A 115343-nucleotide genomic window follows, 5' to 3' on the forward strand; every position below is an offset into this window, starting at 1 on the left:
TTTTTACCATACCTGTGCCAGTAGGTTAGTACAAAATGGTATGATGGTACAAGAAACTGCACATATTCTAGTGCTTTCTAATATAGCATCTACATTATGCTATGGACATCTGGAAAAGAATCAGGTGGCTGAGAAAATGAAAGCGGTAATTGATCAATTTAATGAGTAATAAAAAATTACTTTATTTTAAAGGGGGATTACCCTTGAGAACCACTGTTTTTCATTACAATCTCCTATTTAATATTAACAAAGGCATTTTAACATAAGAATTACCAACATCAAAACACCACTATATAATTATAGTCTTACTTTAGAAATAATACTTTTACCATATCTCTATTTACTCTTAGCTCTTGATAGTTTTTATTATTAAATTTACTAATTTCGTACTCTTTATCGGCTGAAGTTATTTCTTGATTAGCTAATTTTCTGTCACAACGCTTAACTTTAACCTTTAGAGGAACATCTTTAACAGCATTATTTATAATTAAATCATAGTTTTTCGTAAAAAAAGAAGTCTCAAGTTCTAATTCTTCTTTAATATCAATCCATAATTCGTAGATTATAATTACTGTTGCTGTTTCGTCATGGTCTAAATTAATAATATAATTTTTTTTAAAAGGTTTTTTTTGATCAAGGATAGTCACTTCAGAAATTCGCTCTTTCTTCTCTGATTTATCATACTTAATTTCAAATCGTGATATCTCACCCCACTCTGATTTATATTTTGATTCCCAAATACTATCATCTGTAAACAATCTAAAGTCACCAAACTCACCATCTATAGATATATTGTTATGCATGTTAATAACATCAAATTCAGAGTGAATCGATAGCTTTATGAAATCGTTATCAATTTTTTTTACTGTCACTTCTTTGGTTGCATTATGGGTAATACAAGAGTGTTCGTTAAACCTAACAATTAACTCTTTCATTAAAGCTGAGTTATGTTGGATTTCAGGGAAAAAAGTATTAATCTTATTCTCTATGTGCATATCTTTGGGGGCAATAGAAAATAGAGTTGTAATACTAATACCTACTAAAAAGAAAAAGAAAAAATCTTGAGAAGCGGAAGCATAAAAGGATTGATCGTATTGATTTATAGGATTCTTTGTTTGTTTGACATTAAATATATCCTGAATCCAAGAGTATTCAGTTAAATATATTCCATCTCTTATCCCCCAGATTAGTAAAAATGAACCATATATACAGAGAACCACTATAGCGGTGCTAGCTTTGTTAGATTGAATCCATAAAATTAATTTTAGAAACGAAAACTTGAAGTGTTTTTTAATTGATACATACGTATCTTTGCTATTTCGTCGGATTAATAGCGACACGAAGAGTAAAGAGAGTAAAAATATTCCTAGAAACCAAATTAACATACCACCTCCTTTTAATAGTTAACAGATAGTAATGTAAAAGAAGGTAAAAACCAACGGCTATTACTGGTGCAATACTCAGTTCGGATATTTACACCATCAATTAATTTACCCGAATAAATTACACCCGCAGTTATAGTGGGCTGTACTTCAACCCGTATACCCTAAGCAACGGATTAAATCCTTTTTTCACCGTAATAATCACCTGAAAAACAATAATATCTTGATGAATATACCCTAAAACCCAATTCGCCCTAATGGTGTTTGTTCAAAATAGGTTGGATATTGTGCCTATCAATAACACGAAATAAATAACTCGTTGACGTATACACCACGAGTTATGCAGGGTAGGTGAAATATTGGTGTGAGTGAAAATAGATTGAGAATTTAACCAAACGATAGATACAAAAAAGCCCTAACCGAAGTTAGGGCTTGAATGAATGGTGCCGACTGCCGGAGTCGAACTGGCGACCTACTGATTACAAGTCAGTTGCTCTACCAACTGAGCTAAGTCGGCACACAAAGCTTTGTGTGCGATAAACTATTCTTATGAATGATTTACCTTGGCACCGAACGAATGTTTGTTGAATAACAGAACACTTGTTCTAAATGATGGTGCCTCGACCCGGAATCGAACCAGGGACACGAGGATTTTCAATCCTCTGCTCTACCGACTGAGCTATCGAGGCACATTGATAATACTAAATACTATCTTTGTACATGTCTTTTTGGCTTTGCCTTGAAGACGGGCGCTATTAGACTGTTTTTCTTTTTCCCAGTCAACCCTTTTTTTTTAAAAACCGCTTGTTTGACGTTTTTTTCTACTGTTTGTTGCTTTATAAATCGAATTAAAGCTCAAACGTAATTATGCCGTATATAAAGTGTACAGGCCTATGACGATGAATCCAGCGCCTGCGATATAAGATAATACTTTCTCGTTAATATATTCGGATAGAAAAGTACCCACTAAAACACCCATGGCACTGGCAAGTACTAAAGCGGCGGAAGCAGCAAAAAAAACGGTCCATTTACTCACGGCTTTGTCAGCCGCAAATAGCATAGTTGCAAGCTGGGTTTTATCGCCAAGTTCAGCAATAAACACTGAGACGAATATGGTTAAAAATATTCGCCAATCGATTGAAAACTCCATTATTTTGACTCTGGTACGTAGCCTTCAATATTTGGTTCAATGTTATTAAATAAATAATCGACCATACTTTTCTCTAAAATAGCGCGATCATCTGGGTTCATCATGTTCATTTTATGTTCGTTAATTAACATGGTTTGTTTTTTTTGCCAGTCGGTCCAAGCTTCTTGACAAATATTGTCATAAATTCGTTTGCCTACCTCGCCAGGATAAAGTTGAAATCTTAAACCTTCGGCTTCTTTCTGTAATTTTTGGCAAAATACTGTGTGACTCATTTTTTGTTCCATTTAATAAATAGGTTGTTGCTGAACTTGTTCAATTAATTTACTGGTAGAAGCAGCTAATCCCACCGATGCTTCAGTGGTTAGATCATACCACTTTTGTTGTTTAACATCGTGTATTTCTTTCGATAATGATTGCTGGCAATCAACAAGTACCGGGGTAATATCTAAATGAAAGTGACTAAAGGTATGTCTAAAGCTTTCCAATAATGTTGTTTGGCTTATCGTTAATTGTTTGGTCGCGAGTAGTGGGGCAATTTCGCTGTGATCATCGACTTCAAAAAAACACCATAAACCTCCCCAAATCCCTGCAGGGGGTCTTTTTTCCATAAGAACTTTATTCTCAAGGCGAGCAATTACCATTATGGTTGATTTAACAGGCGTGGTCTTCTTTGGCTTTTTCTGTGGATAATTCGCTTGTACATTCCCGGCAAAGGCAAAACAATTTTTTTGGATTGGGCATTGCTCACATAAAGGTTTCGTTCGTGTACAAACCGTAGCACCAATGTCCATCATGGCTTGATTGTATTTCTCTACTCCTTTTACCGGCGTTAATTGTTCCGCAATAGGCCACAAGGCTTTTTCAAATTTACTTTGGCCGTTATAGCCATCAATAGTGTAAAAACGTGATAATACCCGTTTAACATTACCGTCTAATATCGGGTGATGTTTTTTTAATGCCAAACTTAAAATTGCACCGGCAGTTGAACGACCAATGCCGGCAAGTGCAATCACATCCTCAATGTTCTCTGGAAATTCACCTTGATATTTATCACGTATTATTTTTGCTGTTTTATGTAGGTTTCTTGCGCGTGCGTAATATCCGAGTCCTGTCCAATGATGCAGTACCGTGTCTTCATCAGCATTGGCTAAATCAATAATAGTAGGAAAGCTGGCCATAAATCGTTGGTAATAGGGAATAACGGTTGTTACTTGTGTTTGTTGTAACATTATTTCGGATATCCAAACCCGATAAGGCGTTTTATTTTGTTGCCATGGAAAATGCTTTCTTCCTTGTTTATCGTACCAAGAAAGGATTTGCTGGCTGAATTTTTCTGCTGATGCAGCAGATATTTGTGTGATTTGTGTCATAGTCGCGACAGTCTAGCGAAAAGCATTTATTGAAACAATCATTATCAATAGATGATAATTTGAGAAAGTATTGGCAAATTAGCCGTTTTATCACTATATTCTCGCCAAGTTAATGAATCCCTTTATTTATGAGAGCAATTATGAAATTTGAAGCAAAAAACAGAAGCCAACGTTTAAGAAAGAAACTTCGCGTAGATGAATTTCAAGAGTTAGGTTTTGATGTTGCGTGGAAGTTTGCTGACGATACAGATTCAGAGGCGATTGATACTTTTTTAAATCGTTTTTTTGATGAAGTGATTGATCCTAACGAGCTAGGTTTTGGTGGTGAAGGTGATTTAATTTGGCATGGTTTGATTTGCACGCAACAAATTGGCAAATGTACTGATGAACACAGAAATATCGTCGAAAAGTGGTTAAAGGACAATGGTGCTACTGCCGTTTCTGTAAGTGAGCTTTATGATGTTTGGTGGGCTCAATAGTAACCACTTTTTGCTCAGAAAAGACAAAAGCTAAGCAAATGAATACTTAGCTTTTGTTTTAAACGTTGATTTGATGCTTTTTAACAGTGAATTTAAATGATCACTAAAAGTGATATTTCAGCAGTAAGTTCATGTTTTTCTCATCAATATTATTTATACCGTATTTGTTGTGCCAATAAACATACTCAACCCCAACATAAACTTTGGTTTTAATGTTGAAGACATCAGCAATATTGTATTTTAATTGTGAAGTAAAGTTATAGCTGGTGGTGTTATCATCGTTTGACGGTACATAATCAAGAAAACCATCGTAAGTTAATCCTGCAATAGGTATTTGCCAAGTAACAGTTACTTGCTGTCCATTATCGCCAGAATCGTTATTTCTATGGTATAGATTCAAATTAAAATAAGTAAAATGAGGTATCTTTAAGTTTGTGCCAACTCCCATTAAATAATGGGTGAAACCATCACCAATTTCAGCGGTAGTGGCAAAGTAAATGTTTTTAAATAGGTCATTTTGATATTGGGAAAGCTGAAACCTAGGTGAAACTTCAGCATAGGTTTCTTTGTCTCCATTTGCAGATTGTAAACGATCAATAAATAAAAAACTGTCTCCCCAACTATATCCGCCCGCATGTTCAAAGGTAAATACAGTCCGGTTATTATCGCCTAATTGATAATTATCGCCTTTGAGTAAAGTCGCACTAATATCGCTCCACAGTGTTTCGGCTGAACTCGTTATTGAGGTAAGCAATATTAAGGCGGTAGTTAAATATTTCATAAGCGCTTTTTATCCTTCTTATTCAGTTTTAAACTGTGATACAAGATTTTCTAATTGTTGTTTTTGCTGGTTAAGCTCATTCATGATTGCGGCAGTATTGTCCGATAAGTTTGATATTTCAACAGCCATATCAGCGATTTTAGTGACATTTTGATTAAGCTCATTGATCACACTCGATTGCTCTTGAGTCGCTGTAGCTACTTGTACGTTCATGGTGGTGATTTCATTAATTTCTCCAACTACTTCACTGAGTACATCTTTAGCTTCGTTGGTTTTATTTAACCCTTCACTGGCAAGTTCAGTATTTTCTTCCATGGCGGTAACTGTTTCATTTGCCTGTGTTTGCAAGCGTTTTATCACATCATTTATTTCTTGAGTAGAGCTTTGTGTCCTTCCGGCAAGTGTTCTTACCTCATCAGCAACAACCGCAAAGCCTCTGCCTTGTTCACCCGCTCTTGCTGCTTCAATAGCCGCATTTAGGGCAAGTAAATTGGTTTGTTCTGAAATACTACTAATAGTATCTACAACTGAACTTATCATTTGTGTTTGTTCGGCTAAACTTACAATTTTTTCTTGTGTTATGCGGTTACTTTCTTGTAGCTGTTGCATAACATTACTTGAGTCATCAACTCGATGATTAGATGTATTGATTTGCTCTTCTGATTTTTCAGTTTTCGAAGCGGTACTTGTGGCAAGTTCACTAACTTCTTGAATACTATGACTCATTTCATTGGTAGCAGTAGCCACAGAATCTGACTCTATTTGTTGATCAGCCACTAAAGAATTGACTTTAGCTGCCATTGCACTCAGTTGTTCAAAGGATGCAGACATGACTTTTTCATTCTGTTTTATCTCAACCATTATCTCTTTTACTTTGCCGATAATAGCGTTAAAACCTTTTGCCAATAACGCTAATTCATCGTTACCTTTTTCCTCAAGCGTGTGAGTTAAATCCCCCCCTTTACCTGCCATGGCAAGTAAACGTTCACCGATATTTAAAATAGGTTTTGTAATACGGTTGGCTAGAATGACCATTAAGAAAATAAAAATGGCTACTATAACGGCATTTAATAGGGCGGTTTGTGCTAAGGCAGAATGAATTTTTGATAAAGGCTCTGCTTTGGGGAGCATGGCAACTATTTTCCAATTGAGCTCAGGTAAACCAACACTTGCAACATAAAAGTCTTCATCATTATAAGTTACATCGTCATAAACATAGCCAGAATTTGAGCTAAGTAATTTATTAGAAACTTGAGAAAAACCATTTAGTTGCGATAATTTTTGATTATTTAAAGAAGAAAGTTGCGGATGTATAAGCACGTTACCTTGATTATCGGTAACAAATACATAGCCCTGTTCACCTACTTTATTGCGTAAAATACTTTTACTGATTTCATCTACGGGGTAACCAAAACCGGCGATGGCAATGTCTTCTCCTTGATGTCTCACTCGATAATTAATAAATGCAGTTAACTTTGTGGTGCCTTTTTCAATATCAAAAGAAATTTCATACGGTTTATCGGTTTTTAAAAATTGATAGAACCAAGCATCATCTTGAGGTGTGACTTGTCGTGAAATTCCTGTTTGAGTGTAATAATTTTGGCTTATATTAGACACCCAATAGACGGTAAATGCGTTGTTTTCTTTTCTAAGATTCTCTAAATAATCAATGAGTTGACCTTGCCCATTTTCAGACTCTCCCGCCACAGCCCAATCTAATAAAAATTTATTCTGTGCGATGCCTTTAGATAATTCAATCGGGGTACTTAGCTGTTCTCTGATCCTAGATTCAACTTTAGCCAATTGATTAGGTAATAAATCTTGTTCAATATTATGCTGAAATACATTACTAAAAATAAAATTATTTAGCGCTAAACTAAATATCGATAAAGTGATTAGCGAAGTAGTGATTACGGCAATAAGGGTTTGTCTTATGGAGCGGTTAGTGAACCAATTGCTAATATTCATATAGATGATTTTCCAATGGCTAGGTTATTATTCTTTTTAATACATTAACTTTATCGTTAAAAAACCGATAAACTTTAGATATATCAATTTGTAGTATTGACTATGATTGAAGATTTATCGAATTACTTAAAGAAAAGTTGTAGTGCTAATTGAGTTTATCTTGTGAACGTTAGATAATACGCGCCCTTAATATTCTGTAGAAAACAATTATGACTGAAAGAACCCATAAAACTATCGAACAAGCCGAACAAGAAGGCAAATATATTCGTAAAGTACGTAGTTTTGTTAAACGAGAAGGGCGTTTAACTAATGCACAAGCCAGAGCTCTTGAATTACACTGGGATACCATGGGATTAGATCATAATAAAAAGGTTATTAACCCTAGTGTAGTCTTTAATAATGAAAATCCTGTGGTATTAGAAATTGGTTTTGGTATGGGGAAATCTTTAGTTGAAATGGCGAAAAACGCGCCAGAGTTAAACTTTATTGGCATTGAAGTACATAAACCTGGCGTGGGTGCTTGTATTGCTTTAGCTCAAGAAGAAGGCATTAAAAACTTAAGAGTTTATGAACACGATGCTATTGAGATTTTAGCGGATTGCATACCTGATGCCTCAATCACTACAGTGCAATTATTTTTTCCAGATCCTTGGCATAAAAAGAAACACCATAAACGTCGTATTGTTTCACCTGAATTTGTTGAAACTATTCGTCAAAAGCTAAAAATTGGTGGGGTGTTTCATATGGCTACAGACTGGGAAAATTATGCTGAGTGTATGCTTGAAGATATGCAAGCTTCAGCAGGTTATAAAAACTTGTCAGAAAACAATGATTATGTGCCTCGTCCAGATTCACGACCATTAACTAAGTTCGAAAACCGAGGTCAGCGTTTAGGACATGGTGTTTGGGATTTACAATTTCAGCGAATTGACTAACCTACAAAATAACCTTGAGTAATAAACTTTTCTGTAGATTATAAAAAATATCGACTATAAAAGGTGAATGTCATATATGCCATTCACCTTTTTTAATGGATGAATGATTGCTCTATATGAAATAAATGCTGACTATTGCGCGTATTTCCTGTTTCTATCAACCATTGCTTAGTAATAATTTCTTTTGATAAAGCAAATTGTAAAATTCTCACTTTATATCGGCACCAATAATCAATAGTCGCTTGAATATGGCAATCAGAGTTTGGAAATAATTCACTTCTGTTTTCGATTAACTCGTTTTTTAAATACTCGATAATTTTTGGTTTTAGTTCAGTTTCAATGAATTGTTTAAACTGCGTAAATTGTTTCGCCCGATATAATTGCCATGCCATCCAGAGCAGTAGCCCAACAGCTAAAATAACCAGAATTTCCAAAAGAACCCCTTAAATAAATTTTTCGGTGATGTTAAAAGAAATTCACCATAAAGGATATTAAATTTTAAATTGCGCATTTTCATGCATCAACAATTTAGCTTTTAACGCTAACCCACCAGCATAGCCTGTGAGTTTGCCATTACTACCGATTACTCGATGACAAGGAATGATTAACGCGATAGGATTAGCGCCGTTTGCCGTACCAACCGCGCGAACGGCCTTTTTGTTATTAATTTTTTCCGCAAGCCATGCATAGCTTTTAGTTTCGCCTTGTTTAATAGTGGTTAATGCTTGCCATACTTTTTGTTGAAATGGTGTGCCTTGAGGGGCAAGCGCAACATCAAAGCTTGATCTTTCTCCTGAAAAATACTCGTCTAATTGTTGGCGTACTTCGGTAAATAATGAATCATTGGTTGGGTGATCATCAGGAAGTTTAAGTGCTGCGGCCCCTGATTGAAAAGCAAGCGCCGTTAAACCACATTTATTCGCGCTTAAGGCAATATCACCGTAAGGCGAGGCGTAAATATTGTAATAAATTTCACTAGACATAGTTTTCCTTAAATAATCATTCATTGACTAATTGTTGCTTTACGCGTGTAGTGTGCGAGATTTAATGCGCAAGCGAGTGCCATAAATATATGCAGGCATATGCACGCCAAGGTCGCCATTGCTCTGCCAGTTGTAAAATCTCTTTATTACTGATTTTTTTCTCATTATTCGATAACGCTTTAATTACTCCAAGATCTGCACTCGGAAATGCATCAGGATCACTTAAACCTCGCATCGCAAGATAATTTACCGTCCAAGGACCTATTCCTTTAATTTCACATAACTGCTTTTCTAATCGTTCAAGCGATGGATAATTTTCAATTTTTTCATGATGCAACTCAAAAAATTCAACCCAACGCTGTAATGTGGCTATGCGAGTTTTTGTTAACCCTATTCCTTCATATTCAACGCCTAACAAGGCTTCAACAGATGGAAAAATTAAACGCGTTTCTGATGGTAACTCAGGAGATTGTTGACCATACTTTTCAGTAATACGTTTCGCTAGGGTGGTAGCTCCTTTTACTGAAATTTGCTGACCTAAAATCGCCCTAATTGAAAATTCAAAAATATCCCAGCAACCGGGTAATCTTAATCCTTGGTGCTGATTTATTATTTTTTTCAATAAAGGATGTTGAGAAAGTTGCTGGTGGATTAAGTCCATATCGGCGTCTAAATCAAACATTCGCCTGATTCGATTGATAACATTACTTAAGTAACTGTAATCCGACAATACTATTTTCATCGTTAATGCTGGTTTTTTAGGGTGGTGAGTAATTACTAACCATCCAGTGCACTTATCAATTGAAATACTACGTTGATAGCTATTACTTGTGACTTTTTCTAAACCCTTTATCTGTCTATTTTGGAAAAAAGTCAGCATGGTTGACCAATCAAATGGCGGACGATACGGTAAATTTATGGTTAAACATTCATTGTCTTTTATGATGTTTTTACTCTTTCGTAATAACTTAGGTGAGCATTGATACGCTTTTTTGATGGCTTCATTAAAACGCCTGACGCTATTAAAACCACTTGCAAAACATATGTCGCTTAAGCTTAATTTTGTCGTGGAAATTAATTTTCTGGCTAGTAATAATCTCTGTTGTTGAAAATATTCGCTAGGTGAAAGACCATAATACTGTTGAAATAGTCGTTGTAATTGCCTAGTGCTAATAGCGAATTTTGCTGAAATAGTCGTTAAATTGTCAGACTTATAATCAAAACTTTGAATAATTCTTTTTAATTTTATTGGTAAATTCTTCACCGCAGCCTGTTCTGGAAAGCAGCGCTTGCAAGGTGTAAATCCAGCATGTTGAGCTTGTTCTGCACTTAAATAGTATTGTACATTTTCTGGCTTAGGTGGCCGAGCAGGGCAAATAGGTCGACAAAATATACCTGTGGTGATCACTCCTGTAAAAAATTTACCATCAAATCTAGCATCTCTACTGAGTCTTGCGGTCTCGCAGGTTTTTACATCAAGTGAACGTTGCATTGGGTTTCTTTTTTTGCCTTTTAATAGTTATCTACCTTACCGGAGTTTTATAAATTTACTGGCGAAAATCAGACATCAATAACAAATTTAATAATGATTTTTTGAAAAAAAGATTAAAACCCTTAAAAAATAAATTAGTGTTTTTTTAAAGAGATAAAAACAAAAAGATAAAGTAAATCATCTGGATAATAAATATTTATACGCTATTTTTAAGAATAACTTAGTGAATTTCAAGATTTCGTCAGTGTTTTTAAACTTTTCGTAAGCTTTAATTAGAATGTATCAATATAGTATTTTATGTTAGTCAATAATTAAAAAAAAATTACGAATAAAAAATAATCAAATTTTAAAACGTTCGGGGAGAGCAAAATGTCGCAAGGCTACCAAAATAGAATTACCCATTTGCCACGCAAAAAAAGCAAAGTGGCTCAAGCAATCATTTCATCTTTACTTATTGCTCCACTCTTAGTTAATGCGGCTGAAGAAATCGCTGAAGAAGAAGTTGAGGTTATGACAGTAACTGCACAGAAGCGTGTGCAGAATATTATGAAAGTACCGGTAACTGTTGACAGTGTTTCAGAGGAGACTATTAAGCAGTCAGGCTCAGTAATGCTTGATGATATTGATAAATTCATTCCGGGTTTTGATTTTAGTGGTGGAGATGTTACCCAAGCTGGTGTAACGATGCGTGGCGTTTCAAGCCCTAATATTAGTGTTGGTGGAGATCCTTCAACGGCGACATTTTTTGATGGCGTTTATATGCCAAGAGCTGCGCAAAACGTTTTATTTTCAGATATGCAACGCGTTGAAGTGCTAAAAGGGCCTCAAGGTACGCTTTTTGGTAAAAATGCCGCAATGGGAGTGGTAAATATGATCCCAAATGCCCCTGAAGATGATACTTACGGTTTTATTAAAGGGACGTTCGGCTCTGATAGTATGCAACGCATTGAAGGGATGTTTAACTTTGCTATCTCCGATAGTGTTTATGTGCGTATGAATGGCTTATCAAATAAGCAAGATGGCTACATTAAAAATGTAGCTCAATCGCCACTTAACAGTAAAAATTCTGGTGATGGTGGCGAGAAAGGACATCAAGCGGCAAGAGTTGCTGTAAAATGGGATATTTCAAGTCGAACGAATGTTCAATTGTCTTATGATTGGGACAAGTTAGATCAAGCGCCTGGGGCTGCAATTGGTTTAAGTCCTTATGCTGAAAATCCAACGGATCCATTTGCCAATACTTTTGCTAACGACGTTGTTAACGGTGGCGAAAGTCGTGATATGACGGCAACAACGTTTAAATTAAATCATGAGTTTAATGATCAATGGTCGATGATGTTTATTTCTAGTTTTCGTGAATGGGAAACTAGTAACCGCATTGATGAAGACGGCACTGCAGAAGTGTCTCGTTATTTAGATACAGACAACCATGAAGATTCAAATATTTTCTATAACGAATTACAAGTAAATTACAATAGTGCAGATTTCAATTACGTAGGTGGTATTACTTACTCTAAAGAAGAAGTGCACCAAACAACATTTATTAATACCACCACAGATACGGCGGCACGTTTAGTTTCTGGGCAGTTAAATGATCAATTATCTGCAGGTGTTAGGCAAGAATTTGCGGGCGCAATTGGTGTTAACCCTGACGATGTGCCACAAGAAACGGTCGACTTTTTATTGAGTCAATATGGTTTACCACTAGAACATATGTGGGATCCAGAGCAATGGGCGGCTACATTAAATGTTATGGGCGCTGCTGGCGATATTATGGATTACCTTGCGTACATTGGTGTAGTACCACCAGGCACACCTCTTACAGCTGATATTGTGTCGTTAACCGGTGATGCTACATACGATATTGTGGCACAACAAATGGGTATTGCTGAAATATTTGGCCCAAGCTATGCCAATCAAATGTGGTCTGAAAATTTCATTAACAATGGTGAGTTTATTAGTTACGGGATTTATTCAGATTTTGATTTTCAATTGTCAGATAAATGGAACGTATTTTTTGGCCTTCGTTACTCAGAAGATGAAAAAGATTTTTCATGGCAAGTGTCCGAAACACAATTTGCGCAAGTTCGCCCTGGAGTTAGTAATATTTTATTCCCCGCTCGTGAACAATTGTGGCAGTCAAAAACATGGAATAAAACCACTGGTCGTTTAGGTGCTGGCTATATAATTAATGATGATCATATGATTTTTGCCTCGGTTGCAACTGGTTATAAAGCGGGGGGATTTGATTCACTTAATTCACCACATAGTGAAAGTGATGGTTCAATTATTATCGACCCAAATACTGGTGAAATTGTAGATGTTGCCTTTGCTCCAGAAGAGTCTGTTAACTATGAATTTGGTTATAAAGGGATAGTTTTTGAAGATATTATCACGACCTTTTCACTTTATCATAATGTCTTAGATGATAGACAAGTCAGTATTAACTCTAAGCCTCCTGGACAAAGCCAAGCATTGCCAACCATCGTAAACCAAGATATGACAATTGATGGCTTTGAACTTTCAATGAATTGGCAAATGACAGATACATTATCAACGGGTTTTGTGACTGAAGTACGCCAAATTGATTCTAGTACCGAAGCTTTCTATAACGATTCAGGTACTTTAATTGAAGAAGGCACTGAAGCGAATGATTCAAACACGTCATATACCTTAATGTTAGATTGGGAGCCAGATATTAGCACGGGTTATGCCGTTGTTCATGTTGATTATGTTTTTAGAGAAAATGCGCGAGGCTTAGAAATTGGAAATGACGAGTGGGTAAATGATATCCCCCATTATTTTGATGATACAAAACTACTAAATGCACGTATCTCATGGCTTAATGATGACGAAACCATTGAAATTGGCTTATGGGGTAAAAACCTATTAGATAATCGTTATACTGGATTTCCAGGTGGTCGTACAAAAGATATCTTAGGTACAGGATATACCAGTGTTAATAAAGGGATGGAAACCGGTATAGATATTAAATATTCATTTTAATAAAAGCCTTGAATGATTAAGCTAAAAAACCAACATTAAATGATGTTGGTTTTTTTGTTTAGCATAGTGTCAGCAAAGCGTTGTATCCGAAAAACAATTCGAACAGCAAAACAATCATTATTTTTAAACCAACATCATAAAATAAAGCGACTATTAATTTTTATTTTTTGTGTTTATTATGGTGTAAGTTTTTGACATCCGACCACAATTTTCTCATGGCTGAATTTTTCTCTCATATTGCTTTTGCACAAATGTTAATGTGTGCTTTGTTGTTATTTCCACTTCGAAAACAAAATTCTTCAATTACACTTTATATTTTATTGATGCTTTGTGGCTCAGGTTATTTATTAAGTGCGTTATTTTCACCGATAGAAAATGGGTCAATTCTTTGGTGGTTAGGTAGAACCGGTGGCAATGCATTACCGGGAGTGTTCTGGCTAGTTAGTTTAAGTGTTTTTGGCGATCATATTGTTTTGAAACGGTGGCAATATATTGTCGCTTCCTTAACTTTAGTTGTTCCGTTAACGGCAACATTAATTCAAATGATTTTTTCTGTCACCCTAAAAGATCATGAAGGATTGTATGGTTTGATCACCTATGGTGCGTTGTTATTAGAATTAGTTTTAATATCACATGCGTTAATTATATCTATCAAACATTGGCGTGGTGATTTAGTGCAAGAAAGGCGATATATCCGAGGAAGTGTCATTGCAGTATCGTCTTTATACATTATTTTAGTGATGATTCTGGAACAATTGCTCAAAATTGATTGGCCACCATTGGAAGTTATTTCGAGTTTATTACTGGCTATTTTGGTCACTGGAGTAAACTTCTTTTTATTTCAATTACGAGAATCAAGTTTATTTGAAGCTGTTGGCGATAATCCAACCAAAATAAAGTCAACACTACCTGAACAAAAAGCTTCTTTAGAATTAACTAAAATTATTGAATCGATGGAGAAGGACAAATTATATCAGCAAGACGGAATGACTATTTCTGGCTTAGCTAAACATTTAGCAATACATGAATACAAACTGCGTAACTTGATCAATGGTGAATTAAATTATCGTAACTTTAATGATTTTTTAAATTATTATCGCATCAAAGAAGTGACAGAGAGTTTAGTTTCACCTTCATTCAGTCATTTACCCGTGTTGACGTTAGCGTTAGAAAGTGGCTTTAGAAGCTTAAGTTCTTTTAATAAAGCCTTTAAAAACACTCATGGAATGACTCCAACTGAATTTAGAAAGCAGAATTTACCCGATTAAGGTTTTATAAAGTTAAGTCGTAATCTGTTGAAATATAATAATAAAATTATAAATCAACTAAATCGATTAGTTAATTTTTATAATTCGTCAGCTTTTTTTTAAAATTCGTCAGCAAATTATACTTGCTCACACTATAGTGAAACTATCTATAGTTTGATGAAGTGTATCTATGCTCAAAATTAATGTTGCTTTTAACTATAAATTTACCGGATTAATTATCGCGGGTTTGTTGTTTGTTTATTCTGCACATACTAATGCCAACGACGCTGTGCAAATGTATACACAGTGTGCAACGTGTCATGGCAATAAAGGTCAAGGCAATGAGTTATTAAAAGCACCTGTTCTTGCAGGGCAGTCAGCCGAGTATATTGCCAGACAATTAAACAATTTTAGTTCAGGTATACGAGGCTCTCATGAAAAAGATACCTTAGGTAAACAAATGCTTGCCTTTAGCCAGTCGTTAGATAAGGACAAAGATGTTCCTGTATTATCAAAGTATATCGAATCTTTACCTAGTATCAGTCAGCCTAAAGATACTGTTGGGGATTTAAAAAACGGTAGTCGATATTATCAAGCAAAATGTGGTGCTTGTCACAGTGGTAATGCGCAAGGTAACCCATCATTTAAAGCTCCAAAACTAGCAGGGCAAAGTGTTGATTATCTACGTCGGCAAATGCAAAATTTTGTCACTGGTATTCGAGGAACTCACGCTGAAGATAAGCTGGGTCGTCAAATGGCGATGATGGCAAAAACAACTTCAGGGCAAGAATTAGAAGACATTTTACATTTTATTGCGCAGCAAAAATAACTAGACTTATTATGAATAAACTTTTTATTTATCTCCTCATAATATTTTGTTTTATTATTTCGCCATATAGTTCGGCGCAACAAGGTGATTTTGTCTTAGCAGAAAATTGTCCGCCAAGCTTTGAATTAACAGAACAAGGTGTTTGTCGCTTATTAACGCGATATCAGTTTTATAGTTCAGTACAAAATAAAGGTTTAGGCGGCACTCGTACCAATTTGCCTGCACACCGAGATGGCTTTACACCTGCACAAATCGATTTAGGACGATATTTATTCTTTGATCCTGCACTGTCAAAAGATGGTTCTATTTCTTGTGCGAGTTGTCATCAGCCAGATAAAGGCTTCAGTGATGATCTTGATAGAAGCATAGGTATTACCGGAAAAAAGGTAGCACGATCAGCTCCCACATTATGGAATGTCGCGTTTGTTGATAAATTCTTTTGGGATGTACGAGCGAATTCATTAGAAGAGCAAGCAATGGGGCCGTTATTTGATCCCCTCGAAATGGCTAACACTCCAGAGCAACTGCTGAGTACATTAAGAAATAATCAAGATTATCAAGCAATGTTTGCACAGGCATTTCCTCAACAACCAACAGTTGAATTAGCTCAGGTTTATACTGCTTTAACGGCTTTTCAAACATCCCTGATTTCATTGAATAGCCGTTATGATCAGTATGCTCATGGTTATCATCAAGCATTAACGAAAAATGAAATAGCGGGTTTAAATGTCTTTAGGTCCTTTGTTGCTCGTTGCGCAGAATGTCATCAGCCTCCGCTTTTTACCAATAATGAAATTGCAGTAATAGGGGCTCCCGAGCCGGCAGGAAGAGAGTTAGATATCGGTGCTGAAAAAACTTATAACGCCCCTAAATTACGAGGCGCTTTTAAAGTACCAACCTTAAGAAATATTACCAAATCAGCTCCTTATATGCACTCGGGGCGATACGATAACTTACGTGATGCGGTCAAGTTTTATAACGATGGGCGAGGAAATTCGATACCAGAAGGTGAAGAAATGCTAATACATTGGCATATTTCAGAGCCAAATTTAACCGATGATGAGTTAGATTTAATCGTTGAATTCTTAGGTACCTTAACGGATGAAAGCTTAACACCACAAATGCCAACTAAAGTACCTTCGGGCTTACCAGTAATAGATGAAAAATTTCAGCTTCAACAAAATCAATCGTTATCATCAAATCAACAGGTTCAAATGAATCAAAAGAAAAATAATACAGCAATGCAAAGTGGGGAATAATATGAGTTCAGGAAAAATAATAGGTGCAGTACTTGTCATCGGGGCTTTCGCCGGTGGGATGTATTTTGGAAGTAATCAGAACCCAGTGCCCGTCATTACAAAAAGTTCTGGTGGTGCTAGCTACGGTGGTGGTTACGATAAGGCCGGAGATAGCGATGCAGCTGCTAGTACTGATTCAACGCGTGTAAAATATAAAAGTGAGGTCGCTGACCGCAGTATTGTTGGAGAAACGCATGTCGTCAATGATGGCGAATTAATTATGGATGCGGTGCAAAAGGCTAAACCGGGTGACACCATTCAAGTCATGCCGGGTACTTATCATGAAACGGTTTATATTGATAAAGATAACATCAGTATTATTGGGGTTATCCAACAAGGTAAACGTGCGACTTTAGATGGTGAGAAAAAGCTAAATGATGCCATTTTATATTCGGGGAATAATTTCATCGTCGAAAATTTAGTGATCACTAATTATAAAGGCAATGCCATAATGGGGCAGGCGGGGAATAATTTTGAAATTCGTAATAACATTATTGTTGATACGGGTGTTTACGGAATTTTCCCACAGCTAGGTAAAAATGGTGTAGTTGAATACAATATTATTTCAGGTATTGAAGATGCCGCTATTTATGTTGGCATGAGTGATAACATTCATGTTGCTTATAATGATGTTTTTGACAGTGTTGCGGGAATTGAAATAGAAAACTCACGACATGCCATTGTTGAAGATAATTATGTTCATAATAATACCGGTGGTATTTTAGCGTTTATCACGCCAGGCTTACCGATTAAAACCACTTATGATGTCATTATTCGCAATAACTTTATTACCGACAATAATACCAAAAACTTTGGGGCGCCAGGCTCTACAGTTGGCGGTATTCCTGCTGGTACAGGTATTTTAATTATGGCGGCGGATGATGTTGTTGTAGAAGGTAACATCATTACCAATAATAAAACGGCGGGCATATTAATTACGGATCATAATAATGCGCCGAATGTTACAATAGATCCTGAGTCGGATCCTGCCCCTGATCGTGTCATGATTTTAGATAACTTAATGCTTAATAATGGTTATGACACGATAGATGAAGCAAAAGCATTGATGTTGACTGAATTTAAACAAGGTCATCCAGATATTCTTCAAGTGGGGGCAACCAAAGACAGCTGTATTATTAATCGCCATCGATATATCTCGGTGGGGGTAAATAAATGGGCAGAGTGTGACTTTACTAATACGGACACTATCGTTAGTTACTTATTAGAAGAGCCTGTTGCACCACGTGTTATTGACCCATCTGAACGTGGCAAAGTGGTATATAACGGCATTTGTGCTGGCTGTCATACTTATACCGGCAGAATGATAGGTCCTCCAGTGCAAATTATTCAAGCTTTGTATATGGATAACCCACAAGGTATAGCTGATTATATCGCTAAGCCTATTAAAAAACGTGAAGACTACCCTGAAATGCCGCCGCAAAACTACTTAGATGAAGAAACGCGTTTAGCGGCTGCTAAGTATATGCTAAGTAGAAAACGATAATTTTAATTATCGATATTTCAGCCTAGTGAGAGAAGCAAAAAGGAACCTAATGTTCCTTTTTTGTTTAACCTCACGCTCAGTGAAAGGTTTAAAAGAAAAGCCCGGTTTACCACTGGGCTTTTTGCTGTATGGGTTTTAATTGTCTCAAGTAGGCAACAACTTAAATTATTGAAAATATGGAGGTTTTGTTTGGATTTGTTATTTAGTGTTACCGATTGGCAACACTTAATAAACTTTTTCTTCGTTCTTTTATAAATATTTTTTATTGGTGATGTTTAACTTATTGATTATTGGTTGTTTTAATGAATTGGCATTAAAGTTGATATCTAACAATTGAAAACACTGAACTCTAAGAGCGACTAAGAAATTATGAGCCTTATTTAAGTGTTAAAGAAATTAAATGAGTTTATTTCAACAATTAATGAGAGGAAAACGATGAAAAATTTAACGATGATGTTATCAGTTGTATTGATGTTAGTGTCTATTAACGCTTATGCAGGCGCTGAATTTGAAAAATATGACGTCGACGGTAACGGTGTTATCAGTGAATCGGAAGCACAAAATGACTCAGCATTGGCAGAGCAATTTAAAACGTTAGATGCAAATGGTGATGGAGAATTAAGTAAGGAAGAATTTTCAAATTTTTCAGGTTAATAACCAATCTCAACCAATGCTTGCTGGTTAATCTACCTTAAACGGTAGGTCTGGTTTATTAAATTTGCTGCCTTTAAGTGCGTAACTTTAAGGCAGCATTTGTTATCGATTAGTCGATTTTATACCGTTTTTAATTTCCACTGACCTTTTCTAAAGCTTAGCCAGCCAATAAGTGCAAAAATACTTTGAGCGATAGTAATGGCTAGAAATACACCGATCGGTCCTAAGTCAAACCATTTTGCTAAACCGTATGCCACAGGTATTTGAATCAACCAATAACAAATAAAATTTATTTTTGTTGGTGTCATGGTATCTCCAGCGCCATTAAAAGCTTGCACTAAAATCATCCCTAATGCGAAAAATCCATTGCCATAGCTTATATATCTTAAGCAATCTGCGCCATATTTAATCACATTTTGATCACTCGTAAATAAACCGATAATTTGGTTTGGAATAGTGATAAATATCAAGGCAACAGTCAGTAAAAAGTAAATATTATACTTGGCGATGCGCCATACAGATTGCTCTGCTCTTTCTGGTTTATCTGCACCTAGATTTTGTCCAACTAAAGTTGCTACGGCATTACTTAAGCCCCATGCGGGTAGAATCACAAACATAATCACCCTGATCGCAATCGTATAACCAGCTACAGCATCACTGCCATAAGTCGAAACGATTCGCACTAAGGCAATCCAACTTGCGGTGGCAATTAAAAATTGAATTATTCCCCAAAATGATACTTTTAAAAGCTTTAAACATACTTCGCTTTGTATAAGTAAATGGGTAAGTGTTATTTTAATACGCCCTGAAATACCAAATAAGTAACTGAGTTGGTAGAGAACACCGACACCTCGTCCTATTGTTGTTGCTACAGCAGCACCGGTTAAACCCATTTCAGGGAAAGGTCCAACACCGTAAATAAGCAAAGGGTCCAACACGATATTTATACCATTGGCTAACCATAAAGAGCGCATCGCGATAGATGCATCGCCTGCCCCCCTAAAAATGGCATTAATTAGGAACAAGTATAAAATGGTAATTGAACCAGACAGCATGATGGTGGTATAGGTTTTACCTTCTTGAATTAACGATTCACTGCCGCCCATTAACCTTAAAATGTCTTCAGCAAAATTTAATCCTATAAAGCCGACAATCAAGGCAACCGCCATTCCTATCCATAACGTTTGACCGGCTACAACATCAGCTTGTTCAATGTTTTTCTCACCGTAACGACGAGCAATAGTAGCCGTTACCGCCATACTTAAACCAATTGCTAACGCATATAAAAGCGTTAAAACCGCTTCCGTTAATCCAACAACTGCGACTGCTTGTGCCCCTAAACCAGAAACGAAAAAGATATCAGTAATAGCAAAAATTGACTCCATTAACATTTCTAATACCATAGGTACCGCGAGTAAAAACGCGGCAACGCCAATAGAACCTTTGGTTAAATCTTGATGGTTGCCTTTTAGTGATTGTTTAAATAATTGTCTTATGCTTAATTTTTGTTGAAGCTTATCGAAAGTTACTTCAGCGTTTGTTTCTCCTTCGTGGAGAATCGTTTTTTTATCTGTTTTCAAAATTAATAACCTTTAGAACGGCCAAATAAGTTTTAGTGCAAATCAAGTTCATTTCATTTTAATCTGCAATGAATAAGCTTGTTAAAGCTGGCAAGGAGAGGGTGTTTATTAATCCACTCATTTAGAAGAATTGATCAAATGAGCAAAATTTAACGTGATTAAATGTTGATTTTTATTAACGGTAAAGTGTGAACTAACTAAGAATTAGTACTCATTCAACGTTGAAAACACGATAGACTTGATCCCATAAACGGTAATGTCAGCAATAACATTTGTGGATAAAATAAAATTGTTCATTGTCCCGCTCTCTATGGAATTTGATAAGAATTACGAGAATGTCAGTGCTTAATTAAAAAGTCAACAGACTCATTAAAAATAAACTTGATTTCCAATATTTAAATTTTGTATACAGTATGCAATAATGCTTTTTTGGATTGTGTTATTTAAATTTAAGAGGTTTACATGTTGTCAATTACTGCCGAAGTTGTACATCAAGCGTTAATGTTTCCTAAACTTGTAAATGCATTACAAGTTGCTTTTACCGAGAGCATTGAAGTGCCACCAAGATTACATTTTGATATGGAAAACCCCAATGCAAGTCGAGAAACAACATTGTTAATGATGCCTGCTTGGCAAGCTGGAGATGTAGCGGGTATAAAATTAGTAACCGTTGCTCCTGAAAATAGTCAAAAAAACCTTCCCTCAATTCAAGGAACTTATCTTCTGTTAGATGTTGATACTGGCTCTATAAAGGCGATGATGGACGCACCATCTCTTACTGCGAAAAGAACGGCAGCAGCGTCAGCTTTAGCTGCTCGTTTTCTCTCACGTGAAAACAGTTCAACATTGCTTGTTGTCGGCACTGGCACTTTAGCACCACAATTAATTGCTGCCCACGCCAGTGTGAGACCCATTCGCCAAGTTTATGTTTGGGGAAGAGATATTAAAAAGGCACTGCAGGTTTGCCAGCAAGTTGAGCATTTAAATATTAACTGTAAAGCTGTTGATGAATTAGAACCGCATGTAAAACTCGCCGACATCATTTCATGTGCAACGTTAAGTACAAAGCCGTTAATATTTGGCAGATGGTTACAAGCCGGTCAACATCTTGATATGGTCGGTGCTTATCGCCCAGATATGAGAGAAATGGATGATACGTGTTTAACCCGCTCTAAAGTGTTTGTTGATAACATTGAAAGTGCTGTTCGAGAAACCGGAGATATCGCAATCCCTCTTGCTGAAAACGTGATCACTCAGGCTGATATCAACGCCGACTTATTTTCGTTATGTAGAAAAACTTTTGTATTTAACAGAACTGATGAAGATATTACCGTATTCAAATCGGTAGGGCATGCCTTGGAAGATCTTGCTGCGGCTAAATTAGTGAGTGAATTTGTTTTAAAAAAATAAATTTGAACGAGTTTATTACATTTTGCTACGTTATCGGCCTTATTTTGTTAACAGATTGTTATTCCTAAGAGAATTTATTGACATTAGGGGAATTGACTATTTTAATTAAGAGAATTGGAACTATAAGGATAAAATAGTCAATGGCGGCACCTGTCTCTTTTAATAATAAATTAACTCGGCGTGTGCTTGTTTATATTTTATTATGTAGCTCTATTTTGTCGCTAGTTTCCACTTTTATTCAACTTTACTCAGCATATCATGAAAATATAACTCGTTTGAATAATAGCTTCGATAACATTGAATCGAGTTATATTCAGTCGATATCCACCAGTTTATGGGACTTTAACGAAGCCTTAGTTCAACAACAAATTCAAGGGATAGTTAAGTTACCCGATATCCGCTTTGTTAAAATAACAACTGGCTTTGGTAAGGTTTATCAATTTGGCGATGAAAACGCAGAGCTGAAGAAGCAAGCTAAATATCCTATTTTTTATGGTGAAAGTGATATTGGCGAAATCTTGATTGGTGCTGATTATGAAGATATCTATCAACGATTATGGCAACAAGCAGGTTTTATTGTTACCGCGGAGTTTGTTAAAACGTTTATCGTCGCATTTTTTATCATGTTTATTGTTCATTGGTTGATCACACGTCAAATTTACCATATTACCTCCTACTCTCAACGTGTCACCACTGAGAACTTAGACGAAGAGCTTGTTTTACAAAATAGAAGTAAAAATACGGATGAATTAGATGATCTCGCTGATGCGATCAACTGTATGCGATTAGCGATCAAAAACGATATCGTAAAGTTAGAAGAAGCTGAAAATGCACTAATAAACTTAAATGGTGAATTAGAAATAAAAGTCTACGATCGTACGGCTAAATTAGCGGCGAGTAATCAACAATTACAACAGTCACTTGATGATTTAACCTTAGCGAAAGATCAATTAGTACAGTCTGAGAAAATGGCATCGTTAGGGCAGTTGGTAGCTGGTGTTGCTCATGAGGTAAATACACCATTAGGTATTTGCGTGACTTCAATTACCGCGCTTAAAGAAAAAGTGTTAGATTTAATCAACTCTGTAGAAAGTGAAAACTTAACCAAGTCTCAATTAACTTCAACCTTGTCATTACTGATTGAATATCAAGAAATTATCGAACGAAGTTTAAATAAAGCTGTGGAACTTATTCGCGGTTTTAAATCAGTAGCGGTAGAACAACATACTGATCCTGAAATAAATATTAATATGCTTCAGCATGTAAACGATATTGTTAATACAGTTAAAACGCTATTTAAACGTAAAAATTACTCTATAAACGTTTCTGTCGATCCAAATTTAAATTTAGTGACATACCCCAGTGCATGGAACCAAATTTTAACTAATTTTATGACAAACTCACACATCCACGGTTTTGATGGACGAGATAAAGGGGAAATTAATATTACTTTTACCGAAAGTAATGGCTTTTTAACCTTGGTTTATAGTGATGATGGCGTTGGATTAGACAAAGACATTAAAAAGCGTATTTTCGACCCTTTCGTTACTACCAAAAGAGGACAAGGGGGATCTGGCCTCGGCATGAATATTGTCTATAATTTAGTCGATGCTAAATTAGGTGGCACCGTGAAAAGTTTGCCGGTGAGAAAAGGCTGTAGCTTTCAAGTGAAAGTTCCCATTACTCATCAAGAAGATATAAAAGAACCGGGTTAAAACGCTTGTTTAACCTACTAAAATCAGTCGTTTCAATAGCGCTTTATTCAGCCTTTTATTCTATTTAGTTAAATCGAGAAATACAAAAGGGGGCAATATCAATTGCCGGTTTTTCATTCGCCACTATTTGACCAACTAGTTTGCCGGTAATCGCCCCTAAAGTTAAGCCTAAATGTTGATGCCCTAGCGCAAAGGTCATATTTTTATGGTTTGGTGCTGTACATATTACCGGTAATGAATCGGGCAGTGAGGGTCGAAAGCCCAACCAGCCTTGATTTTTATCCGGCGCTTCTTTTGATAACTCTTTGATAATAAATTGAGCATTTTTATAAAGCATAGAGGCTCGTTTCATATTTGCTTTCTGTTTTAGTCCTGCAAATTCAACGGTGCCTGCTAAACGTAAGCCATGCGACATTGGCGTGATAATAAATCGTCGTTCTGCAGAAGCGACAGGTCTATTTAAATGACGGTTGGTTTGGCCAGATAAATCTAAACTGTAACCTCGCTCAGCTTCTATTGGGAGTTTGTAATTTAGTTGTTTTAGTAAGTTTTCTGACCAAGCACCTGTTGCTATAACTAGATGATCAAACATTAAAGTTGTTTTGCCATCATTGAGTACAACGTTATTTGCTTGATGAGTAATGGTTTGAAGGTCAAATTTTTCTATCTTACAACCCAAAGATTTAGCGTAATGAGCTAACTTTTGACTGAGCAATAACGGATTAACAGTATGGGCTACTTCTGTGAAATATAGCGAATATTGTATGCTACCTTGTAAATTTGGCTCTAATAATAACGTTTGAGCTCTATCTAATAGTTTTACTTTCACCTCTTGTGCTAAATAAGCTTGTTGTAGCTTTTTGATCTTTGCTAGGGGCGTGTTTTCAAAAACTAATAAACTGCCTTTTTCTACGAAGAGTTCTTCTGCGTTCGCGGCTGCTAATAAGGGTTTATAATAGGCTATTGCTTGCTCATTAATACGTTTAAGTGCCGCAATGTTTTGACGTCGTTTAGATTGCCCCATATTCGCTATAAATTTAATGAACCAAGGAATTGCTTTAAAGCAGTATTTTGGCGATAAGGCAACTGGGCCTAAAGGATTAAGGAGCATTTTTGGTAGTTGTAAAAGAATACTGGCTTCGGCTAAAGGAAAAACTTGCTCAGTAGCAAAATGACCTGCATTGCCTTTTGAACATCCCTCTCCAATGGCATTTTTATCAAGTAAGGTAACTTGATAACCTCGTGATTGTAATTCAACAGCGCAGTTTATACCGATAATACCAGCACCAACGATTGCGATTTTTTTTGTCTTTGTTGATTCATTCATGTCATTAAATCCAAGTAATATTTACAGATCTTATTTAACCAACCATTGGCGTTGTAAACATGATCATTATCATGTGATTGAAAGTTTATCTCAGGATAAAACCTTGTGGAAAAATGTCGTTTTTATCCAATAAAAACTGATGTGTTCCTGTAATGTAGGCTCTGCCGCTTACTCGAGGGACTACGGCTTGTTTACCAAAGTAAGTACACTGTTGTTGAATGCTTAATGACATTCTTCCACCGACAATGCTTTCGATTTCAATAGACGTGAGTGGGGATAAATTTTCTTTAACACTCAGAAGGGCTGCGCGAGCAGAAACACCCGTTCCTGTAGGGGAACGATCAACTTCTCCGTCTGCAAATATGCAAACATGGCGTGAATGAGCCATAGGGTTATCGGTATTTTTTGAAGTGAAAATGGTACCGTAGATAAAGCTTAATGCGGTTTCTTGTGGATGATTGATTTCAACAGAGCCCATTACGGCTTTTTTAATTGCTTGACCAGCATTTATCAAAGCTTGCACATTATTCGCCGTGCAATCTAACGATAATTTATCCGCATCTACAAATATATAATAAGCGCCGCCAAAAGCAATGTCGTAAGAAACTTGTCCGATACCTTCGACAAATATTTCTTGTTCAAGCGTTTCAACAAAAGCCGGCACATTATCAAAGCTAACGGTTAATTGATGATGATCAGTTGCGTATGCTTTAATAAATCCTGCTGGGGAGTCTATGCCAATATAGCCCTTGTCATTAGGAAAACCGATCGTTTCAGTTTCAATCGCCAAGGTAACAGCAGCAATAATGCCGTGGCCACACATGCTGCTATAGCCTTCGTTATGCATAAATAAAATGCCAAAATCTGCATTTTCAGTACAAGGCTCTGTGATCAAAGCGCCATACATATCGGCATGACCTCTAGGCTCAAACATCAAGAGTTGACGTAAATGATCTAGGTTATCTATCAGATATTGACGCTTTTCTAAAATGGTTTTGCCAATAATATTAGGGTAACCATGGATTATAATGCGTAATGGCTCACCTTCCGTATGGGCATCAATAGTTTTAATTGATTGATAATTATTGATTTTAATGTCATTAAACTGCATTTTTTAAACCCTTGAAAATATTTTTTATACATTATACTTGTGTGAGTTAAATAATTGTATACAATATGCGATATTAATTCTACAAATACTTTTTTGGTATTTATTACTTTAACTATTGTGGTACAAATAAATGATGAACATTAATTGGCAAGGCGTTTACCCTGCGGTAACAACTCAGTATTTCGACGATTATTCAATTAACTTTGAAGCAACCAAAAATATGGTCGACTCACTTATCAAAGAAGGCGTTGATGGAATTATCGCATTAGGTACGGTTGGTGAAAATTGCTCACATACACGTGAAGAAAAAAAGGAAATTTTGATAGCGGTTAAAGAAGTCGTTGCCGGTCGAGTGCCTGTAATTTCTGGAGTTGCTGAAACCACGACACAATTTGCGGTTGAATATTCTCAAATGTGTGAAGAAGTCGGTATTGACGGTTTGATGGTGCTACCGGGTATGGTTTATCGCTCAAGTGAAGCGGAAGCGATTCACCATTATCAACAAGTGGCAAGAAACTGTAGTTTACCTATCATGATCTACAACAATCCAGTGACTTACGGTGTTGATGTTTCAATTGAAGGTATGCGGGTACTTGCTGAAGAGCCAACAATTGTCTCTGTGAAAGAAGCCACAGAAGATACTCGTCGTATTTCTGAGTTGTATGCAAACTTTGGTGATCGTTTTATTGTTTTCGGTGGTGTTGATGATATTGCCTTAGAAAGTTTAATGTTGGGTTGTACTGGCTGGATTTCTGGTTTAACCAATGTTTTCCCGCAAGAGTCTGTTGCTATTTACAAGCTGGCTAAACAAGGGCGTTACCAAGAGGCGCTTGAGATCTGGAGATGGTTTTTACCATTACTACGCTTAGATACCATTCCCACATTAGTGCAATGTATTAAGTTTTGTGAACAACTGGCCGGTCGTGGTAGTGAAGTCACCCGTGCACCTCGTATGCCTTTAACAGGTGTAGAAAGAAGTAGAGTTGAAAAGCTTTATAACGACGCGGTTGCAACGCGAATTGATTTATCTAAATTTAATTTAGATTAATGGCGATTAAATCCTCATGATACATCGGCTCAGTAGTTGTTGAGCCTTTTGCTTATATGGCTTTAACCGATAAAAGGTTGTAAATGAATAAAGGTACATTCTTTTGTATTGACGCTCATACCTGTGGTAATCCTGTTAGGTTAGTGACCAGTGGTCATCCTGAACTTAAAGGAGAAACCATGAGTGAAAAGCGACAAGACTTTTTAGAAAATCATGATTGGATCCGTCAAGGATTAATGTTCGAACCTCGGGGTCATGACATGATGTCGGGGGCATTTTTATATCCTCCATGCTGTGAAAACTCAGATGGGTCGATTTTATTTATCGAAACTTCAGGCTGTTTACCTATGTGTGGCCACGGAACAATTGGCACAGTAACCGCAGCAATACAAGCTGGATTATTAAAACCTAAACAGCCAGGTAAGCTGATCTTAGACGTACCTGCAGGACAAATAGATATTGATTACCAAATGACTGGCGATCAAGTCTCTGCGGTGAAACTTTATAATGTTGCGGCTTATCTTGCTCATCAAAACGTCGAATTAAATATCCCTGAACTTGGCAAATTAACCGTGGATGTTTCCTATGGTGGAAATTTTTATGTGATCGTTGAACCGCAAGAAAATTTTCCAGGTATTGACCAATGGAGTGCGGATGAAATTTTGCGCTGGAGCCCTATTGTTCGTCAAGTAGCAAGTGACATTTTAACCTGTGTTCATCCTGAAGATCCTACCGTAAATGGTGTAAGTCATGTGTTATGGACGGGGCAGCCACAAACTATTGGCTCAGATTCAGCTAATGCCGTGTTTTATGGTGAAAAAGCTATTGATAGGTCGCCGTGTGGTACTGGGACTAGCGCTCGTATGGCGCAATTATTTGCCAAAGGTGAATTAACACTTGGTGACACGTTCACCCATGAAAGTTATATCGGTAGTCAATTTATCGGTAAAATAGAAGCAATTGTTGAGCTAGGTGATGAGCAAAAAAAGATCCAAGCAATAAAGCCAAGTATTCAAGGTTGGGCAAAAGTTTTTGGGAAAAATTGTATAACCATTGATGACGATGATCCTTATGCATTTGGTTTTAGTGTGAAATAACTGACTTGGTTATCAACTGAGTTATTGAGTAATTATTTAAAAAGAGAATAGTGATGACAATTACAGGACAAAATTTAATTGCGGGTGAGTGGTCTGGCAATACAAGTCAAGGCTTTTCAGCAACGCATGCCATTAACAATGAACCGATGAAAGCAACTTTTGCTGATGCAACACCTGCAGAAATAGAGCAAGCGATAATGCGAGCTAAGCAAGCGTTTAACAATTATCATCAACTTCCTGTCAAAATACGTGCAAAATTTTTAAGAAATATTGGAGAGGAAATTCTTGCCTTAGGTGATGAACTTATCAATATGGCTTGTGCTGAAACGGGCCTACCGGCATTGCGAATACAAGGAGAAAGGGGCCGAACAATTGGTCAATTAGGTTTGTTTGCTGATTTACTCGAAACAAGTGAATACCACGTAGTTATCGATGAAGCCGATGCTGATCGTCAACCTTTACCTAAACCTGATACTCGTTTGGGATATTTGCCCTTAGGCGTGGTTGGGGTATTTGCCGCGAGTAATTTTCCTTTAGCATTTTCAACCGCAGGTGGTGATACTGCTTCGGCATTAGCGGCAGGTTGTCCTGTCATTATGAAAGCTCATGCGGCGCATCCAGGTACGGCTGAATTAGTGGCTAGAGCGATTGAAAAAGCCATTAAAAACTGTGACATTGACGCCGGAGTTTTTTCGCTGTTACAAGGTAAAAATTATGCTATTTCAAGTCAAATAGTCACACATCCAGATATAAAAGCCGTCGGTTTTACTGGCTCAGAACGTGTTGGCATGATTCTACAAAAGCAAATTAACGAACGAGCTGAGCCAATTCCATTTTATGGTGAGCTCGGCAGTGTGAATCCTCAACTGATAATGGCAGGCAAACTAGCAACAAATGCTACCGATATTGCCAATACTTTAGTGGCGTCTTTAATGATGGGACAAGGACAATTTTGTACTAGCCCCGGAATTTGGGCGTATATTGAAGATACCAATGCGGGGGATTTTGAAAGTGCAGCAAGTGCTGCTATTGCTGATACTCAAGCGGGGGTAATGTTAACCCCAGCCATTGCAGCTACATATAAACGCGCTGTTGAACACTGGCAATCAATATCAGGTGTTGAATTATTAGCTATGGGGCAAGCGGGTGTTGAACATTTTGCACAAGCTGCCTTATTCGCGACTGACTTTGCCACCTTTAAAGCAACGCCAATTTTACATGAAGAAGTTTTTGGCTCATGTGCATTAATCGTTCGCTTGAAAAACTTAGATGAAATGGTGGATTTCATTGATTTACTAAAAGGAAATTTAACCGCGAGTATCCATGCTGTTGAATCTGATCTTGAGGAAAGTAAACAAGTTGCTTCGTTAATTGCACATAAAGTGGGTCGTTTAATTTATAATCAAATGCCTACTGGAGTTGAGGTTTGTGCTTCAATGAATCATGGCGGACCATTTCCAGCGTCAACGGATCTAAGATCTACATCTGTCGGAAGTGAAGCTATCAGACGCTTTCAACGACCTATTTGTTATCAAAATATGCCAAATGATTTATTACCAGCACCATTGTGGCGATAAATTTTTAATCAAATAGGGTTGATTATAAAGAGCTAATTTTATTAGCTCTTTTTTTTAGGTAGTAAATGCTTATAATGGGGGCAATTAATTTTAGCAGGTATTTGGTAGGCGCATGAGCATAGTTTATAAAACACGCACACAATTGGTCGTTGAAACATTAAGGGAGAAAATTCTTAATGGTGCAATAAAAGCAGGCCAACCCCTCCGCCAAGCTGCTTTAGCAGAAGAACTCAATGTCAGTCGAATTCCTGTTCGAGAAGCACTATTGCAATTAGAAGCGGAAGGTTTGGTATCATTCGAACCCCATAAAGGGGCGACAGCAACAGAGCTTAATATCAATCAAGTTGATGAACTTTTTGAATTAAGAGCAATGCTTGAAGCTGACTTGTTAGCTGCTTCAATTCCAAATTTAACAGATGAAAAACTTGAAGAAGCAACGGTTTTACTTGAAAAGTTGAATCAATCTTTAGGTAAAGAAAATGCTGCAAACACTTGGAGTGAATTAAACTCAAATTATCATAATTGTCTTTATTCTGGTGCTACTCGCCCTCAAACCCAAGATCTAGTCAATACCTTAAACAAAAATGCGGATAGGTATATTCGCATGCATTTATTATGGGCTGGCGGTATTTCTAAAGCTGAATCAGAGCATAATGAATTACTGGCGCTGTGTAAAAGTAAGGACATTGATAAAGCGGTGGCTGTTATGAAACAACATATTTTAGGCTCTAGAGATGAAATTAAAGCGTTTTTAACAGAGCGTGAACAATTGACCGAATCCGCAGAACAGTAATTATTTACATAAAAATCAAATAGATAAGTGCTTATCTCTTCTTCTTGTAGAATAAGCATTTATTGACTTTCTCTCTATAAATCTATAGTATTCCCGCGCTTTTTATCACTAAAACATTTTCCTGTTTTCTTCTTTCATTAGTTGATTTAAAAGTATGCCTAATTTTAGCTGACGTATTGTTTGAGAATAGGTTAGTTTACTTAATTTAACGTGAGATCGTGATGTTTGAATTACATGCCAGTAAAGTTGGCAATTTAAAAAATGATGTTTTATCAGGACTGACAGTTGCTTTAGCACTTGTTCCCGAAGCGGTTGCTTTCGCTTTTGTTGCCGGCGTTGAACCTTTAGTTGGGTTATATGCTGCATTTATGGTGGGGTTGATCACGTCTATATTTGGCGGTCGACCGGGGATGATTTCTGGTGCTACAGGTGCTATGGCCGTAGTGATGGTGAGTCTTGTCGCTATCCATGGGGTTGAATACTTGTTCGCTTGTGTTGTGCTAACCGGGATATTACAGATTTTAGCGGGTATCTTTAAGCTCGGAAAATTTATTCGCTTAGTACCACACCCGGTGATGTTAGGCTTTGTTAACGGTCTTGCTATTGTTATATTTTTGGCGCAATTAGGCCAGTTTAAAGTCACCAATGAAGCCGGTGAATTAGAATGGATGATGGGCACACAATTATACACAATGGCCGGTTTAATTGTTTTAACGATGGCCATTATTCATTTTCTTCCTAAATTAACTAAAGCGGTGCCATCTTCTTTAGTGGCGATAGTTGTGGTGACTATTTTGGTGCAAAGCTTAGGCTTAGATGCGCGAACGGTTGTTGACTTTGTTCGTGATATGACCAATGACCCATCTGCTTCAATTGCTGGTGGTCTACCTCAGTTTGCTATTCCAAACGTTCCATTTAACTTAGAAACATTAAAAGTTATTTTCCCTTTTGCCATTGTGTTAGCAGCGATTGGTTTGATTGAGTCATTATTAACTTTAACTTTGATTGATGAGCTTACCGGCACTCGTGGTCGTGGTAATAGAGAATGTATCGCCCAAGGTGCGTCAAATGCCGTTAATGGCTTTTTTGGCGGAATGGGGGGCTGTGCAATGATCGGCCAATCTATGATTAACGTGAATTCAGGTGGACGAGGCAGAGCGTCTGGTATTACAGCAGCTTTAGCGCTATTAGGCTTTATTTTGTTTGCTTCTGGTTTGATTGAAATCATCCCATTAGCTGCACTTGTTGGTGTGATGTTTATCGTGGTTATTGGTACGTTTGAATGGTCAAGCTTCCGTATTTTAGGCAAAGTACCTAAAGCTGATGCGTTTGTTATCGTGTTAGTTTCTGGGGTAACGGTAGCTACGGATTTAGCGGTAGCTGTAGTAGTAGGTGTTATTGTTTCTGCACTAGTTTTTGCTTGGGAACATGCAAAACATGTAAATGTAAAACGTACTGTTGATGAACAAGGCTCTACGGTTTATGAAGTTCATGGCCCATTATTCTTTGGTTCTATTTCAAATTTCTTAGAACAGTTTGATGTGAGTAACGATAGCGACGATGTCATTGTCGAATTTAAAAATTCACGGGTTGCTGACCACTCCGCGATTGAAGCCATTGATACACTTGCAGAGCGCTATATCGCTAGCGGTAAAACTATGCATTTAAGACATTTAAATTCAGAGTGTAAACAGTTATTAACTAAAGCAGGTAGTTTGGTTGAAATTAATGTCATTGAAGATCCTGAATATCATATAGCAACGGATGAATTAGCGTAATAGGGTTTAGTTCGCCTATAGGTTATAATAAACAATAGGCGAATTTTATCGTAGTAAAATCCACTACGCTTAATGATAGTAAAATATGCAATTAGAGTTTTTTGATGTTCCTAGTCCGTGCGTTGGTATTTGTCAGTCAGATGACAAAGGCCAATGTTTGGGGTGTTTTCGAACCCGTGAGGAGCGTCAAAATTGGATAAATTTAGCCTCAACTGAAAAACAAAAAGTCATCAAACGTTGTATTCAACGCAAAAAACGTAAAGACGGCAAAATTAAAGTCAAAGAAATTGAACAAAACGTTGAGAATCCTCAACCTTCATTACTTGACCCGCCTAGCAAAAATAAATTATCGACATCGAAGGATATGGACTTTGGTGATTTTGAGCTATAGAACTTATAGTTGACTGAGTTTTTTGAACTGGGTGTAAAGTCTACTTTTCTAGTGCAACAATAAGTTGACAGTTCCTCAGTTACAATTTTGTCATTTCGTAGCCTTTCAATGGCTCGCTGTTATAATGACGTCAAATATTTTCTCAATGTTTTTTGCTCTATAATCTAACAACATAAAACATTCTCTACGCTTTTTCGGAGTATTATTGCCAATGTCGAATAATCATTTGCTTAATGAAACCCATAACCCTGATTTAACTAGTTGGGTTGAAACTGCCAACCAAACGGGTTGTGACTTTCCTATTCAAAATTTACCTTTTGCGGTGTTTAAAAGAATAGGATCAGATGAAGATTTTCGTGGTGGGGTTGCTATTGGAGATCAAATAGTAGATTTATCTGCGGCAAAAAATTCAGGTGTTTTTTCAGGAGTTGCATTAACGGCACTTGAAGCCTGCTCACAACGTGAACTGAATGCGTTTATGGGGATGGGGAAAGCTGTTTGGTCTGCGTTACGTTTAGCTTTGTCTCAAGCGTTAAGTTCTGGCTCATCGGCACAGCAAAAGCTTGAATCTTGTTTAGTGCCACAAGCGGATGCTGAATTTGCCTTACCTTGTAATATTGGCGATTACACGGATTTTTATACTTCTATTCATCATGCTACCTCTGTAGGGAAAAAATTCCGCCCTGATAACCCATTACTACCGAATTATAAATGGGTACCAATTGGTTATCATGGTCGCTCATCTTCTATTGAGGTTTCTGGTAAAGACTTTAAACGCCCGAAGGGACAAACCAAAGCACCTACTGCGACTGAGCCGTCATTTGGTCCTTGTAAGCGTTTAGATTATGAACTTGAAATTGGTATTTTTATTGGTAATGGTAATGAATTAGGTGAGCCGATTACCATTGAAAATGCGGAAGATCATGTTTTTGGTATTTGTCTGTTTAATGACTGGTCTGCACGAGATATACAAGGTTGGGAATACCAACCATTAGGACCGTTCTTATCAAAAAGCTTTGCATCTACAATATCACCATGGATAGTGACCACTGAAGCGCTTGCTCCTTATAAAGCACACTGGACCCGTGATGAAGCAGATCCTCAGCCAATGCCATACTTAGAGTCTAGTCAAAATAGAGCGAGTGGTTCTTTTGATATTAACTTACAAGTGCTATTAGAAACCGACGCGATGCGCTTAAATAATTTAGCACCAACGCCATTATCCCAGTCTAATTTTAAAGATTCATATTGGACAGTTGCCCAAATGGTTGCTCATCATACAGTCAATGGTTGTAATTTACGCTCTGGTGACATGTTTGGTAGTGGGACACAATCAGGCCCTAACCCTGAAGAAGCTGGCTCAATGTTAGAACTATCGAATGCTGGCGCTGAGCCGATTAGTTTGCCAAACGGAGAAAAACGAACTTTCTTGGAAGATGGCGATAATGTCATCATGACAGGATGGTGTGAAAAACCAGGGGCTGCACGTATTGGTTTTGGTTTGGTTGAAGCGAAAATTTTACCTGCTGACTAACAACACGTTTTATTTTTGAAAGCGCGTCAGGTAGTTAATTTCGTGCTGCGTTTAAACAAAGCTTGCCTTATACTAAAGGCAAGCTTTTTTTATATTAAGTGGTAAGTTATAAAAAAACATTAAAAGTTATTCGCTTAAAGATATCCATCAGTTTTCCATTCTTTATTTATTATTTTTTGAATATTTATTCATTGTTTTTGGTTTTTCATTTAGTCTTTTTGAGTGTTTTTTACGACAAACTGCATGATTAGTGCGATGAATTGGCTTGTATACATTATTCCCTGTTAAAATTTAGTTAATTTCAGGTGAAATTATCACCGTTATTCTTGTCGCTCTTGAAAAGTTCAAAAAAAAATCTATTTTATTTTTGAATATCAAAGTTATTTCTTAGTCGTTATTGTTATGTTTGCAAGATTTTTTATACGAAGCTATTCGCATTTTGAAAGATCAATAATAAAGCTAGAGAATATAGTCTGTCTGACTTGCTTGAAATATATATAAATAACTCATTTAGAGATGTGACTTAACATCGATGAAATGAGATTGGTAAACTTTCATTACTTTGACTTGAAACGGGCTCTCGAGCACTTGTAAAGCGTTACTTGCTGTTTTATAACATATTGAGCTTAGAGTTATATCAAAGGATGTATCTAAGCAATAATAATAATTATTTATATACCTTAAAACTAGGAAGGAAATAAAATGTCTAATAAATTTCGTGCTGGCACGTTAGCAATAGCTGTCGGCTTAGCGTTAGGTACTGCTCCCTCATATGCAGAAGAAAACACAGGTGCTGAAGAAGAAGTTGAACGTATTGCGGTTGTAGGCTCTCGTGCTGCTCCACGTTCAGTTGCTGAATCTCCAGTTCCTGTTGATATCGTTGGTGGGGATGAGTTAGGTAAAAGTGCGTCAAGTGATATGTTGGATATGCTGCAAGGCGCTGTCCCTTCATTTAACGTTCGCCAACAACCCATTAGTGACGCTGCTACACTAATTCGTCCGGTGAACTTACGTGGTTTGTCATCTGATAGTACGCTTATCTTACTAAATGGTAAGCGACGTCATCGTGCATCGGTTATCGCTTTCCAAGGTGGTGGTGTTAACGATGGTGCACAAGGTCCTGATATTTCAGTGATCCCAAGCGCAGCGTTAAAGCAAGTGGAAGTTTTAAGAGATGGTGCTGCCGCTCAGTACGGCTCTGATGCTATTGCTGGTGTTATGAACTTTGTTTTAAAAGATGACGCTGATGGTGGTTCACTATCTGTTAAACACGGTGAATACTATGAAGGTGATGGAACCAGCACAATTGTAGACGGTAATATTGGTTTACCTTTTACTGACGACGGTTTTGTCAATTTAAGTTTTCAGTTGAAAAATGCTGATGCGACAAGCCGAAGTGTTCAACGTCCTGATGCTGCTGCTTTACAAGCGGCTGGTAACAATCATGTTCCAGATCCGGCAATGATTTGGGGTAGCCCAGAAATTAAAGATGATATTACCTTATTCGGTAATGTTGGTCTTGATTTAGGCGATGATAAAGAATTCTACATGTTTGGTAACTACTCTGAGCGTGATGCGGAAGGTGGTTTCTACTATCGTAACCCACATAACCGTAGTAACGTTTTCTCTATTGATGGTGGTGAAACGTTATTAATTGGTGATGTTGCGCAATCAATGGGGGCTGAACGTACTTGTGCAGTTGTACCGGCAAATGTACCGAATGTACTAGATACTGCTGAATATCAAGCCATGGTTGCTGATCCAAACTGTTTCGCGATGAACCAAATTATGCCTGGCGGTTACACACCAAGATTTGGTGGTAACATTACTGATACATCACTCGCTATTGGTACTAAAGGTGAAGCGAAGTCAGGTGTGTTAGAAGGTTGGTATTATGACTTAAGTGGCTCTGTAGGTCGTAGTGCGTCAACATTTATCCTAAAAAATACCTTAAACCCTTCTTTAGGTTTAGACACGCCGGTTGACTTTGAAACAGGTGGATATACTCAACTAGAGAAAAGCTTTAACTTTGATATTGTTAAAGAAATTGAAGCTGGTTTTGATCAACCACTTAATGTAGCGCTTGGTACTGAATGGCGTGAAGAGAGCTTTGAAATTACGGCTGGTGAAGAGTCTTCTTGGAAAGCAGGTCCTTATGCTGCACAAGGATTTAACATTGGTTCTCATGGCTTTAAAGGTTTTGGTCCAGAAGCTCAAGGTATCAATACTCGTCGTAGTATCGCCCTTTATGCGGATCTTGAAGCACAAGTTAATGATGATTTATTATTAGGTGGTGCATTACGTTATGAAGACTTTACGTCGTTTGGTGATACGCTTAATTATAAATTAACGGCACAATTATCGGTTTCAGATGAAGTGTCTTTACGTGCTTCTCACAGTACTGGTTTCCGTGCACCAACGGTTGGTCAAGCAAACGTAGTAAACACAGCAACTTCAATGGTTGAAGGTGAATTAATTCAAAGCTTTACTGCGCCACCAACTAACCCTCTTGCTGCATTTTATGGTGGTAAAGAGTTAGAGCCAGAAGAGTCAGTAAGTTATGCGGCTGGTTTCGTGTATAACAGCGGTGATTTCTTCATGACGGCTGATTACTACAACATTGAAGTAACAGATCGTATTGCGCAATCAAGTCAAATTACTGTTGAGCCTGCTGATTACACTGCTCTTGAAGCTGCAGGTGTTACGAATCCTGAATTAATTTCAGCGGTGACTTATTTTGCCAACGACTTTGATACGACAACTCAAGGTGTTGACGTGGTAGCAAACTATTCAATGGAGTTATTTGATGGTGATACGCAGTGGAGCTTAGCGTACAACTGGACAGATACTAAAGTTGATTCGTTTAATCCAGCAACAACAAACCAAGGTAAAATTGACCGATTAGAAGATGGTATTCCTGCACATCGTGGTACATTAACTATGGCTCAGTCATGGGAAGATGTGAGCATGTTTGTTCGTGCAAATTACTTCGGTGAGTATTATGCAACACACGCTGACGGTACAACGCCAGAAGAGTCTGAAGTAGCAGATTCAGCTATCACATTTGATGCAGAAGTAAGCTATTTCTACAGTGATTCATTAACTTTCTCTGCAGGTGCAATGAATATCTTTGACCAAGAAGCACAGAAGTTACAAGCGGCGAATAACTGGAGTGGTGCTATTTACTACGAAAGTGGTCCATTTGATTACAACGGTGGTTATTACTACGTAAAAGCTAGCTACACGTTCTAATCGTTCTTGAACTTAATAAAAACCACGCATTTGCGTGGTTTTTTATTTTCTAACGTTGACTAGCCTTAACAAACTAAATCTACTCTTTGGCGAAAGATTTTTTTAATTCTGTCATGATGTTAAGTTTCCGCTCATTGATGGCTTCTTTAATTTTGATGCCTTTTAAGCCTTGTTCCACAAATTCAGTGGGTTTAACCTGACTAGTTTGTTGATATAGGTTTTGTAAATATTTCACTTGTGGATAGGGCGTATTTTCAAACCCTAATCGACCGGTTGCATCAGCTTGGCAAGCCAGTAAGAAATCTTCAAATTCATCGGGTTTTCGCCAAACATCGAGCTTGTTAAACAAGCTTAAAATAGTTTGTGGTTTTAATTCAAAAGCACGATGGCAATGTAAGTGAAATTGGCACACTTTAAGGGCTAATGATTTTGCTTTATTAGGTACTTTGAATTTTTGACAAACTTTTTCTATTAAAGGTAAACCAAGTTGTTCATGACCAATATGTTTAGGGTATGAGTTTTGATTCGTTAATGTTTTACCTAAATCGTGACACAAGGCTGCAAAGCGAACTGATAGTTTGTTTGATAATTTAACACTTTGTTGTAACACCATCATCGTATGGATACCTGAGCATATTTCAGGATGATGTTGCTCAGGGTTTGGGATCCCCCATAAGGCATTTAATTCAGGCCAAAGTTTTTTTAGGGCACCACATTCGCGTAAGGTAGTAAAAAATATTTCAGGGTGTGATTGAGCTAAACTGCGAGACATTTCTTGCCAGATTCGTTCTCCTGATAAAGTTAATAACTCATCACTTTCACTAATCTCTTGCATAATCGTCATAGTTTCAGGGGCAATGTTAAAATTATATTGGTGAAACCGACTAGCGAAACGGGCGACTCTTAATACCCTTAACGGATCTTCGGAAAATGCACTCGAAACATGACGTAATACTCTATTTTCTATATCTTTTTTTCCACCGTAAGGATCTATTATTTCGCCAGTACTACTTAATGCCATGGCGTTAATGGTTAGATCTCGTCGAAGTAAGTCCTCTTCTAGCGACACATTCTCATCAGCGTGACAAATAAAGCCGGTGTAGCCAGTTCCGTCTTTTCGCTCAGTTCTTGCTAAGGCGTATTCTTCTTTGGTTTCAGGGTGTAAAAATACCGGAAAGTCTTTACCAACTTGCGTGAACCCCAGCGCAAGCATTTCGTCAACTGTACTACCCACCACCACCCAGTCATGATCATAAACCTCACGGTTGAGTAATTGATCTCGCACTGCACCACCAACTAGAAATACATTAAGTGGATTTAAATTTCTGAATTTAGACATTATTTTTCTATTCAATGATTGAAGGTACAAAGGTTCACAGCTATACAAGTCAGTAAATTTGTACAACGAATTACATAAAAAATAAGTTTATCATAGTCGTTCGTGATTTTTTGACTTCTGATTGACGACAGGGTACTTTCTTGGGGTTGTTTTTATATTTATTGAAGAATTATGTACACAGCTTATTTTGGTTTAAGTGAAGCGCCATTTTCGATAGCCCCAGATCCTGCTTACCTTTTTATGAGTGATCGTCATCGTGAGGCTCTTGCCCACTTAAGTTATGGTTTAGGCGACAATGGAGGCTTTGTTTTACTTACTGGCGAGGTGGGGACAGGAAAAACTACCATTAGTCGAACCGTGATGGAGCAATTGCCTGAAAATACCCAAGCGTCATTTATCCTTAATCCGACGTTATCATGTGAAGAGTTGCTGGCATGTATTTGTGATAACTTGAAAATTCGATATAAAAAAACCGGAGCTACCCTTAAATATTTAACCGACAAAATTCAAACTAAGCTACAAAAAAATCACCAAGAAGGTATTAATACTTTATTGATTATTGATGAAGCTCAACATCTCAAACCAGAAGTGCTGGAACAATTACGTTTGCTAACTAATTTGGAAACGAATACGAAAAAACTATTACAAGTCATATTAATTGGTCAACCTGAACTACAACAACTTTTACAACGCCGAGATTTACGACAATTAGCGCAACGTATCACCGCCCGCTATCATCTATTGCCACTGACAAAACTGGAATTAAGCCAATATATTCAACATCGATTGTCTGTTGCTCATTGCACGAGAGCTTTATTTAACAAAGCTGCAATATCGGCTTTGCATAAAATTTCTCAGGGTATTCCACGAGTTATTAACTTGTTATGTGAACGCGCGTTAGTGATAGCCTACGGTAAAAACGACACGGTTATCGGACGTTCGATAATTGAACAAGCCGCTGTTGAAGCGCTAGGCGATTATCAAATTAAAGCGCCTGTTTGGCAGTTACCAATAAAAATTGCCTCATTGGTCTTGTTAGTCGCTACTGTAGGGTATCTTGGGTATTGGTTTGGTACTGATAAATTAACCGCTAATCATTTTGAAATTACGGCCGCCGCTGATGTTCAACACAGTGCTAACGCTAATCAAGTCAGTAAAGCACAAGTCAATGCTAACTTGAGCACCCACGATCAACAAACTGATCACCGCCCATTAAATAAAGAACCATCAAATGTCGAAGTGACAGCTGAACGTTCAGATAACCCTAGGTTAAACCCGTCATCTAACGAAGTGACACTTGCTAATAACAAACAATTGACCACCGATTCAGCTACCGTCACGGTAAGTTCTGAGCAACCAGATAAACCAAGGGTTTTAGGCTATCAACCCGAAAAAGTGAACCTAACGCAAAAGAATCATGCGATTAACGATGAGCAGTTTGATATTGTTGCCGAACCGGGAGTTTCTGAAGATATTCTTTCACGGTTTAAAGCGGCAATTAATGATACGAAACCAACAGAAAAACCAGTAAACCAACAAAATCAGTCTGCTATATCCAATTCAATAAGTAATGACGAAATAACTGATGATGTTCAGCAATATCGTGCCGTTCATCAATTACCGGTGCGATTACAAGACTCATTACCTACGTTACAATTTGAAATGCACATATTTGCCACAGAAGGGCAAGGTTGGGTGCGGGTAAATGGTCAGGATAGACGCGAAGGAGAAGAAATTGCACAAGGTGTAGTACTGACTAAAATTTTTCCTCAACAGGTTCTTTTAAGCTATCAACAAGAGCAGTTTACTATGCCAGCGCTATCGAGTTGGTAATTAGTTTCACTATAGGTTATTCATTAAAGATTGTTCATTTAATCTGATTATTTGACTGAAATTAAAAAATAAAGTGCAATAAAAATGCCTTGATATTGCTATCAAGGCACTAAAATAAATATCACGCGAGATAATATCTTCGTTGATATTTTCAGCAGATAATCTTTATTGCCATACTGGCATTTTTGCCTCAAACGCTTTGATGGTATCAATTTTTTTCAGGGTCCAACCAACGCTATCAATGCCTTCTTCTAAACAATATTGGTGGAACTTATCTAATGAGAACTGATAGGTTTTACTTGAACCCGTGATTTGATTTTTTTCTAAATCAACCGTTAAATTAACTTCACCGTTTTCGCATTCTGCAAATAGTTCATTGATTTCATCATCAGATAACTTAATCGGTAATAATCCAATATTGATACAATTTCCATAGAAAATATCAGCAAAGCTTGGCGCAATAATGACTTTAAATCCGTATTCTTCTAATGCCCATGGCGCATGTTCTCTACTTGAACCACAACCAAAATTTTCGCGAGTTAATAAAATACTTGCCCCTTGATATTTTGGTGCATTCAAAATGAACTCAGGGTTGTCTTGATGCCCCGAAGCATCTAAATATCGCCAATCATGAAATAAATGTTTACCAAAACCAATGCGTTCCGTTTTTTGTAAAAACTGTTTTGGGATGATCTGATCGGTATCAACATTTGATGCATCTAAAGGAACGACTAAACCTGAATGTGTTGTGAATTTTTCCATTATTATTGCTCCTTAAGCATTTAAATCAACAAAATGACCAGCGATAGCCGATGCAGCAGCAAGCTCAGGACTTACTAAATGAGTACGACTCCCTCGACCTTGGCGACCTTCAAAATTTCGATTACTGGTTGATGCACAACGATCACCTTCTGACAAGACATCGTCATTCATCCCTAAACACATTGAACAACCTGGTAAGCGCCACTCAAATCCGGCATCAATAAATATTTTTGATAAGCCTTCAGCTTCAGCTTGTTCTTTAACGCGATAAGAGCCAGGTACAACAATCGCATTTACTTTGCTTGATACTTTCTCACCGTTAGCGGTAAAGCGCTTTACTGTGTTTGCTGCGGCACGTAAGTCCTCAATACGTGAATTAGTACAAGAACCGATAAAGACATTATTAATCTCAATGTCGGTGATTTTAGTTCCTGCTTCTAAGCCCATATAGACTAGTGCTGCGGCACAAGAGTCTTTTTCTACCGGATCAGTAAAGTCATCAGGAGAAGGTACAACACCGTCTACAGAAGTCACTTGCCCTGGCGTTGTTCCCCAAGTGATTTGTGCTTTAATATCTTCGGCTTTTAATGTTAATACCGTATCAAATTGAGCGCCATCGTCGGTTTTTAAGGCTTTCCAATCTTCAATCGCTTGTTGCCATATTTCGCCTTTTGGTGCGTATTCTTTCCCTTCTAAATAATCAAACGTGGTTTGATCAGGAGCAATTAAGCCCGCTTTTGCACCAAACTCAATACTCATGTTACACACAGTCATACGTTCTTCCATGGTTAATGCTTCAATTGCACTACCACAATATTCGACCACATAACCTGTTGCGCCTGCACTACCTGTTTTACCTATGATAGCTAGGATGATATCTTTTGCACTGATCCCTTCGCCAACTTGACCATTCACTTCAATTTTCATGGTTTTAGCTTTCGTTTGGCGTAAAGTTTGCGTCGCAAAAACATGCTCAACTTCAGAAGTACCGATGCCAAATGCTAAGGCGCCAAATGCACCATGCGTTGCTGTGTGAGAATCACCACAGACGATAATTGTACCAGGTAAGGTTAAGCCAAGCTCTGGGCCCATAACATGCACGATACCTTGATTTTTATGGCCCATGCCAAATAATTCAATACCAAATTCTTTACAGTTTTTCTCTAATGTTCGTAATTGATTTGCAGCACCTTCGCCTGCAGCATCAATTTCAATCGAACGGGTTGAAATATTATGATCCATGGTCGCAATGGTACGTTCAGGATGACGAATAGGGCGGTTATGAAACTTTAAGTTAGCAAAAGCTTGCGGCGATGTAACTTCATGGATCAAATGGCGATCAACATAAAGTAATGGCGTCTCTCCTGCTTTTTCTTCAACTAAGTGTTGTTGCCATAATTTTTCATATAAAGTTGTAGCCATTTTTATGCTCCCTCTATGTTTGCTGTATTGATTTGAGCGCAGATATAATCACCCACTTCGCTAGTCGTTTTCGCATTACTTCTTTGTTCTGCAGGTAATAAGTCTGCGGTTAATATACCGTTGTCTAACGCACTTCCTACCGCTTCTTCAATGGCTTTTGCAGCGTTGTCTTGGTTTAAGCTATAACGAAGCATTAATGCTGCCGATAAAATTTGAGCGATTGGATTAGCAATGCCTTGCCCGGCAATGTCAGGTGCACTTCCACCGGCGGGTTCGTACATGCCAAATCCATCACTGTTTAAACTGGCTGAAGGTAATAACCCCATTGAACCTGTGATCATTGCACAAATATCAGATAAAATGTCGCCAAATAAGTTAGGGCATAACATCACGTCAAATTGATTAGGATCACGCACTAATTGCATGGCAGCGTTATCAACATACAAATGTTCAAAAGTAACATTAGGATATTCAACAGCTACTTCTTCTACCACTTGACGCCATAGTTGACTCGTTGCTAACACGTTAGCTTTATCTACTGAAGTGACTTTATTATTGCGTTTTTGTGCCGCTTGGAAAGCTAAATGAGCAATGCGTTTAATTTCACGGCGTGAATAAAACATAGAATCAAAACCGGTTTCTTCGTCTCCTTCACCTTTACGACCTTTTGGTTCACCAAAATAAATATCGCCGGTTAATTCTCTGATCACTAAAACATCAAAACCTTGCGCGGAAATATCGCTTCTCAATGTTGATAAAGAAGATAGAGCCGGTTGTAACGTAGCAGGACGCATATTACAGAATAAATCAAAATGACCACGTAAACCTAAAAGCGCACAACGTTCTGGTTGCTCAGTTGGAGGTAAATTTGCCCACTTTGGACCGCCAACAGAGCCAAATAAAATAGCATCTGCTGCCTGACAACCTTTCATGGTTACATCAGGTAATGCATTGCCATGAATATCAATAGCGGCGCCACCTACGTCATAATCTTGGGTCTTTAGGGTGAATTGAAATTTATCTGCAACTGCGGCTAAAACTTTTTTTGCTTCAACCATTACTTCTGGGCCGATACCGTCACCGGCTAACACTGCTATGTTTGACATTTTTAAACCTATTTCGTAAACGTTATATTTTGTTCGTTATCATAAAATCAACAATAGTTAATTGGTATGACGTGATACTAATTGCTTAGCGATAGTTTTTATCGCTGCTTCGTTATTTTTTACTATCTTGTTTTATCGCGGCAATTTTTTGCGCCCGGTGAATACTATTTAGCGTATGAATAAGTGCTTGGCCTGATGCTTCAATCACATCAGTAGCTAAACCATAGCCATGGAAGTTTCTTCCTTGCCAGGTAACGACTAAATCTGCTTTACCTAAACCGTCTTCACCTTCACCTTTGTTAGATATTTTGTAATCGGCTACTTCAAAATCTATATCAACGGCTTTCTTGATTGCTCGATATAGACAATCTACAGGACCATTACCCGTTTCTGAGACTATTTGACTGTTTTCGCCAGACAGTAATTTAATACTTGCTGTTGCAAAATCACCACCACCACATTGCACATTTAAGGTGTCTAAATGGTAATAGTCTTTAGCGTCTTGTTGCTGAATATTAAAGTGTAATGCTTCTAAGTCATCATCAAAAACTTGGCCTTTTTTGTCAGCCAATTCTAAAAAGTCGGCATATAACTCTTCTAAGTTAAACTCATTTTCTTGATAGCCTAAGCTTTCCATACGGTGCTTGATGACGTGTCGACCACTGCGAGAGGTTAAATTTAATTTTGTTTTAGCAATACCGACACTTTCAGGTGTCATAATTTCGTATGTGTTGCTTGCTTTTAACATGCCATCTTGGTGAATCCCAGAAGAATGACTAAAGGCGTTACCTCCAACAATGGCTTTATTTAATTGCACTGGCATATTACATAAATCACTTACTAACTTAGAAGTACGAGCGATTTCTTGGTGATTGATATTGGTTTGCACGCCTAAAAGCTCTTGACGAGTTTTGATGATCATCGCCACTTCTTCTAAAGAGCAATTACCGGCTCGTTCACCAATACCATTGATTGTACACTCTATTTGACGAGCACCAGCTTGTACCGCCGACATTGAGTTTGCTACGGCTAAACCTAAATCATTATGACAATGCACTGAAATTATCGCTTGATCAATATTCGGAACTCGATTGAATAAATTAGTGATAATACCGCCAAATTCATTAGGGATGGTATAACCTACGGTGTCAGGAATGTTAACGGTTGTTGCGCCTGCTTTGATGGCATTTTCTACCATGCGACATAAGTTATCGATGGGGGTTCGACCGGCATCCTCACAAGAAAACTCAACGTCATCGGTAAATTTACGGGCAAATTTAACCGCGTGAATGGCCATTGCTTCAACATCTGAAAAATCTTTTTTTAATTTTTGCTGAACATGAACATCCGACGTTGAAATAAAAGTATGGATTCTAAATTGATCGGCAACTTTCAAAGCATCTGCACAGGCTTGAATATCACCTTCAACCGCTCGCGCTAATGCACAAACGCGAGAGTTTTTTACGGTTTGCGCAATTTTTTGCACGGATTCAAAATCACCTGGAGAAGAAACCGGAAAACCAACTTCCATTACATCAACACCTAAGCGTTCAATGGCAAGTGCAATTTGTAGTTTTTCATGCACTGAAAGACTTGCGTTTAACGCCTGCTCACCATCTCGTAATGTTGTGTCAAAAATAACGACTTGGTTATCCATAATTGCTTCCTTAATAATATTAATAACTAGTTTATGCCAAAAAAATTATAAATTACGGGCATAAAAAAACCCGCGAAAATTGGCGCGGGTTTTAATTGTTTTATCTAATTTATGTCAATAAAAAACTATCCGCGCATGCATAATACGAGGAGGAGGTTTGTACGAATTGTATAAATTAAATGAGACATATTTTGTTTAACGTTTTTGTTATTAATCGGCTTTTTTAGCTGATAAATGAGTTAGTGGTGTATTAATAACGTATTTACTCAGTTTTTGTCAAATAAAACTTGAGAGCAAAACAGTCTAACGATATTTGTATTTTGCATAACAAATAGACGAAGTAAGTTAACTAACTCTTTATCATCTTATATAATCGGGTAGAATATGGCGTAATCCGTTAGTAATTTTTCGTAGTTTTATGACCGTAAGAAAGTATCTGCTTAATATCTCACAGAATTATAGTTTCGCTATTTTAAGACCAGTGCAAAGCGCCATATTAAAACGAAATGCTGAAGTTGCATGGTTTATACAAGGCTCAAATGTAAATCAAGCGTATTTTCACTCTGATGAAAAAGTACTACATTCAGTTGAAGAAGTCATGGCATACTCTCCTGATGCTGTGTTATATCCTGCAAACATTGCACCTACCTTTTTCCCTGGCATTAATGTGGCTGTTTTTCATGGCTTTGATGCGGGAAAGTTAGATAAAAGAGGAAATAACGATCATTACAAAGTCCGTAATTGCTTTGATCTTTATTGCACACAAGGCCCAGAATCCACCGTACAGTTTTCTAAGTTAGCTGAAAGTCATCAAACATTTAGTGTGAAAGAGACAGGTTGGTGCGCGTTAGATCCTTTATTCCAAGCTAAACCATTCGTTACCGAGAATAACATACCAACCATATTAATGTGTTCTACATTTTCTAAACACTTAACTTGTGCTCCCCATTTGTTTGAAACGGTAAAACGTTTGAGCAAAACCGGTAAATGGCGTTGGTTGATTCAGTTTCATCCTAAAATGAATAAAACTATTGTTGAGCAATATAAAGCGATTCAAAATGACTATTTAACCTTTGTTGAAACTGACGATGTTATTCCGTTATTACAACAAGCTGATGTCATGGTTTGTGACACATCCTCTGTGCTCATTATGTTTTTATTACAACATAAGCCTGTGGTTACCTTTAACAATATCGCGCCAAAAGATTATATGTTAGATATTGGAGATCCTAATTTGTTGGAAGCTACCATTACTCAAGCTTTAAGCCGACCCAAAGAGTTAATGGATAATATCCAACGCTTTATTAATGATACACATCCATACCAAGATGGTAAGTCTTCGCAGCGCGTTTTAGACGCCGTAGATGAAATGTTGGCGGGTAAAAATATACCTGCTAGAAAGAAACCACTAAATTTATTGCGACAATTTAAAATGCGAAAGCAACTGAATTATTGGAAGTTTTGGTAAGTTTAGCGGTTATCTAAAGTACACCAGAAATATAGTTTTTTCTATGCCACCACAAATGGACACGATATTTAATATTTCTAATAAAACTGGTACTTTTTTTACCGTGAAAGCCACCATTTAAGGTGACTATGTTACTGACCATATTTTTATTTTCTGTAATTGGGTATGGACGTAAACCGAATACTGACAAATTAAGTTCACGACAAAATTGCATATCAATATCGACAGGTCGATAAAACTTTTCTCTGGCTAATAGTTTTTTCGCGCCTGCAAGACTTAAAGTATAACCGGTGGCACAATTAGGAATTTTGGTGAAATTAATTAATTCAAAATCATCCCCTAGCTGTTTTTTATGTTTTGGTTGATGATCTCTGTTGTCAGCGAGTTTGATCAAGTCGTAGTGTTTAAAGGTGTCGCTATATTGAAAAATTTCCCTAAACTGGGGAGTTAATAGCATATCGTCTTCTAGTATCACCGCATAGGCTATGTTTTCGGCGACCATTTTACGCCAGACATTTCTGTGGCTCATGTAGCAGCCTATTTCGCCTAAACTTAAACCGGCTCTAAAATATTGCTTATTAAGGGTCGAAGAATAAACATGGTTGATCTCTGCCTCGGATAAATCTACCCCTTTGACTGCAGAAATACGAGTATAATCAATATTCAAATTAATTAATTGTTCATGCATATTCGCCATTCTATCTTGAGCACAATCTAGATTGATTATATAGACAGGACAAGAGTTATTTATATGCATAGTAGGGGCTTATTAATTTTCAAAATGAATTTATGTACTAAAATAAGGTATAACAGTATTAATGTATAGTCGCTCATCAATAACCATGCTTCGAATGAAAAACTCATTAAAGGTTGTATTCAACAGATAAGAATAAGTTAGCTTTCTTTTTATCTGCAATTGCGTTTTTAAACGTTGATTGACTGATATCTAAACCAACGGTGTAACGCCAGTTTCGATAACTATGTTGCACTTTCGTGGAAAGCATAGTGGTATTTTCAGCATATTTTGTCAGCGGGTTACCAATAATAAGACTTTCGCTATTTTTGTCGCTATTGTCTTTGTTCAATCTCAGGTTACGTAGTTTAATTGTCATACGGGTATTGGAACTAATGTTTGAAATCAGACCAAAAACTAAACTACTTGCGTCATTATCGTATAAGTTTCCAAGCGTACGTTGTTCATAACGCATCCCCGTTTGATAAATATGATGCTCATAAAAACAATTGCCAACGTCAATAGTATCTTCGTCAACACAGTCTGTGTAAGTATCAGCATATTCGACAAAGAAAGTAGAACTAGTTTCAAAAAGATTGATACGTACATCCATGCCAATTTGTGACTGGACTTCAGTTAAAAAGCTGAATGAGCTGTTATCATTGCCATCCTCCGCTATGGACTGTCCGTATAAGCCAAAAGCGGTATCGAGTAAGCTGAATGAATACCTAAAATCATAGCCTGCTTGTTGGTTACCTGGTTCTTGGGAACCATCAGCCAAACATTCAAGACCACCAGCACCACAATTGTCCTTACCAATGAAAACATTCCAAAAAGTTGAGGAGCCTTTGGGCCGACCTTTTCCCCCCCATTGCGCTAATCGTGTTATTCCTATTTCTAAGTTTGGTATCGGTATGAAATTGAGTCTAAAGCCCCATAATAAAGTGTCTTTAATGACTCGGTTATCATCCATTACCCCCATAAAAGAAGTAACTGTCCAAGGTATTGATATTTCAGTAAAAGGAACGCTAAAAGGGGCTGCTGATTTCCTTGAAATCGCGATCGCAGGAATTGGTTTAGCATTGTTAGTTAACCCTAAGTTACTATCCCAACCGGGTCCCCACCATCTGTCTTGTTTGCCAACAGAAATAACCCAATTCCCCCAAAATCCAGCGAGATAACTGCTATCAAAATGTTTTTCATCGTCTTTAGTAGGCGACACATTATAGCTAGGAGACAGATTCAACGCGAATGTATCACTCATAAAACTATTATGAATCGTAAAACTATTTTTAGCTCTATATGTGTCGCCAAAACTTGCAAAACGATTATCTTCAGTAGCAAAAGTTGCTTTAATACGGGTTTGATTTCTTTTGGCTAACTGTAATTGATGCTGTATATAATTATAGGCGTCTATTTCAGATTGATTAAGTTTGAAGTAAGGGATTTTTTTTAAGTCTTGCGCAATATCAAACCACATTAAAGGAAAAGTGGTGACAGGTGTCGTTATATAACCCGCATCTACTAGGTGTTGAATATTTTCCCTTAAAAATAAATTTGAGCTATCAATCCACGGTTCTGCATGTGCAGAAAGGCATAAAAAAAGTAAGACATAATGGAATTTATGGTATTTTAAAAATTTTTGGTATTTCACAATATAGTATTCAATCATTAGAGCTGAAGTAAAGGTAGTTAAAATGCTTTATAAAAGAGGGTGTTAGACTCTTTATTTCCAGCTTTCCATAGAGCCTTTTTTGCGTGCAGACAATCTTGGTAACACTAAGCCTAAAATTAAACCTATAGCTAACACGATCGCGCCATTGAAAAAATATTCTTTCTTTATGGCTAAATCTTGATTAGAAAGTTGTGATTGTGTTTGCGTTAACTGCTTTCTTAAAGCGGTGATCTCATCAGTTAATTGACTATTATCTGCGGTTAATTGTGCAATATTATTGTTAGCTTGGGTAAAATCAGCAGATATTTTTAAGCTATTTTCTTCACTGCTAGCAAGCTTTCCATTAAGTTCAGCTATTGCTACTCTTAGCCCCGGCGTGGTACTTACATATTTTGATTCAACCCAAGTAACACGATTTTTGTTATCAATGATTTCTGTATAATCGTTTGCCGATTTACCGGTTAATGAAACTTCTTCGCCTGCATTGATACTGCCTAAAATACGATAATTATTACCCGGACCTGCATGCATATAGATAAATAAATCATCAGAGATATATGCTACAGTGCGATTTTCTTCAGTTGTTTGTGCAGTTTCTTGCGCGAAAGAGTTAAAGCTTAAGATAAAAAGAAAACTAGCGAGCAAACATTTTATTAATTTCATTTAGTTACCAAAAAACGGATATGATTCTAGGTGAAAATATTATGGGTTTGTCGCGACGATAGCAAGCGAAAAATATTGCTTCATGGTTAGAGCTTTTGTAAGGTTAATCTTTTCAAATAGGTTTATATCGTAAAATACGATAAAGGTAAGTATGGCTACAGAAGTCGAGCTTAAATATTTAACGAACAGTGATGATGTTTCAGCAAAAATTTTTAATTTATTAACAGAAAACGCATTAACTTACACGCATCAGGTAAAACAATTATCTAATTGCTATTTTGATACACCTGAACTTGCTTTACGTCATTTAGATATGGGGCTGAGAATTCGCGTTTGTGGAAGCCAAATTGAACAAACAATTAAAACTGCGGGTATTGTTGTTGGTGGCTTACATCAACGCCCAGAATACAATGTTGATATAAGTGCCCCTTATCCTGATCTTACTTTATTTCCAACAGAGATTTGGCCCAATAGTAAAACTGCACAACAATTACAGACGCAAATAATTCCTTTGTTTAATACCGACTTCACTCGAGAAATCTGGCTTATCACCATGGAAAATAGTGTGATTGAGTTGGCATTTGATCAAGGTGAAATTTCTTCTCAAGGTCGCTCACTTGAAATTTGTGAGCTGGAATTAGAATTAGTTTCTGGTGAAAGAGAAGGTTTATTTTCGCTTGCCGAGTGTTTATTTAAATCATTATCTTTACGTCCCGGAACACAAAGTAAAGCGGCGAGAGGTTATCGATTATATTTTAATAAACAACAAGTTGAAGATGTGGAACTTGAATTAGATTTACACAGTAATGCCGATAATATAGAAACCTGTTTTATTGATGGTATTCGTCATTGCTTGCAACTAACCCAAGTTACGATAGAGCAATATCTTAATGATAAACGGTTACATAAGTTAGCTGAGCTTGTTGATGTGTTGGCTTTATTAAGACAGGGATTTTGGTTGTTTGATGAGAAACTATCTAAACAGAGTTTAGCGATACGACAAGAGTTAAGTTATTTTATTCAATTATTTGCATGGGTTGATAGTGCGATATATTTTCGAGAGTTAATGACAAAAACAGGTAATTATCGAAAAAAATTAGACTATAGTGAGCAATTGATAGAACAACTCAAATTAGAAAAACGCCGCTTTCCCGATAAAGTAATGGTAAGCCAATTACTGCATAGTGAACGTTTTAATGGCTTACTTTTATCGTTACTGCGGATGATCACCTGTCAAAACCGACAACAGTATTTTACAAATACTACGCAAGAGCCTTTAATTCCCTTCGCCAAGCAAAAACTTTCTGAAAGTTTGGCGTTACTCAATACTGAAATGGCTACGTTAACCTCAATGGACGCCGAGAAATATTTATCACAACGTAAACGTTTGCATCGTAGTTTGTTGACCGGAAATTGGTTCGGTAGTTTTTTTGATGCCAAACAACGCAGCGAATATCGTATGCCGCTTCAAGATATTCAATTAGGTTTACGTGAACTACAAAGCTTATGGATTATTAAACAGCAATTAGAAAAAGCTGAAATAGTGAACGAAGCTAATAATAAAAAAATATTAGATTGGCAAGAAAGTAAAGTTGAAAATTTACTGATCGCGTTAACCCATAGTAAAAATTTAGCGTTGTCATTGCCAGCCTATTGGTTAACTTAATTTTTATGACAAAGCTTATTAAGTCACTGCGAAATTTCGTCATTATTTTTGGGAGTTTCTCCTTTGCTAGTGTGGCAAGCGTGTATCAATTACCTGCGGGCAATTCAAAATTAATTGGCGAAAAAGTTACCTACCTAGTTGAGCAAGGGGATTATTTTCAAGCCTTAAGTGAATACCATAATGTTGGTTTCTTAGCGTTAATTGCGGCGAATCCAAACGTTGATCCTTTTTTGCCTACCAAAGGCACTTTGCTAGAAATACCGAAGCAAATGTTGCTACCTTATGCTGAACGTAAAGGTATTGTTATTAATTTAGCTGAGTTACGACTGTATTATTTTCCGCCGAATGAACCTTTAGTCTATGTATTTCCGGTTGGCATCGGTCGTCAAGGATTAACAACTCCAAGAGTGATAAGTTATATCGGCGATAAGCGTAAAAATCCTACCTGGACTCCACCTCAAGAAATGCGAGAACGATATAAAGAAGAACATGGCAAAGAAATGGCGAAAGTGATCCCAGCAGGTCCTGATAATCCTTTTGGTAAATATGCATTACGTCTCGCGAGTAGTGAATATTTAATTCATGGTACTAATAAACGCATGGGGATTGGATTGCGAGCCAGTTCTGGTTGTATTCGAATGTATGCTGAAGATATTGAATGGCTTTACCACAATATCAAGGTTGGTACGCAAGTCCGCATTGTTGAACAGCCGATAAAAATGTCTTACGAACCGGATGGTCAAAAGTTAATTGAAATACATAAGCCTTTGTCTGATGAAGAGAATATAGGGAAGAATTTTTTTACTGAGGCGGTAGCACAATTTATTCAACATGACGATCAACAAAGTCAGATTATCAAACAAAGATTAGAAAAACCGAGTGGTTTAGTGGAGTCATTACCCTTGAGGTGATTCTTGGTTTTGTAACGAAATTAACATGGCTTTAGCTTGCTTTGAATACAAAATGGTTTGTGAGATCTCAGATAATTCGTCTTCGGAAATTTTCTCTGCGTTATAAAGTATATTGAGTTGGCTTAGTACATTTGCTTCAAAAGTGTAGCCCGCTATAGGGTATTTTTTTGAAATATTTGCCAATGACACTTCATCTCTAATATAAAGTTGTAATTTTAATGTTTGAGTCACTTTTTCTGGTAATCGCCAAAAATTCGCTATTTGGTAGGTAATTCTGGGGGAATATTGTTTCAATAATACTTTAAATGCACTCGAGTCTGGAGTGCAATTTGGATTTACAAAACTAAACGCTTCGATCAGTACCTGAAAGACAACCATAGCCCCTAAATTTAGAATTAAACCGATTAAATATGCTGTGGCTTGATCCGCTGAACACTCGCTTAAAGAAGTTATATTTTGACAATTATTACCCGTTTCTAAACTGTGCAGCCATATTTTTTCACCGTATTGCTTAAAATATACATTAGACGTAGGCGTCATTTGTTTTAAGTAATGAACAATGATCCCTTCACTTAAGCCATTTGCCCCTATAGTCATAAAGGCAGATTTTAACTCAGTGATTTCCCGGTTATGGTTATTATATTTAGCCGAATTAGCCAGCTCAATGACTTTAGCTGCTACCATTGGCTCTTTATTAATAATACTGATCAGTAGGTCGGTATTGAAATCATCATTTTTGAGTTCGTTAATCAAGGTAGTTAATGAAAGCGGTAATACAGGTAATGATTTTACTAATTCTTTAGGATAATCGAGTAATTTAATAATCTCTCTTTCAACGTACTGACTTAACTCATCGCGCTGATGGTTATCGGTTGATTTGCCGAATAAGTAATCAGAAAACTTATCTGACAGTTCATCAAACTGATTAGTGATCTTTATTGGTTGACGCTCAGAAGGGGGAGGGGATGTAACCGTTACTTTATCTTCTTCAATAGCCGGTGTTTTAGAATCTTCGAAATATAAATAATTGGCTTGCTCTATCGCTTTTTTGCGAGAAGAAAATAATGACTTTACCAATTGAAGAAAAATGAGAATTTCCTCTATTCATCGTATGAAACTGGGTAATTAGTTTCGAAAAAAGAGCTAAGTAATTATTATATTAGCTCTATTTTTCCAATTATGCATTGTGATGACAATATTATTTTTTATAACTTTTAGCGATGTTATCCATGCGCTGTTTAGTTTTGTCATTTGCGGCTTTAAGGGCATTAATTTCCGCAGTGTTTTTAGCTTGTTGAGCATTTAATTTAGATACTTGCATGGTCAACTTATCAACTTTATTAGAAAGCGTGCTGACCTGTTGTTCCATATTATCAGAGCTTGCACAACCGGTAAGAAATGAGATTAAGACTACAGTGAACAATGTTTTAGTTAACATATACGTTTCCTTGATACTCTTTAAGTATTATTTTCAGCAGATTAGCTTCTAGATTACGTGATAAAGACAAGCAATTCAAATGGTACCAAGAATTAACAACTTTATTTTGAGGCGATCTTTTCAACCTTCTCAAGAATACTGTCTATCTTTTTTTCGAGATGTTTGTTGTGAGCTAGAATCTCTTTATTTTGTTTTCTAAGCTCTCTATTTTTTACATTGGTATCTGAAAAGCCGACAAATTTATTAACAAATTGTGCGCCGACAAAACCCACCATACCTACTCCAATATAAAACATTGCAGCGACAATGATTCGCCCAGGTAAGGTTACCGGATAGAAATCACCAAAGCCGATAGTACTTGCACTCATTTGCAGTGTCCAAAAGGCATCTTTATATGATCTAATATTACTATGCTCTGAGGCAAGCTCGTATTGATATAATGGAAAGGAAAGTAGGGCGATGACACCATAAAGCACTGCGATAGTGATCAGTAATAAATAAAACGAGTTGTAATTTTTTACACCAAATTCGTCAATAGTGTATGATTTTAATGATGGTTTCATGAGAGTGACTTTATTATTGTTGACTAACGTATTGTATTAAATCATCCATCAATTTCTTTTTAATTTCCAGTTGTTGTTCTGGTGCTAAGTGATATTTTTTTGCTAAAACAACATAATCATCAGCAGACAGACTAACGGTTAATCTAGGTCGTTTGGGTTTTTTATTCACAGGTAAGCCTAAAATATCTCTTATTTTGTCTGAAGGGCTTAAACCAACTTCAAGGGCTTCTCTTCTTATGCTTAACTGAATTTTTTCATCCATATCAAAAGCGACTTGGGTTGCTTTTGCTGCTTTGACGGATGATTGCCATTTTTCTGGTAGTTTTCTACTCACAATTAACTTCCTGGAAACATGTCTATAATATCTGTTGTTGGTCGGTATATCGTTAAAAATACATCAGTGTCGCCATCTTGCCAAACTTCTAACTCAATACCGCGCGATTGATCTTTATCTAAAAGTTGATAAAGTTCAAATTGTTCACCAGCGTCTTTACCTTCATAAGCGGATAAACTTTCGCTACGATGATCTTTACGATGAAAATAGCCTACCGTAGAAAATTGAGATTGTTGATATTGTTCACTCGTCCAGCCCTGTGATAAATGGCTATCTGTTTTTCGGGTTAAAAAAGCTTGTCCAGGCTCTTCAAATATCGTTGAGAATTCATCAAGATCAAATAAAGTTTCAACATTGTCATGCTGAATTTTTAAAGAAAACTTTAAATAGGTTTTATCATCAATATCTAAGGTTAAATATAATTCAGTATCGTCATTGCCTGTTAGCACCCATTCGGTGTCTACTTGATTCTCATATTCGTAGCTATTGATTTCACTGACTTGAAATTGTTGATTTCTTAAGTTTTCAGGCAAAGCAAAACTGTCCGTTAGCACTATAATGTCACCTTTTAATAAATCTTTGGCTTGATTGACTTGGCGGGCAGTTTCATCTTTGTTGAATATTTTTTTAAAAAAGCTCATCGTTATCCCAGTTTATGTTATGACAAACAAGCGCTTACTCGACGGTATCAAGTAGGCGCTTAGTATTTACGTATAAACAAGTTACTTTTGCTTGGCTTTTAAACGCTCTAATACAGAATTTGCATTGTTGTCAGTTGCGCCAATTCCTGCTTCTTTTAATTGAGCTTCAAGTGAGCTGTCTGAATTTTCAGATTCTAACACCTCAGCGGCCTTCATTTGGTCATCAAACTTTTGTTGTTTAGCTTTGATGCGTTCTAATGAATCTTTCGCGTTAAGAAGTTTAGAATTGCTCGAAGAAAAGTTGTCTGTAATAGCAGACGTAGCCTTTTGCACACTTTCTGTGGTTTTCACCATGGAAAGTTGACGTTTGTATTCTTGTACTTGGCGTTCACTTTTCTTCACTAATTCTTTTAAGCGATTTGCATTACCTTCAAAACTATCAAGTGCTTGTTGTTGGGTTGTTAATTCACCCTCTAAAGTTGAGATTTTCTCCGCAACAGCTAATGCCAATGTTTCATCACCTTTTTCTAAGGCTTGAACTGCATAACCTTCGTGTTCTGTAATCTCACGTTTAATACGGTCAACTTCACGACTTGATGCCATTTGTTGAGCCATTACGCCAGTTAAATCTCGTTTAGCTTTGGTTAAGTGGTTTTCAGCATCACGAATTTCTTGTTCAAAAATTCTCGTCGCGTTTGCATCTACAATGCCTTCGCCAACTTCAGTTGCACCACCACGGATAGCGGTCATAATTTTTTTAAAAATGCTCATAATAATACTCCAAAAGGTGGTTGCTTAAATTAAGTAGTCGCTCATGTCATCGATCACTTCGATGGCATTGTTATTTAAGACGGCAAGTTCATGTTCAATATCATCAAACGTCGACCCAATTGATAAAGCGCCAAAAATGACATATTTATCGCCAATTTTAGAAAATGATGAAAGTGGCATAGGGATATTCATTTCTAGCATGCTTTCGTGCATTTCCGCTAAACATTCCGGTTTCACTTCTTCTGTGCCCCATAAATACGTAATGCAAAGAATTTGATCATCAGTAACCGAAACAAATACGGGTAACTCTTCACGGCCGATAACCGTTATTTGTAGTACGTCAACTTCGCCTGAAATTGGTTGACAGTCAAAAACCATCCCGGTTTCTGAGTTATCTGCCAATGCATTCAAATGGTTAGCAATTTTGTGAATATTCATGTTGTTCCTCATGTTTTATCAAAGGGTCGTTGCAATAACTTTATTAACCCACGACATATTATGTCGATGTTGTAAATTTAGCATCGTGACATAATATGTCAAGCGCTGATTTAATTTTTCTGTAAATTAAGTTTATCTTATACAGTCAATATTGTAGTTTTTTAACAAAGTAACTACTGTGTGTAAGCATTTTCAAGTCCTTGTTGATTGCGCCAAGCCTTTTGATGTAGTTGATAAATAGTATGGCTACCTAAATAATTTATAGCCGCTTTACCTTGCTTAGAATAAAAATTTTGTGAAAATTCAAAGGCACCAATTAACATAGGTAAGGTTAACCATTGCTGTTCAACCTGAAATTTATCAAGGGTATGAAACCTAGCTAACGGACTTAATCCACGCTTTGAGGCGATTGTCCAACCCCATTCACCAAAGCTAGGAACGTTATCATGGTATTGTTGAACATCTGAAAAGCCTGCAGCTCTTACGGTTTCACCTATCGATAAAAAGGCTGTTTTTGCGTGGTATGGACTTGTCGATTGTATGGTGATGAGTCCATCTCCGGATAATAACTGGTTTAAACGAGCATAAAAATTAACGGAATAAAGTTTATTTAAATCAGGATGGCTAGGATCAGGTAAATCAACAATAATACTGTCAAAAGATTTTTGTTGTTTCAATAAATTATCTATGGCAATAAAAGCATCACTATAAATTAATTCAACATTAGGGTGAGAGAGACTTTGTTGATTTAGCTGAGTTATTTTTCGAGCAAGGGATGTTGGCAGCGTTTCACTGGGCTGTTTAAATAGTTCGATGAGTTCTTGATCTAAGTCGATTAATGTAACGTGTTTGGGCTGCCAAGCTAATACATCTCTTAATGCAAGGCCATCACCACCACCGATGATTAAAATATTGTCTTGTCGTGCTGAGCCGGCAAGTGCAGGAGCAACAAGGTAGTTATGGTAAATATGCTCATCTGATGACGAAAATTGTAATCGTCCATTAAGATAAAAGTTAATGATAGGTTGCTGTTCTAAGCCCATTTGTCGTTCAGTAAACGTGAGTTGTTGATAACGTGTTTTATCGGTGTAAACCACATTGTCTAAATACAATAAGTTACTTAATTGCATTAACCACTGATTACCTTGCTGATATATAAAAAAAATGCCAATAAGTAACAAGCCATGAAAAGCGACTAATAATTTACGCCAATGAAGTTTTTGCCAATAACAAGTGATAAAGATAAAACCGGCAATTAAATTTAAGGCTGCCGTCAAAGCGCTGGCTTTACTGATATCAATGGTTAATAAAAATAACACCCATATTGCCGCACCAATACCCGCACCAATATAATCTGCCCCGTAGATGGTACCTAAATTATTAGCTAGATGTTTTTGATGAATTTGTTCACGTATTTTCGCGATTAACGGAATTTCCATACCAATGAAAAAACCGAGTAATAATCCAAAAAAATATGGACTATTAAAAGCTAAATAGCTTATTTGTTTGAAAAAGCCCCCTCGGGGTAAGGCATCGGGCGGTAAAGAAAATGTATCGGCAATAATTTGCGGCAGTAATTGAGTTGCTGCGATCAAACTGGCAATAATGAGAATGGAACTTGTACCTAAAAATGCAATAATCAGTTCAAGCCAAACAAAACCATTAAAAGCACAGGTTATTTTTCGTGCGGCAAAAGCCCCTAAACCCATAGAAACAATCATCAGTCCTATCATGGTATAGATAGCACTTTCCATCACGCCTAACACTCTGCCAGCGTAATGCGATAATAAGTATTCGTATATTAGGCCACAACCGGCCAATACAGCCATGGTAATAATAAGCAGCAAGTCATGCCAAATAAATGATTTATTTAAAACTTGATGCTTATTTACCTTGGGCTTTTGTGCGTTTTTCACTAATAAAGGTTAACGAGTCAATTTATGCCATTAATGCGGTTAAAATAAGTGCTATTGAAATACTTATCGCCATTTCAACACTTGCGACGCCAATATTATGCTGTTGATCAACTTCTTCAACTAAGTTAATTCCCCATAATATAATGCTTTTTGCCAATGTAGTTAATAGAGATACAAGTATCGTCATCACAACACTAAATATTAACCAAGCCGTTAAGGTAGAGACTAAAGTTTCTGGATTATACTCAAAAAAGTAACTGGCTGCGGTAACGGCTAGTGCGGTACTTATTACTTGGCCAGCATACCGTATAGCAAGCGCAACTTGGCCGTTTGCGAAAGCTTCTTGCATACTATCATTTTGATTGTTTTTCGCGTATTGACGTTCTTTTATGCGAGTAACTAATACCAACATAGCTTGCGAAACAACAAAACCTGCAATAATAGCAACAAAAGTACTCACATCTATGCCGTGAACCCATAAAAGAACCGCACGGATAATAATGGCCGTGGCAATAGCTCCTGCGGCATCTACTAATCCAACTGTAATGTTGCGCGCTTTTATTTGTTCGGTTTTATCAATTTGATTCAACGCTAAGCGATCATGAATGACACGGCCTATTTTAATTAATATTAAACCAAGCACACCATAGGAAAGCATTCCAATAATTTCCATTTGGTAACTTGGCGCATTTTCTCCGGTAATTGCGCCTGTTAACACTATGCCTAGTGCAGCAATACTTCCCGCAACACTGATGCCGAAGGCAAAATTATCTTGGCTCGATAACTCATCCGTGGCGTTGACTTGTGCCGATAAACCTGAAATAAATTTCATGGCACCAAGCAATAAAATGGCAATGGTTATATCTATGGCTAGATAAATGATTAACTCTTGACTTAACCCGGTTATCTCAAAAAATGTATTCATAATTTTTCCTTGATCTCTTCTCGTTATTTGCCACGTCTGAAGCTACGAGAAGTGGTGCTCGAACTATTGCGAAAGCTAGCGTTTTTAGATGCTGTAGATTTTTTTGCGTAACTGCTTTTATTAAAAGATTTAGTGTTAAACCGTTTTGCACTGGTTTGTGCAACTTTACTTTTTCCTGACAGGCTAGACGAACCCGTACGGTTTTTGCTGTACGCACTGGTATATTTTTGCCCTCTACTTTCAAAAGACTTTCTCGTGCGGGTATCCAATTGAGTCTGTTTACGTAATTGACTAGGGGAGCTGTATCGTGTGCGACCATAGTCATTATAATAACTGTAGTTTCTTCGGCTTCCCCAATCATTGTAATAAACGCGTCGAGAACCGAAAAGATCCCCCATCATAGAATACATGCCATACCAAGCCCAAAACGACATGCCGTTACTGCCGGTAGTCCACTGTCCATAATTTGGGTTACCAATTAGCTGTTCGCCCGTACCAAAGTCTTGGGCATTATTGGCTCGTAAATTTTGCTCTTTTGGTAATGCATTTACTCTCGGTAACGCTCCATCAGACATATCCGCGAGCACGTTTAATGGATCGCTCAATGCGTCAGAATAAAGCACAGGATCGGCTGCTTGATAAATATTGAGCAATTCATCGAATATGGCTTGGTTATTCGCAAACATGTTCGGTTGAGTCTTTACTGTGTTTAGACGTTCTTGTAACGCGATAAACATAGGACTTTGCTGCGTTGCATCTTTCGCGAACTCGTCAATTAAAGCGGAAAGTTCTGGCTTTAATGAGCGTAATTTATTTGCGTATTGTTTGATTAAATTAGCGTTTCTAACTTGGCCTTGATCTAGCGCCTCGCCAAGCTGAAGAATTCTTTGCTCGGTAATGGGGGTTTGTTGGGTAATTTGTTCTTTTACTGGATCTGAACACCCTACCATGATCAATAAAAAGGCAAATATCCATTTTTTATAATAGTGCATTTCTGCCATATGTCCCTCAAAAATGCTATGGTGAAAATTAAAGAGAATTGAATAGCTTATGATCCATTTACTGTAACTAAAAATCAATAATTACATTCAATTTCTTAGCGAATTAACTATACTAATAACATTGATGACATAATATGTCTATTGATTTGTTATGTCATCAGACAAAGTTAAGTCATTATATTAACTTGTATATTACTATGAATAATTTTAGTCAGTCGAGGTGTAAGTGACAACTATAATCCGTAAACCATTTATTTCCTGTTTAGAGAATCAACAGCAAAAATCTTGGCAACAATTTAGTAGTCAATATCCAGAGTTTGCTCAATCTTTAACTGAAAAAGCAAGTAGTCAAGCTTTAGCTGATTTTAAACACGTCATTACACTGAGTGATTTTGTGTTACGAAGTGCTCTGCAAGCACCTGAAATTGTCATTAATTTATTTGTAACAGAAAGCGTCTATCAAAAAAATACGCCTAATTATAACTCTTTACTAAAAGCTCAATTACAAGATTGCCAAACAGAAGAAGCATTACATCGTCAATTACGTTTATTTCGTTTAGTACAAATGGTGCATATTGCTACTGCCGATCTCGTGTTAAATATTTCATTAGATGAATCTTTAAAACGTTTGTCTGAATTGGCGGATGCTTTGATATTAGAAGCGTTAGCATGGCTAAGTGAGTTTTGTTATCAAAAATGGGGAAAACCGACTAACAAATTGGGTGAAATCCAACCTTTACTTGTTTATGGCATGGGAAAACTTGGTGGTAAAGAATTAAATTTTTCGTCTGATATCGATTTAATTTTTGTCTATCCAGAAACAGGTGAAACTGTGGGAGTTAGACGCAGTATTGATAATCAACTGTTTTTCACTCGTTTAGGACAAAAATTAATTACAGCCCTACATCAAAAAACGGAAGATGGATTTGTTTATCGCGTAGATATGCGTTTACGTCCTTTTGGTGAAAGTGGACCTTTAGTGCTCACTTTTAATGCCATGGAGGATTATTATCAAGAACAAGGACGTGACTGGGAACGTTATGCAATGTTAAAAGCACGTTTAATTGGTGAAGGTAAATATCACGGAAAATTGTCGGATTTGCTCAGGCCTTTTGTGTACCGTCGTTATATTGATTTTAGTGTCATCGATAGCTTGCGTCGCATGAAAATGATGATTGCCCAAGAAGTACGTAGAAAAAAATTGACCGGTAATATCAAGTTAGGTGCCGGTGGTATTCGAGAAGTAGAGTTTATTGTTCAGGTGTTTCAGTTAATTCGTGGTGGTCGAATTAAAGAATTACAACAGCGAAACTTATTAACTGTGTTACCGATATTAGTGAAACATCAAGAAATTTCAGAACATAGTGAACAAGTGCTTGAAAAGGCTTATCGTTTTTTAAGACGGGTTGAGAACATTATTCAAGCAATCGATGATAAACAAACCCAAACACTACCGGATGAGCCATTAGATCAAGCAAGAATCTTACATGTCTTAGGGGATGAAACGTTTCCTAACTGGTCGAGCTTTTTAGAGTACTTACAGCGTTTAACGAGTGCGGTTCATCAAGAGTTTATCGTATTAATTGGTGAAGAAAGCCCAAATCATCAAATGGAAAATGAACAATGGGTAACATTGTGGGAAAGTGAATGGCCTGATGATGAATCGGTCGATTGGATTGCTAGTCATCAACCAAATTGGCATGCAGAAAAAACCTGGCAACTACTTGTTGATCTTAAACGAGATTTTAAACAGCGTTCAATCGGAAATCGAGGTAGGCAAATTATCAGTAAGCTTGTACCGATTCTTATCAGCCACATTGTTAATATAAACGGAAATGAGATCACGCTTGAACGCATTACTTGGTTGCTTACTAAAATCGTCACTAGAACGGCTTATTTAGAGTTGTTATACGAAAATGAAGGGGCGTTAAAACATTTAGTAAAATTGTGTCAAGCAAGTAGTTGGCTTGCTGAGCATATGGCAAAATATCCTATTTTGTTAGATGAATTAATTGACCCTAAATTACTAAATAACCCACCAGAGTTTTCAAGTTATGCGGCAGATTTACGGCAAGTATTGTTACGTATTCCTGAAGAAGATTTAGAAGCACAAATGGATATGTTAAGGCAATTTAAACAAGCACAGCAATTACGTATTGCTGCGGCCGATATTGCCGGTGTTTTACCAATAACCAAAGTTAGTGATCACTTAACAGCCTTAGCGGAAGCTATTATTGGTGAAGTTGTCAATATGGCATGGCAACAAGTCAGTGAACGTTTTGGTGTGCCGTTAAGTTTAGCTGATAGCGATGATAAGGGATTCGCTGTTATTGGCTATGGCAAAATGGGCGGTTTTGAATTGGGCTACTCTTCTGATCTTGATCTCGTTTTTATTCACAATTGTAAACTTGACGATCAAACTAATGGGTTAAAACCTGTGATGGCCAGTCAGTTTTATGCAAAGCTTGCTCAACGAATCATGCATATTTTTAACACTAAAATGAATAATGGCGTGCTGTATGAACTTGATATGCGTTTGCGACCTTCAGGAAACTCAGGCGTACTAGTAGTAAATATTGAAACCTTTAAGCAATACCAAGAAAATGAAGCCTGGACGTGGGAGCATCAAGCATTAGTACGTGCTCGAGCAGTTTATGGCAATCAACACATTATTGATCAATATAATGAGATTCGTCGCAAGATACTCGTGCAGCCTAGGGATGAAAACGTTCTTAAAAAAGAGGTTGTTGATATGCGCAATAAGATGCGTGATCACTTAGATAAGTCGACTGATGAACTGTTTGATATTAAACAAGGACAGGGGGGATTAGTTGATATTGAGTTTCTCACGCAATACTTAGTGCTTAACTATAGCGCGAAATATCATGAAATTTCGCAATACTCCGATAATATTCGCATTTTCACCACTCTTGCTAATGTGGATATCCTTACCAATGAGCAAAAAGATTTATTAATTGAGCATTATTGTCAATTGAGAAACTTTGGCCATAAAACGAGCTTACAAAATCAATCAGCGATGATGAATGCTCAACAGTTTGATCATAACTCAAAGAAAATCACTGAAATTACACAGCAATTTTTAGTATACAACAAAATTAATTAGCTTGTTTTAACTGGTTTAGCAGGAGAGAGCTGTTAACGTTGACGGCTCTTTTGTGGTAAAAGTAAACATTCTTCATCAAGATAAGAAAGCTCTTTTTCGATTAACACTAAGGTACGTTGTTGATAACAAAAATACGAGGATAAACCGTCAGGGAAATGACCGCCAATCGCTTTACCAACCCAGTATGCCGTGTTGACAATATCTTTGTTAATTCTAAATGGGTCTTTAACTAAAAAGTCTCTATTTAGCCACCAAATAACTTCAAGCCCATCTTTTTCTGCATATTCCACAAGCTTTTGATATAAAGTTTGGCCTTTTCTAAATGGTCTGTTATCAACCGTTCCACGCCAATGTTTTAATAATGGACGCGTGACCATGCGGCGTGCCTCAAGTATTTCTACTAAATCGCCTTTTGGCTCTGGAAGATAAACAATATTATTTCGAATGCGTGGACCTTCATCACTGCCATGTAAGTTAGCATAAAAACGAGATAAGCCTTCTGCGGCTGAATTAGTAGATTTTTTCTTTGCAACAGGTTTGGCTTTTGCGGCTTGAGTTGTTTCCGTCGCAGCCTCAGGCGCTTCTACCTTTTCAGAAAATAACAATTCTTCATTCGCGACTAAAAAGTACGCAAGAATGATTAGAATAATTAAAAAGATAATATTTTTTATCCAAAAAAGCATAGGCTAATCTTCTGAAAAATAGGTAAACATAATATTAATGTATACCATACTGAAAACTTTCGAGTTATACAATTACTTATAAAGCGAAGGATCATCTTCATTTGGGCGTGTTTTAAAGCGACGATGTAACCACATATATTGCTCTGGTTTTCGCAAAATTGCTTTTTCGACTTCTTGATTAACCCTGATGACATCATGCTCATCGTTATCAGTAGGGAAATCAACTAGAGGAGGGGTAATTTCAACCGTATAACCGCTACCATCTTCTTTTCTTTTCGGGATCATCATCATGGTTTTTGTGTCTTTTTGACGAGCAAAAATTAATGTCCCTGTGGTCGTGGCGGTTTCTTTTACCGCGAAATGTGGCACGAACAAGCTGCGATTTCTACCATAGTCTTGATCCGGAAGATATAAACATGATTCTTTATCTCTTAAAGCTTTTATTAAGCCTTTTACATCACGTTTACCTAGCATGTACTTATTAGAACGGCCACGTCCTCTAAATTGAAAAAACTCCATCAGTTGGTTGTTATGTGGGCGATAAAAAATGACTAAAGGGTGAGCGTGACCAAACCCTCTACCGATGATTTCAGCACTTAAATAATGCATAGCTAATAATAATACACCTTGCCCGTCTGCTTTAGCGGCCTCGATATGTTCAAGACCAGTAATGGTAAATTTACGCTTAATTCGCCAATCAGGCCACCACCAACCCATGCCTGTTTCGAATAAGGCAATACCGGTATTTTCGAAGTTTTCTTTGAGTATTCGCTGGCGTTCAGCATCAGACATTTCTGGAAAACATAATTCTAAATTGCGTAACGCGACTTTTTTGCGACTTGACGCTATCTTTAACAATAAGCGACCCACCAAACGGCCAAGGGCAAGTTGAACTTTATAAGGTAGCCATGAAATCGTATATAAAATGATAACCCCAAGCCATGTAAGCCAATATTGAGGTAATAGAAAAGATAGTTTGAAATTTGGCTGTAAAACTTTATTTTTACTCACGGGATGATGTCAACTCATTGAAATTCATGTGATACACTATCAACCATTATATCTGTTAAGAGACATAGGATGAAAGTAGATATTCCAGCTTTTAATCAAGCAAGCGTTTTAGTTGTTGGCGATATTATGTTAGATCGCTACTGGTATGGGCCTACACAGCGCATATCTCCTGAAGCTCCGGTACCTGTTGTGAAAATTAATCAAGATGAAGACAGACCAGGTGGGGCGGCAAATGTTGCGTTAAATATTGCCTCTTTGGGGGGAAAAGTAACGTTAGCGGGTATCACAGGTAATGATGAAGCGGCCACAACGCTAGAAAAACATCTAAAAGCGATGAATGTTGCCTGTAAATTTGATCGTATTAATGAAATTCCTACAATCACTAAATTGCGCGTAATGAGCCGAAACCAACAATTGATCCGATTGGATTTTGAAGAATCGATGAGTTCGGTAGATAAAACTAACCTAGTAAACAATGTTGAAGCGCTCGTTGCTGAACATGACGTTATTTTACTTTCAGATTACGCTAAAGGTACATTGTCAGAAGTTCAACAGTTGATCCGTATTGCTAACAAACATCATGTTCCGGTGATCGTTGATCCAAAAGGAACAGATTTTTCTCGGTATAAAGGGGCGACCATCATTACTCCTAATTTATCTGAGTTTGAAGCCGTGGTTGGCGACTGTAAAGACGAAGCTACAATTGTTGAGAAAGGTTTAAATTTATTAAAAGACCTCGATTTAGCATCGATGTTAGTTACCCGAAGTGAGCAAGGTATGACCTTACTCCGCCATGACCATGAAGAATTCCATTTACCTACCCAAGCGAAAGAAGTTTACGATGTAACTGGCGCTGGTGATACCGTGATAGCAACGCTTGCATTGGCCATCGCTGCTAAAGCAGACTTCCCGCAAGCGAGTGCTTTAGCAAATATTGCTGCTGGTATTGTTGTAGGTAAGCTTGGAACGTCAACGGTAAGTGAGGCTGAATTACAAAACGCACTTGCTACTGGTCAAGAAAGTGGCTTTGGTGTGTTAACTGAAGATCAATTGAAAATTGCGGTTACTATGGCTCAAGCACGCGGTGAAAAAATTGTTATGACAAATGGCTGTTTTGATATTTTACATGCAGGTCATGTTTCTTATCTAGCAAATGCTGCAGAATTAGGTACTCGACTTATTGTTGCGGTGAACGACGATGCTTCAGTTACCAGACTCAAAGGTGTTGGCAGACCGGTGAACCCTGTTGACCGACGTATGGCCGTTTTGTCAGGCTTAGGCGCCGTAGATTGGGTAGTGAGTTTTACAGAAGATACGCCTCAGCGCTTGATTGCTAATATTTTACCGAATATCTTAGTGAAAGGTGGCGACTATCAAGTCTCTGAAATTGCTGGTGGTGAAGAAGTTATCGCTGCTGGCGGTGAAGTAAAGGTATTGAACTTTGAAGAAGGTATTTCAACGACAGAAATTATTAATACCATTCGTTTAGAAGATTAATGCTTAACATTGAAGCGGATAGATATTTTTAAGTTATCGAATTTTTGTCAATTTGATTAACCACTAAAACAAATAAAAAGGTGTCTTACGACACCTTTTTTGCGTCTTTCACGAGTGCATTATTTAGGAGCTGAAAGCCCTTTATTAATGGCAATGATATCTTGTTCTGAAATGGTACCGCCAGCACGTTTTAATGCCAATATTGACTGAATGTAGCTGTATCTCGTTGAAGATAAATTACGTTTAGCGTTATATAAATTACGGGTACTATCTAATACATCAACAATAGTACGAGTTCCAACTTCAAAACCTGCTTCCGTTGCTTTTAACGCACTTTCCGCAGAAATTACCGATTGTTGTAAAGCTTTAATGCCCGAAACTGCCGCTATCACCGTATTATATGAGTTACGCGCGTTTCGAACAGCATTGCGGTGTGTTTGCGCTAAATCTTGGCTAGCAGCAACATAATTACTTTGTGCTTGACGAACAGCACTGGTTGTAGCGCCACCTGAGTATAGCGGTACGGTTAACGTCACGCCAAAAGATTGCCCTTGAGTTTTTGCCGTTACATTATCAATAAGGTCATCATTATCAGCGCGAGAAATGCTACCATTTAAATCTATCGTGGGATAATGGCCTGACTGAGCAATATTAATATTTTCTTTTGCAATATCAACACTAATTTTTTGAGCGATCAAATCTAAATTTTTCGCTTCTGCGGTTTGTTGCCATTCATTTGCACTGTCTGGCGTTGGGCGAGAAGCACTGAATAACTCTTTGTTTAATATATTTAAATTGCGTGGATAAATATTGGTGATCACACGTAATGCTTCTTCCGAGTTATAGACGCTGTTTTCTGCTCGAATAACTTCAGTCACCGCATTATCATATTGTGCTTGCGCTTCATGGACAGCCGTTACCGCAGTTAAACCAACAGAGTAACGTTGTTTAGTTTGCTCAAGTTGGCGTTCAATTGCTGCTTTTTCTGCTTCTGCAAACTCTAAATCGTCTTTAGCGCTTAACACGTTAAAATAAGCTTGAGTAACACGGACGATTAAATCTTGTTTAGCTGCTTGATAATTAATATCACTGCGATGCGCTGATTTTTTAGCATTATCTAAACGTAACCAAGTATCGTGATGATACAATTGCATATTTAAACTAGCCGTTAAAGTTGTTCCTTCGTAGTCAGTGATTTGACCGCCATTTCTAAATTCAGTCTCGCCGTTACTATAATTGGCGGTTGCTTTTAAATTAGGAAGTAACACTGATCTCGCTTGTATTATGTCTTCTTGCGCAGACTTAAATTGTGCCTGAGCTTTTAAAACAACTGGATCATTGGCTTTGGCTTGCTCATATACTGATAGTAAATCTTCAGCATAAATCATTGAACTAGTGGCTGCACAAGCTATACCTATAATAAGCGAGGTAATATTTTTTTTCATGTGAGAGCAATTCCTTTCATCGTTTTCTAAACTTGTTATTTTGTTTGGGCATTATTTATAGCATGCTAATTAATCATACTGCTGTATAGCAAAAAGCAATTACCCTGCCAAACTTTATTATTTGGACTTAATGATAAACATCAACTGTTAATTGGTGCTCTAGTTATTTTAACAACAGCATTGAACTTAAGTGGCTAAATAACTGGAATCTAGCTAATATTTTTTAATTGTTAATCAGTGGTATATTCTACTTGTTTTAGTATTTAAGCTAAATAGTATAGTTAGTTGTCGAACCATTCTAGTGTAACAAAATATTTAATGCTAATGGTTTGTCGTAGTGATTTTCCCTTTTTTCTATTAGATTTGACTAAAAATGAACGAAAATAAAAATAAATCGACTTTTTTACGGTTCACTCATCAGGATGTTGAGTTAAAAGAAAGAGTTAGAAAGTATGCTGGCTTTTTTAATCTCGACCAATATGTCATTCAACATACGTTGTTTTCGGGAAAAAAAAGCGATGTCATCAGCCGAGAAGTTTTTGAACGTGGTGATGCGGTCGTACTCATTCCTTATGATCCTGTGCTGGATCAAGTGGTGCTGATAGAGCAATTTCGCCCCGGAGCACTTCGAGCGGGTGATACGCCTTGGATGTTGGAATTTATTGCTGGCATGTTTGAAGAAGGTGAACAACCTGTTGATGTTGCGATCAGAGAAGCCAAAGAAGAAGCAAACCTTGATATTGATGAAAATAATGTCATAAAAGTGATGAAATACCTCTCAAGTCCCGGAGGAATGAGCGAAGCCATTTATTTATACTTAGCTACGGTGGATAGTCGTAATGTTAGCGGGGTATATGGCTTGGAAGAAGAAGGAGAGGATATTTTAGTGCATGTCGTCAAAAGAACACAGGCTTTAGCATTATTATCGCAAGGAAAAATAGCTAATGCTGCTACGGTAATTGGGTTACAATGGTTAGCGTTGAATTATAAAAGTATTCAAAAGAAGTAACTGCTGTGTATAAATAATCTGAGATTCGCTTAGTCATCAGTAGGTAGAAGGTTAGTTCAATATCGCTAGGTAGGTTCTTTTTTGAGTTCTTTATTTTTAACGTTCTGATTATGTTAAGTATATGATTTTAAATGTGAGATTGTAGTGGCAATACCGTTAAATAAGACATCGCAATATCGACCAAACTTATCTAATTTGATGAGTCTTTGTGATGTCAATTATATGATGTTATTACGGTTATTAGCAGATAAAGAAAAAGTAGGTGAAAAACGAAGTTTTTTTATTTCTGACTTTTTAACGTATAGTCTCGAAGTGAACGAAGTCACTCGTTACACCTCACTAGTTACCATGACGCAAGATTCTTCCATAGGTAGAGAAAAGTTATCGAATAATAGCTTATTTACAGATTATTTACGGCCAACAATGGTGATCCGCTTATATCATGATGCTCGAATGGCTGAAGTTATTAGTAATCAAGGTATCAAGCAGGTGAAACCACGCTACGATTATCCCAATCAAGCCATGCACCTTCCTGATGAAAAGCAACAGATCAACTTATTCCTTAAAGAATGGCTACAGCTTAGTTTACAGCTCGGTCAAAGTCGCTTATTAACGATTGATTAACTGGTATCATTTCTCTGGAGGTTAATATTTTACGTTTTGCTCAAATAAGCGATTGCCATTTATATCGGGATAAAACCGCGCTTCATTTTGGCGTCAATGTTTATCAAAATCTATGCCGTGTTCTTGAGCAGATAAAAAGAACGCCTGCTATTGAGTTAATTGTTTTTACCGGCGATCTCACCCAAGATCATAGTATTAGCTCTTATCAAAACTTTACTGATGCCATTAATGAAACCGATTTTACTCTTCCGGTTTACTTTGTTGCTGGTAATCATGATGAACCAAAATTATTGCAGCAGTACTTGTCTGGCACACCATTTCATAGCGCTAAAGTGATCAATAAGAACCAATGGCAAATTCAATTATTAGCGAGTAAAAGTACGACTCCGTCAGGGGAGGTTTCAGCAAATGAGTTAGCTCGGTTACTCAATTGTGTGGATTCGCATAAATTTCAGTTTATATTTATGCATCATCATCCTGTTGATGTTGGTTACTTTATTGATAAACATGGCTTACTCAATAAAAATACATTTTATCAAACGCTTAATAAACTTGAGGCTGTAAAAGCGGTTGCTTGTGGTCATGTGCATAATGCGTTAGCGTTGAAAATTGATATAACTGAACGCGTTATTCCATTATTTACTTGCCCTGCCACCTCGATTCAATTTGATCAAAATGCAACAAGGGTTGAAAACTCAGGAAAGCCAGCAGGTTTTCGTATATTTGAATTAGCGGATGATGGACAAGTGAATAGCCAAGTAGTTTTTATCGATTAAGGTTTTACTATTAACATGATTAAAAAAAGTATGCTTTACATACACGGTTTTAATTCTTCGCCACTGTCAACAAAGGCGCAATTAACCAAACAGTATTTACAAGATCATCAAATAGCGATTGACTTTCATTGCCCACAATTACGAAATAATCCTAAAGCAGCGATTAAGCAATTAGAGCTAATATTACAGTCGAAACCTGATCATCAATGGTGCTTGATGGGCTCTTCTTTAGGTGGCTATTTTTCAACGTATTTGGCTGAAAAATATCAATTAAAAGCGGCGTTAATTAATCCTGCTGTTAAGCCTTTTGAATTGTTAGTGGATTATTTAGGTCAACAGGTAAATCCGTACACACAAGAAGTTTATCACTTGACTAAGCAACATATGATTGACTTAAAAGCACAATCACAAGAAAAAATTGCTAAAAAACATTACATGGTGATGGTACAAACAGGCGATGAAGTGTTAGATTATCAGCAAGCAGTAGAAAAATATCAAAATTGCCAGTTAATTGTGCAAGAAGGCGGCGATCATAGCTTTATAGATTATCACCGAATGTTACCAGCAATCATGACATTTTTAGAACTGCAGTAAAATCCACTCAACTTTATAATAATTATCAGAAAAGCATTATGAGCGAACAATATAATTCAGAATCCATTGAAGTGCTTAGCGGTTTGGATCCCGTACGTCATCGTCCCGGTATGTATACCGATACTGCTCGACCTAATCATCTGGGTCAAGAAGTTATCGATAACTCTGTTGATGAGGCTTTGGCCGGTCATGCGCAAAATATCACGGTTATTTTAGATAAAGATCAATCATTAGAAGTGATAGATGATGGTCGAGGCATGCCGATTGATATTCATAAAGAAGAAGGGGTTTCTGGGGTTGAACTAATTTTTTGTAAATTACATGCCGGTGGTAAATTTTCTAATAAGAATTATCAATTCTCTGGTGGCTTACATGGGGTTGGTATTTCAGTGGTCAATGCCTTATCAAAACGAGTTGATGTAGCGGTTCGTCGTGATGGAAAAATGTATGAAATGGCATTTGAAAATGGCGAAAAAGTTGAGGAACTAAGAGAAACAGGTACGGTTGGCCGAAGAAATACTGGTAGCCGTGTTAAGTTTTGGCCCGATGAAAATTATTTTGATTCAGCAAAGTTTTCAGCACGCCGTTTAGTACATTTGTTAAAAGCAAAAGCGGTACTATGTCCTGGTTTAACGATTAAATTTCATGATAAAAATGAAGATAAAAAATATCAATGGTGTTATGAAGATGGCCTTTGTGATTACTTAAAAGAATCGGTTAAAGACTATGTCAGTATGCCTGAAGAGCCTTTCGTTGGTGACTTTTCTTCACAAAACGAAGCCGTTGATTGGGCGGTAACTTGGTTGCCTGAAGGCGGTGAAGCAGTCGGCGAAAGTTACGTGAATTTGATCCCTACTATCCAAGGCGGTACGCACGTAAATGGTATGCGCCAAGGCTTGCTTGAGTCGATGCGAGAATTTTGTGAATTTCGAAATTTGATCCCACGTGGTGTTAAATTAACCCCAGATGATATTTGGGATAAGTGTGCTTATATCTTGTCGGTTAAAATGGAAGATCCGCAGTTTGCTGGACAAACGAAAGAGCGATTATCTTCTCGTCAATGTGCGGCATTTGTCACAGGGGTCGTGAAAGATGCCTTCAGTTTATGGCTAAATGAGCACACTGAAATTGCCGAAGCGTTAGCAGAATTTTGTATTTCAAATGCTCAACGTCGTTTACGAGCAAGTAAAAAAATCGTTCGTAAAAAAATTACGCAAGGACCCGCATTACCCGGTAAATTGACTGATTGTGGTAGCCAAGATATCACTCGAACCGAATTGTTTTTAGTGGAAGGTGATTCCGCTGGCGGTAGTGCAAAACAAGCAAGAGATCGTGAAAACCAAGCCATCATGCCGCTTAGAGGGAAAATATTAAATACGTGGGAAGTAGAATCGGGTCAAATTTTAGCCTCACAAGAAGTGCATGATATTTCTGTAGCTTTAGGAATAGACCCTGATACTGAAGATTTATCAGAATTACGATATGGCAAGGTTTGTATTTTAGCGGATGCTGACTCCGATGGCTTACATATAGCTACCTTATTATGTGCTTTATTTACTCAGCATTTTTTACCTTTAGTACAGGCAGGGCATGTTTACGTAGCTATGCCGCCTCTTTATCGAATAGATGTTGGTAAAGAAGTTTTCTATGCGTTAGATGAAGATGAAAAAGATGGCATTTTAGACCGTATAGAAGCCGAGAAAAAACGCGGCAAAGTTAATGTTCAACGCTTTAAAGGCTTAGGTGAAATGAATCCATTACAGTTGCGTGAAACCACTATGGATCCGAATACTCGTCGATTAGTTCAACTGACGGTTGATGAGCACTCTGAAACTATGGAAGTGATGGATATGTTATTGTCGAAAAAACGTAGTGGTGATCGTAAAGAATGGCTACAAAGTAAAGGCGATATGGTAGAAGTGATTTAAGGTAATTAAACCATAAACTGACAGATTTAGTCTATAATTTGACATTTTTGCCAGATTTAAAATATCTTGGCTAAAATGGTAAATATTTTTGAAACGAAGAAATTTGAAAAAAGAAAGGAATTCCTATTTGCAACTTACCTGCCTCCTGGCCGAATTCAAGGGTTATAAGAATTGAAGGTTTTTGGGAGCGAGATTTTTGTTACCATCTTGAGCTTGCCTCAATTGTCGTTGAATATGACACCCAGACCCTCAGATTAAAATATATTGTTGATGGACAAGCTCATCATTACACAGCAGATTTTTTGTTTTATATATCGATGGAAAAAAGAAACTGTTTGAAGTAAAAGACTTACGTTATCTCGAACATGAAACTAAAGAATTGTTAAATATAGTCGAAGAGTTTGCAGATGCATCAGGTTATGAGTTTGAAATTATAACGGAAATAACAATTCGTGAGCGCCCTTTAGTTACCAAATTAAAACACTTATGGGATTCGAAGTAATCAAACAGTTTACCTGAAGAAAGCTTTGATGTTGTTAAACTTATTTTAGGAAATGGAAAGTAAGGTGTTCTCTAAGGATCTTCAAGGTTTAACAAGTTTTATGACTTTTGATATTTGAAAAGTGAATAAAGGAAGTGAAAAGAAGAACAAGTAATATCAGTTCTAAAATGTTATTTGAAATAAATTAAGATTGAAAAATAACATCTCCTATGTGATTATATTAATAATTGAAATATTTTGTTGGTTAGCTGTGAATTCTAATTTCTCCAAAACATTAATGGTACTGCTAGTCTGTTTGACCTTTGTTGGTCAAGCGGTCGCGTCTACTGTTATGTCTTATCATATGATGAGTATGAAGGGAAATAGTGGGCAGGAGCAAATGCAAAATATGTCAATGATGGACCATAGTGACCATTCCATGATGAGTCATTCATCTGATGATTCAGATGAAGCAGAAGATGACTGTTGTGTTAATAGTTGTAGTTGCTTTACTGGAGGGTGCTCAAGTATCGCTGCGCTAATGAAAGATACAAATGACAGTCTGTTTATTGATTCATCATCAAAAATATTCTCATATTTATACTTGGCTCAAAGTCAATCTTCATCCTCTCTATATAGACCTCCCATATTAAGCTAAATACAGAATAATTGCGCCTAAAATTTGGCTCATTTATATGCAAAATTTCTGTATTAGGCTTTTTGATCTCTGCGTTTAAGTATTTTTAAGCAAAATCAAGAATAGCCTAATCAATTCAATTATTAATTGATATCCCTTTGGGGGGGTTATGTTTTCCAAAAAATTTACGTTAAAGGCTGTTGCTGCCTTTACTTTAGTCATTGCTATTGCAAGTTGTTCAAAAGAAGAAGTTTCAGTGACTTCATCTAAAACACATAATTCTAAATCTCATCCTATTCTTTTAGAGGTTTATAAGAGTCCTACATGTGGTTGCTGCAAAAAGTGGGTTAGCCATATAAATGAGCATGGGTTCGAATCAACAGTCCACAATTATCAAAACTTTACAGCGGTTAAAGAAGAGAAAGGAATTGAGCCTCGATACCGTTCTTGTCATACCGCTATATCTAAAGATGGTTATGCATTTGAAGGGCATGTTCCTGCCAAATTTATTCATAAATTTTTAAAAGGAAAACACTCTGACGATGTTATTGGATTGTCTGTTCCTGCAATGCCAGCGGGAACTCCCGGTATGGAAGTAGGGGATAAATTTCAACCTTATAAAGTGTTATTGCTTAAGAAAGGGGGCGCTTATGAGGTCTATGCTAGCGTTCAATCTTATGAGGAGCAGTTTTAATGAATAAATTTAAAATTATCATAAGTTTAAGCGTGAAATACTGTGCGGGTATGTTAGCTCTTACAGTGCTAACTGCAAATTCTGCTGATATTCCTACTATTACTTCTAGTTCAGCCTTAACTTTTGAGAAAGCTATCAAGTCTGCGCAGAAGAATGATCCATGGTTAACGGGAAATGTTCATAAGCAAAATGCTATTGAAGCGATGAGTACTGCCGTAGGTACATTACCAGACCCAAAAGTTTCTCTTGGTTTAGCAAACTTACCTATTAATGGGTTTGATTTCGGGCAAGAGGGTATGACACAAGCGAAAGTTGGTATATCTCAAATGTTTCCTCGTGGGGATACATTGTTGATTAAGCGAGAACAACTCAAGATTGAAAGTGAATCATTCCCGTATCAACGAAAAGATCGAGAGTCCAAAGTAGCTGTTACTGTTGGCAGCCTTTGGTTGGATGCATACAGAATTCAAGAAAGTATTGCTTTAATTGAAAAGAACAGAGCGCTTTTTGAACAGTTAGCGGATGTTGCAGAAGCAAGTTATTCGTCTGCTTTAGGTAAAACAAGGCAGCAGGATATTGTAAGAGCGCAATTGGAGCTTACAAGGTTAGAAGATCGGTTAGATGTCTTAGGACAACAACAAAACCGCTTTGAAGGTATGTTGTCTCAATGGTTAACAAAGTTTTCTATAGAGAAAAGTTCTCAAAGTGAAACTTATGTAGACGATGATTTTAACCTACACAATATCGTTTTGACTAAGCAGTTACCTCAAATTGACTTAGTGAATAGCAATATAGTTCTTACAGATAGCTGGTTACGCCCTAGCGAACTGGCAAAATATATTGCTAACCACCCTTCACTTGTCGCTGTTGAAAAGAAAATTAAATCAACAAAAACTGGAATCAAATTGGCTAAGCAAAAATACAAACCTGAGTGGGGATTAAATGCTAGTTATGGTTACCGTGATGATGATCCAATGGGAAACAGTCGAGCGGACTTGTTCTCTGTAGGGGTTACCTTTGACTTGCCGCTTTTTACAGATAATAGACAGGACAAAGAAGTTAAGTCAGCTATTTCAAAAACAGAAGCTATAAAAACTGAAAAACTATTATTGATGAGAAAATTGCTCGCATCATACTCCAGTGCCAAAGGGCGCTTACTTCGATTGAAAGATAGACAGAACTTATACAAAGAGAAGCTACTGCCTCAAATCCACGATCAAGCTGAAGCTTCGTTAACAGCCTACACCAATGATGATGGTGACTTTGCCGAAGTGGTTCGCTCACGAATCGCTGTATTAAATGCGGAAATAGATGAGTTAACTCTTAATGTCGAAGAGCAGAAGTTATTACTAGAACTTAATTACCTTTTTATAGGCAGCATAGATCCTGTCGTTAGTAACAATAATATGAATTTATCAAATAATAGTGGTTTCACTGTTATTTCGGGAGATGAATAATGAACAACAATATTAAGCCAATAGTAATTGGCATGGTTATCGGTGGCTTTTTAACATTTGGGGTTTATAGTTTTATGGCCCCGACAAATAGTGGAGAAGCAAGCTCTGTTGTAACGGCTGAAAAGAAACCGCTTTATTGGGTAGCTCCAATGGACGCGAACTACAAAAGAGATAAGCCAGGGAAGTCACCAATGGGTATGGATTTAGTACCTGTTTACGACGATGGTGGTAAAGGACCTGATGAAGGTCCCGGAACAATTCGTATCTCTCCTGATGTTGTAAATAACCTCGGTGTAAGAACAGCAATAGTTAGTTATAAATCATTGCACACTGAAATAAATACAGTCGGTTATGTTGCTTATGATGAAGATAAGTTAGTTCATATCCATCCACGAGTACAAGGATGGATTGAAAAGCTATATGTTAAGGCTATTGGAGATCCTGTTAAGAAAGGGCAACCCCTTTATGAAATTTATTCCCCTGAATTAGTTAATGCCCAAGAAGAATTATTATTGGCATTAGATCGTAAAAATAGTCGGTTAATTAGTGCTGCTGAAAATAGGTTATCGGCACTACAACTTCCAAAATCATCTATTGCAAAGCTGAAAAAAACAAAGAAAGTACAGCAAACAATTACTTTTTATTCTCCACAAAATGGCGTGGTGGAAAATTTAAAAATACGTGAAGGATTTTTTGTTAAGCCTGGCTCTACTTTAATGTCAATTGGTGATTTATCGGAAGTATGGGTTGAAGCTGAGGTGTTTGAACGCCAAGCGGGTCAAGTCAAAACAGGCACCCCAGTAACCATGACTCTTGATTACTTACCTGGAAAAACATGGCAAGGAAAAGTTGATTATATTTACCCGACACTAGATGCAAAAACTCGCACTGTGAAAGTACGTCTTCGTTTTAAAAATGAAGAAGGCGAATTCAAACCAAATATGTTTGCTCAAATTGCGATTCACACTACAGGTGATGAACAAGCTTTATTGATCCCTAAAGAAGCACTTATTAGAACAGGAAACCAAGATAGAGTTGTTCTCGCCCTTGGTGAGGGGAGTTTTAAATCAGTAGCTGTTTCTGTAGGGCGATACGATAGTGAAAGCGTTGAAATACTTGAAGGATTAACTGACGGGGAAAAAGTGGTTAGTTCAGCACAGTTCTTATTAGATTCGGAGTCAAGTAAGTCTTCAGACTTCAAGCGTATGAATAGCGTTATTGCTGATGCAGATGATTCAGTACTTTCTTCAGTGTGGGTCTCGGCACAAATACAAAGTTTGATGGCTAATCACAAAATGTTGACATTAACTCACGATGCAATACCTGAGTGGGAATGGCCAGAAATGACGATGGATTTCATAGCATCGGACAGCGTTGACTTTTCATTACTTAGTGAAGGGATGAGTTTACATGTTGAAGTGACAAAAGGAGATAATGGTGATTATAAAATCAGTAATATCCATGTTCCTGACGACATGAGTGAAAGTGATACAAGCCAAGTAACTGAAGAAGTGGCAGATGACTCGTCAGCGACAGTTACTGGAACAATTAACTCGTTAATGATTGATCATGGAATGGTGAATATTAGTCGATCTGCTATTGAAAAGTGGGGACGACCTGCGGCTACTTTAGATTTCATTACAGGGCACAATGTTAGCCTTGAAGGACTTTCTGAGGGGATGGAAGTTAAGTTTACTTTTGAAGTGCGTGGTAAACATTTTGTAATTTTTGAAATTGCCCCACTAGGGCAAGGTGATGAACAGGGTGAAACTTCTAGATTAGAAGCACCTGTTGTTGATCATTCAAACCACTAATATAGGAGTTAGATTATTATGATTGCTTCTATAATACGTTGGTCCGTTGGTAATCGATTTTTTGTATTACTCGCTACCTTTTTACTCGTAGGCATTGGTTTATATTCTGTTAATAAAACGCCTATTGATGCACTGCCTGATTTATCTGATGTGCAAGTAATTATTAAAACAAGTTACCCTGGTCAAGCCCCACAAGTTGTTGAAGACCAGGTTACCTACCCGATGACTACTGCCATGCTTTCTGTACCAGGCGCTGTTACCGTAAGAGGGTATTCTTTCTTTGGTGATTCTTATGTCTATGTCATCTTTGATGAAAATACTGATTTATATTGGGCACGTTCCAGAGTGCTTGAATATTTGAGTCAAGTAGCACCTAGCTTACCGAGTGAGGCAAGGCCTCAATTAGGCCCCGATGCAACGGGAGTTGGCTGGGTATATTTATATGCTTTAGTGGATAAAACAGGCCAACATGACTTAAGCCAATTACGTAGTATTCAAGACTGGTTTTTAAAGTTTGAACTGCAAACTGTGCCTGGTGTTTCTGAAGTTGCAGCACTTGGTGGAATGGTTAAGCAATATCAAGTAAGAGTCAATCCAGATAAATTAAGAGCATTTGGTATTCCTTTATCGTTAATTCAAACAGCGATAAAGCAGGGCAACCAGGAAATAGGTGCCTCAGTTGTAGAGATGGCTGAAGCAGAATACATGGTTCGAGCAACAGGTTATTTGAAAAATGTTGATGATTTAGAAAATATCCCCTTGGGGGTTAACCAAAATGGTACACCACTACTGTTGAAAGATGTTGCCGATATTGGTACTGGACCACAAATGCGCCGTGGTATCGCTGAACTTAACGGAGAAGGTGAAACAGTAGGCGGTATCGTAGTCATGCGCTTTGGTGAAAATGCTCAACAAGTGATAAATGGTGTTAAAGATAAGCTTGAACAACTTAAAAATGGTTTACCTGATGGTGTTGAAATTGTTCCTGTTTATGATAGATCTGCGTTAATTGAAAGGGCAGTAGATAATCTATCTTATAAATTACTAGAAGAATTCGGTGTTGTTGCCCTTGTATGCATAATTTTCTTATTTCACGTGCGTTCATCTTTAGTGGCAATTTTTAGTATTCCTGTTGGAATATTAACAGCTTTTGCTGTGATGCATTGGCAAGGGCTGAATGCAAATATTATGTCATTAGGTGGTATTGCCATTGCTATTGGCGCAATGGTTGATGGTGCAATTGTCATGATTGAAAATATGCATAAACATATGGAGAAAACACCATTAACTAAAGAGAACCGATGGCAAATTGTAATTGAATCTGCAAGTGAAGTAGGTCCAGCCTTATTTTTTACATTACTAATTATTACCGTTAGTTTTGTGCCTGTATTTACCTTAGAAGCTCAGGAAGGCCGAATGTTTGCTCCTCTTGCTTTTACTAAAACTTATGCAATGGCTGCATCAGCGGCACTTGCTATTACCTTAGTGCCAGTTTTAATGGGGTACTTTATCCGAGGTAAAGTACTTCCTGAGAATAAGAACCCGGTAAATAAGGGGTTAACTTATATATATATGCCAGCCTTGAAGGCTGTTTTACGTTTTCCAAAATCAACCATTTTAGCCGCCTTAGCTGTTCTTGCTGTTGGTATTTATCCACTTGATAAGATTGGTAGTGAATTTATTCCACCGCTTGATGAGGGTGACTTAATGTATATGCCTACCACGTACCCTGGTATTTCTATAGGTCAAGCAAGGCAGTTATTGCAACAAACAGACAAGCTAATTAAAACGATTCCTGAAGTAGAGACTGTGTTTGGTAAAGTAGGCCGTGCTGAAACTGCAACAGATCCTGCGCCATTGACAATGATTGAAAGCTTTATTCAATTAAAACCCAAGGAAGAGTGGCGTGAAGGAGTTACTACGGAAAGCTTAAAAAAAGAACTGGATACTTTAGTAAAATTGCCTGGTGTAACCAATGCGTGGGTAATGCCTATAAAAACACGTATTGATATGTTAGCAACAGGGATCAAGACCCCTGTTGGAATTAAAGTAGCGGGTCCTGACTTATCAGTAATTCAAGATATTGGTAAACAATTAGAAGAAGTCTTGAAAGATTTCCAGGGTACTGCATCTGTTTACTCTGAGCGGGTTGCGGGTGGTCGTTACGTTAAAGTTGATATTCAACGTGCAAAAGCGGCTCGTTATGGTTTAAATATTGCTGAAATTCAACAAGTGGTTGCTACGGCTATTGGAGGGATGAATGTTACTAAAACTGTTGAAGGGTTGGAACGCTACCCTGTGAACTTACGTTACCCGCAGGATTATCGTAACTCTCCAGAGCAACTTTCTTTATTACCGATTGTTACCCCTAATGGTCAAAGGATTTCATTAGGCGATGTTGCTCATGTCTTTATTGAAGATGGGCCTCCGGGTATTAAGTCAGAAAATGCACGATTAAATGGTTGGACATTTGTTGATATTGAAGGGGTAGATGTAGGAACTTACGTTGTTGAGGCAAAAAAGGTTGTCGCAGACAAGTTACAGCTACCATCTGGCTACTCAGTAAATTGGGCGGGCCAATATGAATATATGGAACGCGCAAAAGCCAAATTAACTTACGTTGTACCATTAACGCTTTTCATTATCATTATTCTATTGTACCTAAACTTTAGAAACTTCATTGAAGTTGCGATGATTATGGGAACTTTACCACTTGCTATGGTTGGTAGTATCTGGTTGATGTATCTCGAAGGGTATAACTTTTCAGTTGCTGTTGGTGTCGGTTTTATTGCGTTAGCGGGAGTTGCTGTAGAGATAGGCGTCATAATGTTGGTTTATTTAAATCAAGCATATAAAGAAATGATTACGGATCATCAAGAAAGAGCTATTTCGACCTCTAAAGCTGATGTACTTCAAGCAGTGTTACATGGTGCTGGCTTACGAGTTCGTCCAGTAATGATGACCGCTGGTACAGTCATTGTTGGTTTATTGCCTATTTTATATGGTACAGGAACTGGCTCAGAAGTGATGAGTCGTATAGCTGCGCCTATGGTGGGGGGGATGTTTAGTGCCGTTATTTTGACCTTATTGATTTTACCAGCACTATTTTATTTATGGCGTGCTAACTCATTAGAAGACAATGATAAAACTAAAAATAAGCCATTTAGCCTATTAAAAAGTAGCCGTAAATATCATAAATGGTTAATGCTGTTTTTAGGTTCGCAATTTGTTATTTGGTCTGTTACGGGGGCTTATATGGTGTTTTTTGATATTGATTATATTCATGGTGATACCTTAGTGGAGAACCATCAAACTAAAATTAATATAAGTAACATTAACTTATCGTTAAAAGATATTAAGCAAACCTATCCAAAGGCTGAAAAAGTTAGCCTTGGTAAGTTTATTGATAGAGAAGTTTACCGTTTTACGGTTAAAACTGGAGATAAAGAAGAGTTTTATTTGCTTGATGCAAATAATGGCGAACTATTAACTCCATTAAATAAATCTTTGGCTATTAAAGCAGCAAAACATTCATTTACAGGTGGTGATGAAGTGGCGAGTGTTGAGCTGATAACAGACAACCCTCCTTTTGAATTAAGTAGAAGGGTACATAATGCATTGCCGGCATGGAGAGTCAATTTTACTGATTTTGGAAGTCCATCCATATACATATCAGCAACGAATGGAAATTTACTGGCAAAGCGACATGAGTTCTGGCGTATTTTTGATTGGATGTTTAGGTTTCATGCGATGGATTATGAGAAAGGCGAAATTGATAATTCCTTACTTTTTTGGGTGACTTTATTCAGTATATTAGCTGCATTATCAGGTTTGATATTAACGTATTTTAGAGTATTTAAGCCATCTAAACTTGACGATGAATTATTGCTTAACGGGGGGGCTAAATTATGATTTTAATTAGAAAGATACATAAATGGGCATCTGTGATAGTTGGCATTCAGTTTTTATTATGGTTGTTGAGTGGCATTTATTTTAACTTAATGGATCATACCAAAGCGGCTGGGGATACGTATAGAAGTCATACGCACCAACAGACTGAAGTTAATAATAACAACTTTATTGATTTAAAGGAGGTGTTGATTAATTTTAAACCTGCAATTTCAATAGAGCCTACCTATATATTAGGGAAGGCATACTATTTATTAACTCATCAAAAAGGGCTATATAAAAACTTTAAAAATCGTTATAGCTTAGCTAATGCATTAACTGGTGATAAAATGGTTATAGATAGCACTTTAGCATTAGAAATTGCAAAACAATCGTATAATGGACCAAGTGATACTAGCTCAATTAAACTCCTTCACCCACCTATAGAAGACTTTCCAAAACAGAAGAATGCCGCCTGGCAAATAAACTTTGTTAACGATATTAATACAAGTGTATACATTGAGGCTGAATCAGGGCGATTAGTGGGACATAGTGATGATCATAAGCGATTTGCTGATATATTTTTTATGCTGCATTTCATGGATTATGCTAATGAAGGAAGTTTTAATAATATTCAAATAATATTGTTCGCATTTATTACGCTTTGGTTATCGTTCAGTGGGCTTATTTGGACAGTAGATCTTGGCTTGCGTGGACAATATAGAATTAAATACTTTTCTAAATCACAAGGGGTCAAGCTATTTGATAAGAACCAAAAAAGTATGGGCACTGTAATACTCTCTAACCATACTAACCTACTAGATGGGCTTATTGAACATGATATTGCACTACCTTCAACTTGTGGTGGTGGAGGAACTTGTGGTCGTTGTAGAGTAATGATAAACCCTATGCTTAAGTCAACATCAGCAGATCACGTACATTTTAGTGATAAAGAGTTACAGCAAGGTTATCGTTTAGCTTGTCAGCATTTTAGTACGGATGTAGAACATATGACTCTAATGGATGTGACGGAAGCTAAAAAACATACTTTAGTATTATCTGAAAGTCGTTTTTTAACTCCTTTTATGAAAGAGCTACGTTTTAAGGTACTAGGTGAAGTTCCTATATCTTATAAAGCTGGTGCATTTATGCGATTTTTCATTCCAGCAGGAAAAGGTGTCTCAATTCCACTAAATCTGCCTGAACATTTAAAAGCTAATTGGCATCATATTGAACACTTAGAATATGAACATCTTGCTTGTACACGTAGCTATTCATTAGCAGAATCACCATTGGTTACTGATGAGTTAGTTTTTACAATTAAAATACAAACGGCCCCACAACATAAAACTTTACCGGGTGTAGGTTCTAGTTATTTATGTAACATGGCTGAAGGCTCATCGATTGAAGCTATTGGACCTTTCGAAGAATTTTTTGCTAAGAAAGATAGTCAAAAAACCATGGTTCTTTTAGGCGCGGGTTCAGGAATGGCACCTCTAAAATCACTAATTGAAGAGCAAGTTGCTATAAAGAACATAGAAAACATTGATTTACGAAACATTCATTTCTTTTATGGAGCACGCTCAGAAGGTGACTTGCTTTATGCGGATGAATTTTATCGATTCGCAGAAAATAATGAGAGTTTTCATTATTATCCAACTCTTTCTAAACCAAGTGATGATTGGTTGGGGGCAACAGGCTATGCTCAAGAAATTTTATCACTAAACTTTGAAACATTAGGGCACATTGACGATTTAGAGTTTTATTTATGTGGGCCTAAAAATATGATGACAGAAACAATTAATTTCTTAAAAGCGAAAGGCGTTAAAGACAGCGCAATAGCTTTTGATGATTTTACCTAAACCTTTTAACTGGAGAAAATAATGAAAAATTTTAAAAAAGTTGCTCTTATAGTAATACCTGCAATTACTTTATCAATTAGCGCCACTGCACATGATCCAAAACTACATGTAAAAAAAGCAGAAAAGGCTGATTGTAGCAAAATGGACCACAACAAAATGGATATGAAAGATCCTGTTGCTATTGCCATGATGAAAAAATGTATGAAGCAAGCTGAAAAATCAAAAGGAAAGATGAACCATAGCAAAATGGATCACAGTAAAATGAAGAAAAATGAACATAAAACAAAAAAGAAAGATGATCAAAACGAGCATAATCATTAATTAACTTTATTAGTCACTTAGTAGGTGTATTAAGTGACTGCTGACTCAAAAGGAAAGCGTATGAAAATATTTAAATTAATATTACTGCTTGTTGCCTTAGGTATAGGTGGTGGGGCTACCGTTATGTACTCAGGAATTGTTAATGTTGCAGCAGATGAGCCGCATAGTGATTTGGTCTATTGGTTATTAGAACAAACTAGAGAAAACTCTATTAAAAAAGCTGCACGATCTATTGAAGTGCCGGATTTAAGTGACCCTGAATTGTTACTAACAGGAGGCACTGATTACGAATACATGTGTTCTAGTTGCCATTTAAAACCAGATCAAAATGAGAGTGATATGAGCTTAGGGTTATATCCAGTACCGCCTAATTTGACGGTTTCAGATAATAGCCATATAGGACATGAACATGGCGATGAAATAGAGACTGCTCGTAAGCATTTTTGGGTAATTAAACATGGTATCAAAGCATCCGGAATGTCTGCATGGGGTAAAACGCATGATGATCATCGTATCTGGGCAATGGTCGCTTTTATAAAGCGTTTACCGACTTTGACACCTGAACAATATCAAGTGCTTACAGCGATAGATTAACATCCAACTAAAATTCAAACTAAAACTAAAAAAGGGAAAGTAATGATAAAAAATAAATTTCCAATGATGATCGTCTGCTTAGTGGGAGTATTTGGGGGAAGTGTAAGTATTGCTCAAGATAATGAACACCATTCTGGACTAAAAAATGAAATGTTTATCGGTGTTGATTTATCTGCCGGAAAAGTGGTTACGCAATTCCATCAGGCGTTGAAAACAGGTGATAAAACTATAGCGAGAAAACTATTGGCTGACGATGTTTTAATTTTTGAAGGAGGAAGAGTGGAGCGTTCTGCCGATGAATACGCTCACCATCATATGTTGTCAGATATGAAATATCTTGCTGCCATGAATAGTGAATCATTAGAACATGATGTAAAAGTCATGGGTAACAGTGCTGTTTCAATGTCTCGCAGTAAAAACACAGGAACATACAAAGGGAAAGAGCGTAATTACGAAGGTATGGAAACTATGGTATTAGAAAAGCAGCATGGTGAGTGGAAAATAGTTCGTATCCATTGGTCAAACTAATAATTAAAGTAAACGATAAGAAGGATATATATTACAGCAACTATTTTAATCGTCATAAGTTTTGTTAATTTTGCGCATGGCGATGAGAAACATCAAGCCAAAGATAAGCAGGCAATATTTAAAAAAGGAAGCTTTACCTATAGGAGATGAGTTAGATGTCGATTCAATTTCATTAATGCCAGTAAGTGCATAAATAAATTGTGGTATTTAAGTGAAGGACACTGAATATTATACATATTCTTTAGGTAAGGAAGTTTCTTCTTGCTACTTACATTTAGCTGAAGGTGCACCAGAACAACACCCTAGTAATTATGATGCAGGCATTAGTGAGGTAGGGTAAGTATATTCTTCATTGGTGATTAGCTTTATTCAAGCAAAACAGGGACTTTAATACTTTACTTAAGATGTATACTACTTGTTAGCTTAAACCTATCAGCAGGATGATATAAAACTGCGTAGCTTATAGGGTGTCCGTTAGATAATGTAATTCTAGTCACTTTTAAACAAGGAACGCCGTCTTCCAATTTCAAATTATGTTTTAAAATTTTTGTTGGTATTATGGCTTCTATTGTAATTTCAGCATCAGTTAACGGAGCAACGGAACACAAATATTCATTTACAGTTGTTTTACTGAAGTCTTGTTCTAAAAATAATGGAACTTCTTCAGCGCTCACATACCTTTCTTCTAATTGAAGTGGAATGTTATTTTCCAAATGAACGATTATAACTTTGAATACTTTTTTATTATTTGCCTCTAATGTATAAGCTAACTCACCATTTGGAACCAAAGTTAATTTACTCAGCACGGTCATACTGTGTGTGTGGCCTCTTGATTTTATTTCCTCAGATATATTTTTAATTTCTAATAATGAGCTTTGGGCTTGTGAAGGCTCAACAAATGTACCAACGCTAGGAACTCTCTTTAATAAACCTTGTGACACAAGCTCTTCAATAGACTTTCTAGCGGTCATACGGCTTGCTGAAAACTGTGTAGCTAACTCCGTCTCAGAAGGAATTTTAAAACCCTCAGGCCATTCTAAGGACGACAGTTTTTTATTTATATAGTCAGCAATGATTTTATATTTCGGTAAATTCATAAATTTTTAATTTTCGTCAATATGGTTCTAGACAGCGTACCCAATAAAGATAGTTTACATTATCTTAACAGTGTGTAAACGCTCTGTATATACTAGCTGGTAAGTCCTTTAATTAGTAAGTGATTCTTTTATAATTATTAATGAAATACAAGAAAAATATACCAAAATATTAATTTAAAAAAAATCGTTGTATATACAGGTATAGTGTTGTATAAGGTTTATACAATAATAAAAAACTACTAACTAAAATCAGAGGAAATAAAAGTATGAAGCACTTTAAAAATAACTTTAGCCCAATTACAAAGGCTTTACTGCTAGGTGGTATTATGTCTTTTCCTGCATTAGCCAATGCAGAAGAAGCCAATGAAGCAGTTGAACGAATTGAAATTACAGGATCAAAAATCAAGCGAGCTGATATGGAATCAGCTAGTCCTGTTTCTATTATTACCGCTGCTGAAATAAGCATGTCCGGTATTTCAAACGTTGAAAACTTATTACAAGAAATGTCTTTTTCAGCAGGTGTTGCTGGTAATGCGACCAACGCTTATTGGACAAGTGGTGGTTATGGTACAGCACAAGTAAATCTTCGAGGGATGGGAATTAAGCGCACACTTGTTTTATTTAATGGAAGAAGAGTTGTTGGTGGGGGGACTGGAGCAAACAGTTCTGTCGATTTAAATATGGTTCCAACTTCAATGGTTGAGCGTATTGAAGTATTGAAAGATGGTGCTTCGGCAATTTATGGCGCTGATGCTGTTGCTGGTGTAGTAAATATCATCACTAAAAAGGATTTTGAAGGTGCAGAGCTTAATATTAAAGCTGGTATTACTGACGAAGGGGATGGTGAAAACCAAGATATTAATCTTACCTTAGGTGGAGATTTTGAACGAGGTAATGCAGTTTTAAGTTTAAATTACACTAATACTGAAGCAGTTCGTCAATCAGATCGTATCGATTGTGCTAAATTTGGTACAGAAGAAGGAAAATTTCAATGTTTTGGTAGTGGTACAACTGAAGGGGGGAGAGCATTACTGGCAGATGGTAGTCAGGTCCAATTTAGCCAAGATGAGAACAATGGTGATGCATATGGTCCATACAATAGTGAAGAGCATGGGTTTGAATGGATCCCTTATTTGAATGCTGTTAGTCCTATGGAACGCATCAATATTTCAAGTTTTGTTAACTATGAAGTGAATGATTCAATACGTTTATTTACAGAAACTATGTATACAAAACGTAAAGGTAAGCAAATTGTTACGCCTCGCAATGGGTTTGCAGGTATAAAAGTATCTCAAGATTTTGCTTATAACCCAACTGGTCAAGATTTAGAGTTTCAAAGTCGCCGGAATACAGAGTTAGGTGCCCCCTTCTTTTTCCAAGAAACTGATACTATTCGTATAGTATTAGGCCTTGAAGGTGACTTTGATAATGGTTGGGGATGGGATTTTGCTTTTAATTATGGCAGAAATACAGGAACAGACGGATGGACTTTTGATATCGACCCAGCTAAAGCTGCACAGACTTTAGATGATAGTATTTGTACTTATGATAATAGTAATGGTATTCCTTGTGGGGATTGGTTTGGTGTAAACCAGCTAGATCAGGGTGTTATTGACTATGTTAAGTATCGCCGAGAAGGAACAGGTGGTAATGAGATGCGTAGTTGGACTGCTAATATTTATGGTGATTTATTTGAATTGCCAGCAGGTGTATTAGGGTTTGCTGCTGGTGTAGAACACCGAGCTGAAGATGGCTGGCGTGACCCTGATTCAACTGTGTTAGCTAATGGTAATGAAGATCCTATTAGTGGTAGTTATGATGTTAGTGAAGCATTCATCGAGTTATCCGTTCCGTTATTAGCCGATATGCCCTTGGTAGAAAACTTAACGGCAGAAATGGCAATGCGTTATTCTGATTACAGTACGGTTGGTGCTGAATCTACGTATAAACTTGGTATTACATGGAAAGTTAATGATGCATTAATGATCCGTGGTGTGCAGTCTACAGCATTTCGTGCTCCCGTTATCACTGAGTTATTTGGTGGTACTAATGGAGAAAACTTAAGAACTATAGATCCTTGTGAGAATGCTACAGGGGCAATTGCTGCTAATTGTTTAGCAGACGGAGTTCCTGCTGACTTTGTTCAAGACGGTACAACTGTTTTAACAAGTGTTGGTGGAAATCCGGAACTTGGTGCAGAATCAGCAGATACAACTACTATAGGTATTGTGTGGGAGCCTGAATTTGTTAAAGGTTTATCTACTACGTTTGATTACTTTAATATAGAAATTGAAGATTCTATTACTTCAGTAAATGGTTCTGATATGTTGAAGTTATGTTATGAAGATCCTGTAGGAAACTCACAATTTTGTGATACTTTTACTCGTCATCAAGTGACTAAGCAAGTTAATCAACTTCAGCAACGCCCTGTAAATGCAGCCGTAGAAAAAGTTAGTGGTATTGATTTTAATATTGCATATAAATTTGAATTATTTGGTTATGATGCCAAAACAAATTTGGATGTGACGCGTTTATTAGATCATGAAAGTACACCTTTTGCAGGACAGCCGACTATTGATAAGGTTGGGTATATCACTGAAGATCAAGGTAGTTATACAGAGTGGCGCAGTAACTTTAGCTTGTCATTAATAAGCGATGATTGGATGGCTAGTTATTCTCTGCGTTATATTGGTGGTGCTGATGATGTAAATGGAAATGACTTTGATCCTCTTGGTAAGTCTGTCGATTCAATAACTTATTCTGATATTTCAGCGTCGTATATGTTTAATGATGAACTGACTATTTCGGCAGGTATTGACAACTTATTAGATGAAGAAGCGCCATATTTAACCTCTTGGAATGATGCTAATACCGATGTGATGACTTACGATTTACTCGGTCGTAGAGGTTTTGTAAAAATGTCTTATCGTTTTTAAAGCCCTTTGATAGCTTAAGCTTGTCACACCTCCCTGGGTGACAAGCTTTTTTTATATATGAAATAAAAGGTTATTTTTTGATATTAATTTTAATTATGTGTAGCTTTGACTTCAGCTTGTAACACTAATTCATCGGCTAGAATACTTTTATCTCAGACTGCCCAGTATTTAAAGCTACTACGATGTACATTAAATACTTCACACAATAATTTCACTGTGTATTTTGCTTTATGGCTCTGGTTGAGCTTTTCGAATAATTCGAATAATTAGAATTATTCAGTGAATCTGGCATCAACAGCGCCGTAGTTTTTTTAGAATTTCCTATTCTAATACAATACATTCTATCTTTTTCAAACTCACTTATTTTTAATCGATCTGGCGTCATAGGTGACTTGACTTTATTCTTTTAACTGTTTGATCCATTTGCCAATCGTTGAATAACCAACATTCATCGCCTTAGCAGTTTCTTCATAAGTGTAACCATGATCAAAAACTAATTGTGCTGATTCTAAACAAAATTCTGAGCTGAAATTTTTACGTGAATGTTTTGCCATTTTCTATTCCTAATTCGGTTATGAGATAGAACGTAGCATCCTCTAATTAGGTGGCCAAAATCACTTTATCACTACAAAGGGAGTAACACTTCAAAACGTGATGGATGGGAATCATCTGCAAAACCAAAGTCTTATGCTGAAGTGCAGAAAACTTGGTTTTTGTCATCTTTTGGCTTAATTACCAATTTAAGGGGAGGACTGCTTAATCACGGAGTTTTGTACTAAGTAGCTCACTTAAATAAATTGTTATTTTGATGTTAAAAGGCACTGTTAAATTTTTTCAACAGTGCTTTTGGATAACGACGTTTGCAGCTTTTTACATTGACTAATGCCTTGGTTTATCTGTGCTAATAATCGTGCTAAATCTTCTGTTTTATGAGAAATATAAAAGCTTATTTCTTTATTATCGATTTGAAAAATATTGGCGCCTTTTAGTAACTTCTCATCCATATTAGACAACACAGTTATTGGTAATATTGCTCCTTCAACTCTTGATTGCGTGGCCATTTTTACGGCTTGAACATAGGAGTCTACTTCATGAGGAATAGCATTCAAATTCTCAATCATATCGATAATATTAGAGTGCCTTAACCCCGCAATTTGTTTGTCTGATAAATCGCTCAACTTATTCAATACGGGATTTGCAGTAATGAAAAAATAGCTAATATTTAACAGTGGGTTAGCATAGGTAGCTATTTCACTGCGGTTAATGGTTTTAGCTAAGCCAACGGCGATATCTATTTCTCCACTCTCTAATTGAAATAAGAGTCTGGCTACGGGGAGAGCACGAGAATCATACTGAATATGTGAGACATCTAAAGCACATTGAAAAATTTCACCAATACTACCTTGAATTTTATTGTCTTGATAAAAAAAATCAGGGCCTCCTGAACTATTCACACCTAATTTATATTTTGCTGAATAAACAGCGAAACTAAATAAGGAGCTTAACCCTAAATAAATGGTAAGCAATGCGGTAACTCGAGCTCTCATAAATGAATCATTATTCCTTAGCATTTGCATTTACTTCAACAACTGAACATCCATGTTAAATTAAACGATAAATTATCAACTCATTACCGCTATTTTATATTTATGCAATTTATTAGCATAAATATCAATAGTTTTTATTGTTTATTTTGAGGGAGTGCTAGATGGTTTATCGACAAAGTGCCTATCTTTACCAATAAATTTAGGCGTTTGAATTGATAGCACTTTTAATGGCGATTGTGAGGTTACCTTTACGGAATGAACAACGCCTTTATTTACGCGGATAAAATCACCGGGTTTTACGATTTGTTTAGTTTCATCTAAATAAAACAATCCTTCTCCTTCTAATACATAAATAAGTTCTGTGTGTTCTTTATGAAGATGTGCTTTTACTTCATTACGAACAAAAATAATAAATTCAGTGGCACTTTCACTGCTGCCAAGTTCATGTATATGCAAATTTTTCATGTCTTTAGGAGGAGTATAAGTACTTAAATCGGTGCCTGCATAGGCTTTTGTACTTAACAAACAAATAACGAAAAGGAATAACAAATGTACGATCAATTTCATGGTTAATATAATGTAAATTAAATGTATTGATATAGTTATAACAGAAAAAAGTTCATCGTGTGAATTTACATTTTAATTTACCTGTTATTTTGTGTTTACTTGGCGCTATTGTTTATTGGCTTGTTTATTGTGCAATGCCAGTTTGCTTAACGATTTCTCAATAAAAATCATTTACGTTATGCTACTGTGTAGCACAATATCGAGTATGAATAATGATTAAGGCGTTGAGCATTATGATTGAACACAGAGAGCTTCGTAGTATTTGTCATGCATCACTAGGAACAAAAAATGTCGGGCAAGCAAAAGCTTTTTATCAACCGTTATTAAAAACCCTAGCGATAGAGTTAGTCTGTGAATATGAACATGCTGTTGCCTTTGGAAAGGGCGGCTACCCTGAATTTTGGCTGCAAATTCCTTTTGATAAAAAAATGGCGAGCCAAGGTAATGGTGTACATTTTGGTTTTGTTGCTACAAGCCAAGAACAGGTTGATAATTTTTATCAACAAGCGCTTGCCTTAGGAGCAAAAGATAACGGAAAGCCCGGAGAAAGACCTGAATATGGTGATAAATATTATGGCTGTTTTGTCTTAGACCTAGAAGGCAATAAAATTGAGGCATGTTATTGGAAATTGTCAGATTAATTTAGCAGGAATATTTACTATTTGTTTGATTCGCAATAGAAAATAACAATCTAGTTGGTAACATAAATAAATAATTAAATTTGACTTTATCATTGTCTTAACTTCGTTTTATACTGATGCCCTGAAAAATTTCATCTTCAAAAACATTAATAATTAAAGGTATTACATTGGTTAGAGATTATTTCAATTTATCAAAATTGCTTCAATCTCTAGTGATGATTGTTTTACTCTTGATAACGCGTGAGTCAACTGCTTGGCAAGTTATCGAAAATAGTACCTTTGATGCTTTCATTGAAAAAGCCGAATCACTAAAAGATACCAATGCTGCACAAGCCTTTAATTTTCTTAATAAACAAAGTCATGACCTTTCTTCGTTATCAATAGAGAACCAATTAATTTTCAATAAATTATTAACAGAACTTTATGTCGAACAAGCACAATACCAGCAAGGTATTAAATTAGCTGATGAGGCATTAACGTTAGCAAGGCGTTTATCAAGTCCTAGTATTACTACTTCTGAATTACTTTATGCCCGCGGTTTTGCCATCGAAAGCTTGGGAGATTATCAAGCGGCACGTGAAGACTATATACAAGGGTTGGAGATTGCTGACTCCTTAAATAATAAAAAAATAGTCGCGGTAGGTTTAATTAATCTAGGAGCATTAGACTATTTAATGGAGCAGTTTGACCGCGCGCTAATTATGTTTAATGACGCATTGGCCATTGCCCAAAGTATTAATGATGATGAGTTGTCCGGATATATTTATGGCGAAAAGGGAATTTTATATAGCTTGATAAATCAGGAAGATAAATCCTTGTCGTATCATAAAAAAGCTTACGAATTCTATGTAAAAGCCGGAAAATCGTTATACGCTATCAATACTTTACGAAATATAGCGTCAAGTTACTCTATAAATGAGAAATACGAAGCTGCCATCACGGTTTATCAACAAATACTCGAACATATCGATGAAATTTCAAATAACGAATTGATCGCTTCTGTATATTCGGGCATGGCTTGGGCACATGTAAAGCAAAAAGATAGTGATCCTGAGGCGTCTTATCAATATATGTTAATTGCGAGTCAATATATTGAACAAACGGAACAAGTCGATATTCCTATTGCTCATGCACTTGATAAAGGGTATTTATTTTTGGAATTAGGACGTTATCAAGAAGCGTTAAACAATATGCATGTTGCTACCGAATATTTGAAACAATATGAAGGTAGCGAGAAAAAAGTTGTCAATACTATTTCTAAGTTAGATTTACTGTATTTAAAAGCGGAAACTTATTACAAGATTGAAGATTTTAAACAAGCTTATCAAGCGCAAGACGAATTTATCACCTTTGCATTGTCATTACCTGAAAAAAGTAATGTAGATGAAATTGAAGATCTTCGCATGCGATATGAAAGTGAGCAAGCTGATCTACAATCTAAAATTTTACAACAAAAAGAATCCGTCCAATCTTTATTATTATCGGAAGCTCAAAGTGATGTGCAAAACCGTAGAATATTCATGATAATTTTTGCCATTATCGCTTTAATCCTTGCATGGATATTGATCAAAATTATTCGTGGTCAGAAAAAAATGTTACTTGCTTCAATGCGCGATAGTTTAACGAATGTGACCAATCGTTGTTACTTGATGCAGTTAGGCGAAGAATTAATTTATCACGCAAAAGATAAAAAATTACCGTTAAGTATTTTTATATTAGATATCGATAATTTAAAAAGTATCAATAACATTAAGGGGTATCACAGAGGGGATTTAACACTGAAGTTTATTGCTCAGCTTGGCAAGTCACACCTGCGTGAAAATGACCTGTTCGGCAGACTTGATAACGATAAATTTGTCGCTGTGCTACCCGATACTGAACAAGCTTCAGCTCAAAAAATGGCTGAAGAAATACGTCTGTCATTAGCACAACAAGCAAAGCTTAATAAAGATTTACAAGAGGTGACTATCAGTGCTGGCGTTACTCAGTACCTTGAAATTAACCATGCAAATTTTGAAGTTTTATTATCCGCGGCGAATGAATTGCGCGTTAAGGCAAAAGGTCTTGGTGGAAATAAGGTGTTCATAGATGATTAATGTCACTAGTTTGAAATTAATTGGCTTTTTGCTGCTGATTGTGATGTTTACACTTAGCGCGGAAGAGCAGTTAAATAATGCTCCACTCTTATCTGATACAAAACCAGCCGTTCAATCTAGCTTACTAAATAATGATGAACCACTGCCGGTGAATGCTAGGATCCTTTCATTGCTTGAATTGAGTGAAAAATCCCCTGGACAAGCCGAGCAATTATTACCTAAAGTTGACGATATTAGTCATAGTTTTAATGCGGCTGAAAAATACCTGATGTTGATTATTCGCGCGAATATTATTCGCGAGAGTCATGAACAACATAAAGCAATTAATTGGTTAAAAAAGGCGTTATCACTCGAAGATAAAATTGCAACTATGCAATTAATTCAGCCACAATTTAACCAAATACATACCAAGCTCGCAAACTGTTATGCCCAAATTGGTCAATATGAATTGGCATATCAACAAAAGAATAATTATTTAGATAAATATCGTGATTATCGTAAGTTTTTACGCGAACAACGTTTAGCAAAACTTAATGCTAAATATGATACTGACCTTAAAGTAAAAGCGAATGAATTATTAAAAACAGAACATGAGTTGCAACATTTACAATTAAAAGAAACTGAAAAAGAAGTCGCGATTCAGCAACGAAATATAGGGATTTTGCTGATCACCGCAATTATTTTTATTGCGCTTTTGATCAGACAATTAAAAATAAATACCGCGTTAAAACAACTTACTGAGCGTGATAATTTAACTCAGCTATTAAATCGACAGTCTTGCTTTGAGCAAGGCGAATTATTGTCAGAAGCCGCTTTAAAATATCAGCACGATCTCAGTGTAATCCTATTAGACATTGACTTTTTCGAACGTATCAATCAAGCGTATGGCTGTGTTATTGGTGATGAATTGATTAACGCGATTAGTCAATTAGGCAAAGAGTCGATTCGTCCTCGCGATATTTTTGCTCGAATCGCGGGTGAAGAGTTTGCGGTTATTTTACCTCAAACCAACCATGAACAAGCAAAAGCCATTGCCGAACGTTTTCGTGAAAAAGTACAACAATATCGTTACACTTATCAAGAAGAGTCTCTTCAGATAACGATCAGCATTGGTGTTGCGAGTTTGTCACAAACGGAACAAAATTTTGATGCATTAGTTAATGCCGCAGATGAAGCGTTAATGGCGGCAAAAAATACCGGTCGTAATCAAGTCTGTAGCTATATTAAGCAAGATTGATAATATTTATCAAATTCTAAAACTTTCTTTCGATCAGCTATTTTTTCCTATGTGATAATCAGCTAAGCTAGGCAGAGATATAAAGGTTGAACTTCACTTTAATCTAATCAAATTAATAATAATTAAACTGCTTTTTAGTCTTTTTTACATTTAAAGAACGGCATGTTTTCAATAATGTTTAATATTAAAAAGAAAATTTACGCTCAGCGTTTACTTGTTGATTAAAACTCAACCAATAAACAGAAGCTAAGTCGTTTATATTGGGAAAATTTATCCATGTCTGATGCGCTTGATTATAGTCTTGATGGTATTGAACAACGACCATTACGACAATTTACAGAAGAAGCTTATTTAAATTACTCCATGTACGTTATCATGGATAGAGCTTTGCCACATATTGGCGATGGTTTAAAACCAGTACAACGTCGTATTGTTTATGCCATGTCAGAACTTGGTTTGTCGGCTGCAGCGAAATATAAAAAGTCAGCTCGTACTGTTGGTGATGTGTTAGGTAAATTTCATCCGCATGGTGATTCCGCCTGTTATGAAGCTATGGTGTTGATGGCGCAGCCATTTTCTTATCGTTATCCTTTAGTTGATGGCCAAGGTAACTGGGGGGCCCCAGACGATCCTAAGTCTTTTGCCGCGATGCGTTATACCGAGTCTCGTTTATCTCGCTTTAGTGAAGTGTTATTAAGTGAACTTGGTCAAGGTACGGTTGATTGGTTACCTAATTTTGATGGCACGATGAAAGAGCCAAAAACATTGCCTGCGCGTCTCCCTCATATCATGTTGAACGGTATTACGGGGATTGCCGTGGGTATGGCAACGGATATTCCTCCACATAATGTCAGAGAAATGGCTAATGCCTGTGTCAAACTGATCGAATCACCCAAAACTGAAATTACTGAATTATTAGAGGTAGTAAAAGGCCCCGACTATCCAACTGATGCAGAAATCATCACTCCAGCTGCCGATATTGAAAAAATATATCAAACTGGCCGTGGTAGCATCAAAATGCGAGCAGTTTATGATATCGAACACGGTGAGGTGGTGATAACCGCCTTACCTCATCAAGCATCAGGCGGGAAAATATTAGAACAAATAGCCGCGCAAATGACCGCGAAAAAGCTGCCTATGGTTGTAGATTTACGTGATGAGTCGGATCATGAAAATCCAACGCGATTAGTCGTTGTTCCTCGTTCAAATCGCGTAGATATAGAACAATTAATGCAACATCTTTTTGCCACTACCGACTTAGAAAAAAACTATCGTGTTAACCTCAACATGATTGGTTTAAATAATAAGCCTGCGGTTAAAAATTTAAAAAGTATTTTATCTGAATGGATTGAGTTTCGCCGTGAAACTATTCGACGACGTTTGCAATATCGTTTAGATAAAGTACTTGCGCGGTTGCATATTTTAGACGGTTTATTGATTGCGTATTTAAATATTGATGAAGTTATTGAAATTATACGTAATTATGATGAACCGAAAGTAGAATTAATGTCTCGCTTTTCGCTTTCACAAATTCAAGCGGAAGCGATTTTAGAAATTAAACTACGTCAATTGGCGAAGTTAGAAGAAATTAAAATTCGTGCAGAGCAAGATGAATTAAATCAAGAACGCGAAAAGTTAGAGAAGATATTGGGCTCCAATGCACGAATGAATACCTTAATGAAAAAGGAAATTCTTGAAGCTGCAGAAAAATATGGAGATGAACGTCGCTCGAAAATTATTGAACGTACCGAGGCAAAAGCATTATCAGAAAAAGATTTAGTACCAAGTGAACCTGTTACTGTTGTTGTTTCTGAAAAGGGCTGGGCTCGTTGTGCTAAAGGGCATGACATTGATGCGAAAATGTTAAGCTATAAAGCTGGAGATGAATATTTATGTTCAGCGAAAGGGCGAAGTAATCGACCTGTTGTATTTATCGATTCTTCAGGTCGGGCTTATACCACTGACGCGCATACTTTGCCTACTGCTCGAAGCCAAGGCGAACCTTTAACGGGACGTTTCAATTTATCCGCCGGTGAGAACTTTGAGCAAACGTTAATGGCAGATGACAATGCGAATTACTTATTGAGCAGCGATGCTGGTTATGGGTTTGTTGGTAAGTTTTCAGATATGATCAGCCGCAACAAAAACGGTAAAGCATTACTTAGTTTACCGGCAAACGCTAAAGTGATCAGACCTAAGCTTATTCAAAACCTTGAAAAAGCGTTAGTACTTGCCATTACTACCGAAGGAAGAATGTTGGTTTTCCCTGTAAAAGATTTACCGATATTGAGTAAAGGTAAAGGTAATAAAATTATCAATATTTCGTCTGCGCGCGCAAAGTCACGCGAAGAGTTTGTGACACTTCTTGAGGTTATCACGGATCAAGACGCCGTGACTTTACATGCTGGTAAACGAAAATTAACCCTCAAAGCAAGTGATATAGAACACTATCGTGGTGAAAGGGGTAGACGAGGTAATAAATTACCACGAGGCTTACAGCGAGTCGATCGCGTTGAAGTAGAGTCGCCGGTTAACGTTGCACAGGATGACACTGAAGCACCTGATACAGGTGGCGAATAAGGTACCTGTAAATTATCGTTTAGTTTAACTTTGATCTGTTAATTAAGCTTTATTTATTCTCCGCACTATTAATTCACATAGATTGGCATAGTCATAGTCATAGGCTTAGTAATGTAACGTTTGTCGTTACTTGCTAAGCCTAGTTACATTCTAGCGTTTTAATTACCTAGGAAATAGCTTTCACACATTCGTGACAATTCAACGTAATTCCTACGTTATATTCAAATTTTGTCATAAATCTGTCATCTAAAACTCCTAAACTTTTAGGTGAAAGGAGATTTCTGTGTATAAAATTATTCAAAATATTATCCGTGATAAAAAAATCACGGTGGTTTTTCAGCCCATCTTTGATATCACTAATCAAACTATCGTTGGTTATGAAGCATTATCTAGGGGCCCTCTAGATAGCATTTATTACGCGCCTGATGTGTTATTTAAAGCAGCTACTGATTGTGGTTTATTATCTGAGCTTGAAATATTATGTCGTGATACTGCAATTCAACAATTTGCTCACTTACAATTGGAAGGAAAATTATTTCTTAATGTGAGTCCGTTGGTGTTATTAGATAAAGCCCACCCACAAGGTGAAACGATAAAACTTGTTGAGAAGGCTGGGTTAGATTGTCGAAGGATCGTCATTGAATTGAGTGAAAAATATCCTTTCCCAAACGCAGAAACTTTGAGTCTTGCGCTAGCAAAATATCGAGAATTTGGCTTTGATGTCGCTATTGACGATCTTGGTGCAGGGTATTCAGGTTTAAAAATGTGGAGCCAATTACGGCCAGATATTGTTAAAGTTGATCGTTACTTTGTTGAAAGCTGCCACCTTGATAACTTTAAAAGAAAATTTCTTAAAGCAATATTTGAATTAGCAAAATCGGCACAAGCAAAAGTCGTGGTTGAAGGTATCGAAAGCTTTGAAGAATATGAACTCTTAAGGCAATTAGGAATGAGTTATGCGCAAGGGTTTTACTTAGCTAAACCAAACGCAAACCCTATTCGTCATTACCCGCAATGGCTTGAACAAGACTCACTTTACTTAAAGTTAAATGCCTGAAAAAGTAAGGGTTAAGTTTTTACATTTTGCATTGATTTAATTAATTGGCAGAGTTTGGTAATTTTTATATTTGATAATTGTCGGTAGTCAAAGTAAGGGCAAATTATTAAATTTTTATCGGTATTGATAGCAAACTCTGTGGATAGCCAGTGACAAGTTTCAGCAAGTTCTAACTTACTCGCATAGGTTTTTCCCATAATAATTGAAATGTTATTTGGTGACGTATTATGACGCATTAAGTGTGGTAATATCTCTGGCGCTGTTACCTTAAATAATAAATTCTCATTACTGTGGCCTTGCAGTAATGCATTATCTCGATAGTCTTGCCATGATTTATAATGTGGCTTTTTTAGTTCAAAAACGAGTTTTGCATAAACATTAAATATTTTACGCCAATGATTGCCGGTAAGATCTGCGATCATTTTAATCTCACCGTTTTGCATTGGTCTACATGCGGATAACGAGAGGTATGACTCTAGCGGTGGAGTATTCTCAATATAAACATTTAATTGTGCGGCTGGATTACCAAGCCCAGTTAGTGACATTTTATTACTGCTATATTTTTATGTTTGCAATAAAAAACCCAGTAAAAACTGGGTTTTAGTTTAAACGTTTTAATTAGCTTAAAACTCGTCCAACATATACTCTAGCGAGTCTTCATAGACTTTTAGGTCTTTTTCAAGTTGGAACTTTTCTTTCAGTTGTTCTATTTCACGCCATTTTCTTTTTTTATTACTATTGGTTGCGGCTTTTGGTTGTTTACCAAGTGAGCCAACGACTTCATTTAGCTTATCCATGGAATGCTCCTTTTTTCTACAACTGCATGATTTTTTTACCATACTATCCTGAAAAATTGAAACATTTTTTTTAAGTTTTTAGCCAAGTGAATGAATAGTAACCTTTTTTATTTTTATAATAGTGCTGAAAGTTGTTTTTCTAATTTCACTTGGTCAATAGCAAAATTTCTGATCCCTTCTGATAACTTTTCAGTTGCCATCGCATCTTCATTCATTAACCAACGAAAATCTGCTTCAGACAATGGCGACTCTTTTGCTATGGCTGGCTGATCATTAAATAATTTTTGCTCAACTGGCTCTTGAGAGTTAGCTAATTCATCTAAAAGTTGAGGGCTAATGGTTAATCGGTCACAGCCTGCTAACGCTAAAATTTCACCACTATTTCTAAAACTCGCGCCCATAACCACTGTTTGGTAACCTTTAGCTTTGTAATAATTATAAATTTTACTTACTGACAATACACCTGGATCTTCTGCTGCTGGATATGCTGTTTTCCCAGTGTCTTTTTTGTACCAATCTAAGATACGACCAACAAATGGAGAAATTAAATATGCGCCCGCTTCAGCACAAGCTTGCGCTTGAGCAAAACTAAATAATAAGGTTAAGTTGCAATTAATGCCGGAATTTTCTAACTGTTCGGCTGCTTTGATCCCTTCCCATGTTGAGGCTAATTTTATTAAAATTCTATCATTACTAATGCCGGCTTCGTTATACATAGCAATAAGTTTATGTGCTTTTTCAATTGACGCTTGAGTATCAAACGATAAACGGGCATCAACTTCCGTAGAAATACGGCCAGGGATTATTTTTAAAATTTCTAAACCAATTAATACCGATAATTTATCTGCCGCGTCAATCACTTGCTGCTCAGCATTGTCGGATTGCGCCTTTGCCCAAGTTACAGATTGGTCCAATAAATGTTGATAGCTTTCTATCGAAGCAGCTTTAAGAAGTAATGAAGGATTGGTTGTCGCATCTTGTGGATGAAATTTTGCGATAGCTTCAATGTCGCCAGTATCAGCAACAACCGTCGTCATTTTTTTTAACTGTTCTAGTTGGTTTGTCATCATATTTTCCTTTGATTAAATGTGAAAAGTGTACCGATTAAGCGTTGAGCAAATCGTAAATAATATGACAAGCGGCTTATTTCTGGTGTGACTTCGATAATTACTCAAATTATCGATTATGAACATTTGAGTTCGAACACTAATTTGTATCAAATCCTAGCAAATTAGCAAGTAGCTTTTGTGAATTTTTAATAAATAATTAGATTATTTATTTATGCGATAGATCGCGATTTCATCGATTTAAATCCGACCTCGCTATGGTATAGTATCGACAATTTTAATTGAGTTGGATCCGTTATGTTACTTGTTGTCTCTCCTGCAAAAAATTTAGATTATGAATCTCCTTTAACGACAGATAAATTTTCACAACCTGAATTATTATCGCATAGCCAATTATTAATAGAAGAATGCGTCAAACTTTCTCCTGCAGAGATATCTTCCTTAATGGGGATCAGCGATAAATTAGCCGGACTAAATGCCGCAAGATTCGGACAATGGTCACAACCTTTTACTACTGAAAATGCTCGTCCAGCAGTGTTGGCGTTTAATGGTGATGTATACACAGGGCTAGATGCAAAAACTTTAACGGATGCTGATTTTGAGTACGCACAACAGCATATGAGAATATTGTCGGGATTATATGGTTTACTTAAGCCCTTAGATTTAATGCAAGCTTATCGGCTAGAAATGGGCACTAAGCTTAATAACGATCGTGGTACTAATTTATATCAATTCTGGGGCGAGTTAATTACTGAGAAGCTAAATCAAGCACTTGCAGAGCAAGGAGATAATATTTTAGTGAACCTAGCGTCAAATGAATACTTTAAAGCTGTGAAGAAAAAGTCATTACAAGCTGATTTGATCACGCCGGCTTTTAAAGATTGGAAAAATGGTCAATATAAAATGATCAGTTTTTTCGCGAAAAAAGCACGTGGATTAATGGCTAGATATATTATTGAAAATCAAGTGAATTCATTAGCAGAATTAAAAGGGTTTGCGGTAGCGGGGTATAGCTTTAATGAAGACTTATCAAAAGGGAATGATTGGGTTTTCACGCGTAAAGAGGTCGAATAACTCACTCATTTTGGTTATTCAAAATAGTAATTTAACCCTAAGTACAAGTAACTACCATTAAAACCAAAGGGTGTAGAGCGGCGAGAATATTTAAATACGCCAGGGCTGCTGACTATTTCATTGCCTTGTTCGTCTACTATAGTGCCCGCATGTGAATTTGCGATGGTATTTTTATCGGGAGTGACATTGAAGAGGTTGTTTACTCCCACATACCAAGATATTTGTCGATTAAATTGGTGTTTTACTTGTATGTCGGTCAATATTTCAGCGCCGTAGGTTTGTTTGCCGCCATCCGTTATGGTGTATTTTCCGTAACGGTTAACATTAAAATTCACTGACCAATTATTTAATAGATAAGTTGCATTGACACTCATTCTATTCTTGGGCTGCCATTCTTCTATAATCGAAATATCTTGTTCTGAAAAAACTTGCTCAATTGACAGCGCATTCAATACAGTTGAGTTTGGCACATAGCGTTTACTGACATCCGTGTCGGTTATATTTCCGGCAAATGTTAAGTCAAAATTACCATTGAATAAAGGTGTTTTCCAACTAGCAATGACATCTAAACCTCTCGTTTCTGTATTGACCCCGTTAAGGAAAACCTGCGCTTTATCGACGTGGTTTTGCTGTAATAATTCTGTTAATTCTGTCGACAGTCCAACTCCTAATTTATTACTGATAACGATGCGGTCATCAATATCAATCGCATAATAATCAAGCGTGACGTTGAATTTATCGGTAAAATTAAACACACTTCCAAAGGTAAAGTTTGTTGATTTTTCTTCTGTTAATTGTGGTACACCAATCAGGGATGCGAGCGGACTATCGTTTCTAAAGGTACCTATTTGTTCTGCGGTAAAGTGCTCGTCATCATCAACAATAAATTGGGTACTGATATTATTAAAATAAAGTTGCTGCATAGAAGGGGCTCTAAACCCAGTACTGATAGAACTGCGTAAGGTGATTAATTCATTGAGACGCCAATGAGTAGCAAGTTTAATATTCGAGGTATCGCCAAAGTCATTATAATTATCATACCTTAAGGCACCATCAAACGTGATATTTTCAATTAATTCACTGTTTAGCTCTAAATATAAAGAGCTTACTTGTCTAGACTCGTGAACAGATGAATTTGTTGAAATACCAGGAAAACCTTGAATTCCGCCTAAAGCATTATGGTCAAAATAGGCACTATCGCCATGACTATCATAATCAAAATAACTATATTTCTCTCCAGGACTGACTTGATACTTATCTTTTCTTATTTCAGCACCTATGGCGAGAGAAAAGTACTCATAAATACGCCTTACATCAATATTTAAGGTCTGTAGTGATAAAGATAACGAATATGCATCTGCCGATTCTGGTAGTTGACTTCTAATTTGTTCTGGGCTCAACAACCCTCGTGAATTCAGCAGGTTAACATATGAAGCATTCAGCGAGTTTTTAGTGCGATAATCGATCGTATTTTCACCCTGTGTGAATGAAATATCTATCGCTGTATCATTACTAAGATCTGTTTTAAACCCTAAATTAAAGGACGCGTCAGTAATATCTGAATGAATATAAGGTAAATAGCCATTAGGTCTAACGGCTATATTATCTTGCAAAATAGGATTTGCTAACTCATTGGCACTGTGACGGAAAAAAGCAGCAGAATTATTTCTTCGTTTAGAATATAAAGCGAAACTATATAATTCACCAGTCTTGATTGGGTAATTAGCGTTATAAGCTAAACTTAATTGCTGATACGCAGGATCGCCAATTTTAAAGGTATTTCTATTGGCTGTTTTTTCTTTTTCATCAGTGGCAAGATAGTCGCCATTTTCAAGCTTTAAACAATCTTGATACTGACAACTACCATGTAACCCAGAGCGGTCGGTTGCTTGATGTGTAAGATAACTCAAACTTGTATTAAAAAATCCATGTTCATTGAGTGTAAAGCCTTTATTTATACTTACATCAAAGGTATTACCGTCACCTTGCTGATATTGACCAATAGTTGAGTGAAAACTGCCAGTGTTCGCTGAATCTTTTAATACGATATTAATGACACCTGCAATGGCGTCTGAGCCATATTGAGCCGCAGCGCCATCACGTAGTATTTCTATACGTTTTATGGCAGACAAAGGGATGGTATTTAAGTCAGCTCCTGCAGTGCCTCGGCCTACGGAAGTATTGATATGAAGTAAGCTTGCATGATGTCGGCGTTTACCATTTACTAAAATCAAGGTTTGATCAGGTCCTAATCCTCTTAATGTTGCAGGTTTTAATACATCTGTGCCGTCGCTTATCGAAGAACTGGCAAAATTGAATGAAGGCGCAATACTTTGCAGCATTTTACCAACTTCAAATTCACCGGTGTTCTTTAAATTTTGCTGGGAGAGAATATCTACGGGGACCGGTAACTCTTGAAGGCTTCTTGCGATATTTCTACTACCAACAATCGCTATTTTTTCAATGTGCTCTTGTTGTTGATGTGTTCTTGTTCTTTGCAGTGAAGGTGTCTTAGACGGTAATGGTGAGATATTATTACTTTCGGATTGTAAATTTATAAACGAGCTGTCTTCGATTATCTGCAATTGATTATTTTTAATCACAGAGGTTAACCCTGAATTTCTTAATAATTTTCGTAGTGCTTGAGTAAAACTGTAATAGCCCTTAAGTGTATTAGTTTGATAGTTTCTAGTTAATTCATACGAAAAAATAATCGTTTTATCGGTTTTTTTTGCAAAGGTTATTAATGCTTGATCCGCAGGTTGCTGTTGAATATCAAACAGAAACAGCTTTTCGGCGAAGCTGTTATTGCTAATACAAAGCCATAATATTGCGATGCTAGCAATTTTACTTTTCTTACTGAATAAGAATGTTTTCATGGTGTTAAAGTATTGTTTAATACCTGAAACATACGGCTGCCAAAATAACATCAAGCGAAAAAGTTACCTATTTGGTGATTTAAATGTTTGATATATTGGCAGTATAGACTTTTTTAAGATTAAGCAGAAGTGATTAAGAAGGATTCTCTGCTTTACTTAATTGAATTGAATTTGTGGCATTAAATTTATATTTAATATTGAAGTTATTTGCCAGCGATTCTAGTAAGCCATTGATATCACCAGCTTTAAAATAACCCGCTATTTTTATTTTGCTAACATCGTCGTTGGCAATCTCAAATTGAATCTTGTTATAACGACTAACTTCACTGAGTGCTTCTTTTAGAGTTTCACCTGAAAATATTAACATGCCTTGTTGCCAAGATAATTCTTGTTCCGCTTGGGCTTGTGATAATGAGAACGTTGCTTGTTGTTGTTTATTTTCAATCACCGTTTTTTCGCCGTCTGTGATGATCATACTGGAATCATGTTTTGCACGTTCTGTTTCTATCAAAGAAGCAAGTTTTTTGCTCGGTAATTGATTACTAACTAGCACTTGTCCTTCGCTGACATAGAGCTCCATATCGAGTTCATTATTTTTTTGAATATTAAACACTGTACCGAGCGCCGTGAACGATTTATTACCGGTATTGACGGTAAAAGGTCGAGTTTTATCTTTGGCAACGTCAAAAAGAGCTTCACCATACAACAAGTGTATATTGCGATGGTTCTTATTGTAATTTACCGTGATTTTAGAATGAGTATTTAATGTGACTTTACTACCATCAGGTAATAAAAACTCATGTTGTTCACCAATGCGAGTCTGATAATTCATCATTTGATTTTCAGCGGGAAATACTGAAATTGTTGATATTGACTGACCGAGTAAAATCGCCATTAGAGATAATAAAAGCATTATTAAAAATAAACTTTTAGCACTTAAACCACTTAAACGGTCATTTTTCTCTAAAGGAAATACACCATTTAGCTCATTTAATTCTTTGATGTTATCGAAAACAGATGTCGCTTTATATAGTGCTTGATGGTGAAGAGGGTTTTGATTAAGCCATGCAATTAGTTGTGGTTTTTCAGAGTCGGTTAATCCACGATTTAAACAACGCACCCAAGTTCGCGCTTGTTGTTTAATTTGTTGGTTGATTAATCGATTTGACACTTTGGTTGCTTTCCTTAATAACGGCAAAATATCTGGATATTAGCGTATATGTTTTTACTGATTACTATAAATAATAGTATACAATTTCAACAGATGATATTTTCACCGAAATTAATGGACTAAGCAAGTAATATTGAGCAGATGTTCAATATTACTTGTTTATGATCATCTTTTCGCGGATCGTTTGGCTTGTTTTTTCGCTTTAGCTTTCATTTGTGCTTTTGATTTTTTGACTTTCGGTTTCTTTAATGCAACTTTTGCTTCTTTATATTTAGGCCGTAAATCTTCTATCACTCTACGAGGCAATTTATCGCCTATATAACGTTCAATTTTAGCCACAACCGCCATATCATGTGCTTCTACTAATGAAATTGCCGTGCCTTTATTACCCGCTCGACCGGTTCGACCAATACGATGTACATAAATATCGGCTTTTCTAGGCATATCAAAATTAATCACATGGGTGATGTCATCAATATCTAAGCCTCGTGCTGCTACATCCGTGGCAACTAATACATTTATCTGTGCATTGCGTAAACGTTCAACTGCTTTATTTCTCTTATCTTGTGCCATTTTACCTTCTAACCAAGCACAAGGAATGTCTTCCGCGTATAGTTTGCCAGAAAGGTATTGCACGGTTTCACGCTTATTGGCAAAAACCACCGCTCGTTTAATTTCTTCTTGCTTCAATAAGTGAGCTAGTAAGGCAAATTTATGATCTTTATCATCGGCTAAATGAAGCCATTGATGAATCTTAGCTTTTTCTTTACGTGAAGGGTTCGATTCAAGAAATATCGGATCGTTGAGTATTTCTTTTGAAAACTTAACCACGCCTGCACCTTCGAGTGTGGCTGAGAAAAGCATTGTTTGTTTACGCCATCTTGCTTCGGCAATAATTCGATTTATCGTTTCAGCAAAACCCATGTCTAACATGCGATCAGCTTCATCAAGCACTAGAATTTCTATTTCACGCGCGTCAAACTGCTCATTTTCAATGTATTCAAGTAACCGACCCGGGGTAGCAATTAAAATATCGGTGGTTTCATTTAAAATTTCTTTGTGACTACCATAGTTAACACCACCGGTGATCACGCCACTTTTTATTTTAGTTAACGCCGTTAAGTTTTCACTTTGTTCATGTATCTGTAACGCTAACTCACGAGTTGGCGATAAAATTAGTACACGTGGAAAACCCGGTTTTGTTCTTGGGTAATCGAGTAAATGCTGAGCAACGGGTAAAATAAATGCGGCAGTTTTTCCTGTTCCTGTCGGTGCAGATGCTAACACATCTTTCCCCGCCATCGCGGCAGGTAAAACTAGCGATTGAATGGAAGTAGGTTTAGTATAACCGGCATTGTTTATGCCGCCTAGGAGTTCTGAATCTAGGTCAAACTGCTCAAACATAGTGATTTTAGGCTCGAAATTAAGATGTGCAGATTATAGTGGTAAAGTCGTCAATAACCTATAGTGCACGTTAAAAAGTTTATAATTTAATTGATTAACTGGATAATACGTCTTGTATTTCATTGTGTATTTGTTGGCACCATGAGCTAATACGTGTATCGCTGTCATTATATTGGTTATCTTCATCCAAAGCTAAACCAACAAAGTGACTTTTATCAGCTGTTAACGCTTTAGAAGCGGCAAATTCATAACCTTGGTTTGGCCATAAACCGATAACATATCCACCTTGAGCGATAACTTTGTCATGTAACATTCCCAAAGCATCTTGAAACCATTCGGTGTAACCGATTTGATCGCCCATGCCGTATAACGCAACAATTTTACCGTTAAGATCTACATGATCTATTTCATCCCAATGGCTTTCCCAATCTTCCTGAATCTCGCCATAATCCCACGTTGAAATACCAAAAATGAGTAAATCAAACTTCTCGCTTTCAGCTAATGGTATATCTTTTAGGTTAAATAATTGCACGACACCATCATCAAATTGGCTCTGAATTTTTTCGGCAGCAATTTCTGTATAACAAGTCGTTGAGCCATAAAAAAGTCCAATTTCCATGCTTTCTTCCTAGCTAGTTATTTGGGAAATATAATGGCGCGCAGTTTATCAGATCGAGCTATTAACAAGCTAGCAAGGATTAAAAAAATTATAGGAATTTTTAATGGGGCGATTGAAGCCGGAAATACCAGTATAAAAATTGATTTTTTATCAAATACCCTGTAATTTTGTCGCCTCTGTTACGGTCTGCTTGATCGTGTCTTGGTTTCTTTTAAATTGATTGTTATAAACCTTGTGTAAAAGAGATTAATTAAAATATATATTGGGAATTTCTATGTTTAAATATCGCGCTTTCGTTTTTTTGATCAGTAGCTTGTTTTGCGTGACTCATGCTTTAGCTCAAGTAGATAATACACTTTCAGAAAAAGAACAAGCTGAGATTAAGAAAACACTCGCATCTAGCATTAACTTAGAGATTCAATCCGTTAAAGCATCTCCATTTCCTGCGCTTGTTGAAGTAGTGACCAAACAAGGTTTATTTTACGCTAGTAAAGACGGGCAATTTTTAGTGCAAGGTAAGCTTTATGGCATTGGCAGTACTGATGTGATTAATCATACTGAAGATAGCTTAGCTGAATTACGCATTGAAGGATTAAAACAATTTAGCGATGACATGATTGTCTACCCCGCTAAAAATGAAAAGCATCAAATCACTGTTTTTACAGATATTACCTGTGGTTATTGTCGTAAAATGCATAAGCAAATTGAACAATATAATGAGTTAGGGATCACAGTTAAATATATGGCATACCCACGAGCAGGTGTGACTGATCAGTTAGGTAGATTATCGCAAGGTTTTAAAGATTTACGTTCTATATGGTGCCATGAACAGCCAAATGAAGCGTTAACTAAAGCTAAGTTAGGGTCATCTGTAGCACAAAGAATTTGTGAAAGCCCAGTGGAGGCCGAGTTTAATTTTGGCCGTCAAGTGGGTGTGAATTCTACTCCTGCTATTATTTTTCCTAATGGACTTTTGTTACCGGGCTATCGCCAGCCTGCCGATTTATTACAAATACTTGAAAGTATCAACACTGAAAGCTAGTTGCATGACACGCTACTTAAATGCTCAACTTTAACTAGGCAGATGTGTTTATATGAATAAAGTGATTGTGCGACGTGAAAAGGTAGATGATAGCTTTTTGCCAGCATCGCTACATCCAGTTATTAAACAAATATATGCCTCGCGTGGTGTGCAATCGTCGAATGAATTAACCCTTAAAGCTAACCAGTTAATTTCTGTTGAGCAATTAGCTGGTATCCATGATGCTTGCACAATACTTTATCAAGCGATGGTTGCGAATCAAACGATTGTTATTGTTGGTGATTTTGATGCTGATGGCGCAACAAGTACTGCTTTAATGATGACAGCGTTATCGATGTTTGGATATACAAATCATCAATTTTTAGTGCCAAATCGTTTTGAATATGGATATGGCTTAACGCCAGAAATCGTCAATATTGCATATCAACAAGGTGCTGAACTATTAATTACTGTGGATAGTGGTATTAGTTGCATTGCTGGCGTTGAAAAGGCTAAATCATTAGGTTTAAAAGTCATTGTGACTGATCATCATTTACAAGGTAAGTCGTTACCTCCAGCTGATGCTATTATTAATCCTAATCAACACCAATGCAGCTTTCCCAGTAAAGCGCTAGCAGGTGTTGGAGTGGCGTTTTATTTTATGTTAGCGATGAGAAAATATTTACGCGAACAAAACTGGTTTTTTTCCCACGAAAATAACGCTCAGCCAGAGTCATCTCAAGATGCTGATTTATCTGAAAATCAATCACTACAAAATGATGTGAACAATCATGATAGTAGCAACCAATTCAATACGTCTAAGCCTAAAATTACTGAGCCAAACATTGCACAACTATTAGATCTTGTCGCTTTAGGTACCGTGGCTGATGTGGTTTCGCTAGACGCAAATAATCGAATTTTAGTGGAGCAAGGCTTAAAACGAATAAGAGCAGGGCACACTCGCCCTGGTATTCAAGCGTTAATTGAAATAGCAGGAAAGAATCAACAACGGTTAATGGCCAGTGACTTTGGTTTTGCGCTAGGTCCACGTATTAATGCCGCAGGGCGTTTAGATGATATGGCTTATGGAATTAACTGTTTATTAGCTGCTGATTTGATGTCGGCAAGAGTGATGGCGGCAGAGTTGGATAGTTTAAATAAATCACGTCGTGAAATTGAGCAAGGCATGCAATATGAAGCCGAAACTATCATGAAGCAACTTAACTTTACCGAAGAAAATTTACCATATGCTATCTCTTTGTTTAATGAGCAATGGCATCAAGGTGTCATTGGTATAGTCGCAGGAAGATTAAAGGAAAAGTTTCATCGCCCAAGTATTGTATTTGCCCAAAGTGACAATGGTCTAGAACTTAAAGGTTCGGCAAGGTCAATTCCGGGTCTGCATATAAGAGATTTATTAGAACATATCGATAGCCAACATCCAGGGCTTATTGCTAAATTTGGTGGTCATGCCATGGCTGCTGGATTGACCATTTTAAAAGAAAATTTTGCACTTTTTCAGCAACACTTTCATGATTATGCCAAACAATGGTTAGATCATGATTTACTTGAAGGAAAAGTTTATTCAGATGGTTCATTATCATTAACTGAAATGACGCTAGATTTTGCAGAAAAAATTAGACACGCGGGACCATGGGGGCAAAATTTCCTTGAACCGGTATTTGACGATGAATTCACATTGATACAACAAAGAATCGTTGGTGAAAAGCATCTTAAAATGGTGGTGGAAAAACAAGGACAAGTCTTTGATGCTATTGCTTTTAATATTAACGTAAAACAATGGCCTAATCATAATGCAAGCCGAGTATATTTATGTTATCGACTCGATATTAATGAATTTCGAGGCAAGCAATCGTTACAATTAATGGTTGAGTATTTAACACTTTCCGCATAAGTATCTTTGCTTTCCCTTCGAGAAAAATACTTCCTGATAAATTGCGACACGCAAGCGTTTATTTACCCGTGTAATTAAGCTACAATGCGCGACTATTTTACTATTCAAATTGGCCAATGTTTTTGGCGGTGTAAAAAGAAAATTAAGCATGCTTGAAGTAAACCCTGTTTTAAATAAAATTAAAGAAATTCGTGAGCGTACAGATATGCTTAGGGGGTACCTTTGACTACGATCAGAAATCTGAGCGTTTAGTTGAAGTTGTTCGCGAATTAGAAGCCCCTGAAATTTGGAATGAACCTGAGCGAGCTCAAGCATTAGGCAGAGAACGTGCTGGTTTAGAAGCAGTTGTGGAAACTATCGACCAAATGGACTCAGGTTGTGAAGATATTGAGGGGCTTGTAGAGCTCGCCGTTGAAGAAAACGATGAAGAAACCTTTGAAGACGCACAAGCAGAAATTCAAACGTTAGAAGCAAGTTTAGAGAAATTAGAATTTCGTCGAATGTTTTCTGGCGAACAAGACGCTAATAATTGTTATTTAGATATTCAGTCAGGTTCGGGTGGCACTGAAGCGCAAGATTGGGCCGAAATGCTAATGCGGATGTATCTTCGTTGGGGAGAAGCGCACGGCTTTAAAACTGAAGCCATTGAAGTGACAGATGGTGATGTAGCGGGGATCAAAGGTTGTACTATTAAGTATACCGGTGAATATGCATTTGGTTGGTTAAGAACGGAAACTGGCGTTCATCGACTCGTTCGTAAATCACCATTTGATTCAAGTGGTCGTCGTCATACATCTTTTGCCTCAGCGTTTATTTATCCGGAAATTGATGACAATATCGAAATAGACATTAATCCTGCTGATTTGCGTGTCGATACGTTTAGAGCATCTGGTGCGGGTGGTCAACACGTTAATAAAACAGATTCTGCTATTCGTTTAACCCATATTCCCACCGGAGCGGTTGTTGCTTGTCAGGCGGATCGTTCACAACATAAAAACCGTGCTACAGCGATGAAGCTATTAAAAGCTAAGTTGTATGAAATGGAAATGCAGAAACAAAATGAAGGCAAGCAAGAATTAGAAGATGGTAAATCGGATATCGGTTGGGGCAGTCAAATACGTTCATATGTATTAGACGACAGTCGAATCAAAGATCTACGTACTGGGGTTGAAAACCGTAATACGCAAGCCGTATTAGATGGCGACCTCGATAAATTTTTAGAAGCGAGTTTAAAGTCTGGCTTATAGAAATTTTTACCCGTATATTTATATGCGGAGTTAAATTCCTATAAAATAACATAACTCAACAATAGTAAGTACTAACCTTATCAAAAATAAGTTTTGATATTTTAACCGAGAAAGAAAATGACTGACCAAGCAAACCAAGACGAAAATAAATTGATTGCCGAACGTCGTGGCAAATTAGCGCAAATTCGAGAAAACTGTCCGGCTAATGGCCACCCAAACAAGTTTGATCGAAAACACTATGCAGCTGATTTACAAGCTGCACACGGTGAAAAAGATAAAGAAACGCTTGAAGCTGAAACTGCAGAGTACAGCATTGCTGGTCGTATTATGGCAAAACGTGGTCCTTTCTTGGTCTTACAGGATATGACAGGTCGTATTCAGGCGTATGCTCATAAAACGGTACAAAAAGAAATTAAAGCGAAATGGGGCACGCTAGATATCGGTGATATCATTGGTGTAACGGGCACTATGCATAAATCAGGTAAAGGTGATTTATACGTCAATATGGACAAATACGAGTTATTAACAAAATCACTTCGTCCATTGCCAGAAAAATTCCATGGGCTATCTGACGTTGAAACAAAATATCGTCAACGCTATGTTGATTTAATTATCAATGAAGATACACGAAACACCTTTAAAGTTCGTTCAAAAATTGTCGATGGTATTCGTAAGTTTTTAACTGAACGTGACTTTATGGAAGTTGAAACGCCAATGTTACAAACTATACCTGGCGGTGCAACGGCGAAACCATTTGAAACTTTTCATAATGCATTAGATATACAAATGTATATGCGTATTGCCCCTGAGCTTTACTTAAAGCGTTTGGTGGTAGGTGGTTTTGAAAAAGTATTCGAAATTAACCGTAACTTCCGAAATGAAGGATTATCAACGCGTCATAACCCAGAATTTACTATGATTGAGTTCTACCAAGCGTATGCTGATTATAAAGATCTCATGAATTTAACTGAAGATATGCTGCGCACTTTGGCGGAAGATGTGATGGGTACGTCAGTGATCCGTAATACCGTGAAGAATGCTGAGGGTGAAATCACTGAAGAGAAATTTTATGATTTCGGTCAACCATTTGCTCGTCTTTCAATGGTGGATGCCATTTTGAAATATGGTCAAGATCTTGATGAAAATGTTTTACGTAACCCTGAAGAAAACTTTGATGCATTAAAAGCGATGGCTAAAGCTGTTGGTGTGAAAGAAACTGATGCAGCTAAAGTGTGGGGGCCAGGTAAATATATTTGTGAAATATTTGAAGAAGTAGCTGAGCATCTTTTAGATCAACCTACCTTTATTACCGAATACCCTTGGGAAGTTTCACCATTAGCTCGTCGTAATGATGAAAACCCATTTATTACTGACCGTTTTGAGTTTTTCGTTGGCGGTCGTGAATTAGCTAATGGTTTTTCAGAGTTAAATGATGCCGAAGATCAAGCGGCTCGCTTCCAAAACCAAGTGGAAGGTAAAGACGCTGGTGATGATGAAGCAATGCACTTCGATGGCGATTACATTCAAGCATTAGAATATGGCTTACCACCTACAGCAGGTGAAGGTATTGGTATTGATCGCTTAGTGATGTTATTTACGGATTCACCAACCATTAAAGATGTTATTTTATTCCCGCATATGAAACCTTTAGCTGACAAGTAGTCAGTGATTTCTAATCACGTACAAGTTGATTAGCGATTAAAAACCGGATTGTGCGATCAGAGAAAGCTTAAATAACGCCCGTAATCAATAAAAAGATTACGGGCTTTTTTATTGGGGGTTTATACTAAATAACACTCAATTTCCTTATTAATTGAGCTGCTTGTTCAGCCCATAACTTATAAGAAGCTTGTGATGGATGAAATTTATCATCTGCTAAATAATGCTCTGAAAAAGGAATGTCTGGCTGCAATAAATGGCAAGTTGGTTTGGTCTGTATTATTTCTGCCATTAGTTGGTTTAACTGTTTTGCTCGAGTCCCTAAAATCCATCTTAAAGGTTGAGGCAGAGCGGTAAATAAATGCATAGGCGGAATAGCTGTAAAGATAATGTTGTGCGTATGAAACTGATTTTCTAATAAATCCACTAACGTTACTAAGTTTTTCTGCCATTGTTTCCTACGAGTTAAATTTGTTACATCATTAACCCCAATCGCCACAATAACGTGATCAATATGAGTAAATGGCTGTGGTTGCTGTTGCAGTTGCTTAATGAGTTCGGTACAAGTAAAGCCAGTTTTCGCCATTAATTGCCATTCAACACTAAACTGGTCCGCTAGGCTCGCAATTAAGAATCCGGTTAATGCTTTATCTTGATGATCAACGCCCACTCCTGCTGCCGATGAATCGCCAATAATAAGTACTTTTAACGTGTCACCCTCAGTGGGTAGAATTTTACCAGACCTACCTTTTCGTGCGCCGTTTGGCTCTGGTAATTTAACGGTGGATTTGCGAGTCCATCTTCCTTGAATT

The 115343-nt window shown here is 36.9% G+C and carries 96 protein-coding genes, 2 tRNA genes and 1 pseudogene (2 of these 99 running past the window's edge); 52 read left to right on the forward strand and 47 right to left on the reverse strand.

Annotated elements, in window-relative coordinates:
- Nucleotides 1-169, forward strand: partial view of a tyrosine-type recombinase/integrase gene (locus RM573_RS17515; protein ID WP_432280229.1) — the 3' portion only. Its footprint begins 50 nt before the window's first position; 169 of the gene's 219 nt are visible here — the last part of the coding sequence; its start codon lies off the left edge, out of view; the stop codon is at nucleotides 167-169.
- A gap of 136 nt (nucleotides 170-305) precedes the next feature.
- On the opposite strand, the gene RM573_RS08145 is transcribed toward RM573_RS17515, so the two are convergent.
- The 6 genes from RM573_RS08145 to mutY all read right to left on the reverse strand — a co-directional run bounded on the left by RM573_RS08145 (nucleotide 306) and on the right by mutY (nucleotide 3902).
- Entirely contained in the window at nucleotides 306-1385 is a 1080-nt protein-coding gene (locus RM573_RS08145; protein ID WP_311579943.1) for a hypothetical protein, read from the reverse strand.
- A gap of 438 nt (nucleotides 1386-1823) precedes the next feature.
- A tRNA-Thr gene (locus RM573_RS08150) sits at nucleotides 1824-1899 on the reverse strand.
- Between the two features lie 96 nt (nucleotides 1900-1995).
- A tRNA-Phe gene (locus RM573_RS08155) sits at nucleotides 1996-2071 on the reverse strand.
- 176 nt (nucleotides 2072-2247) lie between these two features.
- Complete coding sequence (locus tag RM573_RS08160; protein WP_303453191.1) at nucleotides 2248-2532, reverse strand: TMEM165/GDT1 family protein; 285 nt, start codon at nucleotides 2530-2532, stop codon at nucleotides 2248-2250.
- Entirely contained in the window at nucleotides 2532-2804 is a 273-nt protein-coding gene (locus RM573_RS08165) for an oxidative damage protection protein (RefSeq protein ID WP_311579947.1), read from the reverse strand. The genes RM573_RS08160 and RM573_RS08165 overlap by 1 nt, the downstream gene beginning before the upstream one ends.
- A gap of 12 nt (nucleotides 2805-2816) precedes the next feature.
- Complete coding sequence (gene mutY / locus RM573_RS08170; protein WP_311579950.1) at nucleotides 2817-3902, reverse strand: A/G-specific adenine glycosylase; 1086 nt, start codon at nucleotides 3900-3902, stop codon at nucleotides 2817-2819.
- 140 nt (nucleotides 3903-4042) lie between these two features.
- Between mutY and RM573_RS08175 the strand changes: the two genes are divergently transcribed.
- A complete protein-coding gene (locus RM573_RS08175) occupies nucleotides 4043-4381 on the forward strand; it encodes a YggL family protein (RefSeq protein ID WP_311579953.1) in 339 nt (112 codons plus the stop codon).
- 103 nt (nucleotides 4382-4484) lie between these two features.
- On the opposite strand, the gene RM573_RS08180 is transcribed toward RM573_RS08175, so the two are convergent.
- A complete protein-coding gene (locus RM573_RS08180) occupies nucleotides 4485-5162 on the reverse strand; it encodes a nucleoside-binding protein (protein ID WP_311579956.1) in 678 nt (225 codons plus the stop codon).
- 18 nt (nucleotides 5163-5180) lie between these two features.
- Nucleotides 5181-7130, reverse strand: a complete 1950-nt coding sequence (locus RM573_RS08185) for a methyl-accepting chemotaxis protein (protein WP_311579960.1) — start codon at nucleotides 7128-7130, stop codon at nucleotides 5181-5183.
- Nucleotides 7131-7339: 209 nt separating this feature from the next.
- On the opposite strand from RM573_RS08185, the gene trmB reads away from it, so the two are divergent.
- A complete protein-coding gene (trmB, locus tag RM573_RS08190; RefSeq protein ID WP_311579963.1) occupies nucleotides 7340-8065 on the forward strand; it encodes a tRNA (guanosine(46)-N7)-methyltransferase TrmB in 726 nt (241 codons plus the stop codon).
- A 92-nt stretch (nucleotides 8066-8157) separates the two neighbouring features.
- Here the strand turns inward: trmB and RM573_RS08195 are convergent, their stop codons facing one another.
- The 3 genes from RM573_RS08195 to RM573_RS08205 form a co-directional block, all read right to left on the reverse strand.
- On the reverse strand, nucleotides 8158-8499 hold the full coding sequence (locus RM573_RS08195) for a hypothetical protein (protein ID WP_311579967.1): 342 nt from the start codon (nucleotides 8497-8499) through the stop codon (nucleotides 8158-8160).
- A gap of 57 nt (nucleotides 8500-8556) precedes the next feature.
- Entirely contained in the window at nucleotides 8557-9048 is a 492-nt protein-coding gene (locus tag RM573_RS08200; RefSeq protein WP_311579970.1) for a methylated-DNA--[protein]-cysteine S-methyltransferase, read from the reverse strand.
- Nucleotides 9049-9109: 61 nt separating this feature from the next.
- Nucleotides 9110-10540 (reverse strand): DNA-3-methyladenine glycosylase 2 family protein, encoded by a 1431-nt coding sequence (locus RM573_RS08205; RefSeq protein ID WP_311579974.1) that lies wholly within the window; start codon nucleotides 10538-10540, stop codon nucleotides 9110-9112.
- A gap of 369 nt (nucleotides 10541-10909) precedes the next feature.
- Here RM573_RS08205 and RM573_RS08210 point away from each other — a divergent pair, with 369 nt between their 5' ends.
- From RM573_RS08210 to RM573_RS08235, 6 genes are all read left to right on the forward strand, one after another.
- Nucleotides 10910-13546 (forward strand): TonB-dependent receptor, encoded by a 2637-nt coding sequence (locus RM573_RS08210; protein WP_311579977.1) that lies wholly within the window; start codon nucleotides 10910-10912, stop codon nucleotides 13544-13546.
- Between the two features lie 191 nt (nucleotides 13547-13737).
- Complete coding sequence (locus tag RM573_RS08215; protein ID WP_311579980.1) at nucleotides 13738-14814, forward strand: AraC family transcriptional regulator; 1077 nt, start codon at nucleotides 13738-13740, stop codon at nucleotides 14812-14814.
- Nucleotides 14815-14983: 169 nt separating this feature from the next.
- Entirely contained in the window at nucleotides 14984-15622 is a 639-nt protein-coding gene (locus RM573_RS08220) for a c-type cytochrome (protein WP_311579983.1), read from the forward strand.
- 11 nt (nucleotides 15623-15633) lie between these two features.
- Nucleotides 15634-16881: a cytochrome-c peroxidase gene (locus tag RM573_RS08225; RefSeq protein ID WP_311579986.1), complete on the forward strand. Its 1248-nt coding sequence runs from the start codon at nucleotides 15634-15636 to the stop codon at nucleotides 16879-16881.
- Nucleotide 16882: 1 nt separating this feature from the next.
- On the forward strand, nucleotides 16883-18424 hold the full coding sequence (locus tag RM573_RS08230; protein WP_311579989.1) for a parallel beta-helix domain-containing protein: 1542 nt from the start codon (nucleotides 16883-16885) through the stop codon (nucleotides 18422-18424).
- Between the two features lie 435 nt (nucleotides 18425-18859).
- On the forward strand, nucleotides 18860-19078 hold the full coding sequence (locus RM573_RS08235; RefSeq protein WP_311579992.1) for an EF-hand domain-containing protein: 219 nt from the start codon (nucleotides 18860-18862) through the stop codon (nucleotides 19076-19078).
- 119 nt (nucleotides 19079-19197) lie between these two features.
- Here the strand turns inward: RM573_RS08235 and RM573_RS08240 are convergent, their stop codons facing one another.
- A complete protein-coding gene (locus tag RM573_RS08240; RefSeq protein ID WP_311579996.1) occupies nucleotides 19198-20658 on the reverse strand; it encodes an MATE family efflux transporter in 1461 nt (486 codons plus the stop codon).
- A gap of 462 nt (nucleotides 20659-21120) precedes the next feature.
- Here RM573_RS08240 and lhpI point away from each other — a divergent pair, with 462 nt between their 5' ends.
- Both lhpI and RM573_RS08250 read left to right on the forward strand, forming a co-directional pair.
- Nucleotides 21121-22068, forward strand: coding sequence for a bifunctional Delta(1)-pyrroline-2-carboxylate/Delta(1)-piperideine-2-carboxylate reductase (lhpI, locus tag RM573_RS08245; RefSeq protein WP_311579998.1), 948 nt, complete (start codon nucleotides 21121-21123; stop codon nucleotides 22066-22068).
- 140 nt (nucleotides 22069-22208) lie between these two features.
- Nucleotides 22209-23783: a sensor histidine kinase gene (locus RM573_RS08250; protein WP_311580001.1), complete on the forward strand. Its 1575-nt coding sequence runs from the start codon at nucleotides 22209-22211 to the stop codon at nucleotides 23781-23783.
- Between the two features lie 64 nt (nucleotides 23784-23847).
- On the opposite strand, the gene RM573_RS08255 is transcribed toward RM573_RS08250, so the two are convergent.
- On the reverse strand, nucleotides 23848-25110 hold the full coding sequence (locus tag RM573_RS08255; protein ID WP_311580005.1) for an NAD(P)/FAD-dependent oxidoreductase: 1263 nt from the start codon (nucleotides 25108-25110) through the stop codon (nucleotides 23848-23850).
- Between the two features lie 85 nt (nucleotides 25111-25195).
- Complete coding sequence (locus RM573_RS08260) at nucleotides 25196-26221, reverse strand: proline racemase family protein (protein ID WP_311580008.1); 1026 nt, start codon at nucleotides 26219-26221, stop codon at nucleotides 25196-25198.
- A 133-nt stretch (nucleotides 26222-26354) separates the two neighbouring features.
- Between RM573_RS08260 and RM573_RS08265 the strand changes: the two genes are divergently transcribed.
- The 8 genes from RM573_RS08265 (at nucleotide 26355) to RM573_RS08300 (ending at nucleotide 37691) form a co-directional block, all read left to right on the forward strand.
- Nucleotides 26355-27269 carry a dihydrodipicolinate synthase family protein gene (locus tag RM573_RS08265; RefSeq protein ID WP_311580359.1) on the forward strand — a complete coding sequence of 305 codons (915 nt, stop codon included), beginning with the start codon at nucleotides 26355-26357 and terminating at the stop codon, nucleotides 27267-27269.
- A gap of 83 nt (nucleotides 27270-27352) precedes the next feature.
- Nucleotides 27353-28366, forward strand: coding sequence for a 4-hydroxyproline epimerase (locus RM573_RS08270; protein ID WP_311580011.1), 1014 nt, complete (start codon nucleotides 27353-27355; stop codon nucleotides 28364-28366).
- A gap of 53 nt (nucleotides 28367-28419) precedes the next feature.
- Nucleotides 28420-29943 (forward strand): aldehyde dehydrogenase (NADP(+)), encoded by a 1524-nt coding sequence (locus RM573_RS08275; protein WP_311580014.1) that lies wholly within the window; start codon nucleotides 28420-28422, stop codon nucleotides 29941-29943.
- A gap of 112 nt (nucleotides 29944-30055) precedes the next feature.
- On the forward strand, nucleotides 30056-30736 hold the full coding sequence (locus RM573_RS08280; RefSeq protein WP_311580017.1) for a GntR family transcriptional regulator: 681 nt from the start codon (nucleotides 30056-30058) through the stop codon (nucleotides 30734-30736).
- 221 nt (nucleotides 30737-30957) lie between these two features.
- Nucleotides 30958-32514 carry a SulP family inorganic anion transporter gene (locus RM573_RS08285; protein WP_311580020.1) on the forward strand — a complete coding sequence of 519 codons (1557 nt, stop codon included), beginning with the start codon at nucleotides 30958-30960 and terminating at the stop codon, nucleotides 32512-32514.
- Between the two features lie 85 nt (nucleotides 32515-32599).
- Nucleotides 32600-32905, forward strand: coding sequence for a DUF1289 domain-containing protein (locus RM573_RS08290; protein WP_311580023.1), 306 nt, complete (start codon nucleotides 32600-32602; stop codon nucleotides 32903-32905).
- Between the two features lie 211 nt (nucleotides 32906-33116).
- The gene (gene fahA, locus RM573_RS08295) at nucleotides 33117-34439 is read left to right on the forward strand and encodes a fumarylacetoacetase (RefSeq protein ID WP_311580026.1); all 1323 of its coding nucleotides are present in this window, start codon (nucleotides 33117-33119) and stop codon (nucleotides 34437-34439) included.
- Between the two features lie 702 nt (nucleotides 34440-35141).
- Nucleotides 35142-37691 (forward strand): TonB-dependent receptor plug domain-containing protein, encoded by a 2550-nt coding sequence (locus RM573_RS08300; protein WP_311580028.1) that lies wholly within the window; start codon nucleotides 35142-35144, stop codon nucleotides 37689-37691.
- A 79-nt stretch (nucleotides 37692-37770) separates the two neighbouring features.
- Here the strand turns inward: RM573_RS08300 and RM573_RS08305 are convergent, their stop codons facing one another.
- Nucleotides 37771-39030, reverse strand: coding sequence for a multifunctional CCA addition/repair protein (locus RM573_RS08305; RefSeq protein WP_311580031.1), 1260 nt, complete (start codon nucleotides 39028-39030; stop codon nucleotides 37771-37773).
- 171 nt (nucleotides 39031-39201) lie between these two features.
- On the opposite strand from RM573_RS08305, the gene RM573_RS08310 reads away from it, so the two are divergent.
- On the forward strand, nucleotides 39202-40863 hold the full coding sequence (locus RM573_RS08310; RefSeq protein WP_311580034.1) for an AAA family ATPase: 1662 nt from the start codon (nucleotides 39202-39204) through the stop codon (nucleotides 40861-40863).
- A gap of 165 nt (nucleotides 40864-41028) precedes the next feature.
- Here the strand turns inward: RM573_RS08310 and leuD are convergent, their stop codons facing one another.
- The 4 genes from leuD to leuA all read right to left on the reverse strand — a co-directional run bounded on the left by leuD (nucleotide 41029) and on the right by leuA (nucleotide 45810).
- Complete coding sequence (gene leuD / locus RM573_RS08315) at nucleotides 41029-41625, reverse strand: 3-isopropylmalate dehydratase small subunit (RefSeq protein WP_311580038.1); 597 nt, start codon at nucleotides 41623-41625, stop codon at nucleotides 41029-41031.
- 12 nt (nucleotides 41626-41637) lie between these two features.
- Entirely contained in the window at nucleotides 41638-43047 is a 1410-nt protein-coding gene (leuC, locus tag RM573_RS08320; RefSeq protein WP_311580041.1) for a 3-isopropylmalate dehydratase large subunit, read from the reverse strand.
- 2 nt (nucleotides 43048-43049) lie between these two features.
- A complete protein-coding gene (gene leuB / locus RM573_RS08325; RefSeq protein WP_311580044.1) occupies nucleotides 43050-44153 on the reverse strand; it encodes a 3-isopropylmalate dehydrogenase in 1104 nt (367 codons plus the stop codon).
- A gap of 112 nt (nucleotides 44154-44265) precedes the next feature.
- Nucleotides 44266-45810: a 2-isopropylmalate synthase gene (leuA, locus tag RM573_RS08330; protein ID WP_311580047.1), complete on the reverse strand. Its 1545-nt coding sequence runs from the start codon at nucleotides 45808-45810 to the stop codon at nucleotides 44266-44268.
- A gap of 418 nt (nucleotides 45811-46228) precedes the next feature.
- Between leuA and RM573_RS08335 the strand changes: the two genes are divergently transcribed.
- The gene (locus RM573_RS08335) at nucleotides 46229-47278 is read left to right on the forward strand and encodes a CDP-glycerol glycerophosphotransferase family protein (RefSeq protein WP_311580050.1); all 1050 of its coding nucleotides are present in this window, start codon (nucleotides 46229-46231) and stop codon (nucleotides 47276-47278) included.
- A gap of 13 nt (nucleotides 47279-47291) precedes the next feature.
- On the opposite strand, the gene RM573_RS08340 is transcribed toward RM573_RS08335, so the two are convergent.
- The 3 genes from RM573_RS08340 to RM573_RS08350 form a co-directional block, all read right to left on the reverse strand.
- Nucleotides 47292-48035 carry a glycosyltransferase family 25 protein gene (locus RM573_RS08340; RefSeq protein WP_311580055.1) on the reverse strand — a complete coding sequence of 248 codons (744 nt, stop codon included), beginning with the start codon at nucleotides 48033-48035 and terminating at the stop codon, nucleotides 47292-47294.
- A 106-nt stretch (nucleotides 48036-48141) separates the two neighbouring features.
- Complete coding sequence (locus RM573_RS08345) at nucleotides 48142-49665, reverse strand: capsule assembly Wzi family protein (RefSeq protein WP_311580058.1); 1524 nt, start codon at nucleotides 49663-49665, stop codon at nucleotides 48142-48144.
- A 72-nt stretch (nucleotides 49666-49737) separates the two neighbouring features.
- The gene (locus tag RM573_RS08350) at nucleotides 49738-50349 is read right to left on the reverse strand and encodes a TIGR04211 family SH3 domain-containing protein (RefSeq protein WP_311580061.1); all 612 of its coding nucleotides are present in this window, start codon (nucleotides 50347-50349) and stop codon (nucleotides 49738-49740) included.
- A gap of 151 nt (nucleotides 50350-50500) precedes the next feature.
- Between RM573_RS08350 and RM573_RS08355 the strand changes: the two genes are divergently transcribed.
- Nucleotides 50501-52015, forward strand: coding sequence for a CYTH and CHAD domain-containing protein (locus RM573_RS08355; protein WP_311580064.1), 1515 nt, complete (start codon nucleotides 50501-50503; stop codon nucleotides 52013-52015).
- Nucleotides 52016-52020: 5 nt separating this feature from the next.
- The gene (locus RM573_RS08360; RefSeq protein ID WP_311580066.1) at nucleotides 52021-52926 is read left to right on the forward strand and encodes a L,D-transpeptidase family protein; all 906 of its coding nucleotides are present in this window, start codon (nucleotides 52021-52023) and stop codon (nucleotides 52924-52926) included.
- Here RM573_RS08360 and RM573_RS08365 read toward each other — a convergent pair.
- The 10 genes from RM573_RS08365 to RM573_RS08410 all read right to left on the reverse strand — a co-directional run bounded on the left by RM573_RS08365 (nucleotide 52912) and on the right by RM573_RS08410 (nucleotide 60953).
- The gene (locus RM573_RS08365) at nucleotides 52912-54003 is read right to left on the reverse strand and encodes an HDOD domain-containing protein (protein ID WP_311580071.1); all 1092 of its coding nucleotides are present in this window, start codon (nucleotides 54001-54003) and stop codon (nucleotides 52912-52914) included. The two genes, RM573_RS08360 and RM573_RS08365, sit on opposite strands and share 15 nt — an antisense overlap.
- Nucleotides 54004-54124: 121 nt before the next feature.
- Nucleotides 54125-54364 carry an LPP leucine zipper domain-containing protein gene (locus tag RM573_RS08370; RefSeq protein WP_311580074.1) on the reverse strand — a complete coding sequence of 80 codons (240 nt, stop codon included), beginning with the start codon at nucleotides 54362-54364 and terminating at the stop codon, nucleotides 54125-54127.
- 101 nt (nucleotides 54365-54465) lie between these two features.
- Nucleotides 54466-54927 carry an ion channel gene (locus RM573_RS08375; protein ID WP_311580077.1) on the reverse strand — a complete coding sequence of 154 codons (462 nt, stop codon included), beginning with the start codon at nucleotides 54925-54927 and terminating at the stop codon, nucleotides 54466-54468.
- 13 nt (nucleotides 54928-54940) lie between these two features.
- Nucleotides 54941-55261 carry a hypothetical protein gene (locus RM573_RS08380; RefSeq protein WP_311580080.1) on the reverse strand — a complete coding sequence of 107 codons (321 nt, stop codon included), beginning with the start codon at nucleotides 55259-55261 and terminating at the stop codon, nucleotides 54941-54943.
- Nucleotides 55262-55263: 2 nt separating this feature from the next.
- Nucleotides 55264-55902, reverse strand: a complete 639-nt coding sequence (locus tag RM573_RS08385) for a hypothetical protein (protein WP_311580083.1) — start codon at nucleotides 55900-55902, stop codon at nucleotides 55264-55266.
- Nucleotides 55903-55983: 81 nt separating this feature from the next.
- Nucleotides 55984-56673 (reverse strand): PspA/IM30 family protein, encoded by a 690-nt coding sequence (locus RM573_RS08390; protein WP_311580086.1) that lies wholly within the window; start codon nucleotides 56671-56673, stop codon nucleotides 55984-55986.
- A 24-nt stretch (nucleotides 56674-56697) separates the two neighbouring features.
- Nucleotides 56698-57111, reverse strand: a complete 414-nt coding sequence (locus RM573_RS08395) for a YjfI family protein (protein ID WP_311580089.1) — start codon at nucleotides 57109-57111, stop codon at nucleotides 56698-56700.
- A 173-nt stretch (nucleotides 57112-57284) separates the two neighbouring features.
- Nucleotides 57285-59027: a polyamine aminopropyltransferase gene (locus RM573_RS08400; protein WP_311580092.1), complete on the reverse strand. Its 1743-nt coding sequence runs from the start codon at nucleotides 59025-59027 to the stop codon at nucleotides 57285-57287.
- Between the two features lie 22 nt (nucleotides 59028-59049).
- Nucleotides 59050-59952: a DUF350 domain-containing protein gene (locus RM573_RS08405; protein WP_311580095.1), complete on the reverse strand. Its 903-nt coding sequence runs from the start codon at nucleotides 59950-59952 to the stop codon at nucleotides 59050-59052.
- Between the two features lie 23 nt (nucleotides 59953-59975).
- Nucleotides 59976-60953, reverse strand: coding sequence for a hypothetical protein (locus tag RM573_RS08410; RefSeq protein WP_311580098.1), 978 nt, complete (start codon nucleotides 60951-60953; stop codon nucleotides 59976-59978).
- Nucleotides 60954-61179: 226 nt separating this feature from the next.
- On the opposite strand from RM573_RS08410, the gene glnE reads away from it, so the two are divergent.
- Nucleotides 61180-64077 (forward strand): bifunctional [glutamate--ammonia ligase]-adenylyl-L-tyrosine phosphorylase/[glutamate--ammonia-ligase] adenylyltransferase, encoded by a 2898-nt coding sequence (glnE, locus tag RM573_RS08415; protein WP_311580101.1) that lies wholly within the window; start codon nucleotides 61180-61182, stop codon nucleotides 64075-64077.
- A 32-nt stretch (nucleotides 64078-64109) separates the two neighbouring features.
- On the opposite strand, the gene RM573_RS08420 is transcribed toward glnE, so the two are convergent.
- On the reverse strand, nucleotides 64110-64760 hold the full coding sequence (locus RM573_RS08420; protein ID WP_311580104.1) for a TcpQ domain-containing protein: 651 nt from the start codon (nucleotides 64758-64760) through the stop codon (nucleotides 64110-64112).
- A gap of 72 nt (nucleotides 64761-64832) precedes the next feature.
- Nucleotides 64833-65771, reverse strand: coding sequence for an LpxL/LpxP family Kdo(2)-lipid IV(A) lauroyl/palmitoleoyl acyltransferase (lpxL, locus tag RM573_RS08425; protein WP_311580107.1), 939 nt, complete (start codon nucleotides 65769-65771; stop codon nucleotides 64833-64835).
- 69 nt (nucleotides 65772-65840) lie between these two features.
- Between lpxL and hldE the strand changes: the two genes are divergently transcribed.
- The gene (gene hldE, locus RM573_RS08430) at nucleotides 65841-67268 is read left to right on the forward strand and encodes a bifunctional D-glycero-beta-D-manno-heptose-7-phosphate kinase/D-glycero-beta-D-manno-heptose 1-phosphate adenylyltransferase HldE (protein ID WP_311580110.1); all 1428 of its coding nucleotides are present in this window, start codon (nucleotides 65841-65843) and stop codon (nucleotides 67266-67268) included.
- 119 nt (nucleotides 67269-67387) lie between these two features.
- Here the strand turns inward: hldE and tolC are convergent, their stop codons facing one another.
- Nucleotides 67388-68713 (reverse strand): outer membrane channel protein TolC, encoded by a 1326-nt coding sequence (gene tolC, locus RM573_RS08435; protein WP_311580113.1) that lies wholly within the window; start codon nucleotides 68711-68713, stop codon nucleotides 67388-67390.
- Nucleotides 68714-69086: 373 nt separating this feature from the next.
- Here tolC and RM573_RS08440 point away from each other — a divergent pair, with 373 nt between their 5' ends.
- The 15 genes and pseudogenes from RM573_RS08440 to RM573_RS08510 all read left to right on the forward strand — a co-directional run bounded on the left by RM573_RS08440 (nucleotide 69087) and on the right by RM573_RS08510 (nucleotide 86260).
- Entirely contained in the window at nucleotides 69087-69722 is a 636-nt protein-coding gene (locus RM573_RS08440) for an NUDIX domain-containing protein (RefSeq protein WP_311580117.1), read from the forward strand.
- 144 nt (nucleotides 69723-69866) lie between these two features.
- Complete coding sequence (locus tag RM573_RS08445; protein ID WP_311580121.1) at nucleotides 69867-70346, forward strand: DUF1249 domain-containing protein; 480 nt, start codon at nucleotides 69867-69869, stop codon at nucleotides 70344-70346.
- Nucleotides 70347-70372: 26 nt separating this feature from the next.
- The gene (locus RM573_RS08450; RefSeq protein WP_311580362.1) at nucleotides 70373-71122 is read left to right on the forward strand and encodes a metallophosphoesterase; all 750 of its coding nucleotides are present in this window, start codon (nucleotides 70373-70375) and stop codon (nucleotides 71120-71122) included.
- Between the two features lie 15 nt (nucleotides 71123-71137).
- Complete coding sequence (locus RM573_RS08455; protein WP_311580126.1) at nucleotides 71138-71716, forward strand: YqiA/YcfP family alpha/beta fold hydrolase; 579 nt, start codon at nucleotides 71138-71140, stop codon at nucleotides 71714-71716.
- A 38-nt stretch (nucleotides 71717-71754) separates the two neighbouring features.
- On the forward strand, nucleotides 71755-73644 hold the full coding sequence (parE, locus tag RM573_RS08460; RefSeq protein ID WP_311580131.1) for a DNA topoisomerase IV subunit B: 1890 nt from the start codon (nucleotides 71755-71757) through the stop codon (nucleotides 73642-73644).
- Nucleotides 73645-74423: 779 nt separating this feature from the next.
- Nucleotides 74424-74783 carry a CopL family metal-binding regulatory protein gene (locus RM573_RS08465; protein ID WP_311580366.1) on the forward strand — a complete coding sequence of 120 codons (360 nt, stop codon included), beginning with the start codon at nucleotides 74424-74426 and terminating at the stop codon, nucleotides 74781-74783.
- Nucleotides 74784-74931: 148 nt separating this feature from the next.
- Nucleotides 74932-75456: a DUF411 domain-containing protein gene (locus RM573_RS08470; protein ID WP_311580135.1), complete on the forward strand. Its 525-nt coding sequence runs from the start codon at nucleotides 74932-74934 to the stop codon at nucleotides 75454-75456.
- Nucleotides 75456-76913, forward strand: a complete 1458-nt coding sequence (locus RM573_RS08475; RefSeq protein WP_311580139.1) for a TolC family protein — start codon at nucleotides 75456-75458, stop codon at nucleotides 76911-76913. Before RM573_RS08470 ends, RM573_RS08475 begins: the two co-directional genes overlap by 1 nt.
- Nucleotides 76913-78727, forward strand: coding sequence for an efflux RND transporter periplasmic adaptor subunit (locus RM573_RS08480; RefSeq protein ID WP_311580142.1), 1815 nt, complete (start codon nucleotides 76913-76915; stop codon nucleotides 78725-78727). The genes RM573_RS08475 and RM573_RS08480 overlap by 1 nt, the downstream gene beginning before the upstream one ends.
- 18 nt (nucleotides 78728-78745) lie before the next feature.
- Nucleotides 78746-81862, forward strand: a pseudogene (locus RM573_RS08485) (efflux RND transporter permease subunit); the annotation flags it as partial.
- Between the two features lie 773 nt (nucleotides 81863-82635).
- On the forward strand, nucleotides 82636-84477 hold the full coding sequence (locus RM573_RS08490) for a 2Fe-2S iron-sulfur cluster-binding protein (RefSeq protein WP_311580145.1): 1842 nt from the start codon (nucleotides 82636-82638) through the stop codon (nucleotides 84475-84477).
- Nucleotides 84478-84498: 21 nt separating this feature from the next.
- Nucleotides 84499-84798 (forward strand): hypothetical protein, encoded by a 300-nt coding sequence (locus RM573_RS08495; protein ID WP_311580149.1) that lies wholly within the window; start codon nucleotides 84499-84501, stop codon nucleotides 84796-84798.
- Between the two features lie 60 nt (nucleotides 84799-84858).
- The gene (locus tag RM573_RS08500) at nucleotides 84859-85392 is read left to right on the forward strand and encodes a c-type cytochrome (RefSeq protein ID WP_311580153.1); all 534 of its coding nucleotides are present in this window, start codon (nucleotides 84859-84861) and stop codon (nucleotides 85390-85392) included.
- 42 nt (nucleotides 85393-85434) lie between these two features.
- A complete protein-coding gene (locus tag RM573_RS08505) occupies nucleotides 85435-85920 on the forward strand; it encodes a nuclear transport factor 2 family protein (protein WP_311580157.1) in 486 nt (161 codons plus the stop codon).
- Between the two features lie 211 nt (nucleotides 85921-86131).
- A complete protein-coding gene (locus RM573_RS08510) occupies nucleotides 86132-86260 on the forward strand; it encodes a hypothetical protein (RefSeq protein WP_311580160.1) in 129 nt (42 codons plus the stop codon).
- A 55-nt stretch (nucleotides 86261-86315) separates the two neighbouring features.
- Here the strand turns inward: RM573_RS08510 and hutC are convergent, their stop codons facing one another.
- A complete protein-coding gene (gene hutC, locus RM573_RS08515; protein ID WP_311580165.1) occupies nucleotides 86316-87017 on the reverse strand; it encodes a histidine utilization transcriptional repressor HutC in 702 nt (233 codons plus the stop codon).
- A gap of 266 nt (nucleotides 87018-87283) precedes the next feature.
- On the opposite strand from hutC, the gene RM573_RS08520 reads away from it, so the two are divergent.
- Nucleotides 87284-89953 carry a TonB-dependent receptor domain-containing protein gene (locus RM573_RS08520; protein WP_311580168.1) on the forward strand — a complete coding sequence of 890 codons (2670 nt, stop codon included), beginning with the start codon at nucleotides 87284-87286 and terminating at the stop codon, nucleotides 89951-89953.
- Nucleotides 89954-90351: 398 nt separating this feature from the next.
- Here the strand turns inward: RM573_RS08520 and RM573_RS08525 are convergent, their stop codons facing one another.
- From RM573_RS08525 to RM573_RS08535, 3 genes are all read right to left on the reverse strand, one after another.
- Nucleotides 90352-90507, reverse strand: coding sequence for a transposase (locus RM573_RS08525; protein ID WP_311580171.1), 156 nt, complete (start codon nucleotides 90505-90507; stop codon nucleotides 90352-90354).
- A gap of 270 nt (nucleotides 90508-90777) precedes the next feature.
- Nucleotides 90778-91500 (reverse strand): type 2 periplasmic-binding domain-containing protein, encoded by a 723-nt coding sequence (locus RM573_RS08530; protein WP_311580174.1) that lies wholly within the window; start codon nucleotides 91498-91500, stop codon nucleotides 90778-90780.
- 141 nt (nucleotides 91501-91641) lie between these two features.
- Nucleotides 91642-92025 carry a cupin domain-containing protein gene (locus RM573_RS08535; RefSeq protein ID WP_311580177.1) on the reverse strand — a complete coding sequence of 128 codons (384 nt, stop codon included), beginning with the start codon at nucleotides 92023-92025 and terminating at the stop codon, nucleotides 91642-91644.
- A 275-nt stretch (nucleotides 92026-92300) separates the two neighbouring features.
- Here RM573_RS08535 and RM573_RS08540 point away from each other — a divergent pair, with 275 nt between their 5' ends.
- From RM573_RS08540 to RM573_RS08560, 5 genes are all read left to right on the forward strand, one after another.
- Nucleotides 92301-92708, forward strand: a complete 408-nt coding sequence (locus RM573_RS08540) for a VOC family protein (protein WP_311580180.1) — start codon at nucleotides 92301-92303, stop codon at nucleotides 92706-92708.
- 167 nt (nucleotides 92709-92875) lie between these two features.
- Nucleotides 92876-94804: a GGDEF domain-containing protein gene (locus RM573_RS08545; RefSeq protein ID WP_311580182.1), complete on the forward strand. Its 1929-nt coding sequence runs from the start codon at nucleotides 92876-92878 to the stop codon at nucleotides 94802-94804.
- The gene (locus tag RM573_RS08550) at nucleotides 94797-96041 is read left to right on the forward strand and encodes a GGDEF domain-containing protein (protein WP_311580186.1); all 1245 of its coding nucleotides are present in this window, start codon (nucleotides 94797-94799) and stop codon (nucleotides 96039-96041) included. Before RM573_RS08545 ends, RM573_RS08550 begins: the two co-directional genes overlap by 8 nt.
- 276 nt (nucleotides 96042-96317) lie before the next feature.
- Entirely contained in the window at nucleotides 96318-98621 is a 2304-nt protein-coding gene (gene parC / locus RM573_RS08555) for a DNA topoisomerase IV subunit A (protein ID WP_311580189.1), read from the forward strand.
- Between the two features lie 283 nt (nucleotides 98622-98904).
- Complete coding sequence (locus tag RM573_RS08560; RefSeq protein WP_311580191.1) at nucleotides 98905-99678, forward strand: EAL domain-containing protein; 774 nt, start codon at nucleotides 98905-98907, stop codon at nucleotides 99676-99678.
- 11 nt (nucleotides 99679-99689) lie between these two features.
- Here RM573_RS08560 and RM573_RS08565 read toward each other — a convergent pair whose 3' ends face one another.
- The 3 genes from RM573_RS08565 to tal all read right to left on the reverse strand — a co-directional run bounded on the left by RM573_RS08565 (nucleotide 99690) and on the right by tal (nucleotide 101542).
- Entirely contained in the window at nucleotides 99690-100223 is a 534-nt protein-coding gene (locus RM573_RS08565; protein WP_311580194.1) for a DUF6942 family protein, read from the reverse strand.
- A 78-nt stretch (nucleotides 100224-100301) separates the two neighbouring features.
- Nucleotides 100302-100475 carry a DUF3545 family protein gene (locus tag RM573_RS08570; RefSeq protein WP_311580196.1) on the reverse strand — a complete coding sequence of 58 codons (174 nt, stop codon included), beginning with the start codon at nucleotides 100473-100475 and terminating at the stop codon, nucleotides 100302-100304.
- A 113-nt stretch (nucleotides 100476-100588) separates the two neighbouring features.
- Nucleotides 100589-101542 carry a transaldolase gene (tal, locus tag RM573_RS08575; protein ID WP_311580199.1) on the reverse strand — a complete coding sequence of 318 codons (954 nt, stop codon included), beginning with the start codon at nucleotides 101540-101542 and terminating at the stop codon, nucleotides 100589-100591.
- 297 nt (nucleotides 101543-101839) lie between these two features.
- On the opposite strand from tal, the gene yaaA reads away from it, so the two are divergent.
- Complete coding sequence (yaaA, locus tag RM573_RS08580) at nucleotides 101840-102616, forward strand: peroxide stress protein YaaA (RefSeq protein WP_311580202.1); 777 nt, start codon at nucleotides 101840-101842, stop codon at nucleotides 102614-102616.
- Between the two features lie 14 nt (nucleotides 102617-102630).
- Here yaaA and RM573_RS08585 read toward each other — a convergent pair whose 3' ends face one another.
- From RM573_RS08585 to fldB, 4 genes are all read right to left on the reverse strand, one after another.
- Nucleotides 102631-105546: a TonB-dependent receptor domain-containing protein gene (locus RM573_RS08585; RefSeq protein WP_311580205.1), complete on the reverse strand. Its 2916-nt coding sequence runs from the start codon at nucleotides 105544-105546 to the stop codon at nucleotides 102631-102633.
- 82 nt (nucleotides 105547-105628) lie between these two features.
- A complete protein-coding gene (locus RM573_RS08590; protein ID WP_311580208.1) occupies nucleotides 105629-106666 on the reverse strand; it encodes a FecR family protein in 1038 nt (345 codons plus the stop codon).
- A gap of 165 nt (nucleotides 106667-106831) precedes the next feature.
- Nucleotides 106832-108070 carry an ATP-dependent RNA helicase SrmB gene (srmB, locus tag RM573_RS08595; protein WP_311580212.1) on the reverse strand — a complete coding sequence of 413 codons (1239 nt, stop codon included), beginning with the start codon at nucleotides 108068-108070 and terminating at the stop codon, nucleotides 106832-106834.
- A 94-nt stretch (nucleotides 108071-108164) separates the two neighbouring features.
- Nucleotides 108165-108689: a flavodoxin FldB gene (gene fldB / locus RM573_RS08600; RefSeq protein WP_311580215.1), complete on the reverse strand. Its 525-nt coding sequence runs from the start codon at nucleotides 108687-108689 to the stop codon at nucleotides 108165-108167.
- Nucleotides 108690-108722: 33 nt separating this feature from the next.
- Between fldB and RM573_RS08605 the strand changes: the two genes are divergently transcribed.
- The 5 genes from RM573_RS08605 to lysS all read left to right on the forward strand — a co-directional run bounded on the left by RM573_RS08605 (nucleotide 108723) and on the right by lysS (nucleotide 114534).
- Nucleotides 108723-108854: a hypothetical protein gene (locus RM573_RS08605; protein WP_311580218.1), complete on the forward strand. Its 132-nt coding sequence runs from the start codon at nucleotides 108723-108725 to the stop codon at nucleotides 108852-108854.
- Nucleotides 108855-108963: 109 nt separating this feature from the next.
- Entirely contained in the window at nucleotides 108964-109731 is a 768-nt protein-coding gene (gene dsbC / locus RM573_RS08610; protein WP_311580221.1) for a bifunctional protein-disulfide isomerase/oxidoreductase DsbC, read from the forward strand.
- Between the two features lie 52 nt (nucleotides 109732-109783).
- Nucleotides 109784-111625 (forward strand): single-stranded-DNA-specific exonuclease RecJ, encoded by a 1842-nt coding sequence (recJ, locus tag RM573_RS08615; protein ID WP_311580226.1) that lies wholly within the window; start codon nucleotides 109784-109786, stop codon nucleotides 111623-111625.
- A gap of 148 nt (nucleotides 111626-111773) precedes the next feature.
- A protein-coding gene (prfB, locus tag RM573_RS08620) for a peptide chain release factor 2 (protein WP_311580229.1) occupies nucleotides 111774-112872 on the forward strand; the annotation gives its coding sequence in 2 pieces (ribosomal slippage) (nucleotides 111774-111848 and nucleotides 111850-112872; 1098 coding nt in all).
- Nucleotides 112873-112989: 117 nt separating this feature from the next.
- On the forward strand, nucleotides 112990-114534 hold the full coding sequence (lysS, locus tag RM573_RS08625) for a lysine--tRNA ligase (RefSeq protein WP_311580232.1): 1545 nt from the start codon (nucleotides 112990-112992) through the stop codon (nucleotides 114532-114534).
- Nucleotides 114535-114658: 124 nt separating this feature from the next.
- Here the strand turns inward: lysS and RM573_RS08630 are convergent, their stop codons facing one another.
- On the reverse strand, nucleotides 114659-115343 hold the 3' portion of the coding sequence (locus RM573_RS08630) for an SGNH/GDSL hydrolase family protein (protein ID WP_311580235.1). The gene runs 59 nt beyond the window's last position; only the last 685 of its 744 coding nucleotides appear in the window; its start codon lies off the right edge, out of view; the stop codon is at nucleotides 114659-114661.

The sequence above is a fragment of the Thalassotalea castellviae genome, assembly GCF_031846185.1.
GTDB classification, from domain to species: Bacteria; Pseudomonadota; Gammaproteobacteria; order Enterobacterales; family Alteromonadaceae; genus Thalassotalea_H; species Thalassotalea_H castellviae.

Excerpts from the sequence above, each read along its gene's own strand:
- RM573_RS08145 (WP_311579943.1), bottom strand. The coding sequence starts at position 1,385 with ATGTTAATTTGGTTTCTAGGAATATTTTTACTCTCTTTACTCTTCGTG.
- RM573_RS08160 (WP_303453191.1), bottom strand. The coding sequence starts at position 2,532 with ATGGAGTTTTCAATCGATTGGCGAATATTTTTAACCATATTCGTCTCA.
- RM573_RS08165 (WP_311579947.1), bottom strand. The coding sequence starts at position 2,804 with ATGAGTCACACAGTATTTTGCCAAAAATTACAGAAAGAAGCCGAAGGT.
- mutY (WP_311579950.1), bottom strand. The coding sequence starts at position 3,902 with ATGACACAAATCACACAAATATCTGCTGCATCAGCAGAAAAATTCAGC.
- RM573_RS08175 (WP_311579953.1), top strand. The coding sequence starts at position 4,043 with ATGAAATTTGAAGCAAAAAACAGAAGCCAACGTTTAAGAAAGAAACTT.
- RM573_RS08180 (WP_311579956.1), bottom strand. The coding sequence starts at position 5,162 with ATGAAATATTTAACTACCGCCTTAATATTGCTTACCTCAATAACGAGT.
- RM573_RS08185 (WP_311579960.1), bottom strand. The coding sequence starts at position 7,130 with ATGAATATTAGCAATTGGTTCACTAACCGCTCCATAAGACAAACCCTT.
- trmB (WP_311579963.1), top strand. The coding sequence starts at position 7,340 with ATGACTGAAAGAACCCATAAAACTATCGAACAAGCCGAACAAGAAGGC.
- RM573_RS08200 (WP_311579970.1), bottom strand. The coding sequence starts at position 9,048 with ATGTCTAGTGAAATTTATTACAATATTTACGCCTCGCCTTACGGTGAT.
- RM573_RS08205 (WP_311579974.1), bottom strand. The coding sequence starts at position 10,540 with ATGCAACGTTCACTTGATGTAAAAACCTGCGAGACCGCAAGACTCAGT.
- RM573_RS08210 (WP_311579977.1), top strand. The coding sequence starts at position 10,910 with ATGTCGCAAGGCTACCAAAATAGAATTACCCATTTGCCACGCAAAAAA.
- RM573_RS08220 (WP_311579983.1), top strand. The coding sequence starts at position 14,984 with ATGCTCAAAATTAATGTTGCTTTTAACTATAAATTTACCGGATTAATT.
- RM573_RS08225 (WP_311579986.1), top strand. The coding sequence starts at position 15,634 with ATGAATAAACTTTTTATTTATCTCCTCATAATATTTTGTTTTATTATT.
- RM573_RS08230 (WP_311579989.1), top strand. The coding sequence starts at position 16,883 with ATGAGTTCAGGAAAAATAATAGGTGCAGTACTTGTCATCGGGGCTTTC.
- RM573_RS08235 (WP_311579992.1), top strand. The coding sequence starts at position 18,860 with ATGAAAAATTTAACGATGATGTTATCAGTTGTATTGATGTTAGTGTCT.
- lhpI (WP_311579998.1), top strand. The coding sequence starts at position 21,121 with ATGTTGTCAATTACTGCCGAAGTTGTACATCAAGCGTTAATGTTTCCT.
- RM573_RS08250 (WP_311580001.1), top strand. The coding sequence starts at position 22,209 with ATGGCGGCACCTGTCTCTTTTAATAATAAATTAACTCGGCGTGTGCTT.
- RM573_RS08255 (WP_311580005.1), bottom strand. The coding sequence starts at position 25,110 with ATGAATGAATCAACAAAGACAAAAAAAATCGCAATCGTTGGTGCTGGT.
- RM573_RS08260 (WP_311580008.1), bottom strand. The coding sequence starts at position 26,221 with ATGCAGTTTAATGACATTAAAATCAATAATTATCAATCAATTAAAACT.
- RM573_RS08265 (WP_311580359.1), top strand. The coding sequence starts at position 26,355 with ATGAACATTAATTGGCAAGGCGTTTACCCTGCGGTAACAACTCAGTAT.
- RM573_RS08270 (WP_311580011.1), top strand. The coding sequence starts at position 27,353 with ATGAATAAAGGTACATTCTTTTGTATTGACGCTCATACCTGTGGTAAT.
- RM573_RS08275 (WP_311580014.1), top strand. The coding sequence starts at position 28,420 with ATGACAATTACAGGACAAAATTTAATTGCGGGTGAGTGGTCTGGCAAT.
- RM573_RS08280 (WP_311580017.1), top strand. The coding sequence starts at position 30,056 with ATGAGCATAGTTTATAAAACACGCACACAATTGGTCGTTGAAACATTA.
- RM573_RS08285 (WP_311580020.1), top strand. The coding sequence starts at position 30,958 with ATGTTTGAATTACATGCCAGTAAAGTTGGCAATTTAAAAAATGATGTT.
- RM573_RS08290 (WP_311580023.1), top strand. The coding sequence starts at position 32,600 with ATGCAATTAGAGTTTTTTGATGTTCCTAGTCCGTGCGTTGGTATTTGT.
- fahA (WP_311580026.1), top strand. The coding sequence starts at position 33,117 with ATGTCGAATAATCATTTGCTTAATGAAACCCATAACCCTGATTTAACT.
- RM573_RS08300 (WP_311580028.1), top strand. The coding sequence starts at position 35,142 with ATGTCTAATAAATTTCGTGCTGGCACGTTAGCAATAGCTGTCGGCTTA.
- RM573_RS08305 (WP_311580031.1), bottom strand. The coding sequence starts at position 39,030 with ATGTCTAAATTCAGAAATTTAAATCCACTTAATGTATTTCTAGTTGGT.
- RM573_RS08310 (WP_311580034.1), top strand. The coding sequence starts at position 39,202 with ATGTACACAGCTTATTTTGGTTTAAGTGAAGCGCCATTTTCGATAGCC.
- leuD (WP_311580038.1), bottom strand. The coding sequence starts at position 41,625 with ATGGAAAAATTCACAACACATTCAGGTTTAGTCGTTCCTTTAGATGCA.
- leuC (WP_311580041.1), bottom strand. The coding sequence starts at position 43,047 with ATGGCTACAACTTTATATGAAAAATTATGGCAACAACACTTAGTTGAA.
- leuB (WP_311580044.1), bottom strand. The coding sequence starts at position 44,153 with ATGTCAAACATAGCAGTGTTAGCCGGTGACGGTATCGGCCCAGAAGTA.
- leuA (WP_311580047.1), bottom strand. The coding sequence starts at position 45,810 with ATGGATAACCAAGTCGTTATTTTTGACACAACATTACGAGATGGTGAG.
- RM573_RS08335 (WP_311580050.1), top strand. The coding sequence starts at position 46,229 with ATGACCGTAAGAAAGTATCTGCTTAATATCTCACAGAATTATAGTTTC.
- RM573_RS08340 (WP_311580055.1), bottom strand. The coding sequence starts at position 48,035 with ATGCATATAAATAACTCTTGTCCTGTCTATATAATCAATCTAGATTGT.
- RM573_RS08350 (WP_311580061.1), bottom strand. The coding sequence starts at position 50,349 with ATGAAATTAATAAAATGTTTGCTCGCTAGTTTTCTTTTTATCTTAAGC.
- RM573_RS08355 (WP_311580064.1), top strand. The coding sequence starts at position 50,501 with ATGGCTACAGAAGTCGAGCTTAAATATTTAACGAACAGTGATGATGTT.
- RM573_RS08360 (WP_311580066.1), top strand. The coding sequence starts at position 52,021 with ATGACAAAGCTTATTAAGTCACTGCGAAATTTCGTCATTATTTTTGGG.
- RM573_RS08370 (WP_311580074.1), bottom strand. The coding sequence starts at position 54,364 with ATGTTAACTAAAACATTGTTCACTGTAGTCTTAATCTCATTTCTTACC.
- RM573_RS08375 (WP_311580077.1), bottom strand. The coding sequence starts at position 54,927 with ATGAAACCATCATTAAAATCATACACTATTGACGAATTTGGTGTAAAA.
- RM573_RS08385 (WP_311580083.1), bottom strand. The coding sequence starts at position 55,902 with ATGAGCTTTTTTAAAAAAATATTCAACAAAGATGAAACTGCCCGCCAA.
- RM573_RS08390 (WP_311580086.1), bottom strand. The coding sequence starts at position 56,673 with ATGAGCATTTTTAAAAAAATTATGACCGCTATCCGTGGTGGTGCAACT.
- RM573_RS08395 (WP_311580089.1), bottom strand. The coding sequence starts at position 57,111 with ATGAATATTCACAAAATTGCTAACCATTTGAATGCATTGGCAGATAAC.
- RM573_RS08405 (WP_311580095.1), bottom strand. The coding sequence starts at position 59,952 with ATGAATACATTTTTTGAGATAACCGGGTTAAGTCAAGAGTTAATCATT.
- RM573_RS08410 (WP_311580098.1), bottom strand. The coding sequence starts at position 60,953 with ATGGCAGAAATGCACTATTATAAAAAATGGATATTTGCCTTTTTATTG.
- RM573_RS08420 (WP_311580104.1), bottom strand. The coding sequence starts at position 64,760 with ATGCTTTTTTGGATAAAAAATATTATCTTTTTAATTATTCTAATCATT.
- hldE (WP_311580110.1), top strand. The coding sequence starts at position 65,841 with ATGAAAGTAGATATTCCAGCTTTTAATCAAGCAAGCGTTTTAGTTGTT.
- tolC (WP_311580113.1), bottom strand. The coding sequence starts at position 68,713 with ATGAAAAAAAATATTACCTCGCTTATTATAGGTATAGCTTGTGCAGCC.
- RM573_RS08440 (WP_311580117.1), top strand. The coding sequence starts at position 69,087 with ATGAACGAAAATAAAAATAAATCGACTTTTTTACGGTTCACTCATCAG.
- RM573_RS08455 (WP_311580126.1), top strand. The coding sequence starts at position 71,138 with ATGATTAAAAAAAGTATGCTTTACATACACGGTTTTAATTCTTCGCCA.
- parE (WP_311580131.1), top strand. The coding sequence starts at position 71,755 with ATGAGCGAACAATATAATTCAGAATCCATTGAAGTGCTTAGCGGTTTG.
- RM573_RS08465 (WP_311580366.1), top strand. The coding sequence starts at position 74,424 with ATGGTACTGCTAGTCTGTTTGACCTTTGTTGGTCAAGCGGTCGCGTCT.
- RM573_RS08470 (WP_311580135.1), top strand. The coding sequence starts at position 74,932 with ATGTTTTCCAAAAAATTTACGTTAAAGGCTGTTGCTGCCTTTACTTTA.
- RM573_RS08475 (WP_311580139.1), top strand. The coding sequence starts at position 75,456 with ATGAATAAATTTAAAATTATCATAAGTTTAAGCGTGAAATACTGTGCG.
- RM573_RS08480 (WP_311580142.1), top strand. The coding sequence starts at position 76,913 with ATGAACAACAATATTAAGCCAATAGTAATTGGCATGGTTATCGGTGGC.
- RM573_RS08490 (WP_311580145.1), top strand. The coding sequence starts at position 82,636 with ATGATTTTAATTAGAAAGATACATAAATGGGCATCTGTGATAGTTGGC.
- RM573_RS08495 (WP_311580149.1), top strand. The coding sequence starts at position 84,499 with ATGAAAAATTTTAAAAAAGTTGCTCTTATAGTAATACCTGCAATTACT.
- RM573_RS08500 (WP_311580153.1), top strand. The coding sequence starts at position 84,859 with ATGAAAATATTTAAATTAATATTACTGCTTGTTGCCTTAGGTATAGGT.
- RM573_RS08505 (WP_311580157.1), top strand. The coding sequence starts at position 85,435 with ATGATAAAAAATAAATTTCCAATGATGATCGTCTGCTTAGTGGGAGTA.
- hutC (WP_311580165.1), bottom strand. The coding sequence starts at position 87,017 with ATGAATTTACCGAAATATAAAATCATTGCTGACTATATAAATAAAAAA.
- RM573_RS08520 (WP_311580168.1), top strand. The coding sequence starts at position 87,284 with ATGAAGCACTTTAAAAATAACTTTAGCCCAATTACAAAGGCTTTACTG.
- RM573_RS08525 (WP_311580171.1), bottom strand. The coding sequence starts at position 90,507 with ATGGCAAAACATTCACGTAAAAATTTCAGCTCAGAATTTTGTTTAGAA.
- RM573_RS08530 (WP_311580174.1), bottom strand. The coding sequence starts at position 91,500 with ATGAGAGCTCGAGTTACCGCATTGCTTACCATTTATTTAGGGTTAAGC.
- RM573_RS08540 (WP_311580180.1), top strand. The coding sequence starts at position 92,301 with ATGATTGAACACAGAGAGCTTCGTAGTATTTGTCATGCATCACTAGGA.
- RM573_RS08550 (WP_311580186.1), top strand. The coding sequence starts at position 94,797 with ATGATTAATGTCACTAGTTTGAAATTAATTGGCTTTTTGCTGCTGATT.
- parC (WP_311580189.1), top strand. The coding sequence starts at position 96,318 with ATGTCTGATGCGCTTGATTATAGTCTTGATGGTATTGAACAACGACCA.
- RM573_RS08565 (WP_311580194.1), bottom strand. The coding sequence starts at position 100,223 with ATGTCACTAACTGGGCTTGGTAATCCAGCCGCACAATTAAATGTTTAT.
- RM573_RS08570 (WP_311580196.1), bottom strand. The coding sequence starts at position 100,475 with ATGGATAAGCTAAATGAAGTCGTTGGCTCACTTGGTAAACAACCAAAA.
- tal (WP_311580199.1), bottom strand. The coding sequence starts at position 101,542 with ATGACAAACCAACTAGAACAGTTAAAAAAAATGACGACGGTTGTTGCT.
- yaaA (WP_311580202.1), top strand. The coding sequence starts at position 101,840 with ATGTTACTTGTTGTCTCTCCTGCAAAAAATTTAGATTATGAATCTCCT.
- RM573_RS08585 (WP_311580205.1), bottom strand. The coding sequence starts at position 105,546 with ATGTTATTTTGGCAGCCGTATGTTTCAGGTATTAAACAATACTTTAAC.
- srmB (WP_311580212.1), bottom strand. The coding sequence starts at position 108,070 with ATGTTTGAGCAGTTTGACCTAGATTCAGAACTCCTAGGCGGCATAAAC.
- fldB (WP_311580215.1), bottom strand. The coding sequence starts at position 108,689 with ATGGAAATTGGACTTTTTTATGGCTCAACGACTTGTTATACAGAAATT.
- RM573_RS08605 (WP_311580218.1), top strand. The coding sequence starts at position 108,723 with ATGGCGCGCAGTTTATCAGATCGAGCTATTAACAAGCTAGCAAGGATT.
- dsbC (WP_311580221.1), top strand. The coding sequence starts at position 108,964 with ATGTTTAAATATCGCGCTTTCGTTTTTTTGATCAGTAGCTTGTTTTGC.
- recJ (WP_311580226.1), top strand. The coding sequence starts at position 109,784 with ATGAATAAAGTGATTGTGCGACGTGAAAAGGTAGATGATAGCTTTTTG.
- lysS (WP_311580232.1), top strand. The coding sequence starts at position 112,990 with ATGACTGACCAAGCAAACCAAGACGAAAATAAATTGATTGCCGAACGT.